The organism is Phytohabitans houttuyneae (assembly GCF_011764425.1).
GTDB lineage: Bacteria > Actinomycetota > Actinomycetes > Mycobacteriales > Micromonosporaceae > Phytohabitans > Phytohabitans houttuyneae.
Genome location: NZ_BLPF01000002.1, coordinates 1601800 through 1717142, shown reverse-complemented (window position 1 = coordinate 1717142; position 115343 = coordinate 1601800). Strand labels below are relative to the sequence as shown.

Sequence of the window (115343 nt, the reverse complement as noted above, 5' to 3'; positions counted from 1 at the left end):
GAGTCTTCGACAAGCTCGCGCAGGCGCCGCGCCTCGGCCGCGTGGGTGGCCAGGTGGCGCAGGGTGTACGGGTTGGCGACGTTCCAGTACCGGCTCGCGTCCCGGGGCACCTGGCGCAGCAGGCCGTCGGTGATGCGGTCGTGCGCCTGCTGCGCGGGCGGCCCGGTGCGCCGGAAGTAGTCGGCGAACGCCTGGTGGTACAGGCGGTACACGGTCTGACCGTCCTCACCGGACTCGATCAGGTACGCGCCGGCGGCGGCGACCACCCAGCTCAGGTCGGCCTCGTCCAGGGGCGGCGCCGCCTCCTGCCGCAGCGCGCCGGCCAGTGCCAGCCACACGTCGCGGCTGGGCAGGCCGGCTCCCTCGGCGAAGGCCAGCGGCAGCAGCAGGTCCCGCAGCCGCTGCTCGTCCCGGCCGTAGCGGGCGAGGTCGGCGGCGAACGCGGCGCTCAGTCCACCTTCGACAAGGCCCCAGTCGCCGGGCCGGGCGGTGCGCAGGTCGACCGGCTCGTCCCGCTGGGCGAGCTCCCGGACCAGCAGCCGGGCGACGAGGAACACCCGGTCGCTGCGCCCGGCGATCTCGCGGGCGGCCGCGGCGGCCAGTGCCGGCTCCCGGGTGTACGGCGAGCCCGGTGTCCCGGCCAGGCGGCGGCGCACGTACTCCTCGATGTCGCGGCCGGCGTCCTGCTCCCGGTTGAGCCACACGACGTCCCGCGGGCCGACCCCGAGAGCCTGCAGCAGCGGCCCGGGTGTGGCACCGCCGCCGTCCTCGCGGGCGGCACGGTCCGGCCGCGTGCCGACCAGCACCTTCACCGAGGGCAGCTCGGCCAGCGGCCGCAGCAGGTCGGTCGCGATCGTGGTGACGTCGGCGGGCTGCGCCTCGTCGAGCGCGTCGACGAGCAGCGTCACCGGCCGTCGGAGGCTTGCCACCTGGCGGACGAAGTCGGCGGCACTGCGCCACCCGGCCGCCGGCGCCGGCAGCTGGAGGGCCTCGGCCAGCTCGGCCACGCACTCGGCCAGCGTCAGGTTTTTCGCGTGCACGCCGGCGTCGAGGGAGCCGGGCGGCGGCACGGTCGCGGCCGGTACGTCGCGCAGGCCGCCGGCGCGCTCGACCTGCTCGCGGTACTCCCGCACGGACAGCACGGCGAGCCGTCCCAGCAGGGCCGACTTTCCGCAGCCGGGCGGGCCGGTGACCACCACCATGCCGGCGCGCTCGCCGGCGAGCCACCCGACGAGCTGGCGCAGCAGCCGCTCCCGGCCGGTGAAGAACCACCCCTGGTCGTCCACCGTGTCGATGCCGCGGAACTTGAGCATGAAGTGCTCGGCCACCGCGCTGGGCAGCAGCGCGCCGCGGCGCTGCTTCTCCGCCACGCCGATGTCCGGCACCAGCGTCACGTGCCGCGGGTTGGGGAAGAAACGGCCCACGCCGCCGGTCGCGTCGTGGTCGGGTACCTGGGTCCGGTTGGCTCCGGTGTCCAGCTTCAGCCGCACCCGGACGGCCTGGAAGACCTCCGCGGGCGTCAGGTACTGGTCCCGCTCGGTCCACGGCAGGTACGACGGGTCGGCGGGCGGCCCTTCGCGCAGCACGTGCACCAGCGCCCGGCTGAACGCACCCTCCTGCGCGAACTGGCGCCGGCCGGCCGACGAGATCACCGTCAGGCCGGGCTTGAAGCCGCCGGCGTAACCCCGGCTCTCGCTCTTGGCGCGGAACTTCGCCACGATCTCCGCCGCGCCGCCGCCCGCACCGCAGGCGTCGACGATCAGCACGATCTCCTGCGCGTCCTTGCCGGCCAGCAGGTCGCCGAGGCTGCCGGCCGGTATCGAGTCGTGGCTCTCCGGCTGCCGCGCGGTGGGCGTCTCCCGGCTGCACAGGAACAGGTCCGTGCCGACCGCCTTGCCGTGCCCGGCCCAGTACACGATCAGCCGCCGCACGGCGGGCCGCCACTGGCCGACGGCCGCCAGCACCGAGAAGGCCTTGCCGTCGCCGGTGAGCACCTCGCGGTCGGCCACGTCGAAGCCCATCTCGGCGAGCACCGCCAGCGCCGTGCCCACCTCGGACTCCAGGCGGTCGAGCCGGGTCAGGTGGTCGTACTCGGTGAGCAGCACCACCCCGACCTGTCCCCAGGCTTCCTCGCCGGCCGCCATGCCGCCCTGCCACCTCCGACGCAGCCCGAGCTGATGTTCGCTCACAGTATGGCGACGCCGGCCGGTCACCCCAGGCCCCGCCGATGTCGCCTTTCCGACGATCACTTGCGCGCCCGCCGTAAGGCTTTCGAAATATCGTCCGGCCGGTGGCGGACTAGCCTGAGAGCGATGGCACAGCGGGTACTGGTGGTCGACGACGACGCCACGGTCAGCGACGTCGTGTGCCGGTACCTGCGGCGGGCCGGCTACGAGGTCAGCCTTGCCGCGGACGGGCCGGCCGCGCTGGCCGCCGTCGCCCGTGAGGCACCCGACCTCGTGGTGCTCGACCTGATGCTGCCGGGCATCGACGGGCTCGAAGTGTGCCGCCGGCTGCGCACCCGCCCGGACGGCGTACCGATCGTGATGCTCACCGCGCTGGGCGAGGAGGCCGACCGGGTGCTCGGCCTGCAGCTCGGCGCCGACGACTACGTCACGAAGCCGTTCTCCCCGCGCGAGCTCGTGCTGCGGGTCCAGTCGGTGCTGCGCCGGGCCGGTGCCGTCGCCACCGCACCGGACGGGCCGCTGTCGGACGGCGAGCTGGTGGTCGACGAGGTACGCCGCGTCGCGTGCCTGCGCGGCGCCGAGCTCACCTTGACGGTGCGCGAGTTCGACCTGCTGGCCTACCTGATGCGCCACCCGGGAAAGGCGTTCCGCCGGGCCGACCTGCTGGAACGGGTGTGGGGCTGGACCTTCGGCGACCAGTCCACGGTGACCGTCCACGTCCGGCGGCTGCGGGAGAAGGTCGAGGACGATCCGGCGGCGCCGCGGCGGATCGTCACGGTCTGGGGTGTCGGCTACCGGTACGAGCCGGGGGGCTGACATGCGCGACCTGTTGTTGATCTTCGGTGCGGCGCTGGCCGGCGCGCTCGCGGTCGGCGGTCTCGGCGCGGCCGCGCTCCGGCTCCTGGGCGGCCGCTCGATCATGGCGCACATCTGGGTGCTGATCGCGGTGACCGTGGGCAGCGTGACCGCCGGCGTCGTGGTCATCGCGCGGGCCATGTTCCTGTCCCCCACGACCTGCGGGTGGTGCTGGTGACCGTCGCCGCCGGTACCGCGGTCAGCCTCGCGGTGGGCTGGCTGTTCGGCCGCCGGCTCGCCGCCGCCGCGGTGTGGGCCGCGCAGGCCCGCGAGCGTGAGCGGACGTTGGAGAAGGGCCGCCGTGACCTCGTCGCGTGGGTCTCGCACGACCTGCGCACCCCGCTCACCGGGCTGCGCGCGATGGCCGAGGCGCTGGAGGACAAGGTGGTGCACGACCCGGCCACGGTGGCCGAGTACCACCGGCGAATCCGGGTGGAGTCCGACCGGATGGCCCGGCTCGTCGACGACCTGTTCGAGCTGTCCCGGATCAACGCCGGCGCCCTGCGGCTCTCGCCGTCCACCGTGCCGCTCGGCGACGTGGTCTCCGACGCTGTCGCGGCCACCGCGCCGATCGCCGACACCCGCCGGATCCGGGTGGTGGCGGCGGAGTCCACCTGGCCCGCGGTACGGGCCAGCGAGCCGGAGCTGACCCGCGTCGTGGCCAACCTGCTGCTCAACGCCGTGCGGTACACCCCGGAGGACGGCACGGTCTGGGTCAGCGGCGGCAACGACCGCGACGGTGCGTGGCTCGCCGTCGCCGACACCTGCGGCGGCATTCCCGAGGCCGACCTGCCCCGGGTCTTCGACGTCGCGTTCCGGGGCGAGCGGGCCCGCACCCCGGGCGGCGCCGACGGCGCGGTCGGCGGGCTCGGGCTGGCGATCGTGCGAGGGCTGGTCGAGGCGCACGGCGGCCGGGTCGACGCGCACAACATCCCCAACGGCTGCCGCTTCGTGGTCCACCTCCCCGCCGTGCCGTAGCCGCTGTCAAACGTGACCGTCGGCCCGGGCGTGCCGGTCCCGGTCCCGGTCCATCGTGGACCCCGACCGGCCGGCTGGCTACGCGCGGTCTTCGAGGTAGGTGTCGCGCAGCGCGCGGAGTGCCCCGGTCGACTCCAGCAGCGACACGCCGCCGCCGGCGACCGCGATGCCCATGGTGGCGGCGACCAGGCCGACGGCGTACTGGTGCGCGTCGAACGCCAGCAGCCCCAGCACCGCCACCGACACTCCACACACGACGAACATCGCGCCGGCGAGGTTGTCCTGGCGCGTGGTCACCGTGGAGGTCAGCCCGAAGACCGCCGCCGCGACTATCCAGGACACGCTGGCCGCCAGGACCAGGACGGCGGCCGGTACGTGGCCGTTTCCGGCCAGCTGTCCCCCGCCGGCCAGGCCGATGATCCCCAGCGCGGCGGCCCGGCCCCACGACTGGCCGAACTCCCTCAGCTTCGCCGTGCTGAAGCCGCCCCGGCGGGTGAACAGCTCGCGGCGCAGCGCCAGCATGGTCAGCCCCATGACGATCGGGCCGCCGCCGGCCACGACGACCAGCGGCCACGGGTTGGTCCCCGGATCCCGCACGGTGCCGCTGATCACGTAGATGCCGGCCGTGATCAGGCCGACCGCCGCCAGCGTGGTCAGCGCCGCCGCCCGTTCGGCCGTCAGCAGCGTCGCGCAGGCGATCAGCACGACCGCCGCGACGGCCATCGGCCCGTTCCACGACTGTGGCGTCGTCACGGCCAGCACGATCACGCCGAGGCCCACGCACAGCAGGATGTTCGGCAGCATCCGGACCAGCTTGGTGTCCTTGTTGAGCCGGTCGAAGCCGCCGAACACCACCGCCGCCACGAGGATCACCACGATCCGTGCCGGCTTCGGCAGCGGGTCGGTGAGCTCGGTCAGCGCGAGCGTGTACGCGACCGGCCGCACGGACCGCCCCAGCTCCGACCGCCACCGGGGCACACCCGGGGTGTCCGGCGCGGCGGGCTCGGGCTGCTCGGCTGGGGGCATGCCGCCATGCTCGCGCACCCGGTCCACCCTGGCCAGACCGGAACTGGTGGACGACCGGGATGTGGCCGTACAGCCACGCCGATCACCGCCGGCCCGGGGCTAGTCTGGCCGGAGTGAACGGCGGCATTGTGGAGTTCGACTACCTGGACAGCGCCCGTCTGGCCGATCCGGCCAGGCTCGCCGCCGTGCGGCGGTACGGGCTGCTCGACCGGCCGATCCTCGCGGAGTACCAGCGGATCGCGCTGGTGGCGGCCACCGCGCTGGACACCCCGATGGCGACCGTGACGCTGGTGGAGCACGACCGGGTCTGGCTGGCCGCCTGTGAGGGGATCGAGGACGTCCGGCAGATCGGCGTCGAGCCGGGCCTGTGCGCCACGGTGATCTCGATGCCGGGCGACGAGGTGTACGTGGTGACCGATGCCGCGCAGGACCCGCGCACCCACCGGCATCCGCTCGTGACCGGGCCGCTCGGGCTCCGCTTCTACGCCGCCGCGGCGATCCGCACGTGGGACGGCTACAAGATCGGCACTGTCAACGCGATGGACCGGCGCCCGCGCCGTCCCATGCCGCGCCAGCTACGGGCCCTGGAGCACCTGGCCGCGATCGTGGCCGACGAGATGGAGCTGCGGCTGCTGACGATCCGGACCCACGCTCAGCCGACCGGCTGACGTCCGGCAGTGTCGCCTCGACCAGCCAGCCGCCGCGCGGAGTGGGTCCGGCGAGCAGTTGGCCGCCGAGGGCCTGTACCCGTTCACGCAGCCCGACGAGCCCTCGGCCGGTGCCGGACAGTCCGGGCGGGTCCTGGACCGACGGGTCGTTTTCGACTCCCACGGTCAGGCCACGGCCCGAGCCGCTGACCACCACCCGTACCGGCGCGCCAGGAGCGTGGCGCAGCGCGTTGGTCAGGCTCTCCTGCACGACCCGGAAGGCGACGTGCGCGGCCGGCGCGGCCACGCCGTCGCGGTCGCCCTCGAAGCGGCACGACACGTCCAGCCCGCCGCGGGAGGCCCGGGTGACCACCTCCTCGATCAGCGACAGGTCCGGCGCCGCGACGTCCGTCCCGCCGAGCAGCTCGACGAGCCGCCTCAGATCCTGCTGGCCCTGCCGCGCCGACTCCGCGATCGCGGTGAACGCCTGCCTGGCTCGCTCCGGGTCACCGTCGACGAGCCGCTGGCCCGCCGCGGCCTGGATGACCATGACGCTGATCGCGTGCCCGACGATGTCGTGCAGCTCGGCGGCGATCCGGGCCCGCTCGTGGCGCACCGACAGGTCGGCGAACAGCTCCCGCTCCTCCTCCAGCTCCCGCCCGCGCTGCGCCAGCTCGTCGGCCGCCTCCCGGCGCAGCCGGAAGACCGTGCCGGCGAGAAACCCGGGGACCGTGAGCATGACCAGCGCGACCTCGCTCTCGTCGCCGACGACGACCGCGAAGACGGTCACGTACCCGATCAGGCAGGCCGCGACCACCCACGTGGCGCGGCCGGACCAGCCCAGCGCGGCCACCGTGGCGAGGAACGCCATGATCCCGAGCGCGGTGTCCGGAAGCCAGCCGTGGTCGCCGAGCAGCGCGCCCGCCAGCCAGAGCGCACCGCCGACCACCGTGACCGCGCGCGGATGGCTGCGCCACCAGACGAGGCTGAGCCCGGCCGCCAGGAGCACGGCGGTGAAGAGGTTTCCCGCGACTGTGGCCGGCCAGCCGTGCAGCGCCGTGGGCAGCGCGGTGGCCGCGAGCACCACCGCCCCGATCCCCACCTGCTCCAGCCGGCGCATCCCCATCTCGGTCAGCCCAGCAGGGGCAGTTGGGCGACGGCGCCGGCCCGGCCGCGGGTGACCTTGACGTCGACCGAGCCCCCCAGCAGCTTGGCCCGCTCGCGGGCCCGCGCGGCGGCCGCCTTGACGTCGGCGCCCCTGTCCACCGGACCGGCCACGCGGATCTCGAGCGCGTCGTCCTCGAAGCGCACCGCGACGTCGATCGGCGAGTCGGGCCGGTCGGCGAGCGCGGTGATGAGGTGCTCGACGATGCGGTACGCCGACAGCTCCACAGTGGCCGGCAGCGATCTCGGGTTGCCGGCGACGGTCAGCCGCGAGTCCGTGGCACGGCGCCGCGAGAGCAGGGCGTCGAGGTGGGCGACCGTCGGCGTGGGCGCGAGCGCCACGTCTCCGCCCCGCAGCAGCCCGACGATCTCGCGCATGTCGTCGAGTGTCTGCCGGCTGCCGGACTCGATGGACTCCAGCAGCGCCTTCGCCTGTACCGGCGTGAGGCCGTCCGCGGACTCGGCGGCGGCGGTCAGCTGCTCGAGCCGGTCCTGGAGCAGGCCGTCGAGCTGCCGCGACAGGCGTGCCCGGTCGCCGGCCACCATGAGCGCGGCCCGCTCGTCGCGCAGCCGCCGCAGCTCGGCGTCGCGGACGCTGAGCTCCTGGTTCAACATCGTGCGGTGGCGGGCGGCCCGGCCGACCCCGAAGACGATCAGCGTGATCGGCACGGCGATGCCCAGCGCGCTCCAGCCGGTCGTCGCGTCGTACACGAGGACGGCCGCGCTCAGCAGGGCCGCCAGCGCGCAGGCGAGCCACGCCTTGGCGCGCTCGTAGGTGAGCGCGCCGAGGAACGCGAGTGCGAACACGAGCGGAAGCCCGGCGCCGCACCGCGTCACCCAGCCGAAGAGCGCGTCGTGCAGCGCCATGACCGCGATGGCGACGCAGGTGACGGCGATGACGCTGCGCCGCCACCAGAGCACCGGGACGGTGGCGGCGAGGAACACCGGGATCATCCACGGGGACTGGGAGCTCACCGTGTGCACCATCGATCCGTCGGCGACGGCCTTGTCGATGTCGGCGCTGGACACGCTCACGTCGGCCACCATCAGCACGGCGCCCAGCGCGGTGAGGACTCCCGCGAAGACCCAGTCGCGGACCTTGATCCCTCGGAAGACCTCACTCATCGCCGGACTCCTTCGCGTGGCAACCCGGTCACACGGCCGCGGGGTGGGCGGCCGGCGTGAGCGCCGCGGGCTGCTTCTTGCTGACCCGATTCTGGACGACGAGGCCGGCTCCGTAGAAGAGCGCGGCGAGCGGGATCGCCAGCGGGAGTGCCCCGGCGACCGTGTCGATCGACGCGTCCCGGACGAGCATCACGAGCTGCATGGCGCCGATACCGGCGAGGCCGGCCACGTGCTGCTTCCAGCCGCGGGCGAACCGGGCCACCGAGTACGCCAGGGCGAACGACAGCGGCAGCACGACACCGCAGCGGGTGACCCAGCCGAACGCGAGCACGTGAGCGGCCGTCGCGGCGGCGCTCACGCCGATGACCGCGAGGACGTGGCGGCGGCGCCACAGGACCGGCAGCGTCACGAGGACGAAGGCCGGCAGCGCCGCCCACGACGAGGATGACGGGGGATGCGGCAGGTCCGTGCCGTCCCAGGCGATGTACCCGTACATGAGAAGGGCGCCGGCGGCGGTCAGAAGCCCGGCCAGCACGTAGTCGATGGGCCGGATTCCCTTGAGAGTCGCGTTCATGGTCTTTTGCCTTTCGCTGCGGGTTCGTTCAGGTGCCACGACGGTAGGAAAAAGGCGATGTGGCCCTCGTCTGGCGCAAGGACGATGTTCGGGGCCCGCGTCCTCCGCAGGGATGACCCGGTGACGAGACGCGGCCGGGCACAATCGCGGACATGCCCGAGAAGATCCGCGTGCTCATCGCCGACGACCAGACGCTCGTGCGCACCGGCTTCCGGGTCATCCTGGAGGCCGAGGGCGACATCGAGGTGGTCGCCGAGGCGGACACCGGCACCGAGGCGATCCGCCAGGCCCAGCTTGTCGAGCCCGACGTGATCATGATGGACATCCGGATGCCCCAGCTCGACGGCCTGGCCGCCACCGAGGAGATCCTGCGGCATCCGGACCCGCCCACGATCGTGGTGCTCACGACCTTTGACCAGAACGAGTACATCTACCGCGCCCTCCGCGCCGGCGCGGCCGGCTTCCTGCTCAAGGACGCGCCGTCGACCCGGCTCATCGCCGCGGTCCGCGCCGCGGCGACCGGTGACTCCCTCATCGAGCCGTCGATCACCCAGCGGCTGGTGGAGCGCTTCGCCGAGCCGGCACCGACCGGCGGGACGCCGCCGCAGCTCGCGCCGCTGACCGAACGCGAGCTCGACGTGCTCCGCCTCATCGCCCGCGGGCTCTCCAACGCCGAGATCGCGGCCGAGCTGGTGGTGGCGGAGACTACCGTGAAGACCCATGTCGCCCGGATCCTCACCAAGCTCGGCATCCGCGACCGCGTGCAGGCGGTGGTGGTCGCCTACGAAACCGGGTTCGTGACCCGCGGCCGATGACGCCCTGATCGTCCGGCCCGCGGAACTTTACGACTCGCAACGACGGCCATCAATGGCCGGATTTCCGACGCTTGCTGGGCGCTGACCCGCGATGGAACAAACGAGACATGAGATCTCGCAACCCACGCAGAGCAACCACCCTCGCCGCGTTGATCGTGGCGGCCCAGCTGGCCGCTCCGGGCACGGCGCCGGCACAGGCGGCACCGGCGCCGGCTGGGACGCCGGACGCGGCGCCGACCGAGGCCACCCAACGTGACATCGAAGGATATGCGCGGACGTACGGCGTGAGCGAGCGGGAGGCGCTGCGCCGGCTCCGGATCCAGGAAGCCGCCGGCACGCTGAACGCGCGCCTGACCGATGCCGAGGCCGCCACGTTCGCCGGCCTCTACATCGAACACACCCCGGCGGTACGGGTGGTCGTGCGCTTCACCCGCGACGCGGAGCAGACCCTCGCCCGCCATGTGCGGGGCGGCGTCCTGGCGGGTGTGGCGCGGGCGCGGGCGGCCGACACCCCGCTCGCGCAGCTCGTCGCGGAGCAGAAGGTGGCGTACGAGAGCGTGCGCGCCGCCGGTACCCCGGTCTCGGGTTCGATCAACCTCCGGGACAACCGCGTCGAGATCTACGTCAAGGCCGAGGACCACGCCCGTGCGACCGGCGCGGTGGGCGCGGCCACCCGCATGAGCCCGGCCTCCGGGCGGGTGGACGTGGTCACCGTCGCCGACCTGCCGGCCCAGGAGGCGAACGTCCACGGTGGACTGGAGATCGTCGGCGGCGGCGCGATCAGCACCACCGGTTTCACCGTGCGCCGCGACTCCGACGGGCGGATGGGCGTGACCGCGGCCGGCCACGCGCCGAACTCGGGGTCGGTGCAGACCTCGTCGGGCAACGTCGCCACCACGTTCGAGGCCGAGCGGGCGCCGTCAGGCCCGTACGACATCCAGTGGCACAGCGCCGTCGGCCGCACCCTCACGAACGTCATCCGGGACAACTTCAGCGGGGCCACCCGGCCGATCACGGGCATCCGGCTGCGCGCGGCGCAGGCGGTGGGCAGCTCGGTCTGCAAGTTCGGCCGGACGACCGGCTACACCTGCGGCACGATCAACACCACGAGCCCGCCTCCGGCGTTTCCTTCCACAACGACTGCGACTACGGCGCGCTGTGGCGGACGCTCGACGTGGGCAGCTACATCGTGCACTCGGCCGACAACCTGATCTCCTCGCGCCGGGTTCCCGCCGGCTACCGCGCGATCCTGTTCGACGCGAACAACCACACCGGCCCATCGATCACAAAGACGGCCGACGATGCCTTCCTGGTCGACGACGGCTGGAACGATCGCGTCAGCTCCACCCGGATCGAGCGTGTCTGACGGCACTTTTCGAGCATTCAATCAAAGTTGCAGATATATCGACGGAACATCTGGACACGGCGACAGAAGTCTCTTAGCGTGTCGGACACGACTGTTGGCCATTCGGCGATGCCCACGTCGTTCGCAATGAAGGATCCCCGTTTCCCTCCGGCGGGTGACGGCGGCATCGCCATGACAACGTTGTCCCACGTGGACGCCGTCTTCCGCTGGCCTTGCCGCCGTCGCCGCCCCCTCCCGCTCAAGGAGAAGCGATGGGCAGTTGGCAGCGATGGCGGCAGGTCCGCCGTCCGAGCAGGTTGGCGCTGGTGGCCCTGGCCGCCGCGCTGACGGTCACCGCCGCCCCGACGGCGACGGCGCAGGCCGCTCCCCCACCACAGGAACCAGGCGTGACCCTGCGGGTCTTCGACCTGCAGACCCCGCTCAACGAGCTGTGCGTCCTCAAGTCAGGACAGACGCCCAACGTGGACAAGCTGATGCCCACGGTCAACTGGTCGGCAGTCAGTGACTTCGGCTTCGACAATTTCTTCCTCGCCCACGTCCTCGGCAACGTCAACATCAGCACGGCCGGCAGCTACACCTTCCGGCTGACCAGCGACGACGGCTCGCGGCTGCTGATCGACGACACCCTGGTCATCAACCACGACGGCCTGCACGGCGCCACCCCGATGGAGGGCACGATCAACCTCACCGCCGGGTACCACTCCCTGCGGATCGAGCACTTCGAGCGCGACGGCGGGCAGCAGCTCACGCTCGACTGGCGGCCTCCGGGCGCGTCCGCGTTCACCCTCGTGCCCAACTCGGTGCTCAGCACCGACGCCGGCGTCGTGCGGGTGACCGCGCCGGGCCGCAAGGAGTGCGAGGGCGCCGGCGACTCCCCCGGCGACGGCCTGCAGCTGACCGGCGTCCACCCCGGGTACACGCTGACCAACCTGCGGCCCGGCACCTTCCAGCCGAAGGTCACCGGCATGGACTGGCTGCCGGACGGCCGCCTGGTGATCAGCACCTGGGGCGGCAGCGACGACTCCGGTACGTCGCAGGCGGGCGAGGTGTGGATCCTCGGCAACACCGGCGGCAGCACCAGTCCCGGCAACGTGACGACAAAGCGGATAGGCAGCGCGCTCAAGGAGCCCATGGGGCTGAAGATCGTCGACGGCACCGTGTACGTCGCCGAGAAGCAGCGGCTGACAGCGCTCGTCGACACAAACGGCGACGAGGTCGCCGACCGGTACGACACGGTCGCCACCTGGCCCTACGGCGGTACCTTCCACGAGTTCGCGTTCGGCCTGCTGTACCGGGACGGGTACTTCTACGTGAACCTCTCCGTGGGCATCGACTACGGCGGCGCGACCACCAACCCCCAGCCCGCGCCGAACCGCGGCACCACCATCCGGATCCAGCGCTCCAACGGCGCGGTGACCTACATGGCCGGTGGCCTGCGCACCCCGCACGGCATCGGCTGGGGTCCGGAAAACGGCATCTTCGTCACCGACAACCAGGGCGGCTGGCTGCCCTCGTCCAAACTGCTGCACATCAAGCAGGACCGGTTCTTCAACCACTACATGAACCCGGCCGGCCCGTTCGACGCCAACCCGGCGACCCCGCCGGTGCTGTGGATGCCGCAGAACGAGATCGCCAACTCGCCCAGCACGCCGCTGCTGCTGCCCTCGGGCACGTTCGCCGGCCAGTTCGTGATCGGCGACGTCACGTACGGCGGCCTGCAGCGGGCGTTCCTGGAGAAGGTCAACGGCGAGTACCAGGGCGCCCTGTTCCGGATGACCCAGGGCCTGGAGGCCGGCGTCTCCGAGGTCAACCTCGGCCCGGACGGCGCGATCTACGTCGGTGGGCTCGGCGCGGGCGGCAACTGGGGCCAGACCGGCAAGCTGACGTACGGGCTGCAGAAGCTGACCCCCAACGGCAGCAACCCGTTCGACATGCTGGCGATGCGGGCGCTGCCGGGCGGCTTCGAGATCGAGTACACCCAGCCGCTGTCGACCGCCACCGCCACCGCGCTTGCCACCAAGTACCGGGTCAAGCAGTGGCGCTACGTGCCGACCGCGGCCTACGGCGGCCCGAAGGTCGACGAGGAGACCCTCGCGGTCAGCTCGGCGACGCTGTCGGCGGACGGCAAGAAGGTCACCCTGGCGATCAACGGCCTCAAGGCCGGCCGGGTCGTGCACATCCGCTCGCCCAAGCCGTTCGCCGCCACCAACGGCCAGTCACTGTGGAGCACCGAGGTCTGGTACACGCTCAACGCGATCCCGGGCCAGCAGGCGGCCACCAACCTGGCGCTGGGCAAGCCGGCCACCGCGGACAGCTCCTGCGCCACCACCGAGGGCCCGGCGAAGGCGGTCAACGGCACCGTCACCGGCGGCAACCTCGACAAGTGGTGCTCGCAGGGCACCAACAAGTGGCTGCAGGTGGACCTCGGCTCGACGCAGACGGTGAGCCAGTTCGTCGTCAAGCACGCCGGCGCCGGCGGCGAGAACACCGCCTGGAACACCCGCGACTTCACCATCCAGGTCAGCACCAACGGCACCGCCTGGACGACCGTCGCGACCGTCACCGGCAACACGGCAAGCACCACCACACACAACATCACCGCAACCCAGGCACGGTACATACGGCTCAACATCACCGCACCGACAAGCACCACCGACACCGCCGCCCGCATCTACGAGTTCGAGGCGTACGGCGGTGCCGCGCCGCCAACGACAAACCTGGCGCTGGGCAAGCCGGCGACCGCGGACAGCTCCTGCGGCGCGGCCGAGGGCCCGGCCCAGGCGGTCAACGGCAGCACCACCGGCGGCAACACCGACAAGTGGTGCTCGGCGGGGACGACCAAGTGGCTGCAGGTCGACCTCGGCTCGACGCAGACGGTGAGCCAGTTCGTCGTCAAGCACGCCGGCGCCGGCGGCGAGAACACCGCCTGGAACACCCGCGACTTCACCATCCAGGTCAGCACCAACGGCACCGCCTGGACGACCGTCGCGACCGTCACCGGCAACACGGCAAGCACCACCACACACAGCATCACCGCAACCCAGGCACGGTACATACGCCTCAACATCACCGCACCGACAAGCACCACCGACACCGCCGCACGCATCTACGAGTTCGAGGCGTACGGCACCGCCACGAACCCCGGACGCGTGGTGTTGTTCGACGGGACCAACATGAACAACTTCGTGGGCAGCAACGGCGGCGCGGTGACCTGGCCGCTGGGCAACGGAGGAGTCGAGGTGCTCGGCGGCGACATCCGCAGCCGGCAGGCCTTCGGCGACTTCCGGCTGCACATCGAGTTCTGGCTGCCCAACCTGCCCTCGGACGTCACCGGGCAGGCGCGGGCGAACAGCGGGATCTACCTGCAGGACCGCTATGAGCTGCAGGTGCTGGACTCGTTCGGCGACACCACGCTGGCCAACGACGAGTGCGGCTCCATCTACGGCAAGATCGCGCCGTTGGTCAACGCCGCCACCGCACCGCAGACGTGGCAGACGTACGACGTCACGTTCCGCGCCGCCCGCTTCAACGCCTCCGGCGCCAAGACGGAAAACGCCCGCGTCACCGTCGTGTGGAACGGCGTGACCGTCCACAACAACGTCCAGATCGACGGGCCCACCGGCAACGGCGCGGCGGAAGGGCCTTCCGTGGGCCCGATCCGGCTGCAGGACCACGGCGATCCGGGCGCGAACCTGTTCTACCGCAACATCTGGGTGGAGCCGATGAGCTGACGCGGCGGGAGGCGGCGTGCCCGCGGGCGCGCCGCCTCCCCTCGTACCGCGTGGACGCAGGTGACCCATTGGCAGACCGGAAACAGTCGCCGGCGCGACCCTGCCCAGCGCGCTCGGCAACACCGTCGTCACGGTCTCGTCGATCACCGGCTCGGTCCCTGGTCCCGCGTAAATCGAGCCGTGACGAGTCCGGATTCGTACGCGATGACGACGGCTTTGGCCCGGCTGGAGACGTTCAGCTTGGCCATCACCCGGTTGACGTGGGTCTTGACGGTGCCCTCAGCTATCGCGAGCCGGGTAGCGATGTCGATATTGGACAGACCCTTCGCGACATGCCGCAGAATGTCTTGTTCCCGCTCGGTCAGCACCGACAGATCGTGGGGAGCGGCGGAGGTACAGGAGTCGATGAGCTTGTGGACGGTGGGTGGCGCCACGATTATGTTGCCGGCGGCGACGGTGGTGACCGCGGCCAGCAGCCGTTCGGGCGGGGTGTCCTTGTGCAGCAACCCGCTGGCTCCCGCACGGAGGGCGTCCGGTATGTGGTCGTCCAGGCCCACGTCGGCGAGGATCATGACGTGGGGCCGGTCGTCCCTACCGTCGGCGACGATCTGCCGGGTCGTGGCGACACCGCCGATGCGCGGTACGCGGATGTCCATGAGGACAACCTGGGGGCGGGCGGTCGCGACGAGGTCCATCGCCTGTTCGCTGGTGGCGGCTTCACCGACGAGATCGATGCCGGGCGCGGCGCCGAGCAACGCGGCCAGACCCGACCGGACAAGGACCTGCGGATCCACGACGACGACCCGCGTGGGCTCCCCGTTGCTTCCCATCCACACCCCCGTTCCTTTCCATCCACACCCCGTTCCAGCACACGACGTGCGGAGAGGATGGCAACCGCGGCGGCGCCTTGTGGCGGTCGTGGACGTCCACGGTCAACCCTGGACACCCTGTGGGAGGGTGGTGCGGTGGCTGAGGATGCGGTGGCAGCGCCCGGCCCGGCCGGGTCGGCGACCGAGCAGGAGCTGTTGGATCGGTTGAACCGGCTGCGAGTGGCCGCCGCGCGCCGCCATGGCAAGGCTCGACTGTCCTTGCGCGATCTCGCGACGGCGACCGGAGTGCCCAGGAGCAGCCTGGCGAACTACCTGGCCGGCCGGACCGTGATGCCACTGGACGTGCTGGACCGCGTGGTGCTCGCGCTGGGTGTGGATCCCGCCCAGGCCGGCGCCTGGGCTACGGCGTGGGAGCGGGTCACGGCCGACCGGCTGCCCGCCGCCGCCTCGGCGGTCCACCCCGGCATCCCGGACGTGTGCCCCTATCGGGGGCTGGAGGCATTCACCGCCGAGCATGCCGGCTGGTTTCAGGGCCGGGCCGACGCGGTGCAGCGGGTGCTTGCCGCGCTGGCCGGTCCGCGGCGCGGGCTGTTGCTGCTCGGGCCGTCCGGGGCGGGCAAGTCGTCGCTTGTCGCCGCGGGGGTGCTGCCGGCGTTGGCGGCGGGCGGGCTGCCCGGCAGTGACCTGTGGCCAACGGCGCTGACCAGGCCGGGGCCGGGGCCGGGCCTGCCGGCCCGCTTGGCCGAGCCGGTCGACGGTCTGCTGGTCGTCGACCAGTTCGAGGAGCTGCTGACCGCGCCGGACGGCGACCGCGAGGCCGCGCACAAGGTGCTGGACCGGTTGACCGCGCTGATCGGCGCTCAGTCCGGCCGCGTGCTGCTGGTGATGCGCGACGACTTCTACCCCCGCCTGGCGGCGCTGGCCCCTGAGCTGCTGGACGCGTTGGGCAGCGGGCTGGTCAACGTGCCCGCCACGTTGGGCGTCCAGGACCTGCGCGACATCATCGTCGAACCGGCCGCGGACGTGGGACTTCGCTGCCAGGAAGGGCTCGCGGAACGGATAGTCGCCGACGTGCTGGCCGCCGACACCAGGACCGCTCCGGCCCGACAGGCCCCGGTCACCGTGCTGCCACTGCTGGAGCTGACCTTGCTGCAGGTGTGGCGGCGGCGCCGGGACGGCTGGCTCACCCACGAGGCGTACCAGCGCGCCGGTGGCGTCGCCGGGAGCGTGGCGACCTGGTGTGACGCCGTCGTCGACGAGTTTCCGGCCGAGCAGCACAGCATCGCGCGGCGGATGCTCACCGCCCTGGTGCGTCCCGCCGACGACGTCCACCACATTCCGGCGGTGCGGCAACAGGTACCCCTGCCGGTGTTGCGCGACCTGGCGACCGACGGCGAAGCGGCCGCGGACGCGGACGCGGTCCTCGCGGCGTTGACCGCGCAGCGGGTCGTGACGACCCGCACGGTCCGCGCCACCAATCAAGACTTCGAGGGTACTGACGGCGTCGCGGTCGCCGAACTGGTGCACGAGGCGTTGATCCGGGACTGGAGCAGGCTGCGCGAGTGGGTCGGCCAGGATCACCGGTTCCAGGACTGGCTGCGCCGCACCGCTGAGCAGCATGCCCGGTGGGCCGCCAGCCGCGACCCGGACGACCTGCTCTCCGGCAGCCTGCTGGCGGATGGTCTGGACTGGTCGGCGCGGCGCCGCCTGCCGGCGGACACCGCGACGTTCGTGGTCGCGAGTCAGCGGCGCCAGAAAGCCGGCAAACGCCGCGTCCGCCGCCTCACCGCGGTGCTGGTCGGCCTGCTGGTGGCCGCTCTGGTGGCCACCAACGTGGCCTTCTGGCAGCGGCAGAACGCCGCGGCCTCGCAGCGGGTGGCGCTGTCCCGGCTGATCGCCGCCACATCGGACAGCCTGATCGGCAGCGACCCCGACCTAGCCGCGCTGCTCGCCGTCCGCGCCTACCGGACAAGCCCCACCGCGGAGGCCACCCACAGCGTGTACGCCGCCGCGGCGCTGCCGCAGTATCGCAGCCTGACCAGACACGGATCCGCGGTGACCGCTGTGGTTCTCAGCCCGGACGGCCGCACGGTGGCGACGGGCGATCAAGACGGCACCGTCCGGCTGACGGAGGTCGCGACCCGGCGTTCGCGCCACGTTCTCGCCGACCGTACCGGCGCAGTGTCGTCAATCGCTTTCAGCCCGGACGGGCGGACGGTGGCCGTCGGCAGGGTGGGCGGCCCGGCGCGGTTGTGGGATGTCGCCACCGGACTGACCCGAGCCACGCTGCCGGGCGGGCCGGTCGGAACTCCGTCGGTGGCTTTCAGCCCGGATGGGCGCACGCTCGTCACCGGCGGGGACGACAGGGTGCGCCTGTGGGACGGGGCCACCGGCCGGCTGCGGAGAGTCTTCGATCGCCGGAGTGAAGGGGCCTTCGCCCTGCGGTTCACCCCGGACGGGAGGACGCTCGTCGCCGGCGGCCGGGACGGCGACACCAGCCGCTGGGATATCGGGACCGGGCGGCCCCGAGCGGTAGCGCACGTGGATTTCGAGGACGCGGCGGCGATCGTCTACAGCCCGGACGGTCGCCTCGCGGCGAGCAGCGCCGGCGGGAGCGTGCGGGTGTGGGACCTAGCCAGCGGCGAGCTGCGCACCGAAACGGACGAACACACCGCCGAGGTGAGCGCGTTGGCCTTCAGCCCCGATGGAGCCGCCCTCGCGGCCGCTACGACGGACGGGTTCCTCCGCCTGTGGAACACCGCCACATGGCAGCCGCGGGTGCAGCTGCACGGCCACGCCGGCATCGTGAACTCGCTGGCGTTCAGCCGCGACGGGCTGACCCTCGCCAGCGCCGGCGACGACCACACCGCGCGGCTGTGGAAGCTCACCCTGCTCCGCCCCCGCGCCGTCCTGCCGAGCCGCGAGACCGCATCGGCGCACGGGGTTTCGTTCAGCCCCGACGGCAGCACGCTCGCCACCACCGGCCCGCCCGAGGGTGCCGTGCGGTTCTGGGATCCGGCCACCGGCCGGCCGCTGGCCAGCGCGCTGGACGGTCGCGTCGACGAGGTGCTTCGAGTCTCGTTCAGTCCGGACGGCCGGATGCTGGCCCTCATCGGGTTGGATGGCGGCGTACGGCTGTGGGACTCGGTCACGGGTCGTATCGCGAGCCTGCGTGGTCGCTTCATACCGGAGATGGCCTTCAGCCCGGACGGGCGTACGCTCGCCGTCGGCGGACGGGAGGACGCCATCTTGTTGTGGGACTCGCGGACCGGACAGGCCAAGACCACCTTGCGAGGTGACTTCGGGCAGGTGGTGTCGGTGGCCTTCAGCCCTGACGGACGTACCATGGCGACCGGCTCCCGTCAGGGCCGCGCAACGATACGGGACGCGGCCACAGGCGCCGAAAAGGCGGTCCTGGGTGGGCACACCGCCCAATCTGTGTCGGTGGTGTACAGCCCGGACAACCGTACGCTCGCCACTTTTAACCTCGACGGTGCCCGGTTGTGGGATGTGGAGACTGGCCGGCTTCGGGCTGTCCTGGCCCGCAGTGTCAATCTGGACAGCGCGATGACGTCGATGGCGTTCAGCCCGGACGGTCGCACCCTCGCCACGGGCAGCGGCGACGGGACCCTGCGCCTGTGGGACGTGTCCACCACCCGGCCGAGAGCCACGTTGACCGGAGCCCCCAACTCCATGTCCACAGTGGTGTTCAGCCCGGACGGAAAGACCATCGCCACGGCGGGCGGGAGCGAAGGCGTCCAGCTGTGGAGCGTCCCGATACCGGACGCCGCCACCGCAGTCGCCGAGATCTGCCACGCGATCGGCCGCAACCTCACCCGCCAGGAGCGCATCACCTACCTGCCGGACGAGTCGCGGCCGGACGACTGCCCCCGACCCTCGAACGAGCGATAACGGAGACCGCGATACGGTGGGCTGCTCCAGGCAGTGGCGCCCAGAGCAGCCCAATGCCCGCGAATTACCCGCTCACGTCATGCGGATGTACACCTTGCATTTGTAGGTCACAAACGCCTTCGTTATGCCGGCCTGAAACTTTACATAAGGCTTGGCGTTACTGACGCTTGGGTAACGGTCAGGGATCTGGTTGTCGTTCCAGGTGGCATCGTCGAGATACGTATCGGCAAACCAGTAAGTCGTGGCTCCGCCATGGCCGCGCCACGTGTCGAACTGGCCACCATTCCATCCAGTTACCTGGTAGACGTGGCCTTCCACCCAGCGGAGTTTGACCGAGCCTGTGCTGTATTTCCGGTAAGTGATCCGAGCCCAGCCGTACGTGCAGGACGCCGACTTGGTGATGTCACGGAAGGTGGCGGCAACGGAAGCGCCGTCTTCCGCCGTATATACCTCGGCATCCTCCGCGCTGATCGCCTCGACTGTTTCCGGGCTGCTGTCCGGATCGTCGAGCTCGATGTAGTAGCCGCGCGTGGAAACCTGAAGGTGAACGGTCCCGCTGCTGTGGTTTGTGATCTTCAGCTTTCCGGTCGCGTCGGGAATCGCCAGGTCGAAGCCATGGGTTGATTCGCCACCCGAGTCGAAGGTGACGCTGGAGATACTCGGGTCCTCCGCATCGGCCGCGTACACGGACAGCCAGCCCTGCGCGGTCGGCTGGCGCGCATTGATGTTGATCCCAGCGGCGGTTACTTCGTCCGGCCTGACGCCCGCGAGGCGGGTCGCGTCGAAGGCGATCGTCGCTCCGGCCGCCAGCGGCTGAGTGCCACCACCCTCGACGCCGGTGCCGTCCAGCGTCTGGAGCAGGATCTGCGTCGCCGCGGGCTTGTATGTCGAGCCGTCACCGGCGGCAGCGCCCAGAAAGTATCCGCGCGTCGTGATCGACACGTGGACCTCCGCCGCGCCATGGTTGGTCAGCTTGAGCTGGCCGGTGCCGGTGAGCGGGACCACCTCGAGGCTGCTGCTGCCTTCGTTCGGATTGTAGTCCACAGAGGACACCATGGGATCGGGCTTGTCGGAAGGGTAGAGCGACAGCCAGCCCTTGGCCACCGTCTGGTGGGCGGCGACCACGTTGAGGGCCACGGCGCTGACGCCACTTGCCGGAATGGACTTCTGCCCCGTCACGGCGAAGGTGACCGTGGAGTTCGCCGGGATGGGCGTCGTCCTCGCCGGCGACCCCGTGCTGTGCGCCGGTCGGGTGTCGTAGAGGTATTCGGTGCTCACCGGGTAGTACTCGTTGCCGGCGGCCGTGCCGGAGGCGGCCAGGAAGTACCCGTCGGCCGAAACCGCGAGATGGACGTCACCGGAACCGTTGTTCTTGATCGTGATCGCACCGGTGGAGGTGAGGCGGGTGAAGTCCTCGACCACCACTGTCTCGCCGGCGCTGTAGGTCAGGGTGGAGGTTGTGGTGGGAACGTCGGAGGGGTAGACGGTCAGCCACCCGAACGCCGCTGGATTGATCGCGATGACATTCAGCGCCACCGCCGATACACCCGAAGCCGGGATGCCGGCCCGGCCAGCCACCTGAAAGGTGACCGCGGCGTTGGCCGCGATCCTGCCCGCCGCGGCGGTCCCCGTGCCATTGCGGGAGTCGAGCAAAGGCGTGGGGCTGAGCGGCACGAAATGGTCCGCGGCCGGCGGCGCGGCGCGTGCGACCCGCTGACCTTGCACCGCGACCAGAGCCACGAGTGCCGTGACGAACGCGATCGACACAGTGAGAGTGGACATAAACATTGACCGCAGTTGAGCTCGAGACAAGAGAGTCCTCCTAGGGGAAATGACTCAGATGAGGAGTTGACCGTGCACGGTCCTGTAGCGTTTGAAATGCGCATTCCCGTTCTTCACGCCCTCACGCCACGTTAATGAGTGGTTTGACATGAACGCATCCAGCAGCGGATTGATATGCGGCTACAACCTGTGCTGCAGCCGCGTGCCGCCGTACAACCCCCGCGGTACGCCAAGCGCCCGACGAGAAAGAGCTGCTGCTGGCCGACGACCTACGCCCGCAGGTCCGGCCATCGAAAGCATTCCGTCCCACGGTGGTAGATCATCCGGGTCGCGCTGGGTGGGGCAGCGGGCGGCGGCGGCCGGCGTGCGGCAGGCGGCCGGCCGCGTCGAAGCGGCTCTGCTACCGCCGCTGGGCCAAGGCCACCAACTGAGACACTCCCTAAAGGCCTCTTGTCGCGAAACCCTGGGCGAATTCACGATACGCCTGCGAATAGGCGTCGGGCGCGTCACCAACACGAGCCAGCTCTTGCCCGATGAGCGACTCTGCCCGCTGCCGCTCGCCGTTGATCGCGGCGACCAACGGCAACACAAACCACCTTTGGTTGTCGAGCAGAAGCCCAGCCTCTCCGATCTCCGTCGAAAAGGTCTCCCAACTCGCCCACTTGTCGATGAACGGTTGACCATAGCCCACGACGGACGTCGCCAAGTCCTCCGCTACCGCACCGAGGTCACCGTCCGCCAGGAAGTCCCATTGCATGAATGTGTTTTGAGGCATCAGGTAACCCAGGGGCTTCGACACGCACGCAACCGGAGCCTTCCAGCCGGCCAGATCGACCAGCGCCTTCTCAAGTGCGACATGCCTGACACCTACGACTGGGTTGATCTGTATCTTCGCTGGCAGGCCCCATGTCGCCAGATTGAGACCAAGCCATCCGGTGACGCTTTTGACGTCTCGCGCCTGCAGCAGGAGCCCACGTCGCCTGGGTGCGAAGCCGTACCGCCTCAAGGCGGACGCGCATGCGTCCTGGCTCTCCTTCTCCAGCGTCATCCTCGCACCCCCTTCGGGCTAGCAGTAAGGGTAACCGCCGAATCCTGCGATGTTCACTCGGGTCGGCCCCAACGTGGTGCCAGCTAGGCCAGCCTTCTGCGCATTCGGGCCGAAGAAGGTGCCGCCACGCGTTTCGACCGACGCGTACCCGCCGCGAGACCCCTGGTTCTTTGTGAAACCGGCCGTCGGGCCGTTCTTAGCGTCGTAGACCGACAGCACACCGTTCTTCTCCGCCACGACGTCGAAGCGAACAGTTACGCCATTCGCCGCTCTCATACTGATCTCGGTTCCTCGAATCCGGTATCCACGGGACTCCAGATCGTTTATCAGCATCTGGGTGCCAGCAGCACCGGCGGCCGGACTCGACGGTCCCAGGTTATGAACGAGTACCGGCGTGCCGCCCGCGAGTACGTAATAGGTATGGATGCCATCGACGCTGAGGTTGTAGGCCGCCGCGACGTACTGACTGCCGCTGATCAAACCGATCACGGTGATGGTGCGGCCATCGGGGGCCAGGAGTTGGTCTCCGGCGTCGAGCGCATCGACCCGCTGCCACTGGCCATCCGTCTCGTTCCAGAACGGGTGATCCTCGGTCGTGGTCAGCCGCGCGCCGTTGACCTCCAAGCCGAGCAGCTCGTCTTGATGTTTCCAGACTTGGGAGACCGTGCGGGGCCCTTCCTCGCCCGTCTCCGGGTCGGTGGCGAAGACCTGGTCGCCGATCTCTATTTCGCTGATTGGCTTGGTGGAGCCGTCAGCCATCAGCACTTCGGTGTCCGCGCTGAAGCTGTTGCAGCCGTCGCGCGACTTCGGCTTGGCCTGGATGCCGTTCGGGCCGAGCATGAATCCCTGGCCGAGTGACTTGTCGTCCATCGGCAGGCCGCCGGCGACCAAGGCGTCGATGAAGCCGAAGTACAGGGACTCGTACCAGGCGTCGCCACACTCGCTGCGGCCCATCATGTCGCAGACCTGCATGGCGAAGTAGAGCTCGAATGCGATGGCGTCGTTCTCGTTGTAGAACGGGCCGTTCGACTTGGCGTACTTGGCCAGGTTGTTGCGCCAGATCCGGGTGAACTCCTCCTTGTTGACGTTGTCCGGGATGACGACGACGCGGCCGAGGCGGTTGCGGTTCGGCGAGTCGGCGTAGGGGTCTTCGCTGCCGCTGCAGCCGCCGCAGCCGTCGTTGTGACCGGGCGAGTCGACGTAGTCGCCGTTGATGTCGGTGTAGTCGGCGCCGGGCGCGCACACGTCGTCGGAGCAGGACCGTTCGCCGGACGGGTCGCTGAAGGTGATGGGGTTGTTCTCGCTGTAGGCGTAGCCGTTCCACTGCTGCGGGACGGTGAGGTCCATGACCGGGTCGACGGAGATGAAGCGTCCGGCCGCCGGGTCGTAGTCGCGGGCGCCGACGTTCGTCAGGCCGGTTGTCGGGTTGATGGGCTTGTTGAGGAAGCCGCGGTTGTCCGGCCAGGCGGAGATGACGCCGCGTGACTCGCCGTACGGGGTGTACTGCCGCCAGGTCGGCGTCTGCGCGGTGCTGTTCAGGTACAGGGTGGGTGTGCCCTGGCGGTCGGAGATGACGAAGCTGAAGTTGGTACCGCTGCCGGTGCGGACGACCTGTCCCCCGCCGGGCAGCGGGTAGTACCGCGCGCCGGTGATGGCCTGGGTGGAGGTGTTGAGGGTGAGCTGCTGCCCCGGCAGGTAAAGGGTGTTGGCGCCGGGGTCCTTCTGCATCAGCAGTCCGCCGTCGGCGTCGTAGAGGAAGGTGCTGTTTCCGGCGGTACTGCCGGTGACGGCGGTCAGCTGGCCGTCGTCGTTCCAGGTGAGGGTCTGGTTGCCGTTGCCGGCGTTGCGGCTTGTCGTGTTTCCGGTGGCGTCGTAGCCGTACGTGGCCGACCCGGGCGTGGCACCCGTGGTGGCGCTGCTGGTGAGGGTGTGCGGCTGGTCGGCGCCGTTGCCGTCGTAGGCGTACGTGGTGGTGGTGTCGCTGCCGCCGGTGGTCGAGTACCTGGTCTGCTTGGTGCGGTTGCCGACCAGGTCGAACTCCCAGCCGGTCCAGTACGCGCTGCTGCTGCCCAGGCCGCTGCCCACCATGGCGCGGCTGGACGGGGTCGGCTCCGCGGCGCAGTTGTCCGTCGCGGTCCACGCCTTGGTGAGGCGCTGCAGGCCGTCGTACCGGAAGCACTGGGTCTCCGACGGTGTTGTCGCGCCGAGCCTTGTGGAGACCTGCCGCAGCGGGTTGCCGGCCTTGTCGTAGTCGTAGTGCTGCTTGTCGACGTCGCCGGGCGTGGTGCCCATGCGGGTGACCAGCTGGTCGGTGAGCCGGCCGGTGTGCTCGTCGTACGTGTTTGTGACGAAGCCACGGTTCGGTACGGCGCTGCCGATCGTCTGCTGGTTCACCCGGCTGAACGCGTCGTAGGTGACGCCCTGCGCGTAGCCGCCGAGCCCGCCGAGGGTGCTGGGCAGGTCGAAGGCCGTGGCGTAGCCCTGGTTGACGGTCTCGGCGGGCAGTGCGCCCTTGGCGGGGAAGACCGTCCGGCTCCGCAGCCCGGTGGTGGTCGTGTACTGGTAGAGGTAGGTGTAGGTGCCGCCCAGCAGTCCTTCGGTGGTCGGGATGGTGACCGTCTGGCCCGTGGACTTGCCGAAGACGTTGAAGTTGTTCTGCTGCACGGTGTACGCCTGGCCGCCCCAGTAGGCGGTCGCGGCGGTCAGCTGCCCGATCGGGTAGAGCATGCCGGTGATGGCGTTGTTTGAGTTGTCGTACACCCATGAGGCGAGCTGGTTGCTCGCGGACTGTGACGCGGTCGCGGCGGCGTACCGGCCGGTGCGGCGGTTGAGGGCGTCGTAGGTGGTGGAGGTGGTCTTGAGGCGGGCGTCGGTGGCCTGGAGAAGGTTGCCGTTGCCGTCGTAGGTCATGCCGGTGGTGTCGCCGCCGTCCGGGTCGCTCTTGGCGGTGACCTGGCCGAGCAGGTTGTACGTGGACGTCCAGGCGTTGCCGTCGACGTCGGTGATGCTGTTGTTGTTGCCGTGGCCGTCGTACCCGTAGCCGGATGTGACCGCCGTGCCGCCGGTGACGGAGAAGATCCCGGTGAACGTGTTGGCCGGCGTGTTCAGCGTCGGCCGGGCACTGTAGTCGATCAGCTGGCTGGTCCGGCCCAGCGGGTCGGTGACCGTGGTCTTGACGACGCCGCCCTCGGGCGGGATGACGGTGGTCCGGTCGCCGTTGTACACCGTCGTGGTCCGCGACACCTCGACGTTGTTCTTGGCGGCGACGTCGATGACGACCCGGCCGAGGCCGTCGTAGATGTAGAAGTTCTGGTTCGGCAGCTGCGGCGGCGGGCTCACCTGGTCCGGCCGGACCGGGGTGAGGTTGGGCAGCGAGCCAGGATGCCACCACCCGTTGTTTGCCGATCGGACCCAGCCGCGGGAGTCGTAGAACGCGTCGGTGATCATCCGCCCGGACTGTGGCGTCATCGCCTGCGTCTGCCGCACCCGCAGCTGCGCGTCGTAGACGGTCGTGGAGACGACGTAGCCGCTGGAGTCGTTCAGCGTCGACGTGGTGGTGGCCGTGACGCCGTCCTTGAGGACCTGGTAGGCGAACCTGTAGTTCGCGGACACCGACGTCGACCGCGAGTGCAGCCACACGGCGGTCGCGCGGCCGAGGGCGTCGTAGTGCTGGGTGGTGACCACGCCGTTCGGGTCGGTGGTGGTCTTGGTCAGCCCGCGCGGGGTGTTCATCGTGCTCGTGGTGGTCTGCGACAGCGGGTTCGTGATGGTCGCCGCGGTCGTCAGCCCGACGGCGTTTGTGGTGTACCCGAAGCTGGTCTTGTTGCCGTTGCCGTCGTAGGTGTCGACTGGCCGGCCGTAGCTGTCGTAGGTGGACCGGGCCGCGGTCTGCCACGTGTAGGCGCCGCCCGTGTAGCCGGACGCATTGCGCTTCATCGTCACGTTGCCGGCCGTCGGCGCGGCCGCCTGTGGGAACGTCGTGGACCAGGACGTGTCGTCGTAGAAGGTGCGCTCGACGGAGACCACCTGCGCGGGCCGGCTGACCGTCGACGGCGCGGTCAGCGTGTTGACCGATCCCGGGACGGACGCGGGCGAACCCGCCGTGTAGCCGCCGCAGGCGACCGCCACGGTCTCCACCTGCGACTTGAGGTCCACAAGGTTCTTGCCGGTGTTGGCCGGGGCGAACGTGTTCGTGGTGCACCGGTCGTAGGCGGGGTTCGGCGGCACCGTGTGGCTGTAGCTGTGCTTGAGCACACCGACCGTCGGTGAGGTGACGGAAGCGTCGTAGCTGTGGTCCGTCGCCGTGTACCGCCACGTCGTCGCCCCGCTGCCGGTGACCGCCTGCCGCGTGTAGGTCAGCACCGGCGCGACCCAGTTCGCGGTCAACGCGGGAAGCCCGGTCCGGGAACGGCTGGCCGTGTTCGCCGACACCCAGTAGGAGGTGATGGTCGAGCTGTCGACCGGCCCGTCCTTACCCAGATGCGCGGTGCTCTCCAGCTCCCGGCCGGACAGCTGGTCCAGGTCCTCGTGCACCCCGCCGGCCGAGTCGGTCACATTGACCACGGTGGTGCTGTTGTTCTTCGACATGCCGCGGTAGTACGTCTTCTGCGACTGGGTCTGCGGATCGTTAACCCCGTCACCGGCCAACGTTCTGACGGTGCCGTAGCCGCGGAACTGCCCGTACGTGCGGTACTTCTTCTTCACCACCTCGTTCTCGTCGTACCGCCACGCCGCACCACCCACGTAGACGTAGCTGGTCGACGCGGACGGCGACCCGCCCGTCGGGTCGGTGGCGGTGACCCGGGTGACCGCGTACTTGTGGAACCAGTCCCGGAACGGCTCGGTATACCCATCCGGCGTCCAGTACACCGGATAACAAGACTTGGTGTTGGTCGCCGGGTTGAGCGAGCCCGTCGCCGTACACGGCTGCGGCAGCTCATAACTGGCCGTGATCAGCGAACCGGTCTCGGTCGTGACCGTCTCGACCCGGTGCCGGTAGAACGCGGTCAGGCCGGCCGGATCCACCCGGTTCGGCAGCTTGATGCTCGTGAACGACACCGTCGGCAACGTGATCGCCTCGGTCGAACCACCCGCCGTGATGTCATGCCCGGTCCGGGCGATCGAGGACAGCCACAACGTCGGCGCGTTACCGTCACCCGTCGGCGGGATCGTCTGCGTCAACGCGTACGAGTCGACCGGCACATACGACGACGACGCCGTCGACCACTGCCGCGCCGTGATGGACGTCAACCGCACGGTGGAGAAGTACGACGGCGTCCACACGTCACAGTCCACACCGGACGCACACACCAGGTCGTACGGCACGTCCGGCCAGTTCGCCTTCGTCGACTCGCCCAGCGGGGTGCAGGTGCCCGACACGCACCGCGGGCCGGTGCCGAACACCACCTGGTTGGGCACCGTGCCGTACGCCCCACCGGCCCGGAAGCCGTAGTCGATCCGGTCCAGGTAGCTGTCCCGCACGTAGTCCTCGTCGACCGCACCATCGTTGCGGCCGTAGAAGTTGACGTCCTGCTTGTAGTAGTACGCCATCGCGTTGCCACGCGAGTCGACGACATGGTCCAGGTTCCACCGGTACGCCATGTCGCACCACGACGCGGAGAAGCCGGACGAGCTGAAACACGGATCACCAGCACGAGGCGAGTACACCGGCACCTTGTCCACCGAGTTCGTTGCCGGCTGCCCCGACCACCCCGGCAGCCGGTTACGACCGAACTCATAAACGGTGCCGTCCCGCGCCGTCACCCGCCAGTAGTCCGAGTTGTACGTACCCGAACCGTTGCCCGAGTTTTCCACGTGCGTGATGACCGAGCCGTCCTCGACCTGTGGCCGCCACTTCTCCGCCGCCTGGTCCCACACCAACGCCGTCGTACTGCCGTTCAACGACATCGTCAGGATCGGCCCGTTGTAACACTGATCCGCGATCGGCTCCGGCGCCGGGCTGCCACCCGGCTCATCCGCACACGAGGTGAACGTCTGCTCGATATACGACTTCGGCGTCGACCAACCGTCACCCACCCACGACGCCTGCGCCGACGTCGCCGCCGTCTGCCCATCCACGCTGCCCGAGTCGTACGCCAGCTCCACCTTCGGCGCCAGGCTCGACGCACCCGGCGGCAACGCGATCGGATACGAATACGTGAACGAACCCGTACTCCCACCCGCCGACCACGACCCCGACGGCTTCAAATCAGTGGCCGCGTACGTGCCACCCTCACCACCGTCCTCACCAGCCGACGCCACCGCGGCGAACACCGCCGGCCCCGCCAGCGTCAACGACGCCGACACGCTCCGTGCCGCGACATCGTTGCGGGACTCCAGCGGCGTGGCCTGGCGGCAGGAGGCCACCTTCGGCGTCGTCGCCGCACAGGCAGGCAGCCGCACCAGCCGCAGCCGCGAACCGTAATTGCCGCCGAACGCCTCAGCGAACCCGCCGTAGTCCAAACCCACCCGGACCTGGCCGCCGCTACCACCCGCCGGCGCCACCGTGAACAACACACCGTCCACACCCGCTGCCCGCGCCGCCGCCTGGTCCAGCACCGCCGCGTCCACTGCCGCCGGCCCCGCATAACGGCCGTCGCTGCCGGCGACCGCCTTCGCCCACACCGGGGCGCCCGCGGCCCGCGCGACCGCGCCCTCCTTCGCCTTCGCGACCGGCGCCGCAAGGCTCATCGACACGCGGGACGCCTTCGGCCACACCGTCGCCTTCGGTGTGAAGCTCTCCGCCGCCGCGTCACGCGGCCTCGTGAAGCGGAACTCCAGCGGCTTGACCGCGTTGACCGCGGGGCCGGGCGAGGTAGCCGGAGCGGCGGGCCGCGACGCCTCCCGCGTGACGGGCGCCGCCGACGACGGAGCGGTCGTCGCTGTCAGCGTCATCACCAGTGCCGCGGCGACCAACGCCACCGGCCTCGTCCACCCTCGAAAACCACGACTTGCGCGCGACCACACCATCGAGTCCCCACATCCGTACAGAGTGGACAAACGCCGAACCGCGGCCCGGGGAGTGATCTCAGGCCACCGGCGGCGCCACTCTCGCACAGCGGGGTCGATGCACTCTTCAGTTTGAATATCACGGAACGGTAACGGTTCGGGGCGGGTTGAGAGGGGCGAATGTGAACGCAAAACCTGAACGGAACAGATCGCTCAGATCGATATTCCGCATTGCGGCTCGGCCTGGTTAGCTGGGCCCGCCGGCACCAGACTTGGCGGCGTTCGCGGGCTACGCGGGGAGGTCCACAATGGTCGGTTCGTCGCACTCCAAGCCGGTACGCCGTTACCTAGCAACAGCCCTGGCCGGTCTGCTCGCCGTGGTCCCGATCAGCGCCGCACCGGCAGCCGCGGCACCACCACCGCCCGAGCCGCCGCCGTCGACGTCCGCGGACACGTCGGCGGAGACGGTCGAGGAGGCGCTGGCACGCGCGAAGCGCACCAAGACGCCGGTACCCGTGGAGGCGGCGAAGACCGCGACGGACGAGGTGACCGCCAACCCGGACGGGACGCTCACCCTGTCACGGAGCGTCGCGCCCACCCGCATGCGCGTCGGCGACTCCTGGCGTGACCTCGACGCCACGCTGGTCCGCAAGCCGGACGGCAGCATCTCCCCCGCCATGGCGACCAGCCAGCTGACGCTCTCCGGCGGCGGCAAGGGGCCGATGGCGACGATGTCCAGCGCCGGCCTGTCGGTCGCCTTCACGCTGCCGATGGCGCTGCCCGCGCCCACGCTGGACGGCGACTCGGCCACGTACACCGGCGTGCTGCCCGGCGTCGACCTTGTCGTGACGGCCAACGCACAGGGCGGGCTGTCGCACGTGTTCGTCGTGCACACCGCCGAGGCGGCCGCGAACCCGGCCCTGCGCAAGCTCACCGTCGCCACGAAGACGGCGGGCGTCAAGATGGCGTCGGACAAGGCCGGCAACATCACCGGCAAGGACCGCACCGGACGGGTCGTCCTCACCGCTCCCACCCCGATGGCGTGGGACTCCACCGCCACGCCCGGCGCGCGCACCGCGGCGAGCACCGGCGCACGGTCCACCGCGGACGGACCGGGGGCGCGGGCGCGGGTCGCCGCGATCGGCGTGCGGACGACCGCCGGCGGCATCGAGCTCACCCCGGACGCGAAGCTGCTGACCGGGCCGGACACCACATATCCGGTGTACGTCGACCCGACGTTCACCTGGTCGTCGGTCGGCGCCTCCAACAACGGGTGGACGACGATCCCGGCGCAGCACGCCTCGACGAACTACTGGAAGGACACGCCCGACCCGCGCGGCCGGATGCAGGTCGGGTACAGCGGCGAGATCCGCTCCCGCACGCTGATCAACTTTCCGATCGCCACGTCGACGCTGGCCGGCGCGACCATCAACACGGCACGCCTGGACATCACCGAGACGCACTCGTACTCGTGCACGCCCAGCCGGGTCAACCTCTTCGCGCCGGGCACCACGCTCAGCCAGTCCAACGCCACCTGGAACGCGTGGAGCGGCGTCTCGCTCGGCTCGGTCGTCGACTACAAGGACGTCGCGCACGGCTACAGCTCCTCCTGCCCGGCCGCCGCGATCTCCTTCGACGTGAAGGCCGAGGTGTCCGCCGCGGTCACCAACAACAAGAAGACCCAGACCTTCGCGCTCGTCGCCCAGAGCGAGACCGACACCAACGGCTGGAAGGAGTTTCTGGAGACAAGCCCGCGCCTGACCGTCACCTACAACCACCGGCCGAACAAGCCCGCCGGCATGACCACCTCGCCGGCCACCTCCTGCACCGCGGCCACGCCGAGCACCGTCGGCGACGGGCCGGTCATCCTGTACTCGCCGGTCTCCGACCGCAACGGCGGCACCCTCGGCGTCAGGTTCAACCTGTGGAAGACCTCGGTACCCGGCACGATCCTGGCCCAGTCGGACCCGAACCTGCTCACCTACACCTCCGGCAGCACCGCCGTGCTCGTGGTGCCGATGGCGATGCTCCGTACCCAGTCCGCGGGGGCGGTCACCCAGTTCTCCTGGAAGGTGCAGACCACCGACTTCAACATGACCAGCGACTGGTCGGCCACCTGCAACTTCAGGTTCGACCCCACCCGCACCGGACCGCCGGCCGTCTCCCAGCCCGACGCCACCGCCGTCATCGGCCAGTCGGTCACCGTGGCCGTGACGCCACCGGCCACCGGCACCACGCCGACCAGCTACATGTACCAGCTCAACGGCGGCCCGCCCGGCAGTGTCACCGCCACCTCGGGCAACGCGAGCATCACGGTCACCCCGCCGCGGTTTACCAACACCCTCACCGTCACCGGCCTGTCCGCCGGCGGAAACATCGGTGACACCGCCTCGGTCACCTTCAACGCCGCACCCGCCGCGACCGCGCCCGACGCCGACCTCACCGGCGACAACATCGCCGACCTGCTCACCGTCGGCGCCACCAACAACCTGCCGTCCGGCCTGTGGCTCGGCGCCGGCAAGAACACCGGGCAGGTCGTCGCCGCCGCCACGAACATCGGCGCACACGGCAACGGGGTCAGGACCACGAACACCGGCACGGAACTCGTCCACCACCCCAGCGACTTCGACGCCGCGCAGGCCATCACCGGCCGCTTCGGCGGCACCGGCCTGCAGGACATCCTCGTCTACTACCCCACCGGCTACGCCGGCACCAGCGGCGAGAACGCCGGCGGCGGGGTGCTGCTGCGCGGCACCGGAGACGGCTCAGCCATTCAGGCACATGTCTCCGGCACCCAGGAGAACATCCCGGCGGGCTTCTTCAGCGACGTCAACGGATTCAACCCGCTCCAGCTGGCGAACACCGGCCTCAGCTCCGGGCTCGGCGACACCCCCGACCTGATCGCCGTCGGCGGCGACGCCAGCATCGGCTACTACCTCAACTACTACGCCAGCCAGGGAGGCACGCTCAACTGGGCGTGGCCGCCGGCACAGCTGACCACCCTCACGCCGACCGGCGGGACCGACTGGAACACCTGGACCATCGCCGCGGCGCAGACAAGTGACGGCGCGTCCCTGTTCCTGTGGCAGCGCTCCACCGGCGCTCTGCACCTGTGGACCGACCTCGCCTTCGACGTCAACGCGCAGACCTTCAGCTACACGGCGCACACCCTGCGGACCTCCGGCTGGAACACCGGCTTCGCGCTGCGGCTGCAGGCCGCGGACATCGACGGCAACAACATCCCGGACCTGTGGGGCGTCGGCGCCAACCACACCAGCATCGCCCACCTCGTCTCCGACCTCGACGCCACCGCCGGTACCGGCACCATCACCGCGCAGGCCGGGCAGACGCTGCTCACCGCCACCCACGCGTGGTTCCTCAACGACAACGAGGACGGGGCGGTCACCGGCGCCGACACCGCCAAGGACACCGTCGGTACGCTGCACGCCACCGGCGCCGGCAACGCCAAGTGGAACAGCGGCGACCTCTACGACCCCGACGTCGCCTTCGACGGCACCAACAGCACCCTCACCACCACCGGCGGCGCCATCGCCACAAACGCCGACTTCACCGTCTCCGCCTGGGTCAAACCCAACGCCGCCGGCGGCACCGTGCTGTCACAGGACGGCACCAACGGCGCCGGCTTCAAGATCTGGACCGAGGCGAGCGACAAGAGCTGGAAGTTCGGCCTGTCCACCTCGGACTCGGCCAGCGCCGACTTCGATGTCACCCACTCGGCGCCGAACGCCGTCAAGCCCGGCATCTGGACCCACATCACCGCCACGTACAAGCACTCCAGCCGTCTGATGGAGCTGTTCGTCAACGGGGTCAAGGTCTCCTACCAGAACCACAACACCGTGTGGAACGCCACCGGCGCTTTCCGGTTCGGCGCGCACCGCACGTCGAGCAGCGCGGTCGGCGGCTGGTTCAACGGGCAGCTGGCCCACGTCCTGGTCTGGAACCAGGAGATCGACCCCGCGCAGGCGGCCACCCCGGCCAGCTACTACCAGCCGGTCTCGCAGTTCCGGGTGCTCGACACCCGTTACAACATCGGCGGTACGACCGGGCCGCTGCCGCCGAAGACCACCGTCCGGCTGAAGATCGCGGGTGCCAACGGCATTCCGGCCGCCAACGTCACCGCCGTCGCGATGACCGTCGCGGTCCACCAGCCCAGCGGCGGCGGCCACATCAGGATCTGGCCGGACAACACCCCGATGCCGGCGACCGCCGCCGTCGACTACGTGGGAGGCATCACGGTCGCCAACTACGTGATCGTGCCGGTCGGTGCGAACGGGTACGTCAACCTGTTCAACTTCGCCAACACGGTCCAGCTCGTCGCCGACGTCACCGGGTACTTCACCTCCGACGCGGCCGCGGCCGGAAACACGAGCTTCACCCCGACACCGCCCACCCGGATCGTGGACAGCCGCAGCGGCCTCGGCGGCATCGACGGGCCGCTGCAGGCAAGCAACACCATGACCGTGACGATCGCCGGCGCCGCCGGCGTGCCGGCCGGCGTCAAGGCCGTCGCGATCAACTACACGATCCTCAGCCCCGACACCGCCGGCTGGGTGACGACCTACGCCGACGGCACGACCCTGCCCGGCGTCTCGGGCCTCCAGTACCAGGTGAACGCCAATATCGCCAACATGACGATCGCTCCGGTCGGGTCCAACGGCAAGATCAAGATATACAAACACGGCGGCCTGAACGCGCACCTCATCGTCGACGTCCTCGGCTACTTCGCCCCGGGCACCGGCGGCCAGAAGTACCACGCGATCAACGCCGCCCGCATGATCGACACCCGGCGTGACGGCGGCGCGATGCCGGTCTTCACCACGAAGACGATCGCTCAGGGCAACACCGTCATCGCCGACGCGCCGACGCTGATCCTCAACGTGACCGTCACCCAGCCCACCACCGCCGGCTGGCTCAACGTCTTCGACGCCAGCAGTCCTCGGCCCGGCACGTCCAGCATCAACTTCGCCGCCAACCAGACGATTGCCGGCCTGACCCTGCCCACGGCAAACCAGGGCACATTCGCGATCTACACGAGCCAGGCCGCGGGGTCGACGAGCCATCTGGTCATCGACTCGCTCGGATACTTCTCCGCCAACTGACGACCGCGACGCCGGCGGGTCTACCTCGGAGGTGAGGCAGACCCGCCGGCCGTGTCGGGGAAGGTCTCGCGCAGCGCCGGTTCCAGCGCCCGGCCGCTCGCCGGCTGGATGAACAGGTCGGCGAGCAGGAGGTCGGCGAAGTGGCTGGGGTTGATCCCCGCCTCCTTGCGGCCGGCGGACATCAGCAGCCCGCCCAGCCGCAGGCCGGCCCGCGTGACGCCGGCGGGCAGCCGGCCGACCCGGCGGCGCCGGCCGACCGCGTCGGCGATCCGGGCGATCATGTCGTTCCAGGTGAGGTTTTCGTCGGCGATCGGGATGTCCCGCCGTCGCCCCGCTCGAGCGCGTCCACCGTGACCTCGGCCACGCTGCGCGCCGACGCCGCGGCGGTCCCGCCCGGCGGCATGATCAGGGGTGAGCGGGACCTCGCCCAGCGGTCGAGCGGACCGGCCCAGTTCGGCAGCCGGTCGCCGGCCCGCCCGAAGACGAACGGCAGCTCCAGCACGGCCACCGGCAGGCCGGAACCGGCGGCCGCCCGCCCCTCCCGCGCCTGCTCCAGCCGGCACCGCACGTACGTGTGGCGGTCCGCGAGATGCCACTGTGGACGGAGCCGGTCGAAGTACGTGTAGTACGAGCCCATGATTGCCCCGCGGGTGAGCCCTTCCTGCCGGGCCGCCGTGAACAGGCGGACCACCGGCTCGACCATCTCCCGCCGGTACAGCGGGTAGACCGGCTTGCGCCGCGGCCGCTGCTCGTCCGTGCGCGCGGCGTACACGGCGCCGTCGAGCCCCGCCAGCAGCGGGCGCAGGTCGTCGACCGAGGCGGTCTCGGCGTCGAGCACGTGATCCACGCCCGGACCGGCGGTGCGCGCCGCGGTGGTCGCCGCGTGGCCCCGCTCGCGCAGCACGTCAACGACATTGGCGCCGATCAGTCCGCTACCACCCACCACAAGAATTCGCACGCCGAATCGTCCACGCTGGACCCGAGTGCTTGTCAAGTCCACGACAACGCTTTTCCGTGGCCGCCCTATGATCGTGACCCATGGTTGCGAAAGGTGCCCTGTCCAGGCTCTATCCCGGCCGTACCCATGATCTCGTCGTCGTCATTCCCGGGATCATGGGGAGCGAGCTTTATGACACGGACCGGGGAAAGACGCTCTGGGGCGCCTCGCTGCCGCTGCTGCTGCGCTCCTGGGTGGACGGTGCGCCGCTGCGACACCTCGCCCTCGACGAGCGCGAGACCGACGGCGAGTACGGTCGTGTCCGCCCCGTCGGGCTGCTGAAGCTCCCCGAGTACCTGCCGTTCCTGCGCGGCGCCGAGCCGTACACGACGCTGGTCAACGCGGTGCGCGACTGCGTGGTGGACCCGCGCGCGGTGGTGGAGTTCGCGTACGACTGGCGCCTGCCGGTCCGGCACAACGCGACGCTGCTGGCCGACACGGTGCTGGCCCGGCTGGAGCGGTGGCGGGCGACCGCCGAGCACGAGGCCGCACGCCGCGCGCACCCGGCCGGACGCCCGGCCGCCGTGGCGGTCGTGGCGCACTCCATGGGCGGGCTGCTCGCCCGCGAGCTGACCTGCGCGCCGGGCATGAGCGACCTCGTGCGCACGGTGATCACCCTGGGCACGCCCTTTCACGGCTCGCCGAAGGCGGCGGCGCTGCTGGGCAACGGCGAGTTCCGTACCCGCCGGGGCGCGCGCGTGCTGCCCGCTCGCCGCCCGCTGATGTCCGCGGCCCGCCGCGACGCGGATCACGGCGTCCGCGCGCTCGCGGCCACCCTTCCCGGCCTCTACGACCTGCTGCCGAGGTACCGGTGTGTGGACGACGGCGCGGACGGACGCCGGCTCACCACCGCCGACGTGGTGGCGCTCGGTGGCGACCCCGCGCAGGCACAGGCGTGGGGCGACCGGCACGCGGCCGAGCCGGGCACGCTCGACGGCGGGATACATCGGCTGGTCGTGGGCGGGGCGCAGCCGACCGCGCAGAGCCTGAGCCTGAGCTCCGGGGTGGTCACCCTGCTGCACCACGAGCTTCGCGCCGGCCGCCCGGACCGCTTCGGTGACGGCACCGTGCCCACCGGATCCGGCGAGATACGCGGCCGGGTCCCGGTCCGCTTCGACCAGACGCACCAGGGGCTGACCAAGGCGGACGCGGTGCTGCGCGATGTCGTGCAGACGCTGCGCGAGTTCGATCCCGAGCAGCTGGGCCCGCCTCAGGGCGCCACCGAGGGCGTCGGGCTGGACGTGCCCGACACCCCGGTGCCGGTCGGGGAGGAATGGACGGCCACGCTGCGCGGCGTGCGTCGCCGGACGCGGGTCGCCGCGACGATCACCGAGGTCACCGGTGCGGGCCGCCGCCTGCCGTGCACCGTCGAGATCCGCGACGGCGCGGTACAGGTACTCGTGAACGCACCCTCGTCCGGCCTCTACCGCCTGGAGGTGACCGCGGGCGGCGGGCGCCTGAGCCATCTGGTGCTCGCCCTCGACGGCGGCGACGCGGATGAGTGACGAGGCGCCGCTGTTCTTCTCCCTCCCGATCGGCGCCTACCGCGACACCCGCTGGACGCGCCTCGACACCGACGCGGAGGTCGGCCGGATCGCGGAGCTGCTGGCGCCCTTCGGCTTCGCGCACGACCCGTGGCCGGCGGCTGTCGAGGAGCGCGGCGAGGACGGGGTGAACATCCGCCTCAGCGACTGGAACCACCGGTGGCGCGGGCGCGCCACCATCTTCTACTGGGTGGGCCACGGCTTCCGGGACAGCGAGCGGGCCCTGCTCGCGCACTACTTCACCGTCCATCACGACGACGAGCGCGACATGCACGGCGTGCTCCCGCTCAAGCTCAGCGAGGTGCTCCGCGGCCGGTACGGCGATGAGCACCCGCCGCCATGGACCGTGATGATCATCGACGCGTGCTCCTCGGCGGCGTTCGTCCGGGAGCTGGCCACGCACGTCACGGCCACGAGGGACGCCACGCCGACACAGCTTCTGCTCCTGGGCACGTCGGGCGACGGCGAGACGCGGCTCGGCGAGGTGAGCCGCCACCTCGCGCAGACCCTGAGCACCCACTTCGCGCGCAACGACCGGATCCCCGTGGCCGGCCTGATCGGCCAGATGGTCGCCGACGGCCTGTACGCCGCGAACGTCATCTCATTCGGCACGCTGTCCGGCGCCGACCTGGTGCGGCGGCAGGCGACCGCGCCGGTCACCGCACCGCTCGACCTGCTGGCCGACGTCGAACGGGAGATCAACGCGCTCGGCGAGCTCGAGCGGGCGCACTTCGTCCGCCCCCTGCACGGCGGCGAGGCCGGCGACCTGAGCTGGTACTTCACCGGTCGCGACGCTGAGCAGCGGCGCATCGCGGGCTGGCTGCGCGACAACGACCACGGCCTGCTCGCGGTGGCCGGCCACGCCGGTGTCGGCAAGTCCGCGATCCTCGGGCACGTCCTGGTCCAGTCCCGGCCGCCGATGCGCACCGTGCTGGCCCGGCTCGGCTTCGACCTCACCGCCGACGAGGAGCAGCTTCCCGGCGACGGCGTCTTCACCTCGACGCTGCTGCTGACCGGCTTCGACCGCCACTCGCTGGCCGCGGCCCTCGCCGAGGTCGGTGGGCTCGCCAGGCCCCCGCTGTACAACGACCCCGGGCGGCTGGCCCGCTGGCTCACCGACCGGCTCCCGCCCCTGACGCTGCTCGCGGACGCGCTCGACCAGGCACGCGAGCCGGAGATCGTCGCCGGGATGCTCGCCCAGATCGCGCGGCGTGGCGGCATCCGCGTGCTGGTCGGCACCCGCCGCTCGGCGGAGATCCTGGAGGAGCTCGGGGAGCACCCGGTGCTGAGCGTCGAGTACGACGAGTCCACCGTCGTGGAGTACGTGCAGGACCGCCTCTTCCGCGCGTTTCCCGACCTGGCCGGGCCGGCGGCGCTCGCGACGGCGCGGCTGGTCGCCCGCCGCGGCCGCGACTTCCTGTTCGCCCGCCTCGCCGTCGGTGAGCTGCTGGAACGCCCGGGCCTGCTGGAGGATCGGGAAGCGCTCGACGGCCTGCTCGCCCGCGGCCGCAGCGGCATCTTCGCCGACTGGCTCGACCGCGCCGGCGGGCAGGCGCCGGCGATACCGCGGCTGCTGCTGGCCCTCGCCTACATGCGCGGGCGTGGCCTGCCCAGTGCGGACGGTGTCTGGGCGACCGTCGCCGGCGCCCTGACCACCGGGCCTCCGCTCACCACCGCCGACATCGCCGAGGCGGTCCAGCGCCGCGCGGCCGGTTTCCTGGTGGCCGACGTGGAAAACGGCACCACCGTGTACCGGCTGGCTCACACCGTCTACGAGGACGTGCTGCGCGAGCGGCACGGTGCCGGCGAGGAGAGCGCGCATCTGGCGATCGTGCGGGCGCTGCTGCAGGCGACCGGTGGCGACGGCGCGCTCGCGCCCTACTCGCGCGCGTACCTGTCGGCGCACGCGGCGGCCGCCGGCCGGCTCGGCTGGAACGCGCTCGCCGAGCGCCCGCGGGTCCTCGACCGGCTGGACGGCGTCCGGCTGCGTACCGATCTCATCCGCGACGCGCTCGGCCACAACGACCTGCCCCCGGAGATCGTCGGCGCGGTCGGCGCCGGCCACCTCATCGCCACCGCCGATCCCGCGGACCGGCGGGGCATCCGCGAGGTGGCGATGGCCCGGTACGCCGGCACCAGCCGGTTCGGCCGCAACGTGGACGGCGACACGTGGTCGGTGCGCAGCGCCTGGCTGGCCGGCGAGACCGCGCACCTCACGGTCGGCAAGGCCGGCGGCGGCATGGTGAACGCCCTGACGACGTTCCTCGGCCCGCGCGGGACCCTCCTCGCGAGCGCCGGCGACGAGGGGTCCGTCCGCCTCATCGATCCCGTGACGGGCCAGCAGGTCGACCGCCTCAGCCAGCCGGGGGTGCGGTGTGGGCCCTCACGGCGGCCATGGCAGGCGGCCGGAACCTGCTCGCGTCGGGCGGCGACGGCGGCCTCATCCGCTTCTGGGACCCCAAGCGCCACCGGACCCCGCCAGGCCCACTGGCCGGCCACGCAGGCCGGGTCCGTGCCCTTGCCGCCTTCACCGCGGAAGGCCGGCGGCTGCTCGCCTCCGGCGGCGACGACAAGACGCTGCGGATCTGGGACCTGGACAAGCACGAGCCGCTGGCGGCCTGCCCGGGCCATGACCATTGGGTGATGGCGGTCGTGCCGTTCACGGACGCGGACGGGCGGGCGCTGCTGGCCACGGCAAGCCGCGACAAGACCCTGCGGATCTGGGACGCGCTGACCGGCGAACCGCTGCGCGTCCTCAGCGGACACACCGACTGGGTGTACGACGTCGCCACGTTTCCCGGCCGTGGCCGCCGGCCGTGGCTGGCGTCCGCGGGCGGCGAGGGCTGCGTCCGGATCTGGGACCCCGCCACCGGGCGGGAGGTGCGGGAGCCGCTGCGCGCTCCCGGCAACGCCGGCCACCGGGCGGTGCACGCGGTGACGCCGTTCATCGGCGCGGACGGTACCCCCTTGCTCGCCTCCGGCGGCGACGACAAGATGCTCCGGATCTGGGACCCCGTCGCGGGCGTCGAGGTTTTGGCCGACTCCCAGCGGACCCACCGCGGCGGCATCCGGGCCACGGCCGTCCTGACCGACCAGCAGGGCCTGCCGGCAATCGCCTCGGCCGGCCACGACCGCGTCGTGCGCATCTGGGATCCCTCGGTCCGCCCGCCGCCGGCCACCGCCTACCCCAGCCATGGCCGGCGGGTCACGGCGATCGGCGCGTTCACCGTGAACCGCCGTCCGATGCTCGCCACCGGCGGCAGTGACCGGCGCCTGCGGATCTGGGCCATCAACGACCCCGAGCCGCCCAAGGAGGTGTCCGGCAACCCGCGGATGGCGATCAACGCGATCCTTCCGGGCAGCGGGCCGTCCGGCGCGCGCCGCCTGGTCACGGCCGGCAGCGACGGTACCGTGCGGATGTGGGATCCGGTCGACGGCTCGCAGGTCGGCGACGCGGACTGGCGCCACCACGGCGAGGTGCTGGCGCTGGCCGGTTTCCGCAGCTCCAAAGGGCACGACTACGTGGTGAGCGGCAGCAGCGACGGATGGGTCGCCTTCTGGACGCTCAGCGCCCGCGGCCCGCGCATGCACCTGCGCCTCAGGGGCCACGACGGGCGGATCCGGGCCGCCGCGGTCTTCCGTTCCAGCGTCAACGGCCGGTCGCTGGTCGCGACCGGCGGCGACGACGTCATCCGGATCTGGGACCCGGTCACCCGCGAGGAGGTCTCCGAGCCGATACCGTTGCCGCGCCGGAAGATCCTCTGCCTGGCCGGCTACCGCGTCGGCGAGACCTGGCTGCTGGCCGCCGGAATGCGCGACGGCGCCGTCCGCGTCGTCGACCCGAGCACCCGGAGCGTCGTGACAAGACTGCCCAGGGCCCACTCCCGTGAGGTCACCTCGCTGATCACCCGGGAGGGACCGGACGGCCGCCGCGTACTGGTCAGCGGCGGCCTGGACCGCACGCTGCGGCTCTGGGACCCGCTCACGCTGGCACCCCTCGCCACCCTGCCCATCCAGGTCGGCGTCACCGGCCTCGCGACCGTCGACGGTGGCATCGCGGTGGCCTCGACGGCCGGCGTCCTGCTTGTCGATCCCGGCACCCTGGGCGTGTCCCCCACCGCCTAGCCGGTGAAGGTCTGGATCTGGATCAGGTTTCCGCAGGTGTCGTCAAGCACCGCCGAGATCATCGGCCCCATCTCCGCCGGCTCCTGGGTGAAGCGCACCCCCAGCCCGCGCAACCGCTCGTGCTCGGCCCGGACATCCCCGACGGCGAACGCCGTGTACGGGATACCGTCCGCGACAAGCGCCTCCTTGAAGGTCTTGGCCGCCGGGTGCGCGTCGGGCTCCAGGGCGAGCTCGACGCCGTCCGGGTCCTCCGGCGACACCACGGTGATCCACCGGTCGTCACCCACCGGGACGTTGACCTTCTCCTTGAAGCCGAGCACCTCGGTGTAGAACCGCAGCGCCTTCTCCTGGTCGTCGACGAGCACGCTGGCAACGGTGATCCTCATGTCAGTCCCTCTCCGCTCGCTTCAGCCACCGCTCGACGATCGGCTCGAGCGGCGCGGTGTTGATGTGATGAAACTTGTACCGACCCTCGCGGCGCGTCTCGACCAGACCCGCGGCCTCCAGCACGTCGAGGTGCTGCGAGATCGCCTGCCGCGACGAGCCCAGCCCGTGCTTGGTCGCCAGGCGCGCGCAGATCTCGAAGAGCGTCTGGCCGTCGCGGTCGGTCAGCTCGTCGAGGATCGTGCGCCGCGTGTGGTCGGCCAACGCCTTGAAGACCAGGTCCACACCCCGAACATATGCAAGCGACCACTTGCCTGTCAACTCGCTCAGGCCGTGCACAGTGGACAGTGCGGGCGGGCTAGGATCGCCTGATGTCCAAGACCGGCGACCCTGGCCCGGCACCCATGGACCCGTTGACCTTGCACACCGCGGCGCGCCGTTGGTTGACGGACCGGTACGCGGAGCTGACACGCGAGTACTCGACACTGCCCGGCGCCGGCCGGACCGAGGACGGGTCCTACCGGCCCGAAGCGCTGCGCGTCTTTCCCCGCTACCAGGTGGCGGCCGCCGTGCTGTTCGAGGTCGAGCGGCTGGACCCGGACTCGCTCCCGCCCCTGCCCGCGCTCGTCGACGCCCTTGTCGAGGCGGCCCGCGCGGCCGAGTCACCCTTCACGCGGCCGGACGGCGACGAGGTGGTGGCCGAGGCGATGGCCGCCGAACGCGGCCTGTTCCGGTCGACGGTGCACCGTTGGCTGGCCGGCGGCGACCTTCGGGCCGAGCCGCTGCCGTACCGGAGGGTTCTGGCCCCGGCCGAGTCGGCCGCCAGGGACGAACAGCTACGGCTCCGTTGGGGGCTGGCCGACCGGATATGGCACCCGCTGGTGGCAGCACCGATCCCGCCGGACGTCCTGATCCTCGTCGCGGACGCCATGTGGGACGAGCAGGGCCTCGCCCGCGCGCGACACGCGCTGCGCGAGGTGGGCGACCGGCGGGTGTACGAGCTGTGCGAGGACCGCATCGACTATCTCGTCGACGTGGAGCTGTTCGCACCGCGCTACGCCGCCTCCGAAGCGGTGTGGTGCGACGACGGCCTCACCTGGGTCGCGTACGCCTCCCACGAAGGCACCGTCGCTTTCGGCGGCGAGCTTGCCGCTGCCCTGCGCCGCACCTGGGCCGGCATCGAGCAGTGGCGCTGGTCGCCCGATCCGCCGGGGGCTGTGGATCGAGGCTGGTGATCTGCACGGCCGGCAGGATACCGGCGCGCCGGGTCAGGGTGCCGGTAGCGGCTCCCGGCGCTTCAGCCACTCCGCCGGGATGCCGTTGGGTCCGGTGCCCGCGTACGCCGCGACGATGCCGCCCACGATCGCCGCCGTCGTGTCGACGTCGCCGCCGGCCTCGACGCAGGCGTGGATCGCCGTCGGATAGTCGTCCAGCCACGTGGCGGCGGCCCACAGCGCGAACGGCACGGTGTCGAAGGCCAGCACCTGCGCGCCGTTGCCCAGCTCGTACGCGGCTTCGGCCACGCTCACCCCCAGCAGGCGCCCGGCCCGGACGGTCCCGCTCATCACCCCGCTGTCGACGAGGTGTGCCAGTACCGCCTCGATCAGCTCGTCGGGTTGGAGCCGGTGGCGGGTCAGCCGCGCCCAGCCGGCCTCGGCCGCGGCCACCGCGACCGCCGCGGCGCCGAGGATGGCCTCCGGGTGCGCGTGGGTGACCTCCGCCGACCGCATGGCCTCCAGCGCGGCGGTGCGGCTGTGTCCGGCGTGGAAGGCGCCGAGCGGGGCCACCCGCATGGCCGCGCCATTGCCCATCGATCCTTGGCCGCCGAACGCCGCGGGGGCGGCCACGCGCCAGTGCGCGCCCTCCCGCAACTGGCGCAGCAGGACGACGGCGCCACCGCCGTACCCGCGGTAGGGCTCGAAGTTTTCGGCGAATCGTGCGGCCAGCCGGTCCTGGTCGATTCCGCCGTGCTCGCGCAGCTCCTCGACGATCGAGCAGGCCATTTCGGTGTCGTCGGTCCACGGCCACGGCGCGTCGGGCAGGCGCCCGCCACGCAGCGCCGAAGGGTCCGACCCGGGAACGAAGAACTGGGCGCCCAAAGCGTCGCCCACGGACAGCCCATCCAAGCTGTCACGGCAGAGGTCCAGCAACGTCATGTACCGATCGATCCTGCCAGACGCGCCGCGGGCCCGGAACCCACCGGGCGGGGGGTCCCGGCCGCCGCAACCCGCCCGTTTTGCCGGAACAGTCACGGTCCTTTGTGTTCACGGATGGCTGAAGTGAGCCAAGTCCCAATGGAGCCTGCGTGTGCTCTGTGCATTTGGTGTGTCACGTGAAATCATGCCCACACTCCACGCGCCGACTATTTGCGCTGACCCGGTCGATGCCCGCCAGGCGCAGGGCAGGCGCGTAACGCTCTCCCTGGGAGGGAATCGGATGCGCCAAAAGAAGTGGCTGCGGGCCGGGTTCGCGGCCGCTCTCACTCTTCCGCTGGCCGTGGTGACCTGGGCTGGTCCCGGTGTCGCCGCACCCAGTGGTGATTTCACCGTCGACCAGAACCTCCAGCCGGCCGACCGGGTGTCCGCCGCCAAGTCACCCACGAGCCGGTTGGCGCAGACCGACCCGACTCTGCTCAACCGCGCCGAGGCGACCCGGATCCCGGTCCTCGTCAAGCTGGACTACGACCCAGTCGCCACGTACGGCGGCGGCGTGGCCGGCCTGGCCGCGACGAGCCCCTCGGAGACCGGCCGCAAGCTCGGCCGCGGCCCGGCCGTGCAGGCGTACGAGAAGCACATCGTGCAGCGCGAGCAGCAGATCGTCACCGCGCTCACCAAGGCGGTGCCCAGCGCGGCGGTGCGGCAGCGGCTGCGCACGGTGTACGGCGGGGTGTCCGCCACGGTGCCGGCCAACAAGGTCGGCGACCTGCTGAAGGTCGACGGTGTGGTGGCGGTGCAGAGGGATCAGCTGCGCCAGCCGCTGACCGACGCGAGCGCCGCGTTCATCGGGGCCACCAGCACGTACGGCGCGCTGGGCGGCAAGAAGAACGCCGGAGCCGGCATCATCATCGGCGTCATCGACACCGGCGCCTGGCCGGAGCACCCGTCCTTCGCCGACCAGGGCAACCTCAACGCCCCGCCGGCCAAGGCGGACGGCACGCCGCGCGAGTGCGACTTCGGGGACAACCCGCTGACGCCGCAGACGGACGTGTTCGCCTGCAACAACAAGCTGATCGGCGGCGCGGCGTTCCTGGACACGTACCTGGCGCTCAACGACGGCGAGGACTACGAGTCGGCCCGGGACAGCGGCGGCCACGGTACCCACACCGCGTCCACCTCGGCCGGCAACGTGCTCGCCTCGGCACCGGTCTTCGGTGTGGAGCGCGGACCGGTGCAGGGCATCGCGCCGGGCGCGTGGCTCTCCGTCTACAAGGGACTCGGCGAGCAGGGCGGGTACGACTCCGACCTGGCCGCCGCGATCGGGCAGGCCGTGCTCGACGGGGTCGACGTGATCAACTACTCGATCTCCGGTGGCAGCCAGCCGTTCACCGACCCGGCCGAGCTGGCGTTCCTCGACGCGTACGCGGCGGGTGTCTTCGTCGCGGCGTCCGCGGGCAACTCCGGCCCCGGCTCGGCGACCACCGACCACGTCTCGCCGTGGGTCACGACCGTCGCGGCGTCGACACAGACCCGCGAGTTCAACTCCACGCTGACCATCAAGAGCGGCGCGGACACGCTGACCTTGAAGGGCGCCTCGATCACCGCCGGCGTCACCGCGGACACCCCGGTCGTGCTGGCCGAGTCGGCCGCCGGGTACCCCGCGCTGTGTGACGCGCCCGCCCCGGCCGGCGCGTTCACCGGCAAGATCGTCGCCTGCCAGCGCGGCGGAAACGCCCGCGTCGAAAAGGGCTACAACGTCCTGCAGGGCGGCGCGGTCGGCATGGTGCTCTACAACCCGTCGCTGGCCGACATCGAGACCGACAACCACTGGCTGCCGACGGTGCACCTGGCCGACGGCACGCAGTTCAAGGCCTTCATGACCTCGCACACCGCCGTGACCGGCAGCTTCACCGCCGGCCAGAAGGAAAACGGCCAGGCGGACGTGATGGCCGCGTTCTCCTCGCGCGGGCCCGGCGGCTTCGGCATCAAGCCGGACATCACCGCGCCCGGCGTGCAGATCCTGGCCGGCAACTCGCCGACGCCGGACGCGGTCGAAAACGGCCCGCCCGGCGAGTACTTCCAGGCGATCGCGGGCACCTCGATGTCCGCGCCGCACATCGCCGGCGCGGCGGTGCTGCTCAAGTCCCTGCACCCCGGCTGGAGCCCGGGGCAGATCAAGTCCGCGATGATGACGACGGCCATCCAGGAAGTCGTCAAGGAAGACCTGACCACGCCGGCCGACCCGTTCGACTACGGCGCCGGCCGGGTCGACCTGCGCAAGGCGCAGAAGCCGGGCCTGACATTCGACGAGTCGGCCGAGCGGATGCTCGCCATCGGCAACAACCCGGTCAGCGCGGTGCACCTGAACCTGCCGTCGGTAAACGCGCCGACCATGCCGGGCCGGGTCACCACGGTGCGTACCGCGAAGAACGTGAGCAGCGGCCCGCAGACGTACCGGGTGCACACCAAGGCGCCGGCCGGCAGCAAGATCACCGCCACGCCCAGCGTCTTCACGCTGGGCGCCGGCAAGTCGCGGGACGTGACGATCACCATCACGTCGACGGCGAGCGGGCAGCAGTTCGGCCAGGTGATCCTCGACCCGGTCTCGCCCAGCCTGCCGACGCTGCACCTGCCGGTGGCCTTCGTGCCGCAGCAGGGCGACGTCAAGCTGGCCAGCGAGTGCGCACCGACCCAGGTGACCCTGGGCGGCACGGCGGACTGCACGATCACGGCGACCAACGAGTCCTTCGGCGACGCCGTGGCGGACCTTTCGACCACCGTCAACCAGAACCTCAAGGTCTCCGGGGTCGAGGGCGCCACCGTCGCCGGCCCGCGCAAGGTGGTCAAGAACGACGTGCCGCTGGCCGGCGCCGTGCCGGGTGTGCCGTCGCTCGACCCGGGCACCACCGCCGGGTACATCCCGCTGGCGGCGTTCGGCGTCGCACCGAACGCGATCGGTGACGAGGAGATCCTGAACTTCAACGTGCCGCCGTTCATCTACGGCGGGCAGACGTACACGAGGATCGGGATCGACTCCAACGGGTACGCGGTCGTGGGTGGCGGCACGTCCGAGGACAACAACTGCTGCGAGCTGACCCAGATCCCCGACCCGGCGCGGCCCAACAACGTGCTGGCGCCGTTCTGGACCGACCTGGACGGCACCAACGACCAGGGCATCCGGGCCACCGTCCTGACCGACGGGGTCAGCGACTGGCTGGTCCTCGAGTGGCAGGTGGACGTCTGGGGCACCGACTCCAACCGGCACTTCCAGATCTGGATCGGGCTCAACGGCGAGGAGGACATCGTCTTCGCCTACGATCCGGCCGCACTGCCCGGCGCACCCACCGGGCAGGACCTGATCGTCGGCGCCGAAAACGTCAACGGCAGCGGCGGCGAGCAGCTTCCGGCGGGCACGCTGCCGACGGAAGACCTGCGGATCACCAGTAGCGCGCCCACGCCGGGTGCCTCGGTGTCGTACGTCGTCCAGGTCACCGGCGTCGGCCTCGGCAAGGGCGTGGTCACCAGCGAGATGACGGCGACCACGGTCCCCGGCGTCACGGTGGTCAGCTCCGAGCTGACGGTCAGGCTCCGCCCCGGCGGCATCGTCCAGTAACAACCGAACAGCAAACCGCGGCGTGCGCCGTGACCGGGGGACCGGTCACGGCGCACGCCCGTCTTCGGGCTCAGGAGTTGAGCTTGGCGCGGACATCCTCGGCCTCGGGGTGTTCGAGGTCGTCGAGGATGCTCAACGCCTGCTCCCACACCTCCCGCGCGGCGTCGCCGTCGCCGGCCGCGCGGTGCGTGTCGCCGAGCCGGCTCAAGGTCAAGGCCTCGTTGTACCGGGAGCCGAGGCGGCGGAACAGCTCCAGCGCCTGCTGGAAGCACTCGACGGCGTACGCGTGGTCGCCGAGGTGGTGGTGGGCGTACCCGAGGCTGTCCCACGTCGTGGCCTCGACGATGCCGTGTCCCAGCTCGCGGTGCACCCGCAGGCTCTCCTCGCAGTGCACGATGGCCTGCCGGTAGTCGCCGAGCAGCGCGCAGCACCAGCCCACGAAGTTGAGCGCGTCGGCCTGGCCGCGGCGGTGCCCGGCGGCGCGGAAGAGGTCGAGGGCCTGGCGGGCGTGGTCCAGGGCCTCGCTGTGGCGGTCCTGCTCGTACCACATGTCGCCGAGGTAGAGGTGGATCGCGCCCTGCCCGGGCAGGTCGTCGGCGCGGCGGTACAGCTCCAGCGCCCGGCGCAGGTGCCGGTCGGTGTCTTCGAGCCGGCCGAGGCGAAGGTTGCAGATGGCGAGCAGCCGGTGGCCCAGTGCCTGTGCGGTCGGGTCGGCCAGCCGGTCGGCGGCCGCCTCGGCCGCTTGGCCCACGGCCAGCCAGTCGTGCCAGTGTCCCTGGTAGTCGAGGTAGGTGGACAGGGCCCAGGACAGCTGCCAGGCGTGGGTGTCGTGGCCGGTGGCGGCGGCGTGGTGCACGGTGGCGAGCAGCACGGCCCGCTCGGCGCCGAGCCAGTCCTTCGCCCCGCTGTTGTCGGCCGGCTCCTCCGGTGCGGTGCCCGGCGCCGGCGGGTCCAATGTGATCGGATCGCGGAAGGTGTTCATCTGCCGCTCGGCCGCGTACGCCGAGTGCAGGTAGTGGTCGAGCATCCGGCCGGTCGCCGCCTGCCGCTCCTGCTCGGTGTCGATCGCGCCGGCCCGCTCCGCGGCGTACCCGCGCAGCAGGTCGTGCTGCGTGTACCGCCCGGGCCGGTGCTCGGCGACGAGGTGGGCGCGGGTCAGCTCGGCCAGCCACGTGCGTGCCTGCGGGAGTGTGCAGCCGGCCATGCTGGCCGCGGCCGCGGCGGTGAGGTCCGGGCCCGGGTGCAGGCCGAGCAGGCGAAACAGCCGGGCCGCGTCCGGGTCGAGGGTCCGGTAGGACCAGAAGAACACCGACCGCACGTCGGCCGCCGGATCGCCGTCCGCGGTCAGTGGCGCCCACTGGCGGCGGCTGTCGGCGAGCGCGTCGGCGAGGTCGGCCAGGCGGAGGCCGGGGTTGGTGGCGGCGTGCGCGGCCACGATCGCCAGCGCCAGCGGCAGCCGGGCGCACCGGGTGACGATCTGGTCGACGGCCTCCGGCTCGGCCGCGGTCCGCTCGGTTCCGAGCCGGCTGGCCAGCAGGTCGCGGGCCTCCGACGGGGTGAGGAGGTCGAGCGTGAGCGGGTGTGCGCCTTCGGTGGCGATCAGCCCGGCGAGCAGGTTGCGGCTGGTCACCAGCACGAGGCAGCCGGGCACGCCGGGCAGCAGCGGCCGGACCTGGCCGGCGTCGCGGGCGTTGTCCAGCACGATCAACATCCGCTTGCCGGCCAGCAGGCTGCGGTACATGGCGGTCTGCCCGTCGAGCGTCGCCGGCACCCGGCGGGCCGGCACCCCCATCGCGTCGAGCAGGGTCCGCACCGCGTCGGCGGGGTGCACCACCTGGTCGTCGGGGTCGAAGCCGCGAAGGTTGACGAAGAGCTGACCGTCCGGAAACCGGTCGGCGACCTGGTGCGACCAGTGCAGTGCCAGGGCGGTCTTGCCGACGCCGGCGGTACCGCCGATCGCGGAGATCACCACGGTGCCGCCCGGAACGGCGCGGGTGCCCAGCAGGCCGGTGAGCACGTCCAGCTCGGCGAGCCGGCCGGTGAAGTGCGGTGCCGGTGCGGGCAGCGCGTGCGGTACCACCGCGGGAGCCTGCGGCCGCCGCGCCCGGCGGGCGCCTCCGGTGTCGGCGTGCCGGTTTTCCTCGATGCGGTCCCGGGCGGTCGCCAGCCACCGCTGCTCGGCCGGGCTGGCGCCGAGCAGCTGCACCAGCACGTCGAACCTGTCGGTCGGCGCCAGGGCCTGGCCGCTGAAGTACAGCCCGATGGCCGAATGTGACCAGCCGGTCTTGGCGGCGAGCTCGCGATAGGTCAGCGGGGACTCCCCGCGCCGGCGCGCATCCCTGCGTCGCAGCTGGCGCAGCACGCGGGCAAGGTCATCCGCGCTGTGTATCGCGGCGCTTTCCGGTCCGGCCAAGGGCCCTTCCGGATCGGAAATCGACACGGAACGAAACTATATCGGTACCCGTCGACTTGCCATGTCATCTCCTGGACACAGTGGAGTGTCGGTGCGCGCGCCGCCGGCCCGGGACACTCCCCGGGCCGGCGACCCCCTCATAGCGTCAGCGGTTTGTCGTGAAAAGCAGCGAAAACTGGCTGTTGATCGGCGTACCTGCGGGGCTGCGGCAGCTCACCTGCACGAGCGTGTCGCTGCCCGAGGCGACCCAGAACTCGATGCCGCAGGTCGTGCCGGAGGTGCCGATCGCGGTCACGATCGTGTTGGTGTCGTCGAAGTCCACCTGGTTGCCCAGCCGCACCTCGTAGGTGCCCGCGGAGGTGCCCGGCGTCCGCCGTGCCTGCACCACGCCGCCGGAGGTGTTGAACCGGTTGTTCAGGTTGTACCAGGCAGTGCTGCTGGACAGATGGGCCGTGCCGTAGGCCCCGTGCCCGTCGCTGGGCACCGCGCCCGCGGTGTACGCGACGTCGAAGGCGGCGTCGACCAGCGTGCCGGCCGCGTTGTGGCAGCCGACCACGACCTGGGCGCCCGCCGCGACCACGCTGCTGCTGCGGATCTTGCAGTACTCGGATCCACCGCCGACCGCGGTCACCTGCGCGTTGCCGTTGCCGTCGGTCAGACCCGGGAAGAGCACGGTGTAGATGCCGCTGCCGGCGGTGTGCGTCACGGTGTTGACCGCGGTGGCGGCGGACGAGTTGGCCTGCCACAGCGTCGGCGCGCTGCCGGAGGCGGAGACCCATGCGTAGCCCATGTCGACGGCCCGCACGGTCTCGTAGTTGTAGTAGAGCATCGAGAACCGGTTGTCGACGGCCGCACCGGCGGTGGTGTGGCACAGCACCCGCACCCGCAGCTCGCTGGTGCTGAACATGAACCAGTCACCCACCTTGCACCGGTTCGTCGTCTGGCCGTGCATGGTGACCTGCACATGCCCGCCGGCGACGAGGCCGGCGGCCTGCTCGGTGCCGGCCAGGCCGAACAGCTGCACCATGTAGTCGCCGGTGCCCTGGCGGATGATCTGGACGGTGGCGGCGGTGGAGTTCCACTGGTAGAAGGTGTCCGGCGTGTACGAGGCGGACGACGGCTGGTTTGCCCAGACGAAGGCGTAGCCGGCCATCGCGGTGCTGATGTTGATCCGCCGCTTCACCACGAGGTTGTCCGGATCGGTGATCACCACTCCCGTGTTGTGCAGGGTGGCGAGCACCGTCGACAGGTCGGTGCCGGGGAATCTCTCCCGGTACACGGCCATCGCGCCCGCGACGTGCGGCGCGGCCATCGAGGTGCCGCTCATCGTGGCCGTACCGCCGCCCGGCACCGACGACACGATCGACGAGCCGGGGGCCAGGAGGTCGACCTGCTGGGAGGAGTTGGAGTCGCTGGCCACCGCGTCGGCCTTCGTGGTGTTGCCCACGGTGACCGCGGTGCTGATGCACGCCGGCGTGCTCACGCCGGTGTTGGAGCCGGAGTTGCCGGACGCGATGACCGTGGGCACCCCTTGGGCGCGCAGCGAGTCGATCGCCGTTTTGCGCACGTCGCTGTCGCACGCCGTCGACTGGGTGGCGGCCGACCCGATGCTGATGTTGACCGCGGCGATCCGCACGCCGCCGAGCAGCCGGTTGATCACCTGGTTGAGCCCGGCGACCTGGTCGGACTGGAACGACTTGGCGCAGACCGCAAGCAGCGGGCCGCAGTCGAAGGTCCCGGTGAAGCGGCTGAACACCTGGATCGGCATGACGCTGGCACCCGGCGCCACCCCGTCGAAGGTGATCGACCCGGACCGCCGCCCGGCCGCGATCCCCGCCACGTGCGTGCCGTGCGGGCATTCGCTCGGCGAGTACGTGCACGGCGCCGCCGCCCCGACACCGGTCTGTGACGTGCTCCCGTTCGGGCAGTTGCTGTTGCCGGAGAAGCACGCCTCTTCCACGACCCGGCCGGACAGGAACGGGTGGGTCCGTTCGACACCGGTGTCGAGCACCGCGATGACCCGGCCCGTACCGTCGAAGCCGTGCGCGGTCGCCTCCTGCGCGCCGATGATCCGCGTGCTGTCCGACAGCGCCACCCGTTCCGCCTCGTCGCGCTGCACCGACGTGATCCGGCCGGCCTTGCGCAGCGCGTCGATCGCGCCGGACGGTGCGGTCAACGCCAGGTACGGCAGCGAGTCGTACCGGTGGTGGATCGTGTGCGGCACGCCGCGCAGCTCGGTTTCGACCGCGGCGGCGGCGGTGGCGATCCGCTCCTGTGCCGAGGCCCGGGTCGCCTGCTGCCGCAGTGACGACGGGTCGAAGTCGGCCCGCAGGCCCACGATCACGCGGACGCTCTCCCCCGCCGCGGCCGCCGGCGGCGGGGCGGCCGAGGCCGTCGCCGGTGCCAGGCCCGCGGCGAGTGCCGCGATCACGAACAGAGCCAGCCAGCGGCTGGGTACGCCCGGCAAAGGGCGTCTATGTGTACGCATGGCGTGCAGGCTCGCACGCTGTCCGTCACCGGGACGGCGATCGTAGACAGCGATGGACGCCACTGGACAGGGGGTGGCGGTACCGACGCCGCCCGGTTGGGGCCGCGGACAAGGCAGAATGTGACCATGACCGGCAATGCCCGTCTGGACCTGGCCATCTTCGATGCGGTGGATATCGACACGGTCGGTGCGTTCTATGCCGGACTCACCGGATGGGACATCGTGCGCAAAGACGGCGAGCGGTTCGGCCTCCGCACCCCGGAGGGCCAGGAGATCGAGTTTCAGCGGGCACCCGACCACGTCCCGCCGCGCTGGCCCGGACAGGAGTTTCCGCAGCAGTTCCACCTGGACCTGGAGACCGACGATCCGCAGGCGCAGGTCGAGCGCGCCATCCGTCTCGGCGCCACCCGGCTGGCCGACGGTCCCGCGTGGATCACCATGGCCGACCCGGCCGGCCATCCGTTCGACCTCTGCCAGGCCGACGGCGTCGGCCCGGTGATGCGCCTGTTCGCGGTCACGGTCGACGCCCCCGACGCATCGGAGCTGGCCCGTTTCTACGCCGACCTCACCGGCATGCGGCTCGTCCACGACCACCCCGAGGGCGCGCTCATCACCGACGGCGAGCGAAACCTGATGTTCCAGCGGGTCGACGACTACAACCCACCCCGCTGGCCCGATCCGGCGTACCCCCAGCAGGCCCACCTCGACCTCGTCGTCGACGACCTCGTCACCGCGCAGGCCCGCGCGCTGGAGCTGGGCGCGCGGCGGCTCAGTGCCGGCGGCGAACGCTACCGGGTCTTCACCGACCCCGCCGACCACCCCTTCTGCCTCGTCTGGTGACCCGCTTCTGTTGAGCCGGGCCTGTTCACGTCCGGCCGGGACACCAAGCCGTGCGCGGTGACCGGAGTCGCCGCACACGGCCTGTGGTGGGGTACTGCGAAGGGCTTCCGCAACGGATCGGGCAGCCGGGAGCTGGCCGGCACGGACGTGTTGGCCACCGGGTAGTCGGCGGCTGCGGCCTGGGTGGTTTTGGCGACGATCAATACCGCTCCGGCGGAGGCCAGGCCACGACGGCCCGGTAACCACCGAAAGTGGCGGTCTTGAGTGCGGTACTTTCGGGAGAGTTTCTAGCTCTGTCGACGCCCCGGCGCGGGTGCGATGAGTTTTCGGGCGCCGCTTGGTCTGAGTTGATGACTCGGAAGGAGTGGGAGATGCCCATCAAGGTCAACGGTGTCGAGCTGTGCGTGGAGACCTTCGGCGACCCGGCGGACCCGCCGGTGCTGCTCGTCGGCGTCACCATGCTGAGCTGGCCGGACGAGCTGTGCGCGGCGCTTTCCGGGCGGTACGTGGTGCGCTACGACCTGCGCGACGCCGGCCAGTCGACGTTCGTCGACCCGGACGCGCCCGGCTACGACCTGCGCGACCTGGTGACCGACGCGTCCGAGCTGGTGGTGGCGCTGGACCTCGGGCGTACACACGTGGTCGGGATGGGTGTCGGCGGCTTCGTCGCGCAGCTGCTCGCGCTCGACCATCCCGACCAGGTCGCGTCGCTGACGCTGGTCTCCACCCGTGCGGTCGCGCCCGGACCCGCCGATCCCGACCTGCCCGACCACGCACCGCAGGTGATGGAGCAGCTGTTCGGGCGTCCGGGGCCGGACTGGACCGATCGAAGCAGCGTGGTCGACTACATGACCGGCTCCGCGCGGCTGCTGTCCGGGTCGCGCGGATTCGACGAACGGGACGTGCGGGCGACCGCCGGGGCAGTATTCGACCGGGCGGGAGGCACGGCGAAGGCACAGCGGGCGAGCCACCTCGGCACCATGTTCGCGGCCGTCGACTGCAAGCCGCGGTGGCGCGAGCGGCTCGGCGAGATCACCGCACCGACCCTGGTGATCCACGGGGACGAGGATCCGTTCTTCCCGCACGGAAACGCTGTCGCGCTGGCCGCGGAGATCCCCGGCGCCACGCTGCTCACACTGCCCGGCATCGGGCAGGGCGTGCCGCGCGTGACGTGGCCGGCCGTCGTGGACGCCCTGCTGCGCCACACCGCGTGACCATGACAGCCCTCGGGGCGGCGTCCGGCCCGGGGCCGCGGCCCCGGGCCGGATCGTGAGGTGCGCCGTCAGTAGACGTACGGCCAGGCCGCGGCATCCCAGCCGAGCTGGTTGATGCCGAGGAACGACGCGCCGCTGTCGGCGTAGTAGTGGTAGAACAACACGTCGCCGCCGCTGTCACCGAGCACGGCCTGATGGCCCGGCCCGTGGATGGAGCCGTGCCCGGCCAGGATCTGGGTGCCGCCGCCGGCGGTCAGGGCCACCCCGTTGCGGTCGGTGTACGGGCCGGTCACCGACGTCGAACGACCCACCATGATCCGGTACGTGCTGGAGGCTCCCTGGCAGCAGCGGTCGAACGAGACGAACAGGTAGTAGTACGCGCCGCGCTTGTAGATGAACGGCGCCTCGATCGCCCCGCCGGCCGTGGTCCGCTGCGCGAGCGCCCGTACCGCCGTGTCCGATGTGGACCTGCGGCCGGTGCCGGAGTCGAGGCGGATCAGCTTGATGCCGGTCCAGAACGAGCCGAAGCTCAGCCACCACTGACCCGCGTCGTCGACGATGAGGTTCGGGTCGATCGCGTTGTAGTTCACCGCCGAGCTGCTCTCGATGATCAGCCCCTGGTTCGTCCACGATCCGGCGGCGCCGGTCGGGCTGGTGGCCAGGAAGATCGCCGAGTGCTGCGAACCGAAGGTCGATGCCGAGTAGTACAGGTAGAACTGGCCGTTGCGGTACGAGATGTCCGGCGCCCACAGGCTCCGGCCGCCACCGGTGTACGCCGTGGTCCACGAGGCGCCGTTCGGCCAGACGACACCGGCGTTCTGCCAGGAGGTCCGGTCGGTCGACGTCTTGATCGGCAGGTTGTCGCCGGTGGTCACGACGATGTACGTGCCGTTGGGCGCCCGGACCGCGGTGGGGTCGTGCGCGCCGGTCGAGCCGGTCAGCCGGGCGGGGTTGGGGTACGAGCCGGGCGGCGTGCCGGGCGAGCTCGTGGGTGCCGCGGTCGTCGGCGCCGTCGTCGGGGTGCCCGAGCCGACCGTGACGAGCTGCCACTGCTGGTTCGTCCCGCCCGTGTCGTTGTACTGGGAGATCCGCCCACCGTCCGACGTGGACCACTCCCACACGTCCAGCGCCTTGCCGCTGTTGCGGTTGAGCAGCTTGACGTACCCGGAGTCGGTGTCCACCGCCGACCACTGCTGGTTGGTGCCGTTCAGGTCGGACCACTGCACGACGTTGGCGCCGTTGGCGGTGGAGAAGTTGAGGACGTCCAGCACCTTGCCGCTGTGCCGGGCCTTGAGCCGGTAGTAGCCGTTGCCCGAGGCGACGAACTGGAACTGCTTGCTCGCCTGGTCGCCCCGCGCGGTCTGTACCAGGCCGGCCTGGTCCGCCGTGGACGATCCGGCGATGCCCAGTGCGAGTCCACTGTGGCGGGACACGACCTGGTACCAGGCGTTGGGGTCGATCGTGACCGCGTACGCGTTGGAGAACGTGACGACCGCGGCCGAGGCGGCCACGACCGCGCCGACCAGGGCGGCGACCAGCGACCGCCGGAGGCGCCGCCGCGACGGCGCCGGTGAGGTGAGGTTCATCGAGGTGCCCTTTCGCGCGCTGAGGTCAGCGCTCGCCGGAGGGTGCGGTGAGGGTGACGCCGAGGCGCACGGGTGTGCCGAAGTTCGGCGTGCCGTCGGCGTTCCAGGTGAACTTCTGCGCCCGGGTGGAGCGGTTCATGTCGCAGCCGCCGCCGGCCGAGTCGTTGGCGTGGTAGACGATCCAGTCCTCGGTGCCGTCGGGTGACTTGAAGAAGCCGTTGTGCCCGGGAGCGAAGACACCGTTGGCGTCGTTGCGCTGGAAGACGGGGTTCGGCGATTTGGTCCAGTGCGCGGGGTTGAGCGGGTCCGAGCCGGTGAAGGTGAGCAGGCCCAGCTTGTAGTCCGGACCCCAGCACGCGCTGGCGGAGTACACGATGAAGGTCCTGCCGTTGCGGTAGAGCGGCTCCGGCCCTTCGGCCACCGCGCCGGTCTGCCGCTCCCAGCTCAGGGTCGGCGAGGTCAGGCGCACGCGGGAGCCGCTCAGCGTGTAGGGGTTGCTCATCGGCGTGATGAACAGGCTCTGCCCGAAGCTGCCGCCGGCGTTGTACGTGCCCATCAGGTACAGCCGGCCGCTCACCTGCAGCACGCTGGCGTCCAGTTGCCAGTCGCCGCCGAGGTCGGCCTTGAACGTGTACGGCCCCATCGGATCGGTGCCGGCGCTCTCCAGCACGTGCAGCCGCTGCGTGGGGTTGTAGTCGGCCACGTTCTGGCCGGCCACGTAGTACAGGTACCAGCGCCCGTTGAGCAGATGGAACTCCGGGGCCCACATGTTGCAGCACCCGTTCGCCCGGCCCGCGAGGTTGAAGACCACCTGGTCGGAGGCCGTGGCCAGGCCGCCCAGCGTGGTCGAGCGGCGCATCGTGATCGTCGAGTTCCACGTGGTGGTGGCCAGGTAGTAGTAGCCGTTGTGGTACGTCAGCCAGGGGTCGGGCCCGTTGCGCTTGACCGGGTTGGTGAACGTGCGCGCCGGGCCGCCGGTCGTCGGCGCGGTCGTCGGTGTGCCGCCGCCGGCCGCGACCAGCTGCCACTGCTGGTTGGTGCCGCCCACGTCGGTGTACTGGGAGATCCGCGCACCGTCCGACGTGGACCACTCCCACACGTCCAGCGCCTTGCCGCTGTTGCGGTTGACCATCTTGACGTACCCGGAGGTGGTGTCGACGACCGACCACTGCTGGTTCGCACCGTTGAGGTCCGGCCACTGCACGATGTTCGCGCCATCCGCGGTCGACCACTCCCACACGTCGAGGACCTTGCCGCTGTGCCGGGCCTTGAGCCGGTAGTAGCCGTTGCCCGAGGCGACGAACTGGAACTGCTTGCTGGTCTGGTCGCCCCGCGCTGTCTGCACCAGCCCGGCCTGGTCCGCCGTGGACGATCCGGCGATGCCCAGTGCGAGTCCGCTGTGGCGGGACACGATCTGGTACCACGCGTTCGGGTCGATCGTGACCGCGTACGCCGAGGACAGCGTCACCACCACGGCCGAAACCGCCACGACGGCCCCGGCCACGGCGAGCGCCAACGCGCGCCGAACCCTGCTCATCCGTTCCCTCCTCACCTGCGACACGCCGAAGGTGGGTTTAGGCCTGTCGATGTTAGCGTTCACATGGCTGACCGCGGGCACGGTCCTACACAGATAGCGCGACTTGCCCGGCACCGGGCCCGCATTCGCCGCAACGAGACGGCATCGGGTCACCCCCGCACCCGTCTCTTGCAGCGCTGCAAACAGCATGCATTGATATCGGTGAGTCCGCAAGTGAAACCTGCTGGAAACATTCGGCTCCCCTCCCCCGGACGGCGGAGTGCCCGGACGACGGGCAGTGGCTTTGTCCGCCCGGCGGCTCGGTCCATCGTGGGCTGATGGCGCCCGCCTGGGCCTGTGGCGGCCCCGCGGCAAGCGCTGGCGCCACCCGGACGGCCGCTCCGGCAGCATCCGCCTCACCTGGGCCCGGCCGCGACCGGGCGACGAGCACGAGCGCCTGTAGGCCCGGTGGCGCGAGCTGGACGACCACCTCGACGGCTACTTCGTCGCGGACCCGCCGTGGTCGTGCTGGAGCCGCGCGGCAAGGCCCCGCCGGGCCGCGCCTGGTCGATGTCCTGCCTGCAACGGGCCGGGCGCTGCCTGACGCCGAAAGGCTTCCCGCGTGCAACGGGCCGGGCCGCCGCGGGCGCTAAGGTCGTGAGCGTGTCGAGCCCACCGGTGAGCAGGGACGTGGTCGTCGTCGGTGCCGGCATTGTCGGCGCATCGGTGGCCTACCACGCCGCCCGGGCGGGCGCCGCCGTGACGTTGGTCGACTCCGGGCTGCCGGGCGCGGGCGTGACGGCGGACTCGTTCGCCTGGATCGGGGCCTCCGGCGTGCGCACAGGTCCCGCCGCCGGGCTGCGGGCCAGCGCGACCGAGGAGTACCACCGGCTCGGTGCCGAGCTGCCGGGACTCCCGGTCACCTGGTCCGGCTCGCTGAGCTGGCGTCGGGAGGGCGGTGCGCCGGACGCCGGGCCCGGGCAGACGATCGTGGACGCGGCCGCCGTGGCGGCGCTCGAGCCGACCGTCCGGCAGCCTCCCGAGTGGGCTGTCTGGGCGCCGGGTGACGGCGGTGTCGACTCGGTGGGCGTGACCGAGCGGCTGGTCGCGGGCGCTCGCGCCCATGGCGCGCGGGTGCAGCTGGACACGCCGGTTACCTCGGTCCGCCGGGATGCGGCGGGTCAGGTTGCCGGGGTGGAGACGGCGGCAGGCCCCCTCTCCGGTGCGACGGTGGTGCTGGCGGCCGGAGTCGCCACCGCCGCCCTGAGCGTGCCCTCGGCGTGCGCGTCCCGGTCGAACCGTCGCCGTCGCCGCTGTTCCGGCTCCGCGCCCCGGCCGGTCTGGTCCGCACGGTGGTCAACACCGAGGACTTCGACCTTCGGCAGGTCGCCGCGGACCGGCTGATCGCCGCCGCGGACTCGGCCGAGCGGACCCTTGCCGCCGTCCGCTCCACGTTCCGCGGCGCCGAGGGTGTCGAGCTGCTCAGCACCCGGGTCGGAGAGCGCCCGATGCCGGTCGACGGTGAGCCGATCGTCGGCCCGGTCGCCGAGGTCCCCGGCCTCTACGTGGCGGTGATGCACGCGGCGGTCACGCTCGCCGCGGCCGTGGGCCGCCTTGTCGCGCGGGAGGTGGTCGACGGAAGCGTCGAGCCGGCTCTGTCAGGCTGCCGCCTCGACCGCTTCTAGGCCGCTTTCAAGATCCTTGCCGGACGGCGGCGGGCCGGACGGCAGACCGGCGGCGCCCGGCCGCCGCCTGGATCCCGGCGGCGTCAGGTGCTGGCCGGCGCGCCGGCCGGGCCGGTCGGTGGCGCGGCGACCACCAGCCGGCCGATCTCCGCGTCGAGCGGGCTTGCGTCCTCGCCCGCCGGTTCGGAGATGGACCACCACCGGAAGGCCAAAGCCTCGTCGTTCACCGTCAGCGGGGGCACCGCTTCGAGCCGGACCTGGTACACAGCAAGGAGTTCGCGGCGCTGCGGCGCCACGAGTGCGAACTCGGCCACACCTGCGTGGACAAGGCCCGCCACCTCCAAGCCGGTCTCCTCGCGCAGCTCCCGCACCGCGGTCTGGTGGGCGCTCTCACCCGGCTCGCGGGTGCCGCCGGGAAGCTCCCACTGCCGCCGCCAGCTGTCGAAGATCAGCAGGATGGTGTCCGCGTGGCGGACCACGACCAGGGACGCGGGCATGGGCAGATCTTCGACGCCCGGCCACCGCTCCCCTCGGCGACGCGGCGAAAGTCGACGAGGGTGTTGCCGGCGCTATCGACGATGGGCAGCACGGCGCGGCTAACCGGGAACGTCCACATTGACCACGTGCAGCACGTCGCGGCGTACCAGCTCCAGCCCCAGCCGCTCCGCGATCCGCCGGCTGCCGAGGTTGTCCGGTGAGGTGGTCCAGGTCGGCGTCCGGCCGCGGGCCACCACCCCGGCACACCACGCCCGCGCGCACGCGGTGGCCAGCCCGCGCCCGCGGCACGGCGGCTCGGTGGCCACGACCGCGTCCTCGTGCCGGGCGCCGATGAAGAACGAGCCGGCCACCGCGACGAGCCGGCCGTCGACAAAGGCGCCGAGCGCGTGGGCGCGGCTGGCCAGCCCGGCCGGCCCGCCCCAGGTCTTCGTGACCCAGGCCAGCTCGGGGCTGAGGCCCGCGACCGCGTCCGTGTCCGCCGCGTTCAGCGCGCGCACCCCGGACGCCGGACCGGGCGGCGGGGCGTCCTGCCCTGCCGGCAGCCGGTGGATGATCCGGTCCCACACCGTCCGGTCCGGGAAGGCCTCCGCCACCACCGGCGCGAACTGCTCCGGCGCGGCGAGAAACCCGGTCACCAGCGGGCGCAGCGCCGCCGGCTCGACCGCCTCGGGCGCGCCCGCGAGCAGGTAGTTGCCGCCCACCTCGACCAGCAGCGCCGACGGCGACGGCCACTGGTCGGCCCAGGCGCGGCCGTGACCGGTGGTGGCCACGTGAGCGAGGATGGCGCCCGGTCCCGGCGTCTCGCCGGCCAGCATGGGGGCGACCGAGTCGCGGTCGAGCGTGACCAATCGCACCCCGCCATTGTGCCGACCCCCGGCACGGGACGAAGCGGTCAGTCGCGGTGTTCCGGGGAGAGATGTCCGTCCGCCGACGCGCGGCGCAGCGCGAGACTCGCCAGGATGGTGGCGATCCCGACGGTGAGGGCGGCGGCGTTGGGCACCAGCAGCGCCCAGTCGGCGCGGCTCCAGCCGTAGGCGATCCAGAGCGCGAACCCGGGCAGCAGCACCGCGAAGTAGCCGAGGGAGATGTCCTCGGACGAGCGGCGGATGATCATGCGGCGGATCTGAAGCAGCGGCGCGACGGCCATCACGACGCCCCAGCTGGCTGCCACGATCCCGAGAGTTGACGCCATGGCCGAACCACCTCGCTTGGTGAGGCGCTCGGGCTGGCGGGCCGCGTCGACCCTGGGAGTCGGGAGCGCAAACGCGGCCGCTGCCCAGCTTACCCGCGCCGGCGAGGCTCAGCGCTCCGGCAGCCTGGCGGCGAGCGTGATCAGCCAGACCGCGACCGTGATCAGGAGCACCCGCTCCGTGACGCCGACCACGGCACCGCGACCGATGGTCAGCATGCCCACGCCGACCGCGGCCGCGAGGGGAAACGCCACCGCGGCGGCGGCCAGGGAGGCCCGGCGCAACCGGGTGGTGGCGCGCGTCGCGACGACCGGCATCGCCAGCACGCACGCCCCGACCGCCGCGATGCTCGCCACGCCGTGCACGAGGTCCGCCACGGTGGCGGCTTCGAAGGGTGGCAGCGGGCATCCCTCGCTGCAGGTCGCCACCCCGGACAGCGCGCCACCGACGGCCGCGCCGGCGAACAGGGCGGCGGCGACCCGGCTGGTGCCGGCGGCCACCACGCTGAGCGGGAGCAGGCCGGCGGCGAAGACCAGGACCCCGATGCGGTACACCGCCGGGTAGCCGCCCGATCCGATGCCCGCCTCGCTGACGTACCCCGTCCAGCCGGCGGCCGGCCCCGCGACCACCGCGACGGTGACCGCGACCGCGCCCCCGACGAAGCAGGCCACCGCCGCGAGCGCCGCGGCGCGGCTTGCCGATCCCACAACTTCGTGACCCTACGGCCGCGGGGCCGGCAGGTGGCGTACCGGGGCCGTAGGTTGTAACGGTGTCGCACAGGCGCACCGTGGTGGTCACCGGCGGCAGCTCCGGGATCGGGCTCGCCGCCGCCGAGGCGCTCGCCCGCGCCGGTGACGAGGTCGTCCTGCTCGGCCGCGACCCGGGCCGGCTGGAGCGGGCGGTGCAGCGCGTCGCGCGTGCCGGCGGCCGCACCCCGGCCGCCCACCGGGCCGACTTCGCGGTCCTCGACGAGGTGCGCCGGGTCGCCGCCGACCTGCGCGCCGCCCACCCCCGGATCGACGTCCTGGTCAACAACGCGGGCGCGCTCGGCCCGTGGCGCCGCGCGACCGTCGACGGGTACGACGTCACGATGCAGGTCAACCACCTCGCCGGGTTCCTGCTCAGCCACCTGCTGCTGGACAACCTGCGCGCGGCCACCCCCGGCCCGGCCCGGCTGGTCACCACCGGGTCGCTCGCCGAGGCGTGGGGGTGGCTCGACCCCGACAACCCGTTCGCGCCGCTGACCCGCTACCGCAGCCGCTGGCTGGCGTACGGCGCGAGCAAGCAGGCCAACCTGCTCTTCACGGTCGAGGCCGCACGCCGGTGGGCGCCGCTCGGCGTCGTGCCGACCTGCTTCTTCCCGGGCGCGGTGCTGACCGGCTTCGGCCGCACGAGCCCGCTGTTCACGCTGGGCCGAGCCGTGCCGATGTTCTTCCGCACGCCCGAGCGGGCGGCCGACACGCTCGTCTGGCTCGCCACCGCCGGCGAGGCGCTGCGGGCTGGCGGGTACTTCGCGTCCCGGGCGCCGATGCCCGCCACCCGCCGCGCCACCGATCCGGAGCGGGCCCGCCGCCTGTGGGAGGCGAGCCTCACCGCCGCCGGACTTTCCGCCTGACCCGCACAGCAGATCGCGCCCGGGCGGCGTGTTAAGGGGTGGACAGGTCGTCAGGGACGGGAGGCGAGATGACCTTCGAGGAGTACGCCGCGTCGCGGTCTCCCGCGTTGCTCAGGTACGCCGCCGTGCTCACCGGGGACCGGGAGCTCGCCGAGGACATCGTGCAGGAGGTGCTCGCCCGCGCGCACGCGCGGTGGTCGCGGATCACCCGGCACGGCGCGCCGGACCTGTACGTGCGCCGGATGGTCACCAACGAGTTTCTGTCCTGGCGGCGGGGGCGCTGGACGCGGCTGATACCGATCGGCCGCCTCGCGGAGGACCACCGTCCCTTGTGGATGGCCGCGCAGCGGGACGCGGCGACCGTGCACGCCGAGCGCGACGCCCTGCTCACCGAGCTGGCCCGGCTGCCGCGCCGGCAGCAGGTCGTGCTCGTGCTCCGCTACTACGAGGGTTTGTCCGACGGCGAGATCGCGGACGTGCTGGGCTGCGGGCCGAGCACGGTACGCGGCTACGCCTCGCGCGCGCTGGCCACACTCCGCGTCGAACTGGACCCCGTCGACCTGCACCGCAGGCAAGCCGCTCTGGTCAGGAAGGATCAATGATGCGTACCGAGGAAGACCTGCGCGCCGCGCTCGTCGAGCGGGAGGTTCTGGCGCCGGACCGGGACCGGGTGCTGGAACGTGCCCGGCGCACCGCTGTCAGGCGGCGGCGCCGGCACACCGCCGGCGCGGCGGCCGCCACCGCCGCTGTCATGGCGGCCGGCCTGCCGGTGGCGGTACACCAGTGGTCCGGTGGTCCTGACCGGCAGGACCCGGTCCGGACGGTGACCGCACCGGTTGCCGGCACCGCGGCCACCCCCTCTTCCGCGCCGGTGCCGAGCGGTCCGCGGCCCCCGTTCGCGTTCACGCTGCGCCCCGGCCCGATCGCCGGCTTCACGCTGCAGCCCATGGGCGTCAACGCCGACGTGCAGATCGCCGCCATCCGCCCGGCCGGGGAGGGGCCGGCCCGCGCCCAGCTCTTCGTGCACCGGGCGGACACCAAGAGCCGCGCCGCCTGGGACGTCTCCGACAGCCCGGCGCGCGTGCGGGTCAACGGCAAGCCAGCCTGGTACTCGGTCAAGGGCGCCGCGAGCGCCATCCGCTGGGAGCACGCGCCCGGTGGCTGGGCCGTCATCGAGACGTCCGGGCCGCCGCTGCCTCAGCAGACCCTCGTCAGCCTGGCGGAGGCGGTGCGGTTCACCGCGCCCTACGAGGTGACGGTGCCGTACCGGCTCAGCTACCTGCCCGCCGGGTACCGGCCGTTCCACGTCGTCCAGGCGAGTCCGGCCGCACTGTCGGTCGTGCAGCTCGAACGTGACGGCGGCGCCATGGACATCACGGTGCTGGACGGCCCGCCGAGCGGCCGGCCCGGCTGGCGCCCCGACCGCACGATCGCCGGCCGGCCCGCGCAGTGCACCGACCTCGTCGACGGCCGCCGGTGCGCGGTCGACTTCGGCACGTTCACGGTGGACGTCGGCAGCGGCACCGTGTCCCGCGCGGAGATGGCCAGGGTGGTCGCCGGCATGAGCTTCGCCGACGTCCGCGACCCGGCCACCTGGCACGAGCTGGACGCGGCGCTGCCGGCCCGGTAGCCGCGCTACCGGTGGCTCAGCTCTTGGCCGGTGGAGGCGGCGGGGGCGGCGGCGGGACGCGCCGGACGGCCTCGGCGAGGGGCTTGGCGAGGTGGTCGCTGATGCCGGCCTCCGCCAGCTGCCACAAGAGTCCGGTGACGAGCGTGGACCGCCGGACGGGGTCCTTCTCCTTGAGCAGCTGGTCGAACCCGTAGGCGAAGTCTTCGGGCAGGATCCCGTGTGCGGCGAGGATGCTGGCGGACTGAAGGCACAGGCCGACGACGCTGGTGTCCTTGGCGGCCGCCGCGATCCGCAACATGTCGACCGCCGTGGCGACCCGCATGATGTCGTGGTCGCCGATGCTGTTCACGTGTGCCTCTGGCAGGCCGAGCGGCTTGATGTACGTGTCGATGATGGGCTGCAGGGCCGCACGCGTGGGTGCGAGACGCGGCTCCGTCCCGGGCGCCGGCTTTTCCTTCGGCTTCCTGCCGTCCGCGTCCTTTCCCTCGTCCTTGAAGAGATCGGCACGCCAGCCCTTGACCTTGATCTCGGCGTCCTTGAGGATCTCGCCCTTCTCCACGAAGATGACGGTGTCGGCCAGTTCGTCCCAGTGCCGCAGGATCTCCCGGAGCTCGGCCAGCGTGATCGCGTCGGTGTAGGCCGGTTTGCCGTCGTGCAGGTGCGCGTTGATCGCCTTGGTTTTGAACCTCTTGTACTCCGTGACGTCCTTGAAGTCGACGCCGTCGATGCAGTAGTAGACGGGCTTGCCGGTCTTCTTCGCCCAGTACAGGCCGGCCTGGCAGCCGAACGAGCCGAGGTGTTTGGTGTAGTCCTGGCCGCCGATCGCCGCGGTGGCGAACTTGGGCAGCCGGGTCGGCTGCGCCAGTGCCTGCAGGAAGGTCTTGCACTGCGCCTCGAACTCGGCGATGAACGCTTCGATGTCGCCGTAGTCCATGAACTCGAAGGGATGCTCGGCGACGTTCTTCCGGAAGTCCGCCACGCCAAGCTTGATCAACCGGTCGATCGTGGTGTCGGGATCAGCCAGCAGCTTCGCGTACTCACCCTTTCCCAGGGCGATCTTGACCGTCTCCCACAGCTCCATCATGCGCAGCGGCTGCGGGTCGACCAGGGCACGTACGGCGTGCACGAACGGCATCCGGATGTTCTCGAAGCCCCAGATCGTGCCCTTCTTGGTCAGGAACGCCTTGACCAAGCCGCTATTGACCACGTCGGCGTATGTCGTGAGGAAGGGCCGCTGCTCCTTCTGCCACCCACCGATAATCTTCAGCATCTCCTCGATGTGGTCGATCTTCGCGTCTCGGGTCTGCTCCTCGTGCGCGTGCGGCAGGCTCGGCAGTGCCTTCTGTGCCTTGAGGTACACGAGCCAGACCGACTCGGCGAGCACGTGCCCCAGCGGCTGGACGAACCCGCTGTAGACACCCTCGTCCTCTGGTCCTCTCGGCCAGGTGGCGGTGGCCGGCTGCAGGATGTCGATGCCTCCGGCAATGAGGTTCTTGATCGCGCCGTACTCCTTGGAGTTCCACAGCAGGTTGAGCAACCTGCCGGCACGGCCGCTGCCGCGCTCGTTGAGCTGCTTGACGCTCACCAGGCCAAGCAGCCAGTCGCGCAGGTTTGGGTCGAGCTTGGTCGGAGCCGCGAAGTCCTTCCAGCAGCTCTCAATCATCGTCATCGCCAGGTCCTGCCGCAGAGGGAACGCGGCTACCTTGGCGCCGAGCCAGCCGGACGGCTGGATGTCGTTGGCCACCATCACCAGCACCGCGAACAGCTTGGGGTCCTCGTAAAGCGCGGCCAGGGCCTTCGGATTCGCGAAGGTGGCCTCGACGAGCGCCTGCGCGGCCTTGATCCGGCCTGGCCAGGGCGCCTTCACCTTCGGCGACCGCAGATAGTCGATCACCTCGCGAACCTGGTCCGGCTTCCCGTTCGCCAGATCGTCGACAAGGGTTTTGACGTAGCCCGGATCCGACATCGACTCCTGAAACCGGTTGGCGAGCTCGTCGCGCTTGTTCTTGACCAGGGCGTCGTCGGTCGCGGGCGTGGCGGCCGGCTGAGGCTGGTTGCCCCCGGCCTGGGGCCCGGCGTTGGCCTGGGGGCCGGCATTGGCCTGGGGGCCGGCATTGGCCTGGGCGGGTGCGTTGGCCTGGGTGGGTGCGTTGGCCGGCGGCGTGGTGGGTCTGGCCGAGAACGAGCCGGCCTTCGGGCGGTTCTTGTGGTGGGTGGAGGTCATCGGTCTGCTCCGTTCGGCTACAGGGTGCGGGCTTGGTAGGTCAGGGCGAGACCGACGTTGCGCAGGTCCTCCTTCGGACCGTCCACTGTGAACATCCAGCCCGGCGAGGCGAGCGTGCGGCCCGGCGTGGGCAGTAGCTGCCCCTCGGGCAGGGCCATCGCCGGGTCGCCGCCGAGCAGCAGCCGGGTACCGGTGCCGTCCGCCCGCTCGTACGTCGCGTAGACGCCGGTGACCTGCTGGCTCGCCAGGTCCGGGAACATCTCGGCGGTGAGCGGAAGGACGAGGCGCCCGTCCCCGTCCGACAGGAAGGCGCTCCACTCCTGCGGGAAGTCGCGGGCCAGGTCGAACAGGCGTGCCGCGGGCCGCGGCCGCAGCATGCTCCGGACCGCGTTGGCGAACGCCTCACCGCCCTGCTCCGCCGTGTACTTGACGGTGAAGACGACGTCGAACAGGCCCCGTACCGGCCGGCCGTGGTGGTCAAGGCTCCACCGGGAAACCGCGCCGGTGCCCTCGAACGGCAGGTACCGGTCGTCGTCGAAGCGGGCGTCGAACAGGCCGTTGTTCTCCCGCCCGCCGTCCGGTTGGGACAGCGCGATCTGCTGGCCGGCCCGCAGGTCGCCGCGGACCGACGCCGGTGGTGCGCCCTGCGGGTCGAGCAGGTGCCGTACCGCCTGGGGGTCGGCTTCCAGCACTGTCTTGTGGGCGAGCTGGGTCAGCATGGCGTTCACGCCCAGCGGTTGCCCGTCGGCGTCCGCGAAGGTCACGGTCACCGTGCGGAGCTGGCGCCGGTAGTGGCCGGGGAAGTCGTGGTCGAACAGGGCCTCGGTCAGCGCGAACTCGCACCTGCCGCCGTCGCGCAGCCGCAGCAGCGCGATCGGGTCCAGCGCCCGCAGCGAGACCTGGCGGGTGATCTCCAGGCCGCGCCCGCCGGCGTCCAGGTGCGCCTTGCCGAGGCGTTCCAGGTCGAGCCAGAGCCCGTCACCGGCGAGCAGGCCGTTGCGGCGGCTCTGCCAGTGCGCCGGCCGGATGAACGTCGTGGCCTCGCCGGCGGTCAGCCCGCGCTCGAAGCGGTAGGCCTGCTCGGCGGCGCGCGCCATCTCGTACGCCAGGTGGTACGCCTGGAAGTAGAGCCCGGACAGGCTCGCGGCCATCCACCCGTACAGTTCGGCGTTTGTGAACTTGTCCTTCAGGAACGTCGCGACGGCCTCGCCGTGGGCGATCTCCCGTTCCAGGATCTCCGCCTCCTGCCGGGCGATCCGCACCTGTTCGACGGCGCCGGTGATGCGGTGTCCCAGCTCCGCCGCGTCGCTCTGCGCGGTGGCCAGCTGCAGCTCCCAGTCCTCGGCCGTCCGGGCGTGCTGCGCCTGGATACCCAGCACCTCGCCGAGCATGCTGAACATCTCACCCAGCGACTCGGAGACCTCGGACGCCTTGTCGATCGAGTCGCCGAGCTGCCGGCCACCGGTGTCGGTGCCGATGATGAACGGGCCGACGTAGAACTGCGGCACGGCGTAGGAGATCCCGGCCGCGACCTTCAGCACGCTCGCCGCCAGGTGGGCGTCCACGGCGCTGGACATGTTGTCGAGCTGCGCGTGTTCCAGCTGGGTCATGCCGGTGGCGATCAGGTTTTCGTAGTGGGTGGACCGTGCCCGCGCCTCGGCGAGGCTGACGGTCAGCTCGGCGTGGTTCTGCTCGGCCACGCTGATCTGGGCCTGCTTGACGTCCCGGGTCAGCGCGCGGATCTCCCGCTCCTGGCGGCCCTGCAGCAGGCTCAGCTCCTCCGCGCTGGCGCGCTCGAGGACGCCGAGCAGGTCGCTGCCGAACTGGCGCAGCTTGTCGACAAGCTCCTGGGCCCTGCGGTGCGTGAACGCGAACCGGTAGTGCGGTACGGCGGGCGGTGTGCTCGCGGCGGCCAGGTCCAGTCCGTTGCCGGCGGCCGCGCCGCGCACGAGGGCCAGCGGATCGATCGGCGGGGCGAACAGCGGCAGCGGCTGGCCGATGCCCATGATGTCCAGCGACTGCCGGATCTTCCGCAGCCGGTCCTCGATGCGCGTCCAGTACTCCTCGAAGAGGGTGTTCTCCGGGATCTGGAAGTAGGCATTGGCGACGCCGGCGTGCACCGAGCCCCCGCCCGTGGTCATCGTGCCGCCGGCGGTGAAGAAGCCGACCAGGTCCAGGTCGCCGCCGGCCGCGAGTTCCGCGAACGACTCCGACGGTGGCCGCAGCTGGGTGCCGAGGCGTTCCGGCCGCTCGCCGAGCAGGTCGTGGGCGAGCATGTAGAGCATCCGCGCCTCGTCGACGCTCTCCGGCGTGTACTGCCGGAACAGCAGGTCGGCCCAGTCGAGCAGGTTGTCGACGTAGCCCATGACGACCGCGCGGCGGTACGCCACCGGGCGCAGGTCGGCGACGGCGTACGGGTCGAACGGGTTGTCCCGGTACACCTTGAGCAGGGCGTCACGGTCGGCGGCCAGGTCGAGCTGCCGGACCAGCTCGGCCAGCAGGACCAGGTGCTCCTGGAGGGCGGCCAGCGCGTCGCGCTGTGCCGCGGTGAGGTCGGCGAGGGCCACCAGCGCGGCGACCGCGGTGTCGACCTGCTCGCGCGGCTGCCGCCCGGTGACGGTCGCCAGGGCGAGCCGTTCCCGCTCGGTCGCCGGGTCCCGGTTCTGTGCGAGCGCCGGTGCCAGCGCCCGCAGGGCGTCGACGACCGGACCGAGCGCGGTCGCCACGCCGCCGGCCGGCAGGTCCACATCGGAGAGCCGGTCCAGGTCGTGGTCGAGGGCGGCGGCCAGCGCCCGCGGGTCGACCGCGAGGAAGGGCAGGAACCGCCAGTACGAGCCGGGGTTGGTCGGATCGAAGACGTACTCGTACCAGCGCCGCGCGTCCTCGAACCGCTGCGCGCCGTTGAGCGCCTGCGCGATCAGCAGCGGAGCGTGGAAGAAGATCTCCCAGTAGTAGAGGCCGTTGGCGTTGCCGAAGTCAAGGTGCGAGCCGGTCGGCAGCCGGTTGGCGTCGACCAGCTCGGGCCGCACCCGGATCGCGGACGTGGCGGTCTCGTCGGTGGTGACGGTGACCTCGTCGGTCTCCTGTGTGGACAGGGCGAGCAGCGCGGGCAGGCCACCCGCGAGCAGCCGCCGGTTGAGCGTCGAGGCGGTGCCTGTGGTGAGGCGGATCATCTCGAACGGGAGCGCGGCGTGCTCGTACGGCCGGTTCACGCCCACGGTCTTCGGGTACCGCACGTAGCCGCCGCCGTGGAACAGGTAGAGGTCGGTCGCGGTGGTCAGCGCGGCGTCGAAGGGTGGCAGGTCCGCGCCGGGCAGGTCTCCCCAGGCGCCGGCGGCCGCACGCAGCTCACCCATGTCGGCGGGTTCCTGGTCGATGCCGAGGTGCGTGTACCCGTCGCCGGCGAACAGGTACACGGTGCTGTCGCGGCGGAACGCGGCCTCGACCGCCACCGGCAGATCCTCCGGGTAGCCCGGGTCGACGAAGTAGGGCACCGTCCCGCCGTCGAGGGTGTACCGCACGTACTGCGCCCCGGTGGTCAGGTAGAGGTGGTCGGCGGTGGCCCACGCCGCGTCGACGTCCTGCGTCTGCGCGAGCGCGGTCGTGCCGTACGTGGGCCGGGTGACGCGGTTGCCGGCCCGGTCGATCTCGTAGAAGTCCTCGCCGTCGCCGAAGTAGTACATCCTGCCGTCCCGCCACACGCCCGCGGAGATGGTGAAGTCGGTCGGCAGGTCGTCGTTGTTGGGGGCGAGCGGCAGCACCTTGCGCTGCTGTGAGGACCCGCCACCGCCGCCGGTGCGGCGCCAGAAGCGGACGTACCACTGGCCGGAGATGAGGTATGTCGCCTTCTCGGTCACGACGGCGGCGTCCACGGTGCCGAACTGCTCCGGCTTGCCCGAGCGGGGCCAGAGCCCGGCCGCGACACTGCGCGTGGTGACGGGTTCCGGCGTCTTTCCCTCCGCCTCGGCGGCAGCGGCCGCGGCGGCCGCCGCGGCGAGGTCCGTGGAGGTGACGAGGCGGTCGCCGGTGTTGTCGAGGAAGTACTCGACGCCGTTGGGCGCGGTGAACGCGACGTCCAGCCGCTCCCATCGGGGCAGGGTGTCGGGGTTGTCCCGCAGCGGCCGCGGGTAGCCGGCGTCGGGGTCGCCGAACGGCACGCCGGTGAACCGCACGTACGTCTCGCCGGAGAAGACGAACGTCTGGTCGCCGCGGAACAGCACCGAGTCGACAGTGCCGGCCGCGGTGAGCGGGCTCGGCACGCGTCCCCAGCGCGGTGCGATGGGTCCACCGCCGGTCACCAGCGCCTCGCCGGCCGCGGGCGGCGGCCCGATGTGCAGGTACGTGTTGGCCGTGTTGTCGAAGAAGTAACGGTCGCCGCTGGGCAGCTCCACGGCCGCGTCGACCGCCGGCCGGTCCGGCAGCCGCTCACCGTTGGGTGCCAGGGCGGTCGTGACCAACTCGAGCGGCTCCACCGCCGCCGCGCGGCACAGGAAGCTGCCGCCCTTGTGGTCGACGCTGAACCACAGGTCCGAGCCGGCCGGGGCGTCGAAGCGCACGACGTCGCCCTCCCCCACCGGGTCCACGAAGATGCGCGCGACGCGTTCGGCGGCGGCCTCGGTGCGGTCGGCCTCGAGCGCGGTCGCCTCGGCCACGAGCGCGGCGGTCTCGGTCGCCGCGTCGCCGGTCGCGAGCAGGTCCTCGGCGTACAGCTCGGGGTTGAGCTCGAACAGGGCGTTGCCGGTCCGCGTGGTGGGCTCCGCGGCGCCTTCACCCTTCGCGGTCACCGTGTACGCGCACGACACGACGATCGACATCTGGTCGGCGGTCTTCATGCGCGGCAGGAGCAGGAGCGTGGCGCCGGAGATCGTGCCCTCCTCGCGGACCCCCGTCCCGAGCGTCTGCGCCGGTACCCACTGCTGGTTCAGGTTTTGGAAGGAGTAGTGGATCCGGATCCGCTGGGCGCGGCCGCGCCCGGAGATCACCTGGCCGTCGGGGGCGGAGCGGGCCACGACGGAGGTGGTGTTCGGGTCGTCCTCGGTCACCGGTTCGGGCACCGCCCAGAAGACGAACACCCGGCCGAACGCGTGCACGGGGTGCACGTGGTCGGCGTCGATCCGCACGTCGACCGGCTGCCAAGGCTCCCAGGAGGCGGACAGCTTGGCCCGGTCGGCGAACTCGGCGCGCCGGTGGTAGTAGCGGCGCGGGGCGGTCCTGGTCCGGCCGAACAGCACCAGCCGCCGCGGTCCGTCCGGCAGCTGGTCCTTCGTGTACACGTAGCCGCCGGCGATGGCCAGCCGGGACACCTCGGTGTACTCGTCGAGGTAGCGCCTGTACGCGTTCTCCACACCCTCGGCGGTGATCTCGCCGCGCAGCAGCTCGTCCTCCAGCGCGTGGAAGGCGTTGGTCTTGGTCGGGCGCAGCTCCGGGCGAAGGACGTTCTCCGGGTAGAGGAAAGCCCGGCGGTTGGCCTCCCAGACCCGGTAGTTGCGCATCCAGCCCCACCACTGCTTGACCCGCTGCCGGGTCTCCTCGTCGCCGCCGGCCAGTTCGAGGCCGAGCAGGTACCGGTGGATGAACAGCTGGGCCGCCGCGATCGCCTCGCGGATGCGGGAGGTGGTGCCCCGCGCGCCCATGTCGACGTCGAGCAGGTGGCGGACGAACAGGTCGCGGGAGGTTTCGCCGCTGTCGCCGAGCACCGCGGCGACGAGCACGTCGCGCTTGCGCAGGTTGAGCTCGTCGTGCAGCCGCCGGGCCAGCGCGGGCCACCGCTCGGCTCCGGTGCGCCGGGCGAGCAGGGTGTGCAGCGCGTCGGCGGCCGCGCCCGCGTCGCCGTCCCGGTGCAGCGGCGACCAGAGCGCGGCGTGTACCTGGGACGGCGGGGTGCCGAGCCGGGCCGCGAGTGCGAACACGTCGCTCAGCGCGGCGAGGAACTCCAGCTCCAGCCGGTCGCCGTCCGCACCGTCCGGCCCGCCCTCGCCCACGCCGGTGAACAGCCGGCTGTTGCGCCGGCACCACTTCAGCTCGCCGGCGTCCCAGCCGAAAAGGTCGGCGAGGTGGCGGTACGGGTCCGCGACGACGCGCGGATCGGGCAGCAGGAAGGTGGCCAGGCCGCCGTCGCTGTCCGGGTGGGTGCGGGCCAGCTCGGCGAAGCGGGCGATCGTGCGCAGGTCGCTGAGCCGGTAGTCGGCCGCGTCGGTCCAGCGGTGCCGGAACGGCTGCGGGTACGTGCCGTCGACGGCGCTGTACCCGTCGCCGGAGTAGCGCACGTACTCGTCGCCGCGCGCGAGGTAGGTGCGCCCGGCGAACCGGAACGCGCCGTCGACCCGCTGCTCGAACCCATCCGGCAGGTCACCCCAGCTGTCCTCGATCCGCCTCGGGTAGCCGGGCTCCACTGTGTCCAGTGCCAGCGGCGCGTACCGGACGTACTGGGAGCCGGCGAAGGCGTACAGCTCGCCGGTCGCGGCCACGAAGGCGGCGTCGAGGCCCGCCCGCTCGGCGCGGAAGTCGTTCTGTACGGTGCCCCAGCCCTCGATCGAGCCGGGCGTGACGGCACCGTCCTTGATGGACACGACCTGTTCGCCGGCGAACAGGATCGTCCGCCCGTCGCCGGTCTCGAACGCCGCGTCGATGCCGTCGTGGAAGGCTTCCGGCAGCGCCGGTACGCCCAGCTCGCCGGGCAGGCCGGCGGCGATCGTGCGCGGGTGTGCGTCGTCGGCCCGGCCGTAGTCGCCGCCGGTGTAGCGCACGTACTGGTCGCCGGAGAACAGGTAGGTGTGCTCGCCGAGGACCAGGGCGGCGTCGACGCGGCCCCGCTCGGCGACGTTGTTGCGGGCCTGGCCGAGCCGCGCGATGTCGTACGCCGCCGCCAGCTCGCCGGAGACCGCGTGGCAGGTGCGGCCGACGAACAGGTACACGGTGCGCTCGTCGGCGACCGCGGCGTCGACCATCGCCCGGCCGCCGGCGGCGAACCGCTCCGCGAGGTCGTCCTCCACCTCGGCGGGGAGCGCGGCGAACGCCTCCTCCGAGCGGATGTTCCCGACGATCTGCTTGGGATAGCCGGGGTCGGCGTAGCGGTAGTCCGGGCCGCTGTAACGCACGTACTGGTCGCCGGAGAACAGGAACGTGACGCCGCGGTGCACCAGCGCCGCGTCGACGATGTCCTCGCCGGTGCGGGTGAGGAAGTTGTTGCGGGTACGGGCCCACCGGGCGCGGATCGGCTCGCGGGCGGCGGCGGACCGCCCGTCGTGGCGGATGAAGTCCTCGCCGTCGAAGAAGTAGGTCGCGCCGTCGCGGCCGGTGAACGCGGCCGTGAGCGCGTCGAGGCGGCCGGTGCCGGGCCAGATCCGCGCGATCGGGCGGGGCGCCGACCAGGTGCCGGCGGCGTCGTTGTGCGCCAGGCAGTCCTCGCCGATCAGCAGCAGGGTGCTGGTGCCGCTCGCCAGCACCGCCGCCGGCATCGTGAAGCCGGCGGGGCGGTCCCGTTCGGGTACCTCCCAGAAGCTGGCGTCGGTCGTGCGGGGCCGGTCGTGGTCGGGGCGGCTGTAGTCGGCGCCGGAGTACGTGACGTAGCGGATGGCGCCGGTCGCGTCAGCCGGTTCGAAGAGGTGGGTGACGCCGTCGCGCACGTACGCGAGCGCCACCCGGGTCAGCCCGCCCCAGTGCTCCGCGACGGGCCTGGCGTCGCCCTCGACCTCGGCGTCGAGGTAGGTGTCGCCGGCGTACACGACGAACTGGTCGTCGCGGAACACGTAGGTGCGGCCGTCCGTGCCGACGAAGGCGGCGTCGACGGCGCTGTCGTGGAAGATCGTGTTGCGCGGCCGGCCCCACTCCTCGGCCAGCGGGTACTCCCGGCCCAGGTCGGCGTTGTAGCAGGAGGTGCCCTGAAACAGGTAGGTGTTGCCGTCGACGCCGCGCAGCACCGCGTCCAGCCCGGTCCGCCAGCTGACGGGGACCCGGCGCAGGCTCCGCGGGCGCACCGGGTCGCGCGCGACGGCGGTGCCCTCCAGCGCGCTGTACCGGTACCAGCCGCCCGGATGCTCGACGCAGACCTCGCCGTCGTCGACGTAGGCGCAGCCCACGACGTCCTGGGCCAGGTCGTCGTAGCGGCGGTGGGCGGACTCGGACACCACATGGCACGTGTCGCCGCTGAACAGGTAGACGCTGCCCCGGTCGGCGAACGCCGCCGAGACACCCGGCAGGCTCACGCGCAGGTTGCCCAGCCTCGGCTCCTGGGACAGCGCGCTCAGCGCGCGGGGATAGCCGATGTCCGCGGTGGCGCCGGCGGCCGCACCGGTGTACCGGATGAACTGGTCGCCGGAGAACAGGTAGGTGTGCCGCGCGCCGTCCTCGCCGTCGAGGACGAGCACCGCGTCGACCCTGCCGGTGCGGGCGAGGTTGTTGGCGACCTTGCCCCAGAACGGCGTGACCGCCGCCGGGTACCGGTCGTCGAGCCTGGTGTAGTCGGCGGTCGAGTAGCGCGCGTACCGGCCGCGGTGGAACAGGTAGGTGCGGCCGTCGGTGCCGACGAAGGCCGCGTCGACGCCGCCGAACGGGAGGCTGTCCCAGTGCTGCTCCAGCGTCCGGGGCTCGGACCACCAGCGGCGCTTGTTGTCGAAGACGAGGAACTGCCCGCCGGAGAAGAGGTACGTGCGGTTGTCCCGGCCGGTCAGCACCGCGTCCACGCGGGCGAAGGCGGCGCCCTCCTCGACCAGGTCCTCGGGCAGGTTCCACCAGTTGTCCGACATCGGGCGCGGGTACCCGGGGTCGGGCACCGCGTAGTCCGGCGTGGAGTAGCGGACGTGGAACGCCATCTCGGTGGCCGGGTCGCAGCGCACCTCCAGCCGGTCCTCGTCGACCCGCAGCAGCCGCAACGCGATGCCGTCCTCGGCGGTGACCTGCCACAGCGGGTCCTGGCCGGTGACCGGCGCGCCGTCGGCGACCGTCACGCCGTGCGCGAGCAGCCGCTGGCCCAGGTCACGCGGCAGCCGGCCGGCGTCGAGATCCTCGTCGCGGTGGCCGATGGACACGTCGAACAGCAGGCCGGCCGCGCCGAACAGGTACGTCGCGCCGTCCTGGACGAACGCGGCGTCGACCCGGCGCAGCCCCGCCCAGTCGCCGTCGATCCGCCGCGGGTAGCCGAGGTCCACAGTGGAGTAGTCGGTGCCGGAGTAGCGGATGTAGGTCTCGCCGCTGAACAGGTAGGTGTGCCCGTCGACGCCGGCCAGCGCGGCGTCGACGGTGCCCTCGGGCAGGGCGGGCGGCAGGTGTCCCCACCGCGAGGCGGTCGCGACCACCGCCGGGTTCGCACTGTCGAGCGCGACCGTCCGCCCGTCCTTGAACAGGTGCACGACGTGCGCGTCGTCGGCGAAGGCCGCCTCCACCCCGCCGTCGAACTCGGCCGGCACGTGTTCCAGGTGTGCGTCGATCCGGCACGGGTACCCGTCGTCGACCCGGACACCGGCGGACTCGATGCCGGCCGTGTACCGGGCCACCTGGTTGCCGGCGAAGACGTACAGCGCCGGACCGTCCACATAGGTGGCGTCCACCCGCTCGGCGCCGGCCAGCGCGTTGGCGGTCGTGCCCCAGGTGCCGGCGATCGGCTGTGCCCCGGCACCGTCGCGTACCGGCAGGAAGCTGTCACCGGCGAACAGGTACGTCGTGCCGTCCAGCCCGTGGAAGGCGGCGTCCAGCGACGTGCGGAAGCGCTCGGGCAGCGGGGCGGTACGCCGCTCGGTCTCGGCCCAGTCGACGATCTGCCGCGGGTAGCCCTCGTCGACGTACTCGTGGTCGTCGCCGGCGTACCGGACGTACTGGTCGCGGTGGAACAGGTAGGTCCGGCCGCCCTCGTCGACGAACGCGGCGTCGATCCGCCGCGCGCCGTCGAACGCGTTCGCCACCACGCCCCACTCGTGTACCCGCCGCAGCCAGCGGGGGCGGCCGGGCTCCCGGACGAACGTGTGCGGCACACCCTCGCCGTCGCGGCCGACGATCCACTCGGCGCCGGCCGCGTCGGCGAACGCGGTGTCCACAGTGGCCAGCTGGCCGAGTGCCGGCGACAGGTCCGCCAGCGACCTCGGCCGGTCGTCGAGCAGGGCGTGCGTCGCGGCGGAGTACACCCACACGTCGGCGCCGTGGAACACGTACACGTTGCCGTCGGCGCTTTCCAGCAGCGCGTCGATCCGGTCGGCGCCCGGCGGCAGGGCCAGCGGCTCGGGGTACTTGCCGGTCAGGTCCTGGTCGCGGAACGCGAGCGTCACCTGGTCGGCGTCCAGGCCGACCGTCGTGGCGAAGCGGGCGAAGCCGCGCATCCGCCGCAGCGCGCGGCGCGGGTACGGGTCGTCGGCGACCGCGGCGGGGTCGGCCAGCAGCGGCTCCACCAGCACGTCCAGGGCACGGTCGAGGTCACCGGCGACGGCCGCGCAGATCGCCTGTACGGTCGCGGCCGGCACGCCGAGCCCCTCCCTGAGGTACTCGACAAGCGTCGCGTGCTGCGCGGTCGCGAGTCGCTCCAGCACGCCGGTGATGTGCGCGGTACCGGCGACGGTCTCGGTCGCGGCGGCGTGCAGCAGGTGGAAGATCTCCACCCGGAAGTCGACCAGACCGGGCAGGCCGAAGTCCGCGGCGTGCGGGGCGTGCGCGAAGTACGCCAACCGCTGCGGGGCGACGCCGAGCGCCTCGGTGAGGTGGCCGGCCTCGACGAGCTGGGCCAGCAGGCGGCGGCGCTCGTCGTCGGTGAACCCGAGCGCGGTCAGGGCCGCCGGATCCACCCGGAACGGCCGGCCGTCGGCGAGGATCACCCGGAGCTGGTGGGCGATCGTGGCGTTCTCGGCGGCGGTGAAGCCGTCCAGGCCGAGCGCGGCGTCGGGGTCGGCGACGAGGGCGGCCGCCTCCTCGGTGAGCCGCCCGTCGCGCAGGTGCCGCGCGGCGAGCCGGTCCGCGACCCGCTGGGCGGCGGCCGCGTCGGCCAGGCCGTGCAGGTCCTCCGGGGCGAGTGCGCCGGACCGGCCGGCGAGGTCCAGCAGCAGGGCGTGCACCCCGTCAGCGAGGTCGGCGAGGTCGGCGTCGACGGCGAAGGCGGTCCGGTTGCCGATCGTCGCGAAGAAGCCCGGGTCCAGCACCTCACCGGTCGAGGTCAAATATCCGTTGTGGACGAGGTTGTCGTACAGCTCGGTGCGTTCGGCCTCGCTCATGCCAGCGAGGCTGGCCAGGTCGGACGGGTAGAAGGCCGGCTGTTCGCTCCCCTCGCAGAGCTTGCCCACCAGGTCGAAGAGCATGTCCTGGTATGCGGCGAAGTCGCCGCGAAGGCGCAGCTCCGCGGGCGTGGCGGGCACGCGCTCCACCACGACCGCGCCGCCTTCGCCGAGGTAGCCGGCGAGCGTGAGGTTCGTGTACGCCTTGGCGGCCAGCCGGTCACCGAGTCCCAGGCCAAGGAAGTCGTTGGCGGCGACCGCGCTCAGCTCCGCCAGCGCGGTGCGTGCGGCGGCCTCCCGCAGCGGCGGGTCGACGCGCAGCAGCGACCCGCCGCGCCCGGCGCCGGCCGCGGCGTCGGCGATGACGTCGCGGATGACCTGTGCCGCCCGCTCGCCGAAGCGCTCGGAGCCGAACACGGCGGCGGCCGGCGCGATCGCTTCGAAACGCGCGCGCAGGCCGTCCAGCAGGAGCCGGTCTTCCGCGCCCTCTCCCGCCGCACCGCCCAGGATGCCGGCCAGGTCGGTGGCGGTCAGGCCGGTCGCCCGCATCCAGCGCACCACGGCCAGCAGGGTTTGTACGAGCCACAGGCCCGCGTCCGGGCCTTCGGCACCGGCGAGCACCAGGTCGCCGCCGGCGTTTGAGGCTCCGCTGTCGACGAGGACGGGGAAGGTCGTGTACCGCTTCATGGACGGGTCGCTGTCCAGGACGTCGAGCAGGGCGAACAGCTCCGTGACGGAGATGTCCAGCGCCGCGGTGAGCCGGCCGACCCGGTGCAGCAGCGACAGCTCGGCAAGGCCGGCTCCGGTGCGGCCGAACAGGCCGGCGGGGCCGCGCTCGCGGGCACGGGTGACGACCGCGGCGAGGTCGTGCGCGGCCAGCCCCACGGCGGCGCCCACCCGCCGCCGGTACTCCGCGTTCACCGGCGCGAGGATGTCGCCGGTGCAGCGCAGCTCGGCCAGGCCGGCGTAGTCCGGAGGCGGCATGCCCGGCCCGCGCAGCACGGTGCCGTCCAGCGCCGCGAAGGGCACGTTGAAGACCCGGTTGAACAGGTCTGCCGGTGCCGCGTCGCCGACGCCCAGCGTCTCGATCGGGGCTACCAGGCTGGCCACCACGTCGACCGGCAGGTCGAGCTCCCGGCGCAGGTGGCTGACGACCGCGAGCGCCCGGACGGCGGCCAGGTCGAGCCGGTTGCCCGCACACGCCCGCAGCACCCGATCGAGCTCCACAAAGGACATTCCGGTGCGGCGGGCCAGCCGGATGAACCGGCTGGCCCGGTCGAACCAGGCGACCGGCACGGATCCGGTGCCGCCGGCGAGCACCAGGCGCCGCTCGTCCGCGTCGAGCGACACGACCTCGCCGCCCTGGTGCACGAAGAAGGCGGCCGCCGCGTCCCGCTCGCCGGCGCCGAGCTCGCCGTACACAAGCTCGCGCAGCTCTGCCTGGGTCAGGCCGGCGGCGCGCCGGAACCGGTCGGCGTCGGCCAGCGCGTCGAACGCCTCGCCGCCGCCCAGGTTGTACTGCTCACGCAGCGCCTGGCCACCGTCGAGGGCGGTGGTCACCATCGTCACCTCGGCCGCGGTGAGCCCCAGGTGTTCGCGGGCGACGACGTCCGGGTGGGCGTGCGGCGCGAACCGGCGGTACAGCTCGACCGGGTCGACGCCCAGCTCGCGCAGGCACTGGCGCAGCCGCTCGTGGGCGAGGGAGAACGGCGCGAGGAACGGGTACCGTGCCGCGGCGAGCCGCGCGAACGGGTCGGCGCCGCCACCGACCCGCTCCCCCAGCACCTCGTTGACGATGTCCAGGTACGGCACCTCGGTGAAGCTCGCCCGCGCGTCGAGCAGCACGCGGGCGAGGTCGGGCCGCCGGTCGCCGAGCCGCTCGGCGCCCTCGGGCACGCCGGTGGCGCAGTCCTCGGCCAGTTGGAGGAGGTCGGCCAGGTAGGCCGCCGGGGAGTACACCGACCGCGCCTCGTCGACGATCGGCACGTCGAGCTCGCCGAAGACCTTGTCGTGACTGGGCAGCGATTCGTCGCGGTGCATGCTTCCTCCAGCGGGATCTCCGGCGTCGAGTCAGACGCAGGAGCCGGTGGAGGCGCGCGATGATGCAAGGTGTCGGCTTCCGGATGACTCACTTAAGCCACAGCCGACGATCATGTATCCGGACGTCCCCGGTGGCTGTCACGGCCGGGACGGGGCGGTCGGGTCCTCGGGCCACGCGTGACGGGGGTAGCGGCCGCGCAGCTCGGCGCGTACCCGCGGATAGCCGGTGCGCCAGAACGATTCCAGATCGGCCGTGACCGCGACCGGGCGCCGCGCCGGTGACAGCAGGTGCAGCAGGACGGTCACCCGCCCGTCCGCGATCACGGGCGCCCGCTGCCAGCCGAACGCCTCCTGCACCCGCAGCGCCAGCACCGGCGCCTGCGGATCGGCGTAGTCCACCCGCAGCCGTGACCCGCCAGGCACCAGCAGCCGCTCCGGCGCCACCCGGTCCAGCGCCGCGGCCTGCGGCCAGGGCAGCAGCCGCCGCAGGGCGGTGGCGACGTCGACGCGTTCGAGGTCGGCTCGGCGCCGCGCGGCGTGCAGCTCCGGACCCAGCCATTCCCCGGCCGTACGCAGCAGGGCGTCGTCGGACACGTCCGGCCACGGGGCGCCGAGCGCGTGCCGGCAGAACGCGAGCCGCTCGCGCAGCCCCCGCGCGTCACGGTCCCACGGCAGCAGCGGCAGGCCCTCGCGGCGCAGCCCTTCCAGCAGGGCACGGTCGAGCGCGTCCCGGTCCGGATCGGGCAGGGGCCGCTCGACCAGCGTGACCGCGCCGAGCCGCTCGAACTCGCGGGCGACCACGTCGCCGCCGGACCAGGCCACCTCCTGGCCCCGCACCAGGTGGCCCGCGCCGGCCACCCGCGCGGTCGCCTCGTCGATCGCGGCGGCCGACCGGATGCGTGCCGCCGGCTGGCGCGGGTCACGGTCCGCGACGGCGATCGCCAGCCAGGCGACACCCGCCAGCACCGACCCCGGCGCGAGGTTCGCGGCGGTCCCACCGACCATGAGGTACTCCGTGCCGCCCGGCTGCCGGACCCGGGCCAGCCGCTCCGGGTACGCCAGACCGACAACCAGCCCGGCGGCCAGGTCGTCCGTCAGCTCCGTCCTCGGCCAGTCACCGGCCTCGGCGCGCAGCCGGCGCACCTCTGTCTGCCACTGGCGGTCGCCGCTGCCACGCTGCTGGCGCCACACCGCGACGAGATCCTCGCCGGCCGCCTGCTCGGTGAGCAGCGCGACGATCTGCGCGGCCCGGTCGGCGCCGACCGCCGGCGCGCCGTCGAGCAGTGCCCGGGCCAGCCGCGGGTGCGCGCCGACAGCGGCGATCGCGCGCCCGCGCGCGGTGACCCGACCGCTGTCCTCGACCGCGCCGAGCGCGCGCAGCGTCCGGGCCGCGGCCCGCATCGCACCGGCGGGGGCTTGTCCGGCAGCGCCAGCCCGCCGCCGTCCGGGTCTCCCCAGCAAGCCAGGTCGAGCGCGAAGCCGGTCAGGTCGGCCGCCGCGATCTCGGGCTCGGGCTGGGCCGGCAGCCGCTCGTGCTGCGCCGGCGACCAGCAGCGGTACACCACGCCGGGCGCCTCTCGCCCGGCCCGGCCGGCGCGCTGGTCGGCGGTCGACCGCGACACCGGCACGGTGACCAGCGTGCCCAGCCCGCGGGCCTGGTCGGTGCGCGGCACCCGGCTCAGGCCCGCGTCGACGACGACCCGGACGCCGGGCACGGTCAGGCTGCTCTCGGCGACCGCGGTGGCCAGCACGACCCGCCGCCCGGCGCCCGGCCGCAGCACTGCGTCCTGGGCGGCGGCGTCCAGACGGCCGTGCAGCATCAGCACGGTGAGGTCGGCCAGCCGAGAGGCGACCGCCCTGATCTCACCGGCGCCGGGCAGAAACACCAGCACGTCACCCTCGCGCTCGCTCCACGCCCGCCGCACCGTGGCGGCGACATGGTCCAGCAGCCGCGGGTCGACGCGCAGGCCGAGCGGCGCGTCCACCGGCCGGGGTGGCGGCGTCCACACCACGTCGACGGGGTGTGAGGCCTCCTCGGCCACCACGACCTCCCCGGCGCCCAGCGCGCGGGCCACCGCCACCGGGTCGGCCGTCGCGGACATCGCGAGCAGCCGCAGGTCGGGCCGGAGCGTGGCGCGTACGTCGACGCAGAAGGCCAGGGCCAGGTCCGCGTCCAGGTGCCGCTCGTGACACTCGTCCAGGATCACCGCGCCGGTGCCGGGCAGGTCGGGGTCGCGCTGCAGCCGCCGTACGAGCACGCCGGTGGTCACCACCTCCACGCGGGTCGCCGCGCTGACCCGGCGATCTCCCCGAACGGTGTATCCCACCTGCCCGCCGACCCGGTCCCCGAGCAGGGCGGCCATCCGCCGCGCCGCCGCGCGGGCAGCGATCCGGCGCGGCTCCGCGACCACGACGCGGCCCGGTATCCGCTCCATCAAGGCCAGCGGCACCAGCGTCGTCTTGCCGGCACCCGGCGGCGCCACAAGGACGGCGGCGCCCCCGTCTTGCAGGGCGTCGCCGACCGCGGGAAGCACCTTCTCGACAGGCAGCACCACGCCATCCTGCTCCAACGGACGGTGGATCGGGCCTACCTCGCGGGAGGTTCCTGGTCCGCCGGCTACACCTTCACAAGGTGGACCCCGTCCGACTCAGGCGGCTGAGCCAGCCTCGAGCGTCCTCCAATCCAACCTCGTTCTCAGCAGCACTGGCGATGCCAGTCAGATCTTCGGCTGCGATCCGGCGAGCGAAATAGTCGGCCTGCACAGCCCACCGGAAACGCAACATCGCCAGCAGGCCACGTTCGACCTCGACCCGCGGAACAATCCCATCGTCCAGATACGCCTCCACCAAGGAACCCGCGCGGCCCGGGCCCCCGACATACATCACCGCCGACGCCAGGTCGTACAACAGCGGCCCGGTCATGGCGGTGCTCCAGTCGATCAAACCGCAGACTCCACGTGCACGGTCCAACCGGAACGCCTGCGGAGCCGGATCGGTATGCAACAGACCCCGCGACAGCGACGGTGGATCAAGCTCGTCGTACGCAGCGACACCCGCGGCCACAGCATCCCGAACCCACGGGCGAATCCCCAGGTGCTCGCCATCCGGATCGACCCAGTGGAATCGATCAGCAACGGCAACCGACACCTCGCAAAGCGCAGCGTGCACCCGAGCGAGGGTCGCGCCGATCAGCCGGTGATCGCCTAGATCTGCCCCCGACAGTTCCTCACCTGGAACCCAGTCCAGCAACGCCACGGGACGTCATCGACATCAACGACAAACTGTCCCTGCCGGGTGGCTACCGGGGCTCCCGCTGGAATCCCGGTTGCTTCAAGTGCAGACGCCACCGCCAGACCCGCAACGAAGGAGCGGCGCGAAGCCGGAACGACCGCCTTGGCGACCCAGCGCTCACCACCCACGCTGACGAACCACGTCGCCGAGTTCATCCCGCCGTTGTGGACCTCTACCGTCGGGTCCGCCAAACCCCACGAATCCGCGAGGCACGCGCGGAGCCTCACATCACTAATCACATGTCGAAGTCAAGCAGCCGCAACCCTGGCCGGCTACCGACTTCTACGACGGCACAGCCGCCTGGCCAGACAACCGAGCGCCTAATCGTCGCGGACGGTCGAAAGTGGAGAATCAGGTCCTACGAGCCGGGGCTCTTTTCCGCGCCCCTGGATTCCAGGAACGCCTCGATGGCCTCGACGACCAGGCGGTGATCGTCGAGTTGGGGCAGGCCCGAGACGGTGACGGTGCCGACCGGGCCGGTGCCCTTGACGATGATCGGGAAGCAGCCGCCGTGCGCGGCGTACAGGGCCGGTTCGAGGTGGGGCTCGGCGTCGAAGGTGGTGCCCCGGTCGCGGTAGCTCTGGCCCACGAGGTACGAGCTGTGTCCGAACCGGCGGACGACGCGGATCTTCCGTTCGATCCAGTCGTCGTTGTCGGGCGACGTGCCCGGCAGCGCGTAGTGGAAGAGCTGGTGGTCGCCGCGGCGGATGTCGACGGTGACCGGGAGGCCGCGCTCCCTGGCCAGCCGGACCAGAAGGTTTCCCAGCTCCCAGGCGTCGTCATGGTCAAAGCGGTCGAACTGGAGGCGTTCCTCCTGCTCGCGAAGCTCCGGTGTCACGGCGTACCGCCCTCTCCGTCGATCGTCGAAACGATCTAACCAGAGGACGATCCCGGGAGCTTTGAGAAAGGCGGCGTGGCCGTGTTTGCGGTGGACCGTCCACGCCGCCACCCGCCAACCCTACCTCATGAGACGAGATCGCGTCTCGCTGGGCGCAATCGATCCACCTTACGTGACGCTCTCTTCAGCCGCCCCTTGGACAGTCCACAGCAGACGCCGAGCAGCAAGCCGGCGAGGTTGACGATCGTGAACACAGCCTCCACATGCGACTGTGGTGCGGCGCGAGGGACGACGAGGATCACCAGGCTGAGCACGTCGCCGAGGAGCGCGGCGGCTCCGGTGAGCGAGGCGAGCAGCGAGAGCACGCCGGTACGGGACACGAGGGCCTCCGGGGAGTGAGGGCATCAGTGGGCCGGGCTCCTTCGCCCGGCACCGCCCCAGACAGCGGCCCGCCCCGGAAACCGACAGGCCGGCGCAAGATTTTTTCCCTCGGCTCCGCCGGCACTTACCGCGAGCCGACAGACCAGCGGACCGTGGCCGATCACGCACCGGACACTGGCCGCCACGGGGAGTGCTTACCGGATCCGGTACCGGAACGATTTGCCGTGCCGCCCGGAAAGTTGGTGACCGTGATGCTCGACGGAGCTGAAGCCGAGGATGTGCCGGATCGGCTCGCCCCGCTGATCGAGCGCCTCGCCACGCAGGACCTGGACGCGGCGACCGCCCAGGAACTGACGAACGCCGTGCACCAGGCGGTCCACCCGCTGTGCCTGAGCATTCTCGCCAGTGTGGAAGCGGCGTACGAAGCCGAGCAGGAGACGTGGCGGCGGCTGCTGGAGCATCTGCGCCGCCGCGACCCGGCCGCCGGGCCGATCGTCAACGGCACCGCCTACATCCGGAAGATCACCCGCAACGTGTGCCACGACCTCGGTCGCGGCATCAGTGACCGGCGCCGCGAGGTGCCGGTCGTCGACCACCTGGGACACGCCCGGGCTCTGCGGGTCGAGACGCACCACGACGACACCACCGTGGTACCCGGCGGGGCCGACCCGGCCGCCGCCGCCTTCGGCTACCGCTCCCGCCGGGTGCTCGAGGAGCTGGCCGGCCTGTCCCACCAGGAGCGCATGGTCCTGTGCCTGCGCCAGCAGGGCCGGTCGTACGGCGAGGTCGCGCAGGTCCTGGGCGGCGGGCTGAGCGCCGCCACCGCGCAGACCCAGGGCGAGCGGGCGATGCACCACCTGCGCGGCCGGGCGCATGTCACCGTGTGGCTCCAGGAGCCGACGACCGCGTGGACGTCTCCGCCGTGCCCGCGGCTGGCCGAGCTCAAGGCCGAGGTGTGGCAGCGCGTCTCGGCGGGTGCCGAGGTGACCACGACGCTGTACCGCGAGATCGGCAAGCACCTGGACCCGAGCCCCAACCGCACGGGCGGGCGCGACGGCGCCTGCCGGATCTGCGACCCGGAGCGCAAACGCTCCGAGGTCATCTACTGGTGGCTGATCGTCACGCTGCCGCCGCTGCTGGCGCTGCCGCAGGTACCCATGCCGGAACCCACGGCCCGCCACCGGCACGAGGAACCTGCCGACGGCGGTCGCGACCGGCGGCCCAGGCGCCGGCGACGGCGCGGCAAGCTGCGCCCCCGCATCGCCGGACTGGTGGCCGCCGTGGCGGTGGTGGCTGTCGCGGCGGTGGTGCTCGCGGCGGGGCTCGACGTGCCACCGTTCGGCACGCGCGGCCAGCCCCGCACCGCGGCCGGCGAGGTGGGCGCGACAGGTGCCGGCCCGGCCGCGGCGCCGGCCGCGCTGGCCCTCCCCCAGCCGTGCGCGCTGGTCACGCCCGGCGAGGTGGCGTCCGCGACGGGCTGGCCGGCCAACCCGTGCACGCCGTTCGCGGGTACCACCGACGACGCCATCCTCCAGCGCCCCGGCGTGCGCGGCTACTTCGCGCCGGACGTCGGCCGGCTCGAGATCAACGCGTTGTTCCTGACCGCTTTCGACCTCGGCGCGCAGCCGGAGGCCGCGTTCGCGGACATGCGCGGCAAGCTCCAGGCCGCATACCCGAGCGGCACCGGCGGGATCAGCTCGGGCACGGTGCCGGGCCTCGGCGACGAAAACGTGTTCGTGCGGATCGTGTACGAGGACGGGCGCGACCACATGAGCACGCTGCTGCTCCGGCGGGCCAACATCGCCCTGGAGCTGCAGATGATCGCGGGCGGCGCCGCCGGCGCGGCGCTGGAGGCGTGCACCGCGCTCGCCCCGGCCGCGGTCGGGCGCATCGGCTGAGAAACGGGTGGAGGCGGCTCGACGGCCACCGATACCGTTTGGCGATGCGGCCCGTGCACGGTCGCGGCGCACATGACACCGTTCGGCAGCGACCTTCTGCTCCTCGGCGTCTGGGGCGGGCTGACCGGCGCGGTGCGCGACCTCGTCGCGCACGAGCACGCCGGGCGCGCCATCACCTACCTCGCCACCTCGCCCGACGGGCGCTGGCTCGCGGTGCTCAGCCACCGCACGCAGCAGACATTGTTCGAACGCGGCACCGAGGACGACGGCCTGGTCCGCGTCTACGACCCGCACACCGGCCACTGCCTCGCCGAGACCCGCACCCACGAGAGCGTCCCCGGCCCGACCGGCTGCCGCTGGAGCCGGGACGGCACCGCCCTGTACGTCTACGGCCACAAGGGCCTGCACGGCTACACCTGGCTGCCGCCGGCCTGACCGGGCTGCACCCATCCGCCCCCGGGTTCGTACCGAATTACTCGTGTTGAACCTGAACTGGGTGGATGCGAGGCGCGTGGATGGGGCAGCAGCAGGAGCGTCGTCGGCAGCGGGTGAGACCGCTCGCGGCAGTACCGGAACCGGCCGGTGAGCGGCCGGACCTGGATGGGCTGCTCAGCGCCGTCGGCCGAGGCGACGAGGCCGCGTTCGGGCGGCTGTACGAGCTTGTCTCACCCCGGGTGTACGGCCTGGCGCGCCGGGTGCTGCGGGATCCGGCCCAGGCCGAGGAGGTCGCGCAGGAGGTGCTGGTGGAGGTGTGGCGCACCGCTGCCCGCTTCCAGCCCGGCCGGGGTTCGGCCGTCAACTGGGTGTTCACGATCGCGCACCGCCGGGCCGTCGACCGCGTCCGCGGCGAGCAGTCGCGCGTCGAGGTCCTGCGGCGGGTGGCGGCCGGCTCGGCGCAGACGCCGTACGACCACGTCGCCGAGGAGGTGGGCGACCGCCTCGAACGGCAGCAGGTCCACCGCTGCCTCGACGTGCTCACCGACCTGCAGCGCCAGGCCGTGACGCTGGCCTACTACGGCGGACACACCTACCGCGAGGTCGCCGAGCTGCTGCACGTCGCCTTGCCCACCGTGAAGACCCGGATGCGGGACGGGCTGATCCGCCTGCGCGACTGCCTCGGCGTGGAGGTGCCCTCATGATCACCGTGGACGTACACGCCCTGGGCGGCGCCTACGTGCTGGACGCCGTCTCGGACCTGGAACGCGCCGCGTTCGAGCGGCACCTCACCGGCTGCGACGCCTGCCGCACCGAGGTGGCCGAGCTGCGCGAGACCGCCGCGCGGCTCGCCGACGGCGCCTGGTCGGCGCCCCCGCCCAGGCTGCGCGAACAGGTGCTGGCCAAGGTGCGGCAGACCCGGCAGGAGCCGCCCCGGCTGACCGGCCCGCGGCAGCGCCGGGTGGGCTGGCGTCACCGCGGCGCGCTGGCCGCCGCGGCGGTGGCGCTGGTCGCCGGCGGGGGCGTCGGCGGATACCTGGCGCAGCAGCCGCGGGTGGCCGAGCAGCGCGACTCCGCCCAGGCCGCGCGCGAACAGGCCGCGGCGATCGGGGCCGTACTGTCCGCACCGGACGTGCGGCTGCGCTCCGGCGACCGGCTGAGCGTCGCGGTGTCCCCCAGCCGCGACCAGGCGGTGGTGGTCGCACAGAACCTGTCCGACGCCGGACCGGGCCGCATTCACCAGCTGTGGCTGATCCGGGGCAACCAGCCGGTGCCGGCGGGCCTACTCTCCCGCGGCCCGGTGCTGCTCGGCCCCGTCCGCGGCGTGGACGCGCTCGCGGTCACCGTCGAGCCTGCCGGCGGCTCACGGGCACCCACCTCGTCTCCTGTCGCCGTCGTCCGGCTCAGCTGATATCGCGCATTAAAGACAAACCAATCCAACCCCTCTTTCGGTACGAATCCCTCACGCACAGCAATACCCAATGAAAGGGATTCTTGTCATGCGCGCACGTACCCTGGTCGCCTTCGCGGCGGCCGCCACCTTTGCCCTGTCGACGGCCGCCTGTGGCGACAGCGACGACACAAGCGACATGGGCGCGGCCGCCACCACCGCGGCCGCGGCGTCGCCGACGCAGGCGATGGCCGGCATGGACGGCGACGAGTTCGGCAGCGGCTGCGCCGCCGTCCCCACCGACCCGTCCAACGCCGGCAGCTTCGAGGCGATGGCCAAGGTGCCCGTCGCCACCGCCGCCTCCGGCAACCCGATGCTGTCCACATTGGTCACCGCCGTCCAGCAGGCCGGCCTCGTCGACTCGCTCAACACCGCGCCGGCCCTGACCGTGTTCGCGCCCACCAACGACGCGTTCGCCAAGATCCCGAAGGCGGACCTCGACAAGGTGTTGGCCGACAAGGCCACGCTGACCAAGATCCTCACCTACCACGCGGTGCCGCAGAAGCTCGCCCCCGCGCAGCTCGCCGGGACGCACACGACCCTCGAAGGCAGCGAGCTCAACGTGACCGGCAGCGGCGAGGACTTCTCCGTCGGCGACGCCACGGTCGTCTGCGGCAACGTGCAGACCGCCAACGCCACCGTCTACATCATCGACACCGTCCTCATGCCGACCGCCTGACACCCCGTCGAGGCACCGCGCGGCCGGGCAGTACGCCACCGTCCATCGGCCCGGCCGCGCGGCCGAACCTGGAGGCCCGCCATGCGGATCCCACGCTTCGTGACCGCCGCCGGCTACGGCGTGCTCGCCGCCGTCGCCGGCCTGGCCGCCGCGGAACTGGCCGCGGCGATCCTGCGGCCGGAAGCCTCCCCGCTCATCGCGGTAGGCGGCGCCGTCATCGACGCCACTCCGACGCCGGTCAAGGAGTACGCGGTCCGCACGTTCGGCACCGCCGACAAGCCCATCCTGCTGTGGACGATCCGCGCGGCGCTGCTCGGCGCCGCCGCGACGGTCGGGATCGTGGCCGCCCGCCGGCGCCGCCTCGGCCTGGTGCTGGCCGCCGCGCTCGGCCTGGCCGGTGCGGCCGCGGCGCTGGCCCGCCCCGCCGCCCGGCCCGCGGACGCGATCCCCTCGCTGGCCGGCGCCGCGGTCAGCGTCGCCGTCCTGGCGTACCTGACCCGCCCGGCAGCCGCCCGCGCGGCCCGACCGACGGCACGCGGCGCCGGCTGCTGACCGCGACGGCACTGGTGGCCGGTACCGCGCTGGCCGGCGGCGGCGCCGCGATCCTGCGCCGGCAGCGCACCGGCGACGCGGCGGCCGCGCGCGAGGCGGTCCGCCTCCCGGCGCCCGCCAAGCCCCTGCCGGCCTTCCACGCTCCCGGCTTCTACACCGCCAACGCGGACTTCTACCGGGTCGACACCGCCCTGACGGTCCCCCGCGTCGACGTCGACGGGTGGCGGCTACGCCTGCGCGGCATGGTCGAGCGGCCCGTCACGCTCACCTTCGCCGACCTGCTCGCCCGGCCGCTCGCCGAGCGGGACATCACCCTCAACTGCGTCTCCAACGAGGTGGGCGGCCCGTACGTCGGCACCGCCCGGTGGCTCGGCGCCGCCCTGTCCGACCTGCTGCGCGAGGCCGGTATCCGGGCCGGCGCCGACCAGCTCGTCGCCCGCTCCACCGACGGCATGACCATCGGTACCCCGATCGAAACGATCATGGATGGCCGGGACACCCTGCTGGCCGTCGGCATGAACGGCGAGCCGCTCCCCTGCGCCACGGCTTTCCCGTGCGCATGCTCACCCCCGGCCTCTACGGCTACGCCGGCGCGTGCAAATGGGTCACCGAGCTGACGGTCACCCGCTTCGACCAGGTCGACGCCTACTGGGTACAGCGCGGGTGGGCGGCCACCGCATCGGTCAAGACGGCCTCCCGCATCGACCGGCCCACGCCGTTCGCCACCCTCGACCCGGGACCGGTCACGATCGCCGGCGTCGCGTGGGCACAGCACCGCGGCATCGCCGCCGTCGAACTGCAGGTCGACGACGCTCCGTGGACCCTGTGCGAACTGCTCCCCGTCCCGTCCGTCGACACCTGGGTCCAATGGCGACACACCTGGAACGCCACCGCCGGCGGCCACACCATCCGGGTCCGCGCCACCGACGCGACCGGCGACACCCAGACGCCGGAACGGGCCGCACCCTTCCCCGACGGCGCCACCGGCTGGCACACGGTCGCCGTCACCATCCGGTAGCCGGTTCGCCATCGACTGCCGGAGAGGTGGGTGGCTGTGACCGCACCCACAATGCCGCTGATCTGGGGCATGCTGCCTGCCGGCGGCGGCGACTGAGCGGCGACCCACCGTCCGTGCAGCGCGGGCGCCCATGGCCGCACGCTGTGGCCGCGTCCCTGGGTGGGCCGACGGTCCACAATGGAGCGCGTGTTGAAAGAGCAGTTCCCTGGGGTGCCGGCGAGGTCACGCACCTGGGCGAGGGTGAGTTCTCGGGCAGGGGCGCCCAGGTGATGGCGACCACGATGGACCCGGCCTGGACGCCGCCGTGCGCGAGCATGAACCCAGCGGTGCCACAGGCGCCTGCGCCCTCCGGCCCGGCCACCTCCGGGCCCGCGCCGTCCGAGCAGTCGGTGCTTCCACCCGCCGCCGTTGGCCCGCTCCTGATCGTTCGGCACTCGTACCGGAATGGTTCCATCTCCGGCCCGTCGAGCGGCTGCGGCCCCCGCGACCAGCGGCCTGCACCAACTCCCGGAAGTCCTACTCGTCGGTGTAGGCACCACTGGCGTCGCCGCATTCGCGGTTCTGCTCGTCCCCACAAGTACTTGCCCTGGACCGTGGAGATCGATGCGTGGGCCAAGGGCGGCGACCAGTACCTCGGCGACCACCCGCGTGCGGCGGCCTACAGCCTCGCTGTCGTGTTCGGGTTGGCGCTCCCCGAACAGCCCGACCCGATCAAGCGCACTACGGTGTTGGGTCCGGCTCTCGGCCTTCGTTGCGCAGGGCTTCGGTGCCGGCCTTCGTGTTCGCCTCCGACGCTGCCCGACGCAGCTTGTAGAAGAGCTGCGGTACCCGGGGGCCGTCCCGGCGGAGCAGGTACGCGGAGTCCTGAATCTCGCGGCATTCGGCGACGGTCACCGTCTCTGGCTGCGTGATGTACGCCTGCCAGAGATCGTTAATTTTGTGTTCGACCTGTTGGCGGGCGGTTGCGTGCTGCCAATGCAGCCGGGCTAGCTCTACGGAGTCGAGGAATGCCGGCGCGCTAGGAAGGAAGATCTTGACGAGGTAGTCCGCCAGGCTCATGTCCCGGACGAGCGCGACGATGAGCCCGACGACGAACCAGGAGATCCCCGCGATCAGGATGGTGCCGCCGTACGCCCGGTGATCCTGTCGGCTCCACACCATGCTCTGGCGCTGGCAGAGCAAGACATCGGCCGGCCACGGCGTGTTACCTAGGTCGATGCTGTACCACTCGCGATAGTCGGTGTCGGCCTTGATTTGCCGGGCCGCCGCGCACACGTCGTCGGGCGACGGTCGTCGGCCTGCGAGGGCTGCGTTCCAGGGCAGGTGGAACAAGCTCGTGTCGTACAGCTCATGAACCCGGACCGCTTCGAGCGTGCTGCGCTGCTCCATCCACGTCAACAGGGTGCGGCCGAGCACGAGCCAGCCGGCACTGATAGCCGCTACGAGGTCGGTGGTAGACGGGATGGACAGCGAGACGAACGGGCCGACGGCGGCTAGGACGAACGTCCCGAAGGCCCGAGCGCGCCGCCAGCGGTGAGCGACCTGGTAGTAGCGGCTGTAGGCGAGCAGGCGCCGCAGGTGCTCGGGATTGTCCTGCCGCTGTTTGATAAGCGAGGACTGCCCCTCGGGAACCGGCCGGGCCGTTGGCGTACCGGTCACGACAGCGGAAACAACGGACCGAACAGATTGCGCCATGCTGCGAGGGCGTCGCCGGTGCGGCCGGACCGCTCCAGGTTGATCGCCGCGGTGCACGCGGCCTCGGCGGCCCGCAGGGCCGCGCGCGCCTTTTCCATCTTCGTGGCGTCGCCGTCGAGAACGTCGGAGATGTCCGGGCCGACGCCCGCCGGGTCGGACCAGCCGTCGTCGATGTGGTCGGCAGCGCTGGCGAAGAACTGCCGGAGTTCTCGCCGGTGGTCACCGGACCACGAACCGGTGATCAGCTTCAGGGCCATCACCTCGATGAGGAACGACGGCTCGATCGGGTGGGCGTGAACTTCGTTCCATTTCTTGATCATCTTGACCAGCGGCTTCCACTGCTCGGCGAAGTTCTGGTTCGCCGTGGTGGCCTTGTCCGCGTGGACCTTGGGGTTGGTGTGGACCCACTCGCCCTGGACGTCGTCGGGGATCAGGTAGTGGTCGCCGTGGGCGAACGCGGGGACGACATCGAACGACACGACCTCGTCGCTGACGTCGTCGACGACGTTCACGCCGAAGTCGACGCGTACGGCGCGCCGGTCGCAGCACACGCGGTCGTCGCCGTAGTGCGGCGCCAGCACGCCGCGGACATCTTCCAGTACGTCGTGGGGGTGGCGGTCGAGGTAACCGGGGTCCGTCAGGACGATCATGATGTCGACATCGCGCAGCGGCTTTGTCTTGGTGTGCCGCCGGTACGCGCCGGTGAGGAAGTCCTCCTTGATGTCCAACGCCGCATCGAGCTGCTGACGGATGCGTTGCTGCCGGGTGCTGGCCGAGTTGTCCTCGGCATCGGTGGTCTCCAGCCGCGTGCGGAACTTACGGAACGCTTCGTTCGGACTGATCATTAGCTGCTCCGGGTGTAGTAGCTGAGGCCCGCGCCGAGGCTGCCGCCGCCGATTGCGGTACCGACGGAGTGCCGGGTGAAGCCGGCCGTCGAACGGAGAGTGGTGCTGCTCCAGCCGGCTACGTCTGGTCGGCCGGACGCCGTCTCGGCGACGATGCGGTACTCGCAGCGCGACGGGTAGGAGCCGTTCTTGCGCACGGTGTAGGAGACGGTATCCGGGTCGAGCCACAGTTCGCCGTCGCCGTCGCCGTAGTACGTGTAGTCGATGGTGAAGTCGAACCGGCCCACCAGGTCAGCGCCGGCCGGTTTGCCGGGGTCGTACACCTCCAGCACGAGGCTCTTGAGGTGCCTGGATCCCAGCCAGGTCGCCACCCCGGACTCGAGCACGCCCCACTGGTTTCGGATCTTGTCGGTGCTCAGTCCGCTCTCACGGATGATCTGCTTCACGCTGCGAAGCATGTTTGTCGCGACGTGGGTGGTCGCGTGGGTGTAGGTGTTGACCCGGACGCTCGTGCTCACGACCGCTCCAGTTCGTCGTAGTTGATCGAGATGGAGCCGGCTGCATGAGGTGTCGATGCGGCGGTGACCGCGATCCCGTCGGTGACGTCCCGCACCTCAACGAACGGGTACGGCTGCAGCGCGGCGCGAACGTCGTCGATGTCATCGATGCCGCATGGAAGTGACAGCCGCCAGCCCGGGTCGGCGAGGGGCCAGGTCGCCAGCGGCGGCTCGTCCTCACTCTCGATCGCGGCCGTGCCGTGCGCGGTATAGATCCGTACCCGGTCGCCGCTGGCGGGCATGACGACGATCGGGGCGTCGCGGGTGTACTCCTCGGCGATCAACATGGCGGCCACGTTCGTGATCGTCTCCAAGCTCGTGCGCGCCGCTTGGTCAGGCGCGGTGAGTGACTCGACGATCGCGTCCCACGTCTCGACCGAGGTGCGCACCGGTACAGAGGGAACCGTCCTGGAAACCACGCTCATGATCGGCCACCCAGCTCGCCGAGCGCCGTCAGGAGATCTTCGCCGGAAACGCGACCGGGATCGCCCTGCGCCTCGCGGCGGACGGCACACGCGGCGGCGACCGCCTTGCGCAATTGGCGGCCGTCCAAGCCGGTTGCCAAGTCCGCCGCGCGGTCCAGCACGTCCGGCTCCAGTAGCCCAGCCGCATCCGGGAAGGCGGCGGCGACCGCGGCCGCGGTGTGCTCCAAAATCGTCCGCCGGGCGGTGCGGTCGGGCAGCGGGACCTCGAAGATCCAGTCAGCCCGCGACGCGAGGGCGGGATCAATGGCCTCCTTGAAGTTCGTGGTCGCGATGATCAGCACGTTCGGGTGGCGTCGAGCCAGCCGGTCCAGGCCGACCAGCGCGGCATCCACCGCACGGTGCACGTCGATCGGGTTGGCCTCCATCGACAGCGCGGTCCGGTCGGTGAACAACGTCTCCACCTCGTCCAGCAGCACGATCATCGGGCCGGCGCTGGCGTGCTCATCCAGCAGCGTTCCGAACAACTGATCAACTGCCCGCTGGCTACGCCCGAGCGACGAGCTGGCCAGTCCGTGCGGATCAACCTCGATGAACAACCACGGGGACGTGTCGACCACGGTCCGGGACACCCGGTCCGCGAGGCCGCGTGCCACGGTGGTCTTCCCGACACCGGGTGGTCCCGCCAACAAGAGCACCCCATGCAACGGCAGGGCGTCGAACGGCACTGCCGCACGCAGGTGCGCTGACGCGACCGCGGTGCGCAACAACCTGCTCTTCGTCCCCGCCGGCATGACGATCGCTGACCACGCGCCAGCGAACTCCTCATCGGGCAACTGCCGCGCGTCCGCTACGCCCGGCGCCGCCACATCCGGCAGACGCCGCGCAGCCCGGCGCGCACCAACGGCCTGAGCCATATAACCCCCAAATTCGCGGGTCCCTACCCGCATCGAGCGTGCGTCCTCCCGGCTCCCACGAAATGGGGCTACGCTGGAACCACGAGGATCGTACGGCATGTACCGATCGAGGTACAACCGCTCGGCGCTCCAGTCCCGCGACTCGACGCGTACGCCCCGCCCGACCCGACGAGTCCAGCCACACTGATGCGATTATGTTGATCCAAAACATGACCCTCGACGTGGTGATGGAGGTGGACGTGGACGAGCCGATCGACATCAAGATGCTGGGACGGCTCGTCCGCGCCGAGCGCGAGCGACGAGGCCGGCTAAGTCTGCGGGCCGCCGCCGAACAGGCCGAGGTGCCCTTCAACACCTTGGCCCGGGTCGAGAAGGGCGATCTGCCCGATCTGGCGAACTTCCGGAGAATCGTGCACTGGCTCGGCCTTCCGCCGGAACGCTTCTTCGAACCGCCGCAGATCAGGACCGAGAACACGCCCGAGGTCATCGCCTACCACCTCGCCCGCGATCCCAACCTCACTGACGCTGCGGCGGAGAAGATCGCTGGCTTGGTACGCGAGCTGTACACCAACCTGGCTGGCACCGATCGCGGCATGCGCGTTCACCTTCGGGCCGCGACAACGTTCAACCCTGAGGCCTCTCGCAAGCTCGCAGAGCTGCTCGAACAGATGCAACAGAAGCTGACCACCACGCCGTCGGCCGAACGCTGACGGCGAAGGCGGACACCACATGCGACGGGGATTCAAGACTGAGGCCGAGCGGCTCGCCGACCGCACGCGAGCCCAGCTTGGACTCCAGCCGCACGCTCACATGCCGATACGCGATCTCGCCACGCACCTCAGCATCGAAATCTATTCAGCGGATGACCTCGTCGACCAAGCCGATCTCGAAGAACTCGACCGGCTCCAACCCGGCGTGTTCTCCGCCGCGACGTTCCACCTACCCGACGGCCGAACCGTCATCGTTAGCAACCCCTACAACGAGGTAGGCCGCACCAACAGCGACATCGCTCACGAAATCGCCCACCTGCTGCTACGCCATGACGTCCGAGAACTCCAGCAAATCGGCGGCCATACCTTCTTCACCTGCAACCCCGAGCAGGAGGAGGAGGCGAACTGGCTTGCCGGCTGCCTGCTCCTCCCCCGTGCCCTCCTTCTGCGTGAGGCATTCGCCGGCTCGGACCCAGCCGCCATCGCCCAGAAGCATCAGGTCAGCATTCCAATGGCCAGGTTCCGACTCAACGCCAGCGGTGTCCTCCTGCAAGCGCAGCGTGCGCGGTCAGGCCGCATCCGGCGCTAGGCAATTCGCGATCCGGCCACGCTCAGGGCCGCGCGAAACGAGGAAGGGTGGACCCCCGTCCGCCGAGCATCGGCAGGCTGATCGTCAGCGGGCGCCGTGTCGTAGCGGGGTGTCGTAGGGGTTCGCCGGCTGCGGCAGGGAGCGGGCCCGGCCGATCAGCGATCGGCCGGGCCCGTCAGGTGAGTGCGGATCAGGCGAGGTCGAACCGGTCCAGCTCCATGACCTTGGTCCAGGCCGCGACGAAGTCCCTCACGAACCTGTCCCGGGCGTCGCCGCTGGCGTACACCTCGGCGAGGGCCCGCAGCTGCGAGTTGGAGCCGAAGATGAGGTCGACCGCGGTGGCCGTCCACTTCAGCTCTCCGGTGGCCGCGTCGCGGATCTCGTACGCGTTCTCCTCGGACTCCGACGCCTTCCACCGGGTACCCGGCGACAGCAGGTTGACGAAGAAGTCGTTGGTGAGCACGCCCGGCCGGTCGGTCAGCACGCCGTGCTGGCTGCCGCCGACGTTCGCGCCGAGCGAGCGCAGGCCGCCGATGAGGACGGTCATCTCGGGCGCGGTCAGGTCCAGCATGTACGCGCGGTCGACGAGCAGTACCTCCGGCTGGGTTTTCTCGCCGGCACGCAGGTAGTTGCGGAACCCGTCGGCGCGCGGCTCGAGGACCCGGAAGGACTCGACGTCGGTCTGCTCCGCGGTGGCGTCGGTGCGTCCGGGGTGGAACGGCACCGTCACCTCCAAGCCGCCCTCGCGCGCAGCCTTCTCGACGGCGGCCGAGCCGGCCAGCACGATCAGGTCGGCCAGCGAGATCTTCGCGCCGCCGGCGTCGTTGAACTCCCGCTGGATGCCTTCGAGCGCGTCGAGTACCGTCGCCAGCTGCTCGGGCTGGTTGACCTCCCAGCTGCGCTGCGGCTCGAGGCGGATCCGCGCGCCGTTGGCGCCGCCGCGCTTGTCGGTCGACCGGAAGCTGGCCGCGGAGGCCCAGGCGGTCGAGACCAGCTGGGCGGTGGTCAGGCCGGAGTCCAGCACCTTCGCCTTGAGGGCCGCGACGTCGGCGTCACTTACGAGCGCGTGGTCGACGGCCGGCACCGGGTCCTGCCACAACTGCGGCTCGGCGACCCACGGCCCGAGGAAGCGGCTGACCGGGCCCATGTCGCGGTGCAGCAGCTTGTACCAGGCCTTGGCGAAGGCCAGCGCGAACTCGTCCGGGTTTTCCAGGAAGCGGCGCGAGATCTTCTCGTACGCCGGGTCGACGCGCAGCGACAGGTCGGTCGTGAGCATCGTCGGCTTGTGCTTCCTGGCCGGGTCGAACGGGTCCGGGATGATCGCCTCGGCGTCCTTGGCCACCCACTGCTTCGCACCGCCGGGGCTGGTCGTGAGCTCCCACTCGTAGCCGAACAGGATCTCGAAGAACCGGTTGCTCCACTGTGTCGGCCGGTCGGTCCAGGTCACCTCGAGGCCGCTGGTGATCGCGTCACCGCCCTTGCCGCTGCCGTGGCTGCTCAGCCAGCCCAGGCCCTGCGCCTCCAACGGGGCGGCCTCGGGCTCGGGGCCCACATGGTCGTCGGCGATCGCGGCGCCGTGGGTCTTGCCGAAGGTGTGGCCGCCGGCGATGAGGGCGACGGTCTCCTCGTCGTTCATCGCCATCCGGCCGAACGTCTCCCGGATGAAGTGGGCCGCCGCCAGCGGGTCCGCGCTGCCGCGAGGGCCTTCGGGGTTGACGTAGATGAGCCCCATCTCGGTGGCGCCGACCTCGGGCGCCATCGTCGTGTCGGTGACGTACCGCTCGTCGCCGAGCCAGGTGTCCTCCGGGCCCCAGAAGATCTCCTCCGGCTCCCAGACATCCTCGCGACCGAAGCCGAAGCCGAACGTCTTGAAGCCCATCGACTCCAGGGCGACGTTGCCGGCCAGCACGAGCAGGTCGGCCCAGGAGATCTGCTGGCCGTACTTCTGCTTGACCGGCCACAGCAGCCGGCGCGCCTTGTCGAGGTTGGCGTTGTCCGGCCAGCTGTTGAGCGGCGCGAAGCGCTGCCCGCCGTCGCCGGCACCACCGCGGCCGTCGTGGATGCGGTACGTGCCCGCGGCGTGCCAGCTCATCCGGATCATCAGGCCGCCGTAGTGGCCGAAGTCGGCCGGCCACCAGTCCTGCGAGGTGGTGAGCACCTCGGCGATGTCCTGCTTGAGGGCCTCGACGTCGAGCTTCTGGAACTCCTCGGCGTAGCTGAACGTCTCGCCCAGCGGGTTGCCCTTTGACGACTTCGCGTGCAGTACCGAGAGGTCGAGCTGGTTGGGCCACCAGTCGCGGATCGAGCGCGGGCGGCCGCTCCGCTTCGGGGTCGGCGAGTCGATCGCCGGGTTTTCGCTCTCGCTGCCGTGCGCGGTCACGGAGTCGTGCGCGACCGGGCAGCCCGCCGCGCTCGACTGGGCGCTGTCCTGGGTGTCGCTCATTCGTTTCCTTCCGAACTTCCGGTCACTTGGCCTAACTTCGGTCACTTGGGCGTAGGTTCGGCCGCGCAGTCGGGGCAGGTGCCCCAGTAGACGACCTCCGCCTCGTCGACCACGAAACCGCGGTCGTCCGAGGCGGTCAGGCAGGGGACGTGGCCGACGGCGCAGTCGACGTCGGCGATCGCGCCGCACGAGCGGCACACCACGTGGTGGTGGTTGTCGCCCACCCGCGACTCGTAGCGGGCGGTGGCGCCGGCCGGCTGGATGCGCCGCACCAGGCCGGCGTCGGTGAGGGCGCGCAGCACGTCGTACACCGCCTGGTGGGAGACCGTGGGGTGGTCGGCCCGGACGAGCGCGATCACCCTGTCGGTGTCGACGTGCGGGTTGTCGCGAAGAGCGGCGAGCACCGCGAGCCGCGGCCTGGTCACGCGCAGCGAGACCGCTCGTAGCTGCTCCTCGAAGTCCGCCCTCACACGATCAACATAGAACACTTTTCTGGAAACGTTCAGGTTTTCGGGCGACTCGCCGATCATCTCACACCGGGCGGATGGTCCCGCTCCACTGCGTGATCGACCCGTGCCGCGGCGGGACGGCCACACCGCCCGACCGACAGTCACTACCATCGATCCATGAAGCGAGGGCTGGTACTCATCGCGGTCATGGCGTCGCTCGTCGCGGCGGGCGCGCCGGCGGCCGCCAACGAGCGCGGACGCTCGCTCGGCACCCCCGTCGCGGTGCGCCCCCTGCCCACCGAGCTTCGGCTGACCGGCACCGGCGCCGCGTGGCGTGTCTGGTACGTCTCGACCTCGTGGAGCGGCCGCCGCACCGTGGTCAGCGGCACGGTCAGCGTGCCCACCGGGCGACCACCCGCCGGGGGTTGGCGGGTGGTCGGCTTCGGGCCCGGCTTCAACGGCACGCCCGACGCCTGCGCCGCATCGGTCGCCGGCACGCCACCGTTCGCCCGGCCGCTCGGCGAGGCGCTGCTGGCCGCCGGCTACGCGGTCGCGGTCACCGACTACGAGGGCATCGGCACGCCCGGCGAAGGCTCCGGAGTGCACGGCCGCGCCGAGGCGGCCGCCCTCATCGACGTCGTGCGCGCGGCCCGCCGGATCGCGCCGGTCTCCCCCGCGTGGGCGTCGGTCGGCTACTCGATGGGCGGGCACGCCGCACTGTGGGCCGGCTCGCTCGCCACGTCGTACGCGCCCGAGCTGCGCCACGTCGGCACCATCGCGGTGGCACCCACCACGCAGTGGGGGCTGCAGTCGGCCGCCAGCGGCGTCCCCACCGCGCCGCTCAACCCGGCGATCCCATACCTGGGCCGCACCCTGCCGATCACCGACCGCGCCGACTTCCGGGCCGAGGACTGGTTCACACCGCGCGGCCTGGAGCTCGTCGCGGCCGCGGGCCGCCTCTGCGTGGCCGACCTGGCCGCCTCCGCCGCGGGCGTCACAAACGCCGACGCGTTCCTCGCCCCGCCCGCCGCCGGCGCGCGGTTCGCCGCACTGCTGGCCGACGACGAGGTACCGGTGACGCGCTACCCGCGCCCGGTCCGCCTGGCCCACGGCACCGCGGACGCGCTGCCCGCGGCGCTGACCGAGCTGACCGCCGGACAGCTGGCGGCCGGCGGCACCGACGTCGACTACGTACCCATCGCCGGCGCCGACCACTTCACCGTGCTGGCCGCCGTGGCGCCGACCGTCGTGGTGTGGCTCGGCGAGATGTTCAGGCCGGCTTACGCGCGAGAATGAGGCCGTACCGCGGGCTGCCGTCCCGCTGCCGGCCCAGCCCAGGCAGCGCGGCCGCCGTCACCGCGAACCCCGCCGCCGCCAGGTCGTCGCGGACCGCGGGCAGCGGGCTGGTGCGGTAGTACATCACGAACGGCGGTCGCCACAAGGCATTGCGGACCCGCATGGCCAGATCAAACCCGGCCGTCACCCAGTGCGCCACCGACGTGAGCGACGGCGGCGCGCCGATCGGAAAAGCGAAGAGCCCGCCCGGCCGCAGCGCGCGGTACACCCCCTCGAACACGGCCGGACGCTCCGCGGCCAGGAAATGCCCGAGCGCCCCGAACGTGACCGCGAGGTCAAACCCCTGCACGAACGGCATCGCCCGCACATCGGCCCGCACCCACCTCGCGCCCGGATGCGCGCCGCGCGCCTGGGCGAGCATGCCCGCGCTGAAGTCGACGCCCGTGACCGGTCCGCGGCACACGGACGCGAGGACCCGGATGCCCGCGCCCGTGCCGCAGCACACGTCCAACCCCTGGTCGAACGGTCCGAGCTCGGAAAGCACCTGCGCGGTCGGACCGAGGATGCTCTCCGGGGTGCGGAAGGGCGTGAAGTCGAACTTCGGAGCCAGCAGGTCATAGCCCCGCTCGACCGACGACAACGCTTGGACGCAGAGCTCGCGGAGGGACGGACCTTGAGGCGAGAACACCGGCCGAGGGTACCCGCCGGGGCTGGGGTGACCGCGCACCTCAAGATCCCTCGAAGTTCCAGCGCGAAATGGTCAGGACTGCCGCGACGCCGCGTGGTCCGGACCGTAGCTCCGGTGACTTCCCAGGAAGCGCCAAGATCTCGGATGGCTGGGACGTTGGCCATCGAGGCGACCGTTGACCTCCCGAAGCCGACTTATGGCGGACGGCCGAGTCGCCCGTAGACGGTCAGGATTCTGACGCTCCTCGAACCCCGGTCTCAGGTGGAGACCGGGGTTCTTCACTTGTGGCAGCGACCTATGGTCGATGCCCATCAATCCGACCTGGCCAGCCCTACCGGCGACGATCATGAGGGGGCAAGATCTCCGATGGCCAGACACGAGCCATCGAGGCGACCGTCAATCTTCCGACTCCAGCCTATGGTTTGCGTGGTGGTAACCCGTAGCGCGAACGAAGCGGGTGGGACCAAGCCCTCGGTCCCACCCGAGACAAGGGCTTGATGCTCGTCGTTAGGGCACGATCGGAAACTCATAGGACGATCGGGGGACTTCTGCTCCAGGCAACGACCGCCCGCGCGAGGTCGTCGTTGGATCACTTATGCGTCCCCACCCGCACGCCACGCCGCTACAAACCTCTGACGTCACGCTAGAATCGCCCCCACTCGCTTCCGATGACCTGTGGGGGTATCTCGTGCCGAGGCCGGTCCGAAGTAGACGGATTCGCGGCGAGTTCAACCTGGGCGAGGAGGCGGCGGAATTCGACGGCCTACTACGAGAAGCCTTCTACGAGACTTGGCTCTATCGAGCGATCGTCTCACCCGAAGATCGCAAGTGCTTCTTGATCGGTCGAACCGGCAGCGGCAAGTCAGCCTGCCTCAGGCGCCTAGAGGAAGCGCACCGAGAACACACAATCCGAGTAAATCCTGAGGACCTCTCCCTTCCGTACATAACAGAGCTTGGTGTCATCAAGTACCTTTACTCGCTTGACGCACATCTGGACTCTCTCTTCATTGCACTCTGGAAGCACGTCCTTTTGATCGAAATCATCAAACATCGCTACAAAGTCGATTCAGCGGATGCTCAGCGGCGATTCATGGACGTACTAAAGGACAAAATCAAGCGCGATCGAAGCAAACGCGCCGCACTTGCATACCTCGAAGAATTCGAGGGAAAGTTCTGGTGTGAGACCGATGAGCGAGTAAAGGAGATAACCAGAACTTTCGAGAATCAGATCAAGGCCGAATCTGGTGCCAAGATCTCTGCCACCGGCATCGGGGATCTTTCAATTTCTGGCGGAGATTCATACGGGGAGTCGCTTGCCGAGCGAACTGAACTGGTCAACCGATTTCAGCGAGTCGTAAACGAGACCCAATTGCCTCGACTGAACAAGATGATGACTGTTCTAAATGAGGACATCCTCGATTCTCGACAGCACTTCACGTACATCATTATCGACGACCTCGATCGCGACTGGGCGGACGAGAAGGTCGGAAACGACCTTATCCGCTGCCTCTTCCGTGCCGTATTCGACCTGACAAGGGTCGAGAACTTGAAGGTTTTGGTAGCACTACGAACGAATATCTTCGAATCACTGGACTTCGGACGCACCGGCGGGCAGGAGGAAAAGTTCCGCGCCCTTAGTCACAGAGTGGCGTGGAGTAAAGACGACCTACGCGAGCTACTAGATAATCGTGCCGCTGCAGCGGCGACTCGATTCGACCTAGATGACATCAAATGTGTCGCAGACATATTGCCTCGAACAAATCGCACGATGGGCGACGCGCTCGTTCACATCCTGAACCGCACGCTAATGCGCCCCCGGGATGCAATCGCCTTCCTCAACAAATGCTTCTCGTATGCCAACGGCAAGGAAAAGTTGACGTGGAAGAGCATTCATGCCGCAGAAGCTACATACTCGGCTAATCGGCTACTCGCCCTACGGGACGAATGGAAGCCAACATTTCCAGGCATTGAGCGCGTGCTGCGCATCTTCACCGGAAGTCCATACACCCTTACCTGGCAGCAGATGTCACAACGGCTAGTCAATTGTGCATTGCTTACTGTCGAGCCAGACTTTGCCGGTACTCCATGGATGAAGGAACTGGCCGCGCCGCTCTGGTCGGCATCCGGTTCGGAAGATCCGACGGAAGTATGTCAACCCTTGCTTAGAATGCTACATAATATTGGCTTTATCGGTTGCGTCACATCCACTCCGGAATCAGTGGCTACCGATGGGCGACAAGAGGATGAGCCTGCGATTTTCAACTACGACGATCCGAGCTTTCCTGACCACATCAGCAATCTACGCTCTGTGAACGGCTTCGTCGTACATCCAGCGTTTCGGCCCGCACTAGACATTCAGGGCTGAAGCGGTCCCGCCCCGCATACCTTGCCCGTAGACCCTGTTATGTGCTTCTTGGTGTTGGACTTATCCGTTCGGCGCGGGACGCTCCTGCCTAGTACACGGTCGTGAGGCTGTAGTCCGTCGGGCGCCCCGCTGCCCCACCAAGCCATTCCTTTCTATCCGGCGATGCGCTGCGCCACGGCGTTGAGCCGCGAGGGATCTCGCTTTGCGTCGACATCGCTATAGCGCAAAGTTCGTCGCCACCAGGACTGGCTTTCGGACGCTCCGCGGTCTCATAACCGGCCGAAACATCATGCGGGGTGGCGTCGGTCCGGAGGGATGGGGCGACGAAACGCGGAGGGTGACGCCGCGGGAGCGACGGTCCGGACCACTGCGGACATCGCGGCGGCTCGCAGCTCACGCACCGGCATCGTTTGCGAGAGATCTGCCGGCCGGCACGTCCTGCCGTACCAGGGTGAGGCGTCCGGGCTCGATCCTGCCCGGGAAGTAGTGGTGGCCTTCGGGCGAGAGAAGGAGCTCGCCGACCTCGATGCCGTCCACCGCCCACACGTCCACCGGCCCGCCAGTGTTGTTCAAGAAGATGAACCAGTCGACCTCGTGCGGGTCGACGCAGAGGAAGCAGCCCTCGACCTCCGGGCCGCGGCTGCCTGCGATGCCCCGCGCGGCCCCCATCCGGGACCAGTCCAGGCCGTACGTCCTTATCGACTCGCGGTTGCGCACGGACGTGACGTGGTGGAGGCGCGGCATCCGCAGACGGTACCGGTCGCCGATACTGTGGGGCGTGTCGATGATGGACGCTCAGGAGGTCAGGCGCGCGAGCCGCCTGCTGGCGCCGGGCATCCCCGTGGTCGTGTTCGTCCTCGACTTCTTCTTGCTTTTCGCCTCCTATGTGCTGCTGTCCTGGGTCGCGCCCGGCCTGCTCGGCGACGTCGCTGACCGGCGGGCGTGGTTTGCGGCCTGGATCTCGCTGGTCAAGGCACCCATCACGTTCGTGTGGGTCATGGCGGGTTCGTGGCGGGGCTGGGCCGCGGCGATGAGGAACGGCGAGGTTGGGCGGCCGGAGGTTTTGACGGGGCGCCGGCGGGTCCTGGCGAGGGTGCGCAACGACGCGGTGGAGGTCGCGTCGTTGCTCGTGGCGGCGCTTATCGTGTTCACGCGCGTCCGCGATCCCGGCGATGTGGGGCTCTGGCTGGTCGTTGCCGTGACGGCGGCCGTGCCGTTGCTGCTGCCGTTGCCCGTGCAAGGGCCTGGCTGGCTGGTCCGCCGGTGGTGGCGGGCCAGGCGGGGCCGGCGCCCGTCGTCGACGCCGGGCGGGTCTCAGGTCGATGACCACCAGGTTGACGGTGCGGCCACGGTGTAGCCGAGCGACTCGTACAGCGGTTTGCCCAGCCGTGACGCGGTGAGGGTGACCGGCAGGCCGGTCAGCGGGGCGAGCGAGCCGAGCATCACCGCGCGGCCCACGCCGCGGGAGCGGAAGGCTGGTGGCGTGCCGACCCAGTAGTGGCTGGCGATCCCGTTCGCCACGACGGTGACGGCCGCGCCGGCGATCTCGCCGTCGAGGTGGGCGACGAAGACGTCGACGCCCGGCTGGGTGAGCAGCGCCATCGGAAACATCTCGCCGCCGCGGTACGGCTCGAACCTGGTCAGCTCGAAGCCGTCGATCACGGCGCGCTCGGCGGCGCGCAGGTCGTCCTCGGTCCGTACCCGGCGCACGCTCATCGCGGGTTCGGCGACCGGGCCGGGCTGGCGCAGCATGACCGGCATCTGCCAGCTACGCAGGTTGAGGTGGGTCAGGTCGGTCGCGCTGAAGGGGTCCTCGACATCCACGGGGCCGGCGGCGCCGCGCGCTAGCTCGGTGATCTCGGCCAGTTCGTCGCCGCCGAGTTTGGGCTCCTGGATGAGGATGCGCAGGCCGGCGCGGTCGTCGCCGGCGACGGCGAGAAAGCCGGGGCGGCGCAGCACCTCGTGCCCGCGGGCCCGGCCGGTCGCGGCCCAGAACGCGGCGGAGTTGCGGGCCTGGAGCAGTGGCGCCTCGGCCAAGGCGGCGGGGTTCGTCCCGGTCGTCATGCGGCAATCATTCCTGCGAGATCACGATGCCGGAAGTCGCCTGGGCCGGTGGCGGCCCGGGTCGCGATAATGATCGCGCGACCGGGCGCGTACGAGAGGTGGGCGGCGTGGCGACAGCGACCGCGAACGGCATCACGATCGAGTACGACGTTCTCGGGAAAGCCGACGACCCGCCGATGTTGCTGATCATGGGGCTCGGCGCGCAGCTCATCGACTGGCCGCAGGAGTTCTGCGAGCGGCTCGCCGGCCGCGGGTACCGGGTGATCCGGTTCGACAACCGGGACGCCGGCCTGTCCGGCGGTTGCGACGAGGCGGGGGTGCCCGACCTGGCCGCGGTGTTCGGCGGCGACCTGCGCACCGTGCCGTACGGGCTCGGCGACATGGTGGGCGACACGATCGGCCTTCTCGACGCGCTGGGTATCGAGTCGGCGCACGTCGTGGCCGCGTCGATGGGCGGCATGATCGCCCAGCAGCTGACGATCAGCCATCCGCGGCGGGTCCGCAGCCTCTGCTCGATCATGTCGACGACCGGCGACCGCACGGTCGGCCAGCCCACGCCGCAGGCGGCGATGCTGCTCGCCCGGCCGCCGGCGACCAACCGCGACGAGGCGATCAGCAACGCGCTGGTCGGCGCCCGCCTGCTCAGCTCCCCCGGGTTTCCGGTCGGCGACGACGAGCTGCTGCGCCGGGCGACCGCGAAGGTCGACCGGGCGTACCGGCCGGCGGGCACGGCCCGGCAGCTGGCCGCGGTGCTGGCCGCGCCCGACCGCACGGAGCAGCTGCGGAAGGTGGCCGCGCCGACGGCCGTCATCCACGGGGCGGAGGATCCGCTGATCGGCGTCAGTGGCGGCCGGGCGACCGCTGACGCGATTCCGAAGGCGGAGCTGCTGGTCGTGCCGGGCATGGGCCACGACCTGCCCCGGCCGGTCTGGCCGCAGTTCATCGACGCCATCGAACGGGTGGCGAGGCGGGGCGAGGCGCGATGAACCTGCGGTTTCAGACCCGGGCGTCCGACTCACCGTGGGTGGACAGCGTGTGGACCTGCACCAGCGAGCAGGTCACGCGGATGACCTCGGTGGCGGCGGTCCGCTGGGGCCTGGTGTTCCACGAGCGCGAGGGGAAGGCGTACGCGAGCGTCACCGGCCCCGAGACCAGGACCAGCACCGCGCCGGTGCCGGACGGCGCCACCTTCGTGGGTATCGACTTCGCCGTCGGCACGTCGCTGCGGGCGCTGCCCGCGCCGGTCCTCGTCGACGGCGGGGTCGTGCTGCCCGGCACCACCCACCGCACCTTCGAGCTCGACGGCGACCGCTGGGAGACGCCGGGCCCGGACGACGCCGAGGCCCTGGTGGAGCGCCTGGTCCGGGCCGGTGCCCTGGTCCGCGACCCGCTCGTCGCCGAGGTGCGCCGTGGCCACCGCCCGCCGGTCTCGGACCGCACGGTGGAACGCCGCTTCCGGGCGGCGACCGGGCTTACCCAGGGCGCCGTGCGCCAGATCGAACGCGCGCGCGAGGCCGCGACGCTCCTGGCCGCCGGCGCCCCGGTCGCCGACGTCGTCACCGGGCTGGAGTACTTCGACGCGCCGCACCTGGCCCATGCCCTGAACCGGTACGTCGGGCGGACGGCGCGGCAGCTGCGCGAGGGCACCGGCGGGGCGATCGCGTTGAGCCTGGATCAGCGGACCTCGTAGATCAGCTTCAGGATGCCGTTGCGGTACGCCTCGGACTCGCGCAGGTTGAGCATCTGCTTGGCCTTGTCGGCGTCGCTGAACAGGCTCTTGCCCCCGCCGAGCAGCACCGGGAAGACCAGCAGGTTGTAGCGGTCGATCAGGCCCGCGTCCGACAGGCGCCGGGCCAGCTCCGCGCTGCCGTGTATGAAGATCGCGCCGCCGTCGCTCTTCTTGAGCTCGGCGACGTCGTCGGTCGAGCGCAGGATCGTCGTCGGGCCCCATCCGTCGATGAGGGCGTCCTCGGGCAGCGTGCTGGACAGGACGTACTTGGGCAGCTCCTTGTAGTCGGCGTGGTCTTCGGACTCTCGCCAGACGGGGGCGAACGCCTCGTAGCTGCGGCGGCCGAAGAGCAGCGCGGTCGTGTCGGCGAGCTCTTCCCCCTTGATCGTCCAGGCTTCGGGCACCATCTCGAGGTCCTTGAACACCCAGCCACCGCTGCGGTGCTCCTCGCCCGGTCCACCGCCCGGTGAGTCCACAACGCCGTCGAGCGACATGAACCCGGTATAGACCAGCTCACGCATGCGAGGTTTCTCCTCCATGGTCAGGCGACGAGGTCGCCATGTAGATCGAAAATGCGGCCACTCCGCATGCTAGGGCGCGCCCTTGGCGACGTCTTGTAAGGAAACGACAGCAAACCTGACGGCCGTCCTGCGGTGAGCGCCAGTACCATAAGCAAGGCCGGTTAGGCGAATCCGACAAGACTCGTTGTTGGGTTCCGCCAAAAGCTGGCCCCGCTTTCTCGTCAGCGGGCCACTGGGCTCGCGCTTTACGATCGGCGAGGATCCGGGGACCAGATCATTGCCGGACGTGTCGGCCGCGACGGGGAAGAGGTTCGCAGGTGTTCAGGCGTATCGCCATCGTCAACCGCGGTGAGGCCGCGATGCGGCTCATTCACGCGGTCCGCGAGATAGCCGCGCAGACCGGCTCCCGGATCGAGACCGTCGCCCTGCACACGGACGTCGACCGCACCGCCACGTTCGTGCGCGAGGCCGACATCGCGTACGAGCTGGGCCCGGCGGCGGCGCGTCCGTACCTGAACCTGCCGCTGCTGGAGTCCGCGCTGGTGGAGACCGGTGCCGACGCGGCGTGGGTCGGCTGGGGGTTCGTCGCGGAGGACCCGGCGTTCGCGGAGCTGTGCGAGAAGATCGGCGTCACCTTCGTGGGGCCGAGCGCGGAGGCCATGCGCCGGCTCGGCGACAAGATCGGCGCGAAGCTGATCGCCGAGGAGGTCGGCGTGCCGGTGGCGCCGTGGAGCCGCGGCCCGGTCGACACCGTGGACGACGCGCTGGCGGCCGCCGAGCGGATCGGGTACCCGCTGATGCTGAAGGCGACCGCGGGCGGCGGCGGCCGCGGCATCCGGGTGGTGACCAACGGCGCCGATCTCGAGGATGCGTACTCGCGCACGCGGCAGGAGGCCGAGCGGGCCTTCGGCAGCGGCGTGGTCTTCCTGGAGCGCCTGGTGACCGGCGCGCGGCACGTCGAGGTCCAGGTGATCGCCGACGGCAGCACCGCGTGGGCGCTGGGCGTGCGGGACTGCTCGGTGCAGCGGCGCAACCAGAAGATCGTGGAGGAGTCGGCCTCGCCGGTGCTCAGCCCCGAGCAGGCGGACGAGCTCAAGGCGTCGGCCGAGCGGCTGGCCGTCGCGGTGGGCTACCGGGGCGCGGCGACGGTCGAGTTCCTCTACCACCCCGGCGACCGGATCTTCGCCTTCCTGGAGGTCAACACGCGCCTGCAGGTCGAGCACCCGATCACCGAGTACACGACCGGATTTGACCTGGTCAAAGCGCAGCTTGAGGTGGCGGCCGGCGGCCGCCTGGAAGGCCGGCCCCCGCCGAGCGCGGGCACGCGATCGAGGCCCGGCTCAACGCCGAGGATCCCGACCGCGACTTCGCCCCCTCCCCCGGCCGCATCGCGCGGCTGGACCTGCCGGTCGGGCCCGGCATCCGGGTGGACACCGGCGTCAGCGAGGGCGACACCATCCCGGCCGACTTCGACTCCATGATCGCCAAGATCATCGCGTACGGCCGGGACCGCGACGAGGCCCTCGGCCGCCTGCGCCGCGCCATGGCACAGACCACTGTCGTGATCGAGGGCGGCGCGACGAACCGCAGCTTCGTTCTGGACCTGCTGGACCAGCCCGAGGTGATCGACGCCAGCGCCGACACCGGCTGGATCGACCGCGTCCGCGGCGAGGGCCGGCTCGTCTCGCAGCAGCACTCCGCCGTCGCGGTGGCGGCCGCCGCCATCGAGGCGTACGAGGAGGAGGAACGCGCCGAGCGCCAGCGGCTGCTGTCGACCGCGTTCGGCGGGCGCCCGCAGGTGCAGCACGAGAGCGGCCGGCCGCTCGACCTCAAGCTGCGCGGCGCCGGCTACCGCGTGCGGGTCGCGCGGGTCGGCGCGCACCGGTTCCAGGTGGGCATCCAGGCCGGCGGCGAGAGCGCCACGGCCGAGGTCGAGCTGGAACGCTTCGACGAGCACACCGGGCAGATCGCGGTCAACGGCAAGCGGTACCGGCTGCTGACCGCCACCCACGGGCCGATCCACCTGGTCGAGGTCGACGGCGTGACCCACCGCGTCAGCCGCGACGAGGGCGGCGTCATCCGCTCGCCGTGGCCGGCACTGGTCGTCGCCGTGCCGGTGGCGGTCGGCGACGAGGTCGAGGCCGACGCCCCGGTGCTCGTGATGGAGAGCATGAAGATGGAGACGGTGCTGCGGGCGCCGTTCCGGGCGCGCCTGAAGGAGTGCGCTGTCACGGTCGGCAGCAAGGTGGAGACCGGTGCGCCCCTGCTGCGGCTGGAGCCGCTCAACGACTCCGCGGACGTCGAGGCGGCGCCCGCGGCGGACGTCGAGCTGGACCTGCCCGCCACGCCCGCGGACGCGCCGGCCCGCCTGCGTGTCGCCCGCGGCCAGCAGGACTTGCGCAGCCTGCTGCTGGGCTACGACGTCGACCCGCACGACGACGGCCGCGTGCTCGAGGACTACCTCGCCGCACGCCGGGCGGCCGTGGCCGAGGGTGTGCGGCCGCTGGCCGGTGAGCTGGCGCTGCTGGAGGTGTTCGCGGATCTCGCCGAGCTGAGCCGCAACCGGCCGACGGGCGAGGACAGCGCCGGCGGCGACAGCCACGTGCGCAGCCCCCGCGAGTTCTTCCACATGTACCTGCAGAGCCTGGACGTGGAGCGGGCCGGGCTGCCGGAGACGTTCCGGGTCAAGCTCGCCACCGCCGTCGGCCACTACGGCGTCGCCGAGCTGGAGCGCACACCCGAGCTCGAAGCGGCCGTGTTCCGGATCTTCCTTGCCCAGCAGCGGGCCTCCACCGACGCCGCCTTGGTCGCCACGCTGCTGCGCGCCTGGCTGGTCGAGTCGCCGCCGGACGAGGCGCTGCGCGAGCCGGCCGGTCTGGCGCTGGAGCGGCTGGTGGCCGCCACGCAGGTCCGCTTCCCCGTGCTCGCCGACCTGGCCCGCGGCGTGGTGTTCGCCTGGTTCGCCCAGCCGCTGCTGCTGCGCAACCGCGCCCGGGTGTACGCCGAGGTCCGCCAGCACCTGCGCCACCTCGACGCGCACCCGCAGTCGCCCGACCGGGCCGAGCGGATCGCCGAGATGGTGCGCAGCACCGAGCCGCTGGTGCGCCTGCTCGGCCAGCGGCTGGTCCGGGCCAACCTGGACAACTCGGTGATGCTGGAGGTGCTGACCCGGCGGTACTACGGCAACAAGGGCCTCACCGGCGTCCGCACCCGGCACGTCGCGGGCTGCGCGTTCGTGGTCGCCGAGCGGGCCAGCTCCTGCGTGGTCTCGGCGGCCGTCCGGTTCGACACCTTGGGTGGCGCGCTGCGCGGCCTGGCCGAGCTGGCCAGCGACGGCGACGTTCCGGTCGACGCCGACATCTACCTGGCCTGGGAGGGGCAGCCGGAAGACTCCGACGCGATGGCGGCCGCCCTGCACGAGGTGGTCGCCGCGCACCCGCTGCCGCACCAGGTGCGCCGGCTCACCACCACCGTGGCCGGCCGCGGCGGCGCCGTGATGCACCACCACGTCACGTTCCGCCCGTCCGACGGCGTGATGACCGAGCAGCGGCTGATCCGCGGCCTGCACCCGTACATCGCGCAGCGGATGCAGATGGAGCGGCTGAGCCGGTTCGACCTGACCCGCCTGCCTTCTTCGGACGAGGAGGTCTACCTCTTCCAGTGCGTGGCGCGGGAAAACCCGTCCGACGACCGGCTGGTCGCCTTCGCGCAGATCCGCGACCTGGCCGACCTGCGCGACCAGGACGGCCGGCTGGTCGCGCTGCCGACCGCGGAAAACCTGATCGCCACCTGCGCCGACTCGATCCGCCGCGCGCAGTCCCGGCGGCCGTCCAACAAGCGGTTCAACACCAACCGGATCGTGCTGTACGTGTGGCCGCCGGGTGACATCACCCGCGACGAGATGGAGATGATCGCGCGGCGCGTCCTGCCGACCACGGTTGGCGCAGGGCTGGAGGAGATCCTGTTCATCGGCCGGCAGCGCGACCGGGCGACCGGCGCGCTGGCCAAGACCTGGATGCGCATCTCCTTCGACGCCACCCGCGGCACCCAGCTGACCATGGGTGAGCCCTCCGACGAGCCGGTCGAGCCGCTGGACGACTACCGGCTCAAGGCGTTGCGCGCCAGCAGCCGCAACACGGTGTACCCGTACGAGGTGGCCGGGATGCTCGGCGACTTCGTGGAGCACGACCTCGACGACGACCACGTGCTGGTGCCGGTGGGCCGCCCGAAGGGACGCAACACCGCGGCGATCGTGGCGGGCGTGGTCACCACGCCGACCGAGCGGCACCCGCAGGGTGTCGTCCGCGTGGTGCTGCTCGGCGACCCCACCAAGTCGCTGGGCGCGCTGTCGGAGCCGGAGTGCCGGCGGGTGATCGCCGCGCTCGACCTGGCGGAGCGGATGCGGGTGCCGCTGGAGTGGTACGCGCTGTCGGCCGGCGCCCGGATCTCCATGGAGTCGGGCACGGAGAACATGGACTGGGTCGCCGCCGCGCTCAAGCGGATCGTGGAGTTCACCCAGGACGGCGGCGAGATCAACATCGTGGTCGCGGGCATCAACGTGGGCGCCCAGCCGTACTGGAACGCCGAGGCGACGATGCTCATGCACACAAAGGGCATCCTGGTGATGACGCCCGACTCGGCGATGGTGCTCACCGGCAAGCACGCGCTCGACTTCTCCGGCGGCGTGTCCGCCGAGGACAACTTCGGCATCGGCGGCTACGACCGGGTGATGGGGCCGAACGGGCAGGCGCAGTACTGGGCACCGACCCTCGGCGCGGCGCGTGGGGTGCTGATGGCGCACTACGACCACACGTACGTCGCGCCGGGCGAGTCGGCGCCGCGGCGGGCCACCACCACCGACCCGATCGACCGCGACGTCTCCGGCTTCCCGCACGCCATGGACGGCAGCGACTTCGCCACCGTCGGCGAGATCTTCTCCGCGAAGGCCAACCCGGACCGCAAGAAGGCCTTCGACATCCGGTCCGTGATGCGGGCAGTGTCCGATCAGGACCATCCCGCGATCGAACGCTGGGCCGGCATGGCCGACGCGGAGACCGCGGTGGTGCAGGACGCCCACCTCGGCGGTATCCCGGTGTGCCTGCTCGGCATCGAGTCCCGCTCGGTGCCGCGGCGCGGCTTCCCGCCCACCGACGGCCCGGACACGTACACGGCCGGCACGCTCTTCCCGCGCTCGTCGAAGAAGGCCGCGCGCGCCATCAACGCGGCGAGCGGCAACCGGCCCCTTGTCGTGCTGGCCAACCTGTCCGGCTTTGACGGCTCACCGGAGTCGATGCGCAAGCTCCAGCTGGAGTACGGCGCCGAGATCGGCCGCGCCATCGTCAACTTCCGCGGCCCGATCGTGTTCTGCGTGATCTCCCGCTACCACGGCGGCGCGTTCGTCGTGTTCTCCAAAATGCTCAACCCCAACATGACGGTACTGGCGCTGGAGGGCTCGTTCGCCTCGGTGCTCGGCGGCGCTCCCGCGGCCGCGGTGGTGTTCACCGGCGACGTCAACGCCCGTACCGCCGCCGATCCGCGCGTGCGCGACCTGGAGGCCCGCGTCGCGGCCGCCACCGGCGTCGACCGGGCCACGCTCGCCGCCGAGCTCGACGAGCTGCGGGCCACGGTCCGCGTGGAGAAGCTCGGCGAGGTCGCCGCGGAGTTCGACCGCGTGCACGACATCCACCGCGCCGTGCGGGTCGGCTCCGTCGACGCCGTGATCAGCGCCGCCGAGCTGCGGCCGCGCATCATCGAGGCGCTGGAGGCGCGCCTGGCCTGACGCGCCGCGGGTCAGGGGCTCGTGCAGGTGGTGCCGGTCGGTGCCAGGGCGCCGTTTCCGGTGGCGACGAAGCCGAAGGTCGTGGTGCCGCCTGCCGCGAGGCTGCCGTTGTATGGCGCGTTGCGCACCGAGACCGCGCCGCTGGTGCCGGTGTTGACGCCGTTCCACAGGTTGGTGATGCTCTGGCCACTCGCGAGGGTGGTGCGCACCGTCCAGCCGTTCAATGTGGTGGTGCGGTTGTTGCGCACGCTGACCTCGGCCTGGAAGCCGCCGCTCCAGGTGCCGATCGTGCGGTAGGTGGCCGTGCAGGCGTCGCCCGTGGGCGGCACGGACGTCGGCGGTAGAGACGTCGGCGGCACGGACGTCGGCGGCACGGAGGTGGGCGGTGTCGAGGTCGGCGGCGCGGACGTGGGCGTGCCGTTGCTGAGGCTGTCGGGCACGGAGCGCAGCGCGTCGTACCACACTGCGGCCATCTTCTCGTAGCCGCCCGCGTTGGGGTGGATCCCGTCGGCCAGGTCCGACGCGGTCAGCGCCCGGAACATGTCCACCAGGTACACCCGCTTGCCGGCCGCGACCTTGCTCTGCACGATCCCCGGTATCGCCGCGTTGTACGTGCGGACCGCGGCGTCCGCACTGGGAAGCGGGACGATGGTCGCGACGAAGACGATGATGCCCGGCGACGTGTTCGTGATGCGGTCGAGCAATGTGGACAGTCTGGCGGGCGCGCCGGACGCGTTTCCGAACATGTCGTTCGTGCCGATGTGCAACAGCACCGTCCGCGGCGTGGTGGCGCGGAGCCAGTTGACGACGTTGGCGTCGATCTGGTCGATCCGCCAGCCGGAGTGGCCCTGGTGGTCGTGGTCGCCGAGGCTGGCCGGCCCGTTGAACTGCGAGCCCACGAAGTCGACGGTGTGACCGCCGGCCACAAACCGCTGCCACAGCCCGATCCGGTAGCCGCCCGGCACGTTGAACCCGTCGGTGATCGAGTCGCCGAGCGGCATGACCCGCACTCCCCCGTTCGACTCGGCGCTGGCGGCCGGCCCGGTGAGGACCATCGCGGCGGCGGTCACCGCCGCGGTGGCGAGCACGGCAAGGGCACGCTTCACCGGGTACATGGGCACCGCCTTCTGATCGCCGGGGGTACGCAGCCAGATTACGGAAACTTGTCGAAATATTCAAATGTTTCTATGCAATGTTTCCGGGAACGCCGGCATGCTCGCCGCGTGGCCGGGGCACTGGAGGCGTTGCGTTATGGGTCCTTGCGTTCGTCGATCAGCATCTGTTCCCTTCCTAGCCGACCATCCGCGCGGTGGCAGGCCATCCGCGTCCGCTCTGCCGCTGGTTCCCCATCTGACGACCGCCGGGTGGGGTTCGGCGTTGATCGGGGTGCCGACCCAACCGTCCGCGGTGTAGAAGACACTCAGCCTGGGCGCTGGATCGTCTGGATCTCGGTGATCGATGACGTGGGCAAGGTCAAGACGAGCCGGATCCAGCACGATGCCAATCTCTCCAGCAGCTTCGCGGCTGACTGACCTTCGGGCTGTCGGCGGCCAGTAGCGCGGATGATCGGGCAAGCTCCACTAGCCGCGCACCTGGGCATGGTCGAACGCGCTACCCCACTACGAGGTGTTTTGACGTCAAGCTCCCAGCGCACACGCGGTTGGGTCTTCCTGTGCTCCCGCTACGGGAAGTCTTTAGGGCTGTGTCGGCGCCGCTCCGTCGGTGAGGTAGATCGTGGTGCCCTTGGTGCGGGCGAGGAGGGCGGCCTCGATGCGCGGTGCCACGCGTGGCGGCAGCAGGTGGCGGCACTGTTCGGGGTCGTGGAAGGCGTAGGTTTCCAGCTCGTCAGGCTCGACGCGGATGTTGTGGTTGGTGGTGAGTCGGCCGCCGTCGAAGATGAAGTTGACCAGTGCCCGGGGTCGTGGCCCTGCGGGTGAAGCCCAGTCGATGACCAGCAGATCGCCGACGGGCAGGGCGAGGCCGAGTTCTTCGTGTAGTTCGCGTTCGGCGGCGGCGTGCGGGGTTTCGTGCTGGTCGACGTAGCCGCCGGGGATGGCCCAGTGGTCGCGGTAGGTCGGTTTGACCAGCAGCACCCGGTCGGTGTCGTCGGTGACGAACAGGGCTGCGGCGGCGTGGAAGGTGGCCAGTTGCGCGTACCACTTGTCTGGCTCAACCCACGTCATTTGCTGACTCTACCCACGGCTGGCTGATGAAACACAGTTGCGGGCGAGGTGCAGGAACTCGTCCACGGCTGGATTGCCGCGGTAGGTGGAGAGCCGCTGGGCCAGGTCGATGATGCGGTCGGTGACCCGGCGGGAGTGCACTCGTTCGGCGAGTTGAAGCGCGTCGTGGCCGAGCTGGCTGGCATGCTCCGGCTCGGCGGGTGACCCGGCGGTGTGGACGCTTGCGATCAGCGCGGTGTGCAGGGCTCGGGTACGTACGCTTCCCTCTGGAAGATCCAGGGCCTGCTCCGTATAGCGAAGGGCTTCGGTAGTGCGGCCGAGGTCGCGCAGGCAGCGGATTGTCGTGCCGGCCAGGTGCGCCGGGGTGAAGTAGCCGGCCCACGCGGGCTGGTCTGATCCGTTGATCCTCGTGGTGGCGTCGTCGGCTAGCTTCAGCGCGGCGGTGCAGTTGCGTGCGTCGCCAGCGATGGCGTGTGCGCATGCTTCGGCGGTGTG

At 71.4% G+C, this 115343-nt stretch carries 74 protein-coding genes and 6 pseudogenes (2 of these 80 only partly in view); 38 read left to right on the top strand and 42 right to left on the bottom strand.

Annotation, left to right across the window (positions count from 1 at the left end; genetic code table 11):
* A protein-coding gene (locus tag Phou_RS30955; protein ID WP_173062481.1) for an AAA family ATPase crosses the window boundary here: on the bottom strand, nt 1-2144 show its 5' portion. The gene continues 2251 nt to the left of window position 1, outside the view; the window shows 2144 of its 4395 coding nt (coding positions 1-2144); its start codon is at nt 2142-2144; the stop codon falls past the left edge of the window.
* Nucleotides 2145-2312: 168 nt separating this feature from the next.
* On the opposite strand from Phou_RS30955, the gene Phou_RS30950 reads away from it, so the two are divergent.
* Together Phou_RS30950 and Phou_RS30945 are read left to right on the top strand one after the other, a co-directional pair.
* A complete protein-coding gene (locus Phou_RS30950) occupies nt 2313-3002 on the top strand; it encodes a response regulator transcription factor (RefSeq protein ID WP_173062478.1) in 690 nt (229 codons plus the stop codon).
* A gap of 1 nt (nt 3003) precedes the next feature.
* A pseudogene (locus Phou_RS30945) lies at nt 3004-4019 on the top strand (sensor histidine kinase).
* Nucleotides 4020-4097: 78 nt separating this feature from the next.
* Here the strand turns inward: Phou_RS30945 and Phou_RS30940 are convergent.
* Nucleotides 4098-5063 carry a hypothetical protein gene (locus Phou_RS30940; protein ID WP_173062475.1) on the bottom strand — a complete coding sequence of 322 codons (966 nt, stop codon included), beginning with the start codon at nt 5061-5063 and terminating at the stop codon, nt 4098-4100.
* A 95-nt stretch (nt 5064-5158) separates the two neighbouring features.
* Between Phou_RS30940 and Phou_RS30935 the strand changes: the two genes are divergently transcribed.
* Complete coding sequence (locus tag Phou_RS30935; RefSeq protein ID WP_173062472.1) at nt 5159-5713, top strand: GAF domain-containing protein; 555 nt, start codon at nt 5159-5161, stop codon at nt 5711-5713.
* Between the two features lie 409 nt (nt 5714-6122).
* Here Phou_RS30935 and Phou_RS54615 read toward each other — a convergent pair.
* The 3 genes and pseudogenes from Phou_RS54615 to Phou_RS30925 form a co-directional block, all read right to left on the bottom strand.
* Nucleotides 6123-6431: pseudogene (locus Phou_RS54615) on the bottom strand (histidine kinase dimerization/phosphoacceptor domain-containing protein); the annotation flags it as partial.
* A 392-nt stretch (nt 6432-6823) separates the two neighbouring features.
* A complete protein-coding gene (locus tag Phou_RS30930; RefSeq protein ID WP_173062469.1) occupies nt 6824-7981 on the bottom strand; it encodes a sensor histidine kinase in 1158 nt (385 codons plus the stop codon).
* 28 nt (nt 7982-8009) lie between these two features.
* Complete coding sequence (locus Phou_RS30925; RefSeq protein ID WP_173062466.1) at nt 8010-8555, bottom strand: hypothetical protein; 546 nt, start codon at nt 8553-8555, stop codon at nt 8010-8012.
* Between the two features lie 152 nt (nt 8556-8707).
* Between Phou_RS30925 and Phou_RS30920 the strand changes: the two genes are divergently transcribed.
* From Phou_RS30920 to Phou_RS30905, 4 genes are all read left to right on the top strand, one after another.
* Nucleotides 8708-9370: a response regulator gene (locus Phou_RS30920; RefSeq protein WP_173062463.1), complete on the top strand. Its 663-nt coding sequence runs from the start codon at nt 8708-8710 to the stop codon at nt 9368-9370.
* 107 nt (nt 9371-9477) lie between these two features.
* Nucleotides 9478-10581 (top strand): chymotrypsin family serine protease, encoded by a 1104-nt coding sequence (locus Phou_RS30915; RefSeq protein ID WP_173062460.1) that lies wholly within the window; start codon nt 9478-9480, stop codon nt 10579-10581.
* Entirely contained in the window at nt 10545-10736 is a 192-nt protein-coding gene (locus Phou_RS30910; RefSeq protein WP_173062457.1) for a hypothetical protein, read from the top strand. Before Phou_RS30915 ends, Phou_RS30910 begins: the two co-directional genes overlap by 37 nt.
* 251 nt (nt 10737-10987) lie before the next feature.
* A complete protein-coding gene (locus tag Phou_RS30905; protein WP_173062453.1) occupies nt 10988-14467 on the top strand; it encodes a discoidin domain-containing protein in 3480 nt (1159 codons plus the stop codon).
* Nucleotides 14468-14610: 143 nt separating this feature from the next.
* Here Phou_RS30905 and Phou_RS30900 read toward each other — a convergent pair whose 3' ends face one another.
* Complete coding sequence (locus Phou_RS30900) at nt 14611-15297, bottom strand: LuxR C-terminal-related transcriptional regulator (protein WP_173062450.1); 687 nt, start codon at nt 15295-15297, stop codon at nt 14611-14613.
* 135 nt (nt 15298-15432) lie between these two features.
* Between Phou_RS30900 and Phou_RS30895 the strand changes: the two genes are divergently transcribed.
* Nucleotides 15433-19209 (top strand): nSTAND1 domain-containing NTPase, encoded by a 3777-nt coding sequence (locus Phou_RS30895; protein WP_173062447.1) that lies wholly within the window; start codon nt 15433-15435, stop codon nt 19207-19209.
* 72 nt (nt 19210-19281) lie between these two features.
* On the opposite strand, the gene Phou_RS30890 is transcribed toward Phou_RS30895, so the two are convergent.
* From Phou_RS30890 to Phou_RS30880, 3 genes are all read right to left on the bottom strand, one after another.
* Nucleotides 19282-20976 (bottom strand): hypothetical protein, encoded by a 1695-nt coding sequence (locus tag Phou_RS30890; RefSeq protein WP_173062444.1) that lies wholly within the window; start codon nt 20974-20976, stop codon nt 19282-19284.
* Nucleotides 20977-21430: 454 nt separating this feature from the next.
* Nucleotides 21431-22039, bottom strand: coding sequence for a hypothetical protein (locus Phou_RS30885; protein WP_173062441.1), 609 nt, complete (start codon nt 22037-22039; stop codon nt 21431-21433).
* A gap of 18 nt (nt 22040-22057) precedes the next feature.
* Nucleotides 22058-28960 carry a polymorphic toxin-type HINT domain-containing protein gene (locus tag Phou_RS30880; RefSeq protein ID WP_246273975.1) on the bottom strand — a complete coding sequence of 2301 codons (6903 nt, stop codon included), beginning with the start codon at nt 28958-28960 and terminating at the stop codon, nt 22058-22060.
* 335 nt (nt 28961-29295) lie between these two features.
* Between Phou_RS30880 and Phou_RS30875 the strand changes: the two genes are divergently transcribed.
* Complete coding sequence (locus Phou_RS30875) at nt 29296-34107, top strand: LamG-like jellyroll fold domain-containing protein (protein ID WP_173062438.1); 4812 nt, start codon at nt 29296-29298, stop codon at nt 34105-34107.
* A gap of 20 nt (nt 34108-34127) precedes the next feature.
* Here Phou_RS30875 and Phou_RS53255 read toward each other — a convergent pair whose 3' ends face one another.
* A complete protein-coding gene (locus tag Phou_RS53255; RefSeq protein ID WP_246273974.1) occupies nt 34128-34388 on the bottom strand; it encodes a hypothetical protein in 261 nt (86 codons plus the stop codon).
* A complete protein-coding gene (locus Phou_RS30870) occupies nt 34385-35065 on the bottom strand; it encodes an NAD-dependent epimerase/dehydratase family protein (protein WP_246273973.1) in 681 nt (226 codons plus the stop codon). The genes Phou_RS53255 and Phou_RS30870 overlap by 4 nt, the downstream gene beginning before the upstream one ends.
* Nucleotides 35066-35145: 80 nt before the next feature.
* On the opposite strand from Phou_RS30870, the gene Phou_RS30865 reads away from it, so the two are divergent.
* The 3 genes and pseudogenes from Phou_RS30865 to Phou_RS30860 all read left to right on the top strand — a co-directional run bounded on the left by Phou_RS30865 (nt 35146) and on the right by Phou_RS30860 (nt 40773).
* Nucleotides 35146-36609, top strand: a complete 1464-nt coding sequence (locus tag Phou_RS30865) for a PGAP1-like alpha/beta domain-containing protein (protein WP_173062435.1) — start codon at nt 35146-35148, stop codon at nt 36607-36609.
* A 2433-nt stretch (nt 36610-39042) separates the two neighbouring features.
* Nucleotides 39043-39195, top strand: a pseudogene (locus tag Phou_RS55785) (hypothetical protein); the annotation flags it as partial.
* Nucleotides 39196-39291: 96 nt separating this feature from the next.
* On the top strand, nt 39292-40773 hold the full coding sequence (locus tag Phou_RS30860) for a WD40 repeat domain-containing protein (RefSeq protein ID WP_246273971.1): 1482 nt from the start codon (nt 39292-39294) through the stop codon (nt 40771-40773).
* Here Phou_RS30860 and Phou_RS30855 read toward each other — a convergent pair.
* Together Phou_RS30855 and Phou_RS30850 are read right to left on the bottom strand one after the other, a co-directional pair.
* Complete coding sequence (locus tag Phou_RS30855; RefSeq protein WP_173062429.1) at nt 40770-41159, bottom strand: VOC family protein; 390 nt, start codon at nt 41157-41159, stop codon at nt 40770-40772. The two genes, Phou_RS30860 and Phou_RS30855, sit on opposite strands and share 4 nt — an antisense overlap.
* Before the next feature lies 1 nt (nt 41160).
* The gene (locus tag Phou_RS30850) at nt 41161-41442 is read right to left on the bottom strand and encodes an ArsR/SmtB family transcription factor (protein WP_173062426.1); all 282 of its coding nucleotides are present in this window, start codon (nt 41440-41442) and stop codon (nt 41161-41163) included.
* Nucleotides 41443-41528: 86 nt separating this feature from the next.
* On the opposite strand from Phou_RS30850, the gene Phou_RS30845 reads away from it, so the two are divergent.
* On the top strand, nt 41529-42392 hold the full coding sequence (locus tag Phou_RS30845; protein ID WP_173062423.1) for a hypothetical protein: 864 nt from the start codon (nt 41529-41531) through the stop codon (nt 42390-42392).
* Nucleotides 42393-42425: 33 nt separating this feature from the next.
* Here Phou_RS30845 and Phou_RS30840 read toward each other — a convergent pair whose 3' ends face one another.
* On the bottom strand, nt 42426-43313 hold the full coding sequence (locus Phou_RS30840) for an ADP-ribosylglycohydrolase family protein (protein WP_173062420.1): 888 nt from the start codon (nt 43311-43313) through the stop codon (nt 42426-42428).
* A gap of 280 nt (nt 43314-43593) precedes the next feature.
* Here Phou_RS30840 and Phou_RS30835 point away from each other — a divergent pair, with 280 nt between their 5' ends.
* Nucleotides 43594-46926, top strand: coding sequence for a S8 family serine peptidase (locus tag Phou_RS30835; RefSeq protein WP_173062417.1), 3333 nt, complete (start codon nt 43594-43596; stop codon nt 46924-46926).
* Between the two features lie 70 nt (nt 46927-46996).
* Here the strand turns inward: Phou_RS30835 and Phou_RS30830 are convergent, their stop codons facing one another.
* The gene (locus Phou_RS30830; protein WP_173062414.1) at nt 46997-49366 is read right to left on the bottom strand and encodes an ATP-binding protein; all 2370 of its coding nucleotides are present in this window, start codon (nt 49364-49366) and stop codon (nt 46997-46999) included.
* A gap of 118 nt (nt 49367-49484) precedes the next feature.
* Complete coding sequence (locus tag Phou_RS30825; RefSeq protein WP_173062411.1) at nt 49485-51827, bottom strand: S8 family peptidase; 2343 nt, start codon at nt 51825-51827, stop codon at nt 49485-49487.
* A 126-nt stretch (nt 51828-51953) separates the two neighbouring features.
* Here Phou_RS30825 and Phou_RS30820 point away from each other — a divergent pair, with 126 nt between their 5' ends.
* On the top strand, nt 51954-52667 hold the full coding sequence (locus tag Phou_RS30820; RefSeq protein WP_173062408.1) for a VOC family protein: 714 nt from the start codon (nt 51954-51956) through the stop codon (nt 52665-52667).
* Between the two features lie 371 nt (nt 52668-53038).
* Nucleotides 53039-53881 (top strand): alpha/beta fold hydrolase, encoded by an 843-nt coding sequence (locus Phou_RS30815; RefSeq protein ID WP_173062405.1) that lies wholly within the window; start codon nt 53039-53041, stop codon nt 53879-53881.
* Nucleotides 53882-53949: 68 nt separating this feature from the next.
* Here the strand turns inward: Phou_RS30815 and Phou_RS30810 are convergent, their stop codons facing one another.
* Together Phou_RS30810 and Phou_RS30805 are read right to left on the bottom strand one after the other, a co-directional pair.
* The gene (locus tag Phou_RS30810) at nt 53950-55467 is read right to left on the bottom strand and encodes a family 43 glycosylhydrolase (RefSeq protein WP_173062402.1); all 1518 of its coding nucleotides are present in this window, start codon (nt 55465-55467) and stop codon (nt 53950-53952) included.
* Nucleotides 55468-55492: 25 nt separating this feature from the next.
* Nucleotides 55493-57004, bottom strand: a complete 1512-nt coding sequence (locus Phou_RS30805; RefSeq protein WP_173062399.1) for a family 43 glycosylhydrolase — start codon at nt 57002-57004, stop codon at nt 55493-55495.
* A 277-nt stretch (nt 57005-57281) separates the two neighbouring features.
* On the opposite strand from Phou_RS30805, the gene Phou_RS30800 reads away from it, so the two are divergent.
* From Phou_RS30800 to Phou_RS51410, 3 genes are all read left to right on the top strand, one after another.
* The gene (locus tag Phou_RS30800; protein ID WP_173062396.1) at nt 57282-57446 is read left to right on the top strand and encodes a hypothetical protein; all 165 of its coding nucleotides are present in this window, start codon (nt 57282-57284) and stop codon (nt 57444-57446) included.
* A gap of 200 nt (nt 57447-57646) precedes the next feature.
* Entirely contained in the window at nt 57647-58387 is a 741-nt protein-coding gene (locus Phou_RS30795; RefSeq protein WP_218579278.1) for an FAD-dependent oxidoreductase, read from the top strand.
* Nucleotides 58336-58668 carry an FAD-dependent oxidoreductase gene (locus tag Phou_RS51410; RefSeq protein ID WP_218579277.1) on the top strand — a complete coding sequence of 111 codons (333 nt, stop codon included), beginning with the start codon at nt 58336-58338 and terminating at the stop codon, nt 58666-58668. The genes Phou_RS30795 and Phou_RS51410 overlap by 52 nt, the downstream gene beginning before the upstream one ends.
* A gap of 83 nt (nt 58669-58751) precedes the next feature.
* Here the strand turns inward: Phou_RS51410 and Phou_RS30790 are convergent, their stop codons facing one another.
* The 4 genes from Phou_RS30790 to Phou_RS30775 form a co-directional block, all read right to left on the bottom strand.
* Nucleotides 58752-59165: an NUDIX hydrolase gene (locus Phou_RS30790; RefSeq protein WP_173062394.1), complete on the bottom strand. Its 414-nt coding sequence runs from the start codon at nt 59163-59165 to the stop codon at nt 58752-58754.
* A 99-nt stretch (nt 59166-59264) separates the two neighbouring features.
* On the bottom strand, nt 59265-60020 hold the full coding sequence (locus Phou_RS30785; RefSeq protein WP_173062392.1) for a GNAT family N-acetyltransferase: 756 nt from the start codon (nt 60018-60020) through the stop codon (nt 59265-59267).
* 38 nt (nt 60021-60058) lie between these two features.
* Nucleotides 60059-60358: a SemiSWEET family sugar transporter gene (locus tag Phou_RS30780; protein ID WP_173062390.1), complete on the bottom strand. Its 300-nt coding sequence runs from the start codon at nt 60356-60358 to the stop codon at nt 60059-60061.
* Between the two features lie 108 nt (nt 60359-60466).
* Complete coding sequence (locus tag Phou_RS30775) at nt 60467-61063, bottom strand: DUF998 domain-containing protein (RefSeq protein WP_173062388.1); 597 nt, start codon at nt 61061-61063, stop codon at nt 60467-60469.
* A gap of 80 nt (nt 61064-61143) precedes the next feature.
* Here Phou_RS30775 and Phou_RS30770 point away from each other — a divergent pair, with 80 nt between their 5' ends.
* The 3 genes from Phou_RS30770 (at nt 61144) to Phou_RS30760 (ending at nt 63601) form a co-directional block, all read left to right on the top strand.
* The gene (locus Phou_RS30770) at nt 61144-61971 is read left to right on the top strand and encodes an SDR family NAD(P)-dependent oxidoreductase (RefSeq protein WP_173064788.1); all 828 of its coding nucleotides are present in this window, start codon (nt 61144-61146) and stop codon (nt 61969-61971) included.
* A 68-nt stretch (nt 61972-62039) separates the two neighbouring features.
* Complete coding sequence (locus Phou_RS30765; RefSeq protein WP_173062386.1) at nt 62040-62573, top strand: SigE family RNA polymerase sigma factor; 534 nt, start codon at nt 62040-62042, stop codon at nt 62571-62573.
* Nucleotides 62573-63601, top strand: a complete 1029-nt coding sequence (locus Phou_RS30760; RefSeq protein WP_173062384.1) for a hypothetical protein — start codon at nt 62573-62575, stop codon at nt 63599-63601. The genes Phou_RS30765 and Phou_RS30760 overlap by 1 nt, the downstream gene beginning before the upstream one ends.
* A 16-nt stretch (nt 63602-63617) precedes the next feature.
* On the opposite strand, the gene Phou_RS30755 is transcribed toward Phou_RS30760, so the two are convergent.
* The 6 genes and pseudogenes from Phou_RS30755 to Phou_RS30730 all read right to left on the bottom strand — a co-directional run bounded on the left by Phou_RS30755 (nt 63618) and on the right by Phou_RS30730 (nt 83563).
* Nucleotides 63618-65825 (bottom strand): hypothetical protein, encoded by a 2208-nt coding sequence (locus Phou_RS30755; RefSeq protein WP_173062382.1) that lies wholly within the window; start codon nt 65823-65825, stop codon nt 63618-63620.
* A gap of 17 nt (nt 65826-65842) precedes the next feature.
* Entirely contained in the window at nt 65843-79054 is a 13212-nt protein-coding gene (locus Phou_RS30750) for a Tc toxin subunit A-related protein (RefSeq protein ID WP_173062379.1), read from the bottom strand.
* Nucleotides 79055-79192: 138 nt separating this feature from the next.
* Nucleotides 79193-81636, bottom strand: a pseudogene (hrpB, locus tag Phou_RS30745) (ATP-dependent helicase HrpB).
* Nucleotides 81637-81679: 43 nt separating this feature from the next.
* On the bottom strand, nt 81680-82309 hold the full coding sequence (locus Phou_RS30740; protein ID WP_173062376.1) for a phosphotransferase enzyme family protein: 630 nt from the start codon (nt 82307-82309) through the stop codon (nt 81680-81682).
* Nucleotides 82310-82703: 394 nt separating this feature from the next.
* Nucleotides 82704-83183: a heme-degrading domain-containing protein gene (locus tag Phou_RS30735; protein WP_173062373.1), complete on the bottom strand. Its 480-nt coding sequence runs from the start codon at nt 83181-83183 to the stop codon at nt 82704-82706.
* A gap of 125 nt (nt 83184-83308) precedes the next feature.
* A complete protein-coding gene (locus Phou_RS30730) occupies nt 83309-83563 on the bottom strand; it encodes a hypothetical protein (RefSeq protein ID WP_173062370.1) in 255 nt (84 codons plus the stop codon).
* A 252-nt stretch (nt 83564-83815) separates the two neighbouring features.
* Between Phou_RS30730 and Phou_RS30725 the strand changes: the two genes are divergently transcribed.
* The 7 genes and pseudogenes from Phou_RS30725 (at nt 83816) to Phou_RS55780 (ending at nt 89596) form a co-directional block, all read left to right on the top strand.
* Nucleotides 83816-85462 carry an RNA polymerase sigma factor gene (locus tag Phou_RS30725; RefSeq protein WP_173062367.1) on the top strand — a complete coding sequence of 549 codons (1647 nt, stop codon included), beginning with the start codon at nt 83816-83818 and terminating at the stop codon, nt 85460-85462.
* Between the two features lie 72 nt (nt 85463-85534).
* Complete coding sequence (locus Phou_RS30720; protein WP_173062364.1) at nt 85535-85897, top strand: hypothetical protein; 363 nt, start codon at nt 85535-85537, stop codon at nt 85895-85897.
* Nucleotides 85898-85962: 65 nt separating this feature from the next.
* A complete protein-coding gene (gene sigK / locus Phou_RS30715; RefSeq protein ID WP_173062361.1) occupies nt 85963-86601 on the top strand; it encodes an ECF RNA polymerase sigma factor SigK in 639 nt (212 codons plus the stop codon).
* Nucleotides 86598-87308 (top strand): anti-sigma factor, encoded by a 711-nt coding sequence (locus Phou_RS30710; protein ID WP_218579276.1) that lies wholly within the window; start codon nt 86598-86600, stop codon nt 87306-87308. Before sigK ends, Phou_RS30710 begins: the two co-directional genes overlap by 4 nt.
* A gap of 88 nt (nt 87309-87396) precedes the next feature.
* On the top strand, nt 87397-88026 hold the full coding sequence (locus tag Phou_RS30705) for a fasciclin domain-containing protein (RefSeq protein ID WP_173062358.1): 630 nt from the start codon (nt 87397-87399) through the stop codon (nt 88024-88026).
* A gap of 81 nt (nt 88027-88107) precedes the next feature.
* Nucleotides 88108-88578, top strand: a complete 471-nt coding sequence (locus Phou_RS53245; RefSeq protein WP_246273970.1) for a hypothetical protein — start codon at nt 88108-88110, stop codon at nt 88576-88578.
* 242 nt (nt 88579-88820) lie between these two features.
* Nucleotides 88821-89596 (top strand): annotated as a pseudogene (locus Phou_RS55780) (molybdopterin-dependent oxidoreductase).
* 720 nt (nt 89597-90316) lie between these two features.
* Here Phou_RS55780 and Phou_RS30695 read toward each other — a convergent pair.
* The 5 genes from Phou_RS30695 to Phou_RS30675 are packed head-to-tail and all read right to left on the bottom strand — an operon-like array spanning nt 90317 to nt 94032.
* Entirely contained in the window at nt 90317-91255 is a 939-nt protein-coding gene (locus Phou_RS30695; RefSeq protein ID WP_173062355.1) for an S-4TM family putative pore-forming effector, read from the bottom strand.
* Nucleotides 91252-92136 carry a CBASS oligonucleotide cyclase gene (locus tag Phou_RS30690; RefSeq protein ID WP_173062352.1) on the bottom strand — a complete coding sequence of 295 codons (885 nt, stop codon included), beginning with the start codon at nt 92134-92136 and terminating at the stop codon, nt 91252-91254. Before Phou_RS30690 ends, Phou_RS30695 begins: the two co-directional genes overlap by 4 nt.
* Nucleotides 92136-92654, bottom strand: coding sequence for an HORMA domain containing protein (locus Phou_RS30685; RefSeq protein WP_173062350.1), 519 nt, complete (start codon nt 92652-92654; stop codon nt 92136-92138). Before Phou_RS30685 ends, Phou_RS30690 begins: the two co-directional genes overlap by 1 nt.
* A complete protein-coding gene (locus tag Phou_RS30680; protein WP_173062348.1) occupies nt 92651-93118 on the bottom strand; it encodes a CBASS system Cap8 protein in 468 nt (155 codons plus the stop codon). Before Phou_RS30680 ends, Phou_RS30685 begins: the two co-directional genes overlap by 4 nt.
* Nucleotides 93115-94032 carry an AAA family ATPase gene (locus Phou_RS30675; protein WP_173062346.1) on the bottom strand — a complete coding sequence of 306 codons (918 nt, stop codon included), beginning with the start codon at nt 94030-94032 and terminating at the stop codon, nt 93115-93117. The genes Phou_RS30680 and Phou_RS30675 overlap by 4 nt, the downstream gene beginning before the upstream one ends.
* A gap of 209 nt (nt 94033-94241) precedes the next feature.
* Between Phou_RS30675 and Phou_RS30670 the strand changes: the two genes are divergently transcribed.
* Complete coding sequence (locus tag Phou_RS30670; protein ID WP_173062344.1) at nt 94242-94742, top strand: helix-turn-helix domain-containing protein; 501 nt, start codon at nt 94242-94244, stop codon at nt 94740-94742.
* Nucleotides 94743-94761: 19 nt separating this feature from the next.
* The gene (locus tag Phou_RS30665; protein WP_173062342.1) at nt 94762-95331 is read left to right on the top strand and encodes an ImmA/IrrE family metallo-endopeptidase; all 570 of its coding nucleotides are present in this window, start codon (nt 94762-94764) and stop codon (nt 95329-95331) included.
* Nucleotides 95332-95521: 190 nt separating this feature from the next.
* On the opposite strand, the gene katG is transcribed toward Phou_RS30665, so the two are convergent.
* Together katG and Phou_RS30655 are read right to left on the bottom strand one after the other, a co-directional pair.
* Entirely contained in the window at nt 95522-97774 is a 2253-nt protein-coding gene (gene katG / locus Phou_RS30660; RefSeq protein ID WP_173062339.1) for a catalase/peroxidase HPI, read from the bottom strand.
* Between the two features lie 41 nt (nt 97775-97815).
* Nucleotides 97816-98244 carry a Fur family transcriptional regulator gene (locus tag Phou_RS30655; RefSeq protein WP_246273968.1) on the bottom strand — a complete coding sequence of 143 codons (429 nt, stop codon included), beginning with the start codon at nt 98242-98244 and terminating at the stop codon, nt 97816-97818.
* Between the two features lie 156 nt (nt 98245-98400).
* On the opposite strand from Phou_RS30655, the gene Phou_RS30650 reads away from it, so the two are divergent.
* Entirely contained in the window at nt 98401-99519 is a 1119-nt protein-coding gene (locus tag Phou_RS30650) for a lipase family protein (protein WP_173062333.1), read from the top strand.
* Here Phou_RS30650 and Phou_RS30645 read toward each other — a convergent pair.
* Nucleotides 99494-100207: a class I SAM-dependent methyltransferase gene (locus tag Phou_RS30645; protein ID WP_173062330.1), complete on the bottom strand. Its 714-nt coding sequence runs from the start codon at nt 100205-100207 to the stop codon at nt 99494-99496. The genes Phou_RS30650 and Phou_RS30645 overlap by 26 nt on opposite strands.
* A gap of 595 nt (nt 100208-100802) precedes the next feature.
* On the opposite strand from Phou_RS30645, the gene Phou_RS30640 reads away from it, so the two are divergent.
* The gene (locus tag Phou_RS30640; RefSeq protein ID WP_173062327.1) at nt 100803-102572 is read left to right on the top strand and encodes a P-loop ATPase, Sll1717 family; all 1770 of its coding nucleotides are present in this window, start codon (nt 100803-100805) and stop codon (nt 102570-102572) included.
* Between the two features lie 393 nt (nt 102573-102965).
* On the opposite strand, the gene Phou_RS30635 is transcribed toward Phou_RS30640, so the two are convergent.
* Entirely contained in the window at nt 102966-103316 is a 351-nt protein-coding gene (locus Phou_RS30635; protein ID WP_173062324.1) for a hypothetical protein, read from the bottom strand.
* A 34-nt stretch (nt 103317-103350) separates the two neighbouring features.
* Between Phou_RS30635 and Phou_RS30630 the strand changes: the two genes are divergently transcribed.
* Complete coding sequence (locus Phou_RS30630) at nt 103351-103929, top strand: hypothetical protein (RefSeq protein WP_173062321.1); 579 nt, start codon at nt 103351-103353, stop codon at nt 103927-103929.
* On the opposite strand, the gene Phou_RS30625 is transcribed toward Phou_RS30630, so the two are convergent.
* Nucleotides 103887-104636, bottom strand: coding sequence for a GNAT family N-acetyltransferase (locus tag Phou_RS30625; protein ID WP_173062318.1), 750 nt, complete (start codon nt 104634-104636; stop codon nt 103887-103889). The genes Phou_RS30630 and Phou_RS30625 overlap by 43 nt on opposite strands.
* Nucleotides 104637-104743: 107 nt before the next feature.
* Here Phou_RS30625 and Phou_RS30620 point away from each other — a divergent pair, with 107 nt between their 5' ends.
* Nucleotides 104744-105622, top strand: a complete 879-nt coding sequence (locus tag Phou_RS30620; protein WP_173062315.1) for an alpha/beta fold hydrolase — start codon at nt 104744-104746, stop codon at nt 105620-105622.
* Nucleotides 105619-106326, top strand: a complete 708-nt coding sequence (locus Phou_RS30615; protein ID WP_173062312.1) for a helix-turn-helix domain-containing protein — start codon at nt 105619-105621, stop codon at nt 106324-106326. Before Phou_RS30620 ends, Phou_RS30615 begins: the two co-directional genes overlap by 4 nt.
* Here the strand turns inward: Phou_RS30615 and Phou_RS30610 are convergent.
* Nucleotides 106311-106886 (bottom strand): dihydrofolate reductase family protein, encoded by a 576-nt coding sequence (locus Phou_RS30610; protein ID WP_173062309.1) that lies wholly within the window; start codon nt 106884-106886, stop codon nt 106311-106313. The genes Phou_RS30615 and Phou_RS30610 overlap by 16 nt on opposite strands.
* Before the next feature lie 317 nt (nt 106887-107203).
* Between Phou_RS30610 and Phou_RS30605 the strand changes: the two are divergent.
* Nucleotides 107204-112665 (top strand): annotated as a pseudogene (locus Phou_RS30605) (ATP-binding protein).
* An 11-nt stretch (nt 112666-112676) separates the two neighbouring features.
* Here the strand turns inward: Phou_RS30605 and Phou_RS30600 are convergent.
* Complete coding sequence (locus Phou_RS30600; RefSeq protein WP_173062306.1) at nt 112677-113780, bottom strand: cellulose binding domain-containing protein; 1104 nt, start codon at nt 113778-113780, stop codon at nt 112677-112679.
* 108 nt (nt 113781-113888) lie between these two features.
* On the opposite strand from Phou_RS30600, the gene Phou_RS30595 reads away from it, so the two are divergent.
* Nucleotides 113889-114197, top strand: a complete 309-nt coding sequence (locus tag Phou_RS30595; RefSeq protein WP_173062303.1) for a hypothetical protein — start codon at nt 113889-113891, stop codon at nt 114195-114197.
* A 162-nt stretch (nt 114198-114359) separates the two neighbouring features.
* Here the strand turns inward: Phou_RS30595 and Phou_RS30590 are convergent, their stop codons facing one another.
* Both Phou_RS30590 and Phou_RS30585 read right to left on the bottom strand, forming a co-directional pair.
* Entirely contained in the window at nt 114360-114848 is a 489-nt protein-coding gene (locus tag Phou_RS30590; protein ID WP_173062299.1) for an NUDIX domain-containing protein, read from the bottom strand.
* A 9-nt stretch (nt 114849-114857) separates the two neighbouring features.
* On the bottom strand, nt 114858-115343 hold the 3' portion of the coding sequence (locus Phou_RS30585) for an NsdA family TPR-like regulatory protein (RefSeq protein ID WP_486357961.1). Its footprint extends 291 nt past the window's final position; 486 of the gene's 777 nt are visible here — the last part of the coding sequence; its start codon lies off the right edge, out of view — the gene reads right to left on this strand; it ends in the stop codon at nt 114858-114860.

Coding starts and splice junctions, on each gene's coding strand:
- Phou_RS30615 (WP_173062312.1), top strand. CDS start 105,619: ATGAACCTGCGGTTTCAGACCCGGGCGTCCGACTCACCGTGGGTGGAC.
- sigK (WP_173062361.1), top strand. CDS start 85,963: ATGCGAGGCGCGTGGATGGGGCAGCAGCAGGAGCGTCGTCGGCAGCGG.
- Phou_RS30875 (WP_173062438.1), top strand. CDS start 29,296: ATGGTCGGTTCGTCGCACTCCAAGCCGGTACGCCGTTACCTAGCAACA.
- Phou_RS30930 (WP_173062469.1), bottom strand. CDS start 7,981: ATGAGTGAGGTCTTCCGAGGGATCAAGGTCCGCGACTGGGTCTTCGCG.
- Phou_RS30720 (WP_173062364.1), top strand. CDS start 85,535: ATGACACCGTTCGGCAGCGACCTTCTGCTCCTCGGCGTCTGGGGCGGG.
- Phou_RS30815 (WP_173062405.1), top strand. CDS start 53,039: ATGCCCATCAAGGTCAACGGTGTCGAGCTGTGCGTGGAGACCTTCGGC.
- Phou_RS30905 (WP_173062453.1), top strand. CDS start 10,988: ATGGGCAGTTGGCAGCGATGGCGGCAGGTCCGCCGTCCGAGCAGGTTG.
- Phou_RS30625 (WP_173062318.1), bottom strand. CDS start 104,636: ATGACGACCGGGACGAACCCCGCCGCCTTGGCCGAGGCGCCACTGCTC.
- Phou_RS30855 (WP_173062429.1), bottom strand. CDS start 41,159: ATGAGGATCACCGTTGCCAGCGTGCTCGTCGACGACCAGGAGAAGGCG.
- Phou_RS30640 (WP_173062327.1), top strand. CDS start 100,803: ATGCGTCCCCACCCGCACGCCACGCCGCTACAAACCTCTGACGTCACG.
- Phou_RS30810 (WP_173062402.1), bottom strand. CDS start 55,467: ATGAACCTCACCTCACCGGCGCCGTCGCGGCGGCGCCTCCGGCGGTCG.
- Phou_RS30675 (WP_173062346.1), bottom strand. CDS start 94,032: ATGGCTCAGGCCGTTGGTGCGCGCCGGGCTGCGCGGCGTCTGCCGGAT.
- katG (WP_173062339.1), bottom strand. CDS start 97,774: ATGAGCGACACCCAGGACAGCGCCCAGTCGAGCGCGGCGGGCTGCCCG.
- Phou_RS30635 (WP_173062324.1), bottom strand. CDS start 103,316: ATGCCGCGCCTCCACCACGTCACGTCCGTGCGCAACCGCGAGTCGATA.
- Phou_RS30835 (WP_173062417.1), top strand. CDS start 43,594: ATGCGCCAAAAGAAGTGGCTGCGGGCCGGGTTCGCGGCCGCTCTCACT.
- Phou_RS30760 (WP_173062384.1), top strand. CDS start 62,573: ATGCGTACCGAGGAAGACCTGCGCGCCGCGCTCGTCGAGCGGGAGGTT.
- Phou_RS30925 (WP_173062466.1), bottom strand. CDS start 8,555: ATGAACGCGACTCTCAAGGGAATCCGGCCCATCGACTACGTGCTGGCC.
- Phou_RS30710 (WP_218579276.1), top strand. CDS start 86,598: ATGATCACCGTGGACGTACACGCCCTGGGCGGCGCCTACGTGCTGGAC.
- Phou_RS30765 (WP_173062386.1), top strand. CDS start 62,040: ATGACCTTCGAGGAGTACGCCGCGTCGCGGTCTCCCGCGTTGCTCAGG.
- Phou_RS30705 (WP_173062358.1), top strand. CDS start 87,397: ATGCGCGCACGTACCCTGGTCGCCTTCGCGGCGGCCGCCACCTTTGCC.
- Phou_RS53255 (WP_246273974.1), bottom strand. CDS start 34,388: ATGATCGCCCGGATCGCCGACGCGGTCGGCCGGCGCCGCCGGGTCGGC.
- Phou_RS30805 (WP_173062399.1), bottom strand. CDS start 57,004: ATGAGCAGGGTTCGGCGCGCGTTGGCGCTCGCCGTGGCCGGGGCCGTC.
- Phou_RS30670 (WP_173062344.1), top strand. CDS start 94,242: ATGACCCTCGACGTGGTGATGGAGGTGGACGTGGACGAGCCGATCGAC.
- Phou_RS30920 (WP_173062463.1), top strand. CDS start 8,708: ATGCCCGAGAAGATCCGCGTGCTCATCGCCGACGACCAGACGCTCGTG.
- Phou_RS30900 (WP_173062450.1), bottom strand. CDS start 15,297: ATGGGAAGCAACGGGGAGCCCACGCGGGTCGTCGTCGTGGATCCGCAG.
- Phou_RS30840 (WP_173062420.1), bottom strand. CDS start 43,313: ATGACGTTGCTGGACCTCTGCCGTGACAGCTTGGATGGGCTGTCCGTG.
- Phou_RS30590 (WP_173062299.1), bottom strand. CDS start 114,848: ATGACGTGGGTTGAGCCAGACAAGTGGTACGCGCAACTGGCCACCTTC.
- Phou_RS30780 (WP_173062390.1), bottom strand. CDS start 60,358: ATGGCGTCAACTCTCGGGATCGTGGCAGCCAGCTGGGGCGTCGTGATG.
- Phou_RS30845 (WP_173062423.1), top strand. CDS start 41,529: ATGTCCAAGACCGGCGACCCTGGCCCGGCACCCATGGACCCGTTGACC.
- Phou_RS30825 (WP_173062411.1), bottom strand. CDS start 51,827: ATGCGTACACATAGACGCCCTTTGCCGGGCGTACCCAGCCGCTGGCTG.
- Phou_RS30750 (WP_173062379.1), bottom strand. CDS start 79,054: ATGCACCGCGACGAATCGCTGCCCAGTCACGACAAGGTCTTCGGCGAG.
- Phou_RS30885 (WP_173062441.1), bottom strand. CDS start 22,039: ATGACGCTGGAGAAGGAGAGCCAGGACGCATGCGCGTCCGCCTTGAGG.
- Phou_RS53245 (WP_246273970.1), top strand. CDS start 88,108: ATGCGGATCCCACGCTTCGTGACCGCCGCCGGCTACGGCGTGCTCGCC.
- Phou_RS30950 (WP_173062478.1), top strand. CDS start 2,313: ATGGCACAGCGGGTACTGGTGGTCGACGACGACGCCACGGTCAGCGAC.
- Phou_RS30790 (WP_173062394.1), bottom strand. CDS start 59,165: ATGCCCGCGTCCCTGGTCGTGGTCCGCCACGCGGACACCATCCTGCTG.
- Phou_RS30665 (WP_173062342.1), top strand. CDS start 94,762: ATGCGACGGGGATTCAAGACTGAGGCCGAGCGGCTCGCCGACCGCACG.
- Phou_RS30600 (WP_173062306.1), bottom strand. CDS start 113,780: ATGTACCCGGTGAAGCGTGCCCTTGCCGTGCTCGCCACCGCGGCGGTG.
- Phou_RS30610 (WP_173062309.1), bottom strand. CDS start 106,886: ATGCGTGAGCTGGTCTATACCGGGTTCATGTCGCTCGACGGCGTTGTG.
- Phou_RS30820 (WP_173062408.1), top strand. CDS start 51,954: ATGACCGGCAATGCCCGTCTGGACCTGGCCATCTTCGATGCGGTGGAT.
- Phou_RS30915 (WP_173062460.1), top strand. CDS start 9,478: ATGAGATCTCGCAACCCACGCAGAGCAACCACCCTCGCCGCGTTGATC.
- Phou_RS30755 (WP_173062382.1), bottom strand. CDS start 65,825: ATGACCTCCACCCACCACAAGAACCGCCCGAAGGCCGGCTCGTTCTCG.
- Phou_RS30860 (WP_246273971.1), top strand. CDS start 39,292: ATGGCGGTCGTGCCGTTCACGGACGCGGACGGGCGGGCGCTGCTGGCC.
- Phou_RS30650 (WP_173062333.1), top strand. CDS start 98,401: ATGAAGCGAGGGCTGGTACTCATCGCGGTCATGGCGTCGCTCGTCGCG.
- Phou_RS30680 (WP_173062348.1), bottom strand. CDS start 93,118: ATGAGCGTGGTTTCCAGGACGGTTCCCTCTGTACCGGTGCGCACCTCG.
- Phou_RS30725 (WP_173062367.1), top strand. CDS start 83,816: ATGCTCGACGGAGCTGAAGCCGAGGATGTGCCGGATCGGCTCGCCCCG.
- Phou_RS30690 (WP_173062352.1), bottom strand. CDS start 92,136: ATGATCAGTCCGAACGAAGCGTTCCGTAAGTTCCGCACGCGGCTGGAG.
- Phou_RS30865 (WP_173062435.1), top strand. CDS start 35,146: ATGGTTGCGAAAGGTGCCCTGTCCAGGCTCTATCCCGGCCGTACCCAT.